We start from the raw sequence: 110043 nt of genomic DNA, 5'->3' as shown, positions 1-110043 counted from the left end.
GATCCGGACGACCAACCCGATCGAATCGACGTTCGCCACCGTGCGCCTGCGCACTGCCAAGACCCGCGGTTGCGTGACCCGCAACACCATCCTGAGCCTGACGTTCAAGCTCGGCCAGAGCGCCCAGAAGCGCTGGCGCCGACTCCGGGGTTACGAGTGGCTCGACAAGCTCGAGCGCGGGGTTCAGTTCATCGATGGCGTCGAGCAAACCGAGCCATCCAACACCGACCGGAGCGCCGCCTGACTCTCAGTGCTCATACACCAGAATTGACAATAACTCCTTGCCGGGTCGGCTCATCCCCCTCCAGCAGGTAGATGACGGCGCTGGCATCTAGAAAAACCAGCATCAATCGGACCAGGCTTCGCGTTCCGAGTGCAGTTCCTGATCGAGTTCGCCACGACTCCGGGGCGCGACGACCGGGAGATCCTCTTCCATCAATCGGCTCCACAAGTGGGCCTGGGCCCCCGCTCCCGCGGACAGACGCTGGTAGGACTCCTCGCTCAAGATGACGTACCGGGGACGATTGCGCTGGATGACGTGCACCGGCCCCTTCTCCAATGCCCGATCGACCGCGCTTATACCGCGACGCTTGATCTCCTGTGCCGAAATTACGTTGTGCATGGGCGCTCCCAGTACTGATTTCGGTACTTATTATAGCACCCGGTCAACCCGATCTCGTGGTGGCGACGCAACTCAAGGCATGCAGCGTGGCTGCCTTTGGACAGCCTGGCGAACGATCCGCTCGGGGACAGGATAGGCGCTTGGGCTGGGGCACTTTGGCGGGGGCTTCGCGAGCAAGCTCGCTCCCACAGGGTGTTCCGGGTTGCGCTTGCGCGCTGTCCCTGGTCGACCCCGCAACCGTGCCCGGCCTCGTCACTCCGAGCTCCGCACTTCCCCGAGTTCCGTCATCCCGCAAAACTGTCCCAACCACCGCCACCCCGGAAACCGCCCCAACCACCGCCACCCCGGAAACCGCCCCAACCACCGCCACCCCGGAAACCGCACCATCCCACCGTCATCCCGGAAACCGCGCAGCGATTATCCGGGATCTCGCACGTTCGGGCGCCCCCGCCGCTGGAGATCCCGGCTCTACGCTTCGCTGCGGCCGGGATGACGGGGGTGGTGGGTGAGCTACGGTCGGGATGACGGGCCGGGGTAGCGTACGGCCGGGACGATGTTTAGCGCAGGAGGAACTCCTGTGGCGTGAGAGCAGGCACGGGCGAGGCTGCGAAACCTTTGACGTTGCGCGTGACGATGCAGGAGCAGGCGGCACGTTCAGCGGCAGCTGCCACCACCGCGTCTTCGGAATCCGACCAACCGAGAGAACGCGCCCGTTCGAGTTCGTCGCGCCCCACCGAACACACGTGAAGATTCTTGAGAAGCCACCCTAGTGCCTGTTCGGCGGCGGCGCGGCCGACATACCTCCCCACTAGGTAATAGATGGTGCTGGCCGCATGAGCACTCAGGGCTCCTGGCCCTTCACCGTGAATCACCTGCTCCAGTACCGCTGCCGATACTCGGTAGTGCGGCTCCCGCTTTTGCAGCACGTCCAGCAGGACATTGAGGTCGAGCATGATCACGAGCGGTGCTTTTCCAGCAGATGGTCGCGGTACGCCTGTTCCGCGTCCAGGTCAGGAGGGAGAAGCCCGGTAATCGCGTCCAACTCTGCACTGGGTGCATGGCGCTCGAGCGCCCGAAGACGGCGCAGGTGACGGTCGATCACTTCGGTCATGGTGATCCCATGCGCTTTGGCATAGGCCTTCGCGAACTCGACGTCCTGCTTAGGCAAGCGGACGGTGACCTTGGTCGTTTCGTGTTCCATGCGACCTGCCTCCCAGGACTGTATGGCAGAGATCGAAGCATTGTACGGCACGATCACCTCCGGACCAAAAACACACGGCGGCACGCGCGATCATGCGCCCCCTCGTCATCCCGGAAACCGCACCACCCCACCGTCATGCTGGAAGGCGCCCCACCCCACCGTCATCCCGGAAACCGCGCAGCGGTTATCCGGGATCTCGCACGTTCGGGCGACCCCACCGTGGGAGATCCCGGCTCTACGCTTCGCTTCGGCCGGGATGACGGGCATGGTGGGTGCACTTCGACCGGAAGGCCGTATCGAAGGGTCGGCGCAGCTAGCCTTTAACTGTAGGAGCCGAGCCCTCTCGGCGATTGGGGCGTCGGTTAGGCCCCATCGGCCAGAGGCTGTCCTCCTACATCCGAGATGGTTCCGGGAACCGTGGAGCCGAGCCCCTCGGCGACGGGGGCATTGGATAGGCCCTATCGCCCAGGGGGCTGGGCTCCTACATCCGCTATGGCCCCGGGACTCGTAGGAGCCGAGCCCCTCGGCGATTGGGGCATTGGATAGGCCCATCGCCCAGGGGGCCGGGCTCCTACATCCGCTATGGCCCCGGGACTCGTAGGAGCCGAGCCCCTTGGCGATTGGGGCGTTGGATAGGCCCTATCGCCCAGGGGGCTGGGCTCCTACATACGCTATGGCCCCGGGACCTGTAGGAGCCGAGCCTCTCGGCGATTGGGGCGTTGGATAGGCCCATCGCCCAGGGGGCTGGGCTCCTACAGGGACGGGGTGGTTTTGGTCAGTCGTTGTTGAAGAGGTCGCGGGTGTAGATCTTGTCGGACTGGTCGCGGATGTCTTCGTGGATGCGGTTGGCGACGATCACGTCGCTGATCCGCTTGAACTCGTCCAGGTCGCGGATGACGCGGGAGCGGTAGAACTCGTCCTCCGGGAGTTCCGGCTCGTAGACGACGACTTCGATGCCCTTGGCCTTGATGCGTTTCATCACGCCCTGGATGGCGGAGGCTCGGAAGTTGTCGGAGCCGCTTTTCATGACCAGGCGATAGATGCCGACCACCTTGGGGTTGCGCCGGATGATGGCGTCGGCCACGAACTCCTTGCGGGTGCGGTTGGCATCCACGATGGCGTTGATCAGGTTGTTGGGCACTTCGTGGTAGTTGGCCAGCAGCTGCTTGGTGTCTTTCGGCAGGCAGTAGCCGCCGTAGCCGAAGGACGGGTTGTTGTAGTGGCTGCCAATGCGCGGGTCCAGGCAGACGCCGTCGATGATCTGCCGGGTATCCAGGCCGTGGGTCTCGGAGTAGGTGTCCAGCTCGTTGAAGTACGCCACGCGCATGGCCAGGTAGGTGTTGGCGAACAGCTTGATCGCCTCGGCCTCGGTGGGGCTGGTGAACAGGATCGGGACGTCCTCGGCGGCCGCGCCTTCGGCCAGCAGGCCGGCGAAGGTCTCCGCGCGTTCGGACTGCTCGCCCACGATAATGCGCGACGGGTACAGGTTGTCGTGCAGCGCCCGGCCCTCGCGCAGGAACTCCGGCGAGAACAGGATGTTGTCGGTCTCCAGCTGCGCCTTGATCTCGCGCGTGTAGCCGACCGGCACGGTGGACTTGATAACCATCACCGCGTGCGGGTTGATCGCCAGCACGTCGCGGATGACCGACTCCACCGTGGAGGTGTTGAAGTAGTTGGTCTGCGGGTCGTAGTCCGTGGGCGTGGCGATGATCACGAAGTCCGCGTCCGCGTAGGCCTCCTGCTTGTCCAGCGTGGCCTTGAGGTTCAGCGCGCGGTTCTCCAGGAAGTCCTGGATCTCGACATCGATGATCGGGGAGTGCTTGCGGTTGATCTGGTCGACCTTCTCCGGCAACACGTCGAGCGCGACGACCTCGTGGTTCTGCGCAAGCAGGACGGCGTTGGAGAGCCCGACGTAGCCGGTTCCGGCGACTGCAATTTTCATCCCTGGGTCCTTCGTGTTTTCTGCGTTGTCGATCGCCGGCCCGAGTGACGGTCATGGCCGGCCTTTGAAAGCGGCTGTGGTGCCATCGGGCCCACTCTTACAAGACCGAAGGATACCCAACCATCAGCCTTTCAGTGAGGGCCGCGAGCACGGCGAGCTAACGGCCTCGCTACACAGCTGCGCGCGTCTGAGGCGGATGGTCAACCGGGGCGTATTCGGGCACCACCTCGCGGATGGTGTGGCAGGCACTTTCGGCATCCATCTCGCGGTCGGCCCGGTCCAGTTGCTGCAGGGCGGTGTGCAGGTCCTGCGCCGATACGCAGTCCTCGCGTGCGCGCATGATCCGGGCATGCCCCGTGGTCTGGACGTTATCGCCGATCAGCAGCTCCTCGTAGAGCTTCTCGCCCGGACGCAGGCCGGTGAACACGATCTCCACGCCGTCGTCGGGCACGCCGTCTTCCTTCACCTGGCGCCCGTGCAGGTGGATCATGCGCCGCGCCAGATCCACGATGCGTACTGGCTCGCCCATGTCGAGGACGTAGACCTCGCCTCCCTCGGCCATGGCGCCGGCCTGGATCACCAGTTCGGCCGCCTCGGGGATGGACATGAAGTAACGCGTAATCTCCGGGTGGGTCACCGTCACCGGGCCTCCATCGCGGATCTGCTGGTGGAACAGCGGCACCACGGAGCCGGACGATCCCAGCACGTTGCCAAAGCGCACCATGCTGAAGATCGTACCGCGCTGCTCGCGGGCGCGGTCCTGCAGGACCATCTCGGCCAGGCGCTTGGTGGCGCCCATCACGTTGGTGGGGCGCACCGCCTTGTCGGTGGAGATCAGGATAAAGCGGTCCACGCCCGCGTTCAGCGCCGCCTCCGCCAGGACGGCGGTCCCAAAGACGTTGTTGCGCACGCCCTCGATCAGGTTGGCCTCGACGATCGGCACATGCTTGTAGGCCGCTGCGTGGTAGAGCGTCTGCACGCCATGCGCCCCCAGCACAGAGGCCACACGGCGGGCGTTGGCCACCGAGCCCAGCACGGCGTGGATGGCCGGGCATTGCTCCAGTTGCGCCGAGTACTCCTGCAGCTCGCGCTCGATGCTGTAGAGCGCGAACTCGTTGCGCTCGAACAGGATCAGCGCGGCCGGCTCCAGGCGGATGATGCGCCGGCACAGCTCGGAGCCAATGGAGCCGCCCGCGCCGGTCACCATCACCACCCGCCCACGCACGCTGCAGGTCAGCAGCTCGGGGTCCGGGGGCACCGGGTCGCGCCCGAGCAGATCGGCGATGTCCACATCTTCCAACTGTTCGAGGCTCGCATGCCCGGAGACCACCGCCTCCATCGACGGGACCGTCTGCACGTACACCGGGAGCGGTTCCAGCTGTTCCAGGATGCGTCGGCGTTCCTGGCGCGTCGCGGACGGAATGGCCAGCAGCATCCGTCTGACCCGGAAACGCGACACAAGGCGCTCCAGGCGCTCCGGTCTGTGGACGGGGATCCCGTCGATCGAACTACCCTGCAGACTGCGGTCCTCGTCCACGAACGCGACCACCCGAAAGCGGCCCCCGGCCTTGAGCCCCGACAGGAGCTGCACGCCGGCCTCGCCCGCCCCGAACACCACCACCGGCTCCGCACCCGCCGCCGCCTCGATGATGGAGCGATACCACGTGCGCACCAGGAACCGGCTGCCGCCAACATAGATAAAGGCAACGATCGCGAAATTGATCGGCACCGAACGCGGGAAGCCTTCGACCTGCGCCAGGTTTGCCGCAGCCCACAGCGCTAGTGCCAGAATCACCACTCCGGAACCCACGGCCCAGATGGTGCGCGCCCCCATGAACCGCACCACGGCCCGATAAAGCCCCAGCCTCACGAACAGCGGGATACCAATCAGCACCACCAGCGGGAACAGCCACCAGGTCTCGAACATGATCGGCGGGAACGGCTCGGCCAGACGGATCGCAAAGCCGGACCACAACGCCAACGGCAGCATGACGATATCCGCCAGCACCATCAGCCAGCGCTTCTTCGAGCGCGGCAGCTTGAACAGGCTTTCCAGGCCCCTTCTCAGCATGATCTGCAACACCGTTCCGGCATGTCTCGCCCAACTCTCCCGTCCACAAAAACCGCCTGAATTACACTACAGCAAGTGTATGTGCCGGACGCTGCCGCTCTCCATCGCGGCGAGCGGAGCATAAGCAAACCGTCATAAAAATGCACTCATCGCCGAAGGGGTTGTCATCATTCCATGCTGGCAAGGGCGTTCGCCTGCGAGCAGGCTCCTACAGGGGCGGTGTTCGTGCACAGGGGTGGCCCGTAGGAGCCGCCTTGGCGGCGAAGCCCCTGCCAGGGCTGATTCAACCACTCATTCCAGCCAGATGGCATCCCACAGCGGATAATCACCCAGGTTGTGAACCAGTCCCGCTCTTAGCGGGTTGGCGACCACATAGAGGGCGACTGCCGGGAGATCCTCTTCCCGGCGCAATGCGCGATCGTGGAAGCCCTTCTGCCAGATGTGGCATCGCGTGCCCTCGAGGCGTCCAATGCGGCGGGTGGTGTTTGCCTTGACCTTTTGTACCGCCACCGGGAGTTCGCCGTGGTCCAGTTGCAACAGCCAGTGCAGGTGGTCCGGCATGACCACGAAGCATAAAGTCGTGACGAGATCTTCAACCTCTCGCAAAGACTGTACACAGCAACGGGCCCGGGCAAAATCTGCGAACCATCGCCGCCGGCGCGCACACACCGTTGTGACGAGGTAGATGCGCCCCGGCTCGCTGAACCGGCCGCTTCGCAGGCGATGCCCTTGTGCCTTCCGTGGCATGGGACCTCCTTCGCTATTCCGTTTCGTGTTCGAGGATATCAGGCGCTGGTGGCAACGTTGAGGCTGGCAGGGGCTTCGCCGCCAAGGCGGCTCCTACAGGGGCAGCCCCGTGCACGAACACCCCCGGTAGGAGCCTGCTTGCAGGCGAACGCCCCTGCCCGGGGCCGGCTCTGGCGGGGGCTTCGCCGCCGAGGCGGCTCCTACCGGGGCGCCGTTCATCAGGTTAGGAGCTGGGCGAGGTCGTCGGGGCCGAGGATGGGGATGTCGAGGGATTCGGCCTTGGTGACCTTGGAGCCGGGATCGGCGCCGGCGATGACGGCGGTGGTCTTTTTGGACACGGAGCCGGTGATCTTGGCGCCGCGGGCCTCGAGGGCGGCCTTGGCCTCGTCGCGGGTCATGGTGTCGAAGCTGCCGGTGAGGACGTAGGTGCAGCCACTGAGCGGGGGCGCGTCGCCGGTCTCCGGCGCCGGGCGCCGGGGCGGATCCGGCCAGTGCACGCCGGCCTCGCGCAGGGCGCGGATGACCTGGAGGTTATGCGGCTCGGCAAAGAAGTTGGCGATGTGCTCGGCGACGATAGGCCCGACGTCGGGGATTTCCTGCAGGGCCTCGGCGTCGGCCTGCATCAGCGCGTCGAGGTCGCCGTAGTATTCGGCCAGGTTGCGGGCGGTGACCTCCCCCACCTCGCGGATGCCCAGGGCGAAGATGAAGCGCGCCAGTGTGGTCTCGCGCGCCTGCTCCAGGGCGTTGACCAGGTTCTCGGCAAGCTTGGGCCCGACCCGTTCCAGCGCCTCCAGGCGCTCGGCATCCAGGGCGAACAGATCCGCCGGGCTTTGCACGACGCCGCCGTCGGCCAGCTGCTCGATGATCTTCTCGCCGAAGCCCTCGATGTCCATCGCGCGGCGCGAGACGAAGTGCTTGAGGGCCTCGCGCCGCTGCGCCGGGCACACCAGCCCGCCAGTGCAGCGGGCCACGACCTCGCCTTCGGTGCGCTCGATGTGCGAGTCGCACTCCGGGCAGGCCGCGGGCATCTCGATGGCGCGGGTATCGGTGGGACGCTCGCCGCCGACGCGGCCGACCACCTCGGGGATCACATCGCCCGCGCGGCGCACGATCACGCGGTCGCCGATGCGTACGTCCTTGCGCGCAATCTCGTCCATGTTGTGCAGCGTGGCGTTGCTGACCATCACCCCGCCGACCAGCACCGGCTCCAGGCGCGCCACCGGGGTGAGCGCGCCGGTGCGGCCGACGCGAAACTCGACATTGCGCAGGGTGGTGGTGCGCTCCTCCGCCGGGAACTTGTGGGCGATGGCCCAGCGCGGCGCGCGCGAGATGAAGCCCAGCTGCTGCTGATCCGCCAGGGCATCCACCTTGTAGACAATGCCGTCGATCTCGTAGTCCAGCCCCGAACGGCGGGCGGCCAGGCGCTCGTAGTAGTCGAGGCAGGCCTCGACCCCCTCCAACACCTCGCGCTCCGGGCAGGCCGGGAAGCCCAGGCCCTGCAGCCAGTCCAGCGTGCCGGACTGGGTATCCGGCAGGGTCCCGCCCTCGACGAAGCCCACCGAGTAGGCGAAGAAGCTGAGCGGGCGGCGCGCGGTCACCTTCGAGTCCAGCTGGCGCAGGCTGCCGGCGGCGGCATTGCGCGGGTTCATGAAACCGCGCAGGCCTTCAGCCTCCAGCCCGGCGTTCAGGCGCTCGAAATCGGCGCGGCGCATGAAGACCTCGCCGCGCACCTCCAGCACCCGCGGGGCGTCGTCGGTGAAGCGGTCGCCCAGGTGCAGCGGGATCGGGCGCACGGTGCGCACGTTCGCGGTCACGTCCTCGCCGGTCTCGCCGTCCCCGCGGGTGGCGGCCTGCACCAGGCGCCCGTCCTCGTAGATCAGGCTGATGGCCAGGCCGTCCAGCTTGGGCTCGGCCATGTAGCCGACGGCCGCCTCGACGCGCGTCGCGTCGCCGCTCTGCTTGGCCAGGCGCTCGCGCACGCGGCGGTCGAAGTCGCGGATCGCGTCCGCCTCGAAGCCGTTGGCCAGCGACAGCATCGGCAGGCGATGCCGAACCGTGGCAAAGCCCTCGGCAGGGGTGGCACCCACGCGCTGGGTCGGCGAATCCGGGGTCACGAACTCCGGATGGTCCGCTTCCAGTTGCTCCAGCTCGCGCATCAGGGCGTCGAACTCGGCGTCCGATACCTCGGGGTCGTCGAGCACGTAGTAGCGATAGTTGTGATGCTCGACCTGGCGACGCAGCGCGTCGATGCGCGCCTTCGGAGAATCCGTCGAGCCAGCCTGCGAGGCAGGCGACCCCGAACGGCTCACCGCCTACTCTGCCGGCGCAGCACGTCGGGGCGGTGACGGCGCAGCCAGTCGCTCAGGTCCTCGCGCATGTAGGCGAGCGTCTGGTTGGTCGCGGTGGACTGCTGGGCATCCAGGATGCTGCCACCGAGATCGCGTGCCAGTACGTGGGCATGCTCCAGCAGCGCCTCGAAGGCGCGTTGCGGCTCGGCGCTGCGATGCACCTGGGTAAACAGCGTAACCCCGGGCGTCATCATGTCCGCCAGGTCTTCCTCGCGCAGGGTGCCGGGCGGGACCATGTTGGCGGCGGAGAACAGCGGTACGCGCGCATCCGTCTGCGGCTCGTGGAAATGGTAGATGTCCATCTCGCCCGGCGTCATGCCGGCGCGCTGCATCGCCGCACCCAGGGCGACGCCGGTGAACGGCTTGTTGCGCGGCGCGACCACATGCAGCACCAGGATCTTCTCCTCCGCCGGGTGGCGGTCGGCCCTCGGATTACGCCCCACCACGCGCGGCTCGGACACGTATTCGCCCAGCGTCTCCATGTCCGGCGCCGGTTGCTCGATCAGATCCGGGTTCATCTCGTGGTCCGGATCCAGATGCTCGCCCAGGGTGTCGTCGGCGCGCGACGGCTTGAGCTTGCCCGGACGCAGGCGATCCATGCCGAAGCGCAGGCGTGCACCCAGCCCCCCGAGTGCCTCGCGCGCCCGCTCGACCGGGGCGGTGGGCGAGGCCTTGCGCCGGGCACGGGCCGGGCGGTCCTCGGGCGCCGGCTCGAACGCCCCATGCGGCGGGGGCGGTGTGGGCTCGTCGTCGCTGTCGAGGACGCCGTAGATATCCTGGGCGCGCTCGCCTCGCCGCCCGTAGTCGGATTCCAGATCCGGCTCGTCGTCGTTGGCAGTCACACCGAGGTGCGGCTCGTGGCGCTCCTCGCGCGCCGCGCCGGGGATGCGCGGCTCGTCGAACGCGGGTTCGCGCGCGCCGCCGGTGCGGACGCTGCGGCCGGTGTCCAGCGGATCGCCCCAGCCGGCCTCCGGTTCAGCAGAGTCACCGGGCTCGGCCGACTCGTACCAACGCTTGTGGCCCGGCTCGTCACTGGCGCGAATATGCACGGCCTCGTCGCCCCAGTCCGCGGCATCGTCGTCCATATCGCGCTGCTGCGCCCGCGCGCGCAGACGATGGGCGGCCCAGATCCCCGCGATCAGGACAATCCCCAAAATGACCAGGCTGATACGCATCCAATCCACAAAAAAACCTCGTTGATTCCGGTACCGACGGTCAGGCCTCGGCGAGTTCCACAGCCGCGTCGATATCCACGCTAACCAGGCGCGACACGCCCGGCTCGTGCATGGTAACGCCGATCAGCTGTTCCGCCATGGCCATCGTTGCCTTGTTGTGAGTAATGAAGATGAACTGGATCTGCTCCGACATCTCGCGCAGCAGGTCACAGAAGCGGCCGACGTTGGCCTCGTCCAGCGGTGCGTCCACCTCGTCCAGCATGCAGAACGGCGCCGGATTCAGCTCGAAGATCGCGAACACCAGGGCCGAGGCTGTGAGCGCCTTCTCGCCGCCGGACATCAGGTGGATGGTCGACAGGCGCTTGCCTGGCGGGCGCGCCATGATGGTGACGCCGGTATCCAGAAGGTCGTCGCCGGTCATCTCCAGGCGCGCCTCGCCGCCGCCGAACAGGCGCTGGAACTTGTGCCCGAGCCCGGCATTCACCTGGTCGAAGGTCTGCTTGAACAGCGCGCGGGTCTCGCGATCGATGCGGTGCATCGCCTGCTCCAGGGTCTCCAGCGCCTCGATCAGGTCGGCGTGCTGCTCCTCCAGATAGCGCGAGCGCTCCTCCAGACTGCGCGCCTCGTCAATTGCCGCCAGGTTGATCGGTCCGAGCTTCTCGATCTTGCGATCCAGCTCGCCGATCGCCTGTTCCCAGGCCGGGACGCTCGCATCCTCCGGTAATTCGGGCGCCAGTGCCTCGACGGCGAAGCCGGCTTCCTGGAACTGGGTCTTGAGCTGTTCGATCTGCACCGAGCGTTCGCGCAGGTCCAGGCGCAGTTCCTCGCAGGTGGAACGCTGCGCCTCCACGCGGTTGCCCAATTCGGTGCTGGTGCTCGCCAGCTCGCGCAGCCGGGCGTCGCAGGCCTCCAGGTCCGCCCGCGCCTGGGTCAGGCGTGCCTCGGCCGCCTGGCGCTGCTCCGCCGCGGTCTGCAGGTCCGCGCGCCATTGCTCCAGCGGGCCCTGGCGGTCGCTGAGCCCCTGCGCCAGACGCTCGCGGCGCTGCGCGTCGTCCTCGCGCTGACGCTCCAGGCGCCCACGTTCGTTCTGTTCGCGCTCCAGGCGGTGGCGCGCCTCCTGCTCGGCCATGCGCGCCTGGTTGGCCGCGTCGCGCGCCGCGCGCACCGCGTCGCGGGCGCCCGTCTGGGCCGTGCGCGCGGCCTCGACCCGCGCCTCCAGATCGGCGCGGTCGGCCTCCAGGGTCTCGATGCGGGTCAGGGCCTCGTTGCGCTCGGCCTCCGCGGCAACAAACTGCTCGCGGGCACGGGCGGCCTCCTCGTCCAGCTCGCCCGCCTCGCGGTCGATGCGTTCCTGCTGCTGTTCCAGCTGGCGCGCCTGGTCGCGCAGACGCTGCACGCGGCGCTCGCGGTCGTCGATCTGCGCCTTTTGTTCGCGGATCTGTCCATCCAGTGCCTCGCGCCGGGCGCGAGTGGCCGCGATGGTCTCGTTGCGTTCTTCCAGCGCGGCCTGCAGGCGATTCACCTTGGTGTTCAGTTCTTCCTGGCGTTCCTGCAGCTCGCGCGCCAGGCGTACCCGGGCCACCGCGCCGCTGGCGCCACCCTCCAGCGTGCGATGGGCGACCCAGCCCGAACCCAGCCAGGTGCCATCCGGGGTGATCACGCTCTCGCCCGGCCCCAGCGTAGCCAAGCCCGCCCGCGCCGCGTCGGCGTCCTCCGCGCAATGCACCGAGGCGAGCCAGGCGGTGACGACCGGGGAGCCCTGCACGTGCCCGGCCAGGCTCCCCGCCGGCACCTCCGACGTGTGCGACAGGCCCATGCCGACCAGGCGCAGCATCGCGTCGGGGAGATCCTGCGCCGTCTCCGGCTGATCGGTGACGGCGGCCTCCAGCCAGGTGCCCAGCACCATCTCCACCGCGGTATCCCAGCCCTCGGCCACCTCCAACTGCTGCACCAGCGGGCGCGACAGGTCCAGCCCGTGCTCGCGTGCCCAGGCCTCGCGGCGGGCGCGGGTCTCCTGCGGGTCGTCCTCGCCGGCGAAGTGCTCCAGCCCGGCCAGGCGCCCGGCGACCTCGCGCGCCTCGCGTTCGGTGGCGTGCAGGGTGTCCTGCTCCTCGCGCTGAGCCTGTTCCCATTCCGCGAGCGCGGCCTGCTGCTGGTCGCGTTCGCCCTGCAGGCTCTGCAGCCGCTCGCGCAGGCTGGTCAGTTCCGCGTCCAGGCGATCCGCCTCGGTGCCCGGGTGGGTCTGCGGCAGCGCCGCGCGTTCGGCCTCCACGCGTTCCTGGCGCTGGGCGACGCGCTTCAGGAGGTGCTCGGCGTTGTCCATGCGCGAGCGCGCGAGCTGGGCGTTCTGGCGCGGCTCGGAGAGCGAGCGCTCCCACTCGGTCAGCGCCTCGCGTGCGCTCTGGTATTCGGTTTCGGCGCCTTCGGCGGCGGCCTCCAGGCGTTCGCGCTCGGCCTCGGCGGTCGCGGCGGCCGCGCGGCGTTGTTCGCTCTCCTGCTCGGCCTGGGCGATGCGCGCCTCCACCGCCTGGTGCTCGCTGCCGGCCGCCTCGATGCGTTGTTCCAGCTGACGCAGTTCGGCCTGTTCGCGCGCCAGTTCTTCCTCCGCGTGGCGGATGGACTGCTCCAGACGCGAGACCTCGGCGGCGCGGTCGTAGTAGGTGCTTTGCGCCTGGGTGGTGGCGGCCTCCAGTTCGACGCGCTCCTGGCGCGCCTGCTCGGTGCCGGTCTGCGCCTTCTGTGCCTCGGCCTGGCTCGCAGCCAGCGCGGTCTCGGCGTCGTTCAGGCGGGCGCGGCTGGCGTCTGTCTCCTGCTCCTGGGCCTGCAGCCGCAGCAGGATGGCCTCGGCGCGCTTGCGCCGGCGCTCGGCGGCCAGCGCCTGGTAGCGCTCGGCAGTGGCCGCCTGGCGGTTCAGGCGCTCGGCCTGCTTGGACACCTCGTCGCGGACGTCGTCCAGGCGTTCCAGATTCTCGCGGGTATGACGCACGCGGTTCTCGGTCTCGCGGCGGCGCTCCTTGTACTTGGAGATGCCGGCCGCCTCCTCCAGGTAGACGCGCAGCTCTTCGGGGCGCGCCTCGATCAGACGCGCAATCATGCCCTGCTCGATGATGGCGTAGCTGCGCGGACCCAAACCGGTGCCGAGGAACAGGTCGACCACGTCGCGCTTGCGTGCGCGCTGACCGTTGAGGAAGTACTTGGACTGCCCGTCACGGGTCAGGGCGCGCTTGACGGCGATCTCGCCGTAGCCGCTGTACTCGCCGCCCAGGCGGCCGTCGGAGTTGTCGAACACCAGCTCGATGGAGGCCTGCCCCACCGGCTTGCGGCTGGAGGAGCCGTTGAAGATGACGTCCTCGCTGGAGTCCCCGCGCAGGTGCTTGGCCGAGGACTCGCCCATGACCCAGCGCACGGCATCAATGGTATTGGACTTGCCACAGCCGTTCGGCCCGACCACGCCCACCCGGTTGCCGGGGAGGACGAGTGTGGTCGGGTCCACGAACGACTTGAAGCCGGCCAGCTTGATTCGGGCGAGTCGCACGTTCGGCGCTATCCGCGGTCAGGAAACTCGGGGTTAGAATGGTACACGCTTAACCCTTTACCGTGACCCACTGCCAGTTCGACAAACGAACCGCTTCACGAAACCATACAAAACCCTGCGGCGCGCCTGCACGCCAAGCCTTCCTTGCCTCCCGCTTTGGCGGGGGCTTCGCGGGCAGGCCCGCTCCCACAGGAACGACCAAGGACGCGACAAACCCATGCCCAGCCAGCCGAGCAAGACCCTGGAAACCTTCGACAACCCGGCGCCGGAGAACGATTTCGCGATCTATATCCGCATCCCGGAATTCACCTGCCTGTGCCCCGCCACCGGGCAACCGGACTTCGCCGAGATTCATATCCAGTATGTGGCCGACGGCAAGTGCGTGGAGCTCAAGTCGCTGAAGAACTACATGTGGTCCTACCGCGATGAGGGCGCATTCCATGAGGCGGTCACCAACCGCATCCTGGCGGATCTGGTGGCGGCGACCGACCCGCGTTACATGCGCCTGACCTCGTACTTCAACGTACGCGGCGGCGTCTACACCACCGTGGTTGCCGAGCATCGCAAGCCCGGCTGGACGCCGCCGGAGCCGGTGCAACTGCCGGCGCCGACCCGCAGCCCGCTGGACATGAACGGCTGACCGAGCCCGCAATGCACGCCATCGGGATTGACCTGGGCACCTCCGGGATCCGGCTCGCATTGCTGGCCCCGGACGGTGCACGCATTCACACCGCACACCGGGCGCTGCCAGCGTCGGTGGGGGGTGATGAGCAGCGGGCGGAACAGAACCCGGCGCTATGGTGGGCCATCGTGCGCGAGCTGCTGCGCGAGGCGGCCACGCATCTGAACGGCGAGCCCGCCGCCATCGCGGTGGACGGCACTTCCGCCACCCTGCTGCGGCTGGATGCCGACGGCCGCCCGACCCATCCGGCCCTGATGTACAACGATGCCCGGGCCACCGACATGCTGCCGGTGCTGGCCGGCGTCGCGCCGGCGGACTCCGCCGTGCACAGCCCCAGCTCGTCGGCAGCCAAGCTGTTGTGGCTGCGTCGCCACGAGGGGCTCTCCGGCGTGCGTCGCGTCCTGCACCAGGCCGACTGGATTGCCGGGCGCCTGCGCGGGCGCTTCGACCGCATGGACGAGAACAACGCCCTCAAGCTCGGCTACGACGCGCTGTGGGGCGGCTGGCCAAACTGGCTTCAGGAGACGCTGGGCGCCGACGCCGAGCTGCTGCCGGAGGTGGTCCCGGCCGGGACCGTGCTAGGCCCGCTGGACCCGGAAATGGCGGCATCGCTGCATCTGAACCCGGCCTGCCGGGTGGTCGCCGGCACCACCGACAGCATCGCCGGGTTCCTCGCCTCCGGTGTGGACGACGACACCACCGGCGTGACCAGCCTGGGCTCGACCCTGGTGATCAAGCAGCTGGCGCCGGAACCGATCTACGCCCCGGAGCTCGGTATCTACAGCCACCGGCTGCTGGGGCGCTGGCTGGTGGGCGGGGCCTCCAACAGCGGTGGCGCGGTGCTGCGCCAGCACTTCGACGATGCGGCACTGGAGCGGCTAAGCGCCACGATCGACCCCGAGACCGACAGCGGGCTCGACTATCTCCCCCTGCCCCGCCCCGGCGAACGCTTCCCGGTCAACGACCCCGAACTGAAGCCCCGTCTCACGCCCCGGCCCGAGGACGATGCGTGTTTCCTCCAGGGGCTGTTCGAGGGGGTTGCGCGGGTGGAACGCGACGGCTACCAACGCCTGACCGAGCTGGGCGCCCCGCACGTCGAACGCGTGGCGTCCCTGGGTGGCGGCGCCCGGAACCCCGTCTGGACACGCATCCGCAGCCGGATCCTGGGACTGCCCGTGACCGCAGCCGACGACGACGATGCCGCCAGTGGCGCCGCCCGACTGGCGCGCATCGGCCTGGGGCTGGAGCCCGGCCCGACAGGCTGAGCGGCACGACCGAACGGCCCCCGCCATCTCCGCCATAGACTGGGATCTCGCGGGCAGGTCCGCTCCCACCAAAGACACAAAAAAGGCCCGCCGGCCCGGTGGATGACCGGGTACGGCGGGCCTGCAAGGCCGAATGACGGCCGGGACTACACCTTGAACTGACCCACGCGCTCTTGCTGCTGGGAGGCGAGCTTGGACAGCTCCTCCGAGGCATTGCGGATCTGCTCCGAGCCCGCCGCGGTCTGGTCCAGCACCTCGGTGATGTTGGCCACGTTGCGGTTGATCTCCTCGGCCACGGTGGACTGTTCCTCGGCGGCGCTGGCGATCTGCGTGTTCATGTCGCTGATGCGGGTGACCGACTGGGTGATCGCGTTCAGCGATTCGCCGGCCAGGTTCACCTGCTCGACACTCTCGTGGGCCTTGGAACGCCCATCTTCCATCGCCTGCACCGCCTCGCGTGTGCCGCTCTGGACTCGCTCGATCATCTGCTGAATCTCGTGGGTCGAGTCCTGGGTCCGGCTGGCCAGGGTGCGCACCTCGTCGGCCACCACGGCAAAGCCGCGGCCCTGTTCGCCGGCGCGGGCCGCCTCGATCGCGGCGTTCAGCGCCAGCAGGTTGGTCTGGTCGGCAATGTCGCCGATCACCTCGAGGACCTTGTTGATCTGCTCGGCATCCTGCGACAGGCGGGTGACCACGTCGGCCGCATTGTCCACCTGCTTGGACAGGCCGTTGATCGCGGCGACCGTCTTCTGCACCACCTGCTGACCGGCCACGGCGTCCTGGTCCGTCGTCTGCGCGGCCGCCGCCGCATCCGCCGCATTGCGGGCGACTTCCTGCACGGTGGCGGTCATCTCGTTCATCGCAGTGGCGACCTGGTCGGTCTCGGCCTTCTGACGGCGCACCTGCTCGTTGGTCTCCTCGCTGGTCGCGGACAGCTCGGTGGACGCGGCGGCGACCTGATCGGACCCGGCCGCAACCTGCTGGATCAATACGCGAATCTTCTCGACAAAGCGGTTGAACACCACCGCCAGATCGCCCAGCTCGTTCCGGCCGGACACCTCCAGCTGGCGCGTCAGGTCGCCCTCGCCGCTGGCGATGTCGTCCAGGCGCGCAACGGTCTGGCGCAGCGGGCGCACGATGCTGCGGGTCAGGAACCAGGCCAGCAGCGCGCCCAGGCCCACGGCAATCACGCCGACCATGACCACGGTGCCGGTAGCATTACGGGTCATCGTCACGTAGGCGCTGCGGTCCACCATCAGCTCCAGCACGCCCACCGCATCACCGGAGAAGTCCAGCACCGGCCGTGCGATCACCGCCATCGGTTCGCCCTGGTAGGTCACGTTGCGCACCAGGCGCTCGCCCTGAAGCACCTCGCGCATCTCGGCCGCGCTGAAGGTCGCGTCCCCTGCGATGGTCCCACCGAAGCGGCTGAACCGGCCATCATCGCGCAGGTACAGTGCAACCGGCGCACCCAGCTCTTCCGTGAACTGCTCGAAAAAGGGATCGCCGAAGGACAGCCCGAACTCCACCGAACCCACGTGCGCTCCGTTGTGAGCGATCGGGACTACCCCGCGGATACCGAGACCGGCGACGCCCTCTTCCAGGCCCGAGATCGGCGCCCGACGGTCGTTGGTGTCGACCACGGTCTGGCGGAAGCCGGACAAGTCATCGCCGTAACGGTCCGGGCGATGCACACGCAGGAAGGAGGTCGCCGGCGGCGTATGGAACTGATACTGGCGCACGCCGTAATCCGCGTTCAGCGATTCGAAGCTTGGGACGGTGAGGTCGGCAAGGCGATCTCGATCACCGTTCGCCATCGCCTCCTGCACGTCCGGGATGCGCGCCACGGCCTCGGCCATCGAGGTGGCCCGTGCGGCCTCCTGATCCAGCCGATCGACCAGCTGCCCGGCGAGATCGTTCAGCTCACGCTGCTCCGCCCGGTCTGCCATCGTGCCCAGGGCATTCATCACCACGACCAGGGTCAGCACCACGGCGAGGACCACCACGCCGATGATGCCGACCATAAGTCGTACGCCAATTCGAATGTTGTTGAACATGTCTACGCGTCCTTCCATGTGCTGGTCATCGCCAGCTCTAGAACAAGAAAAATGGGCCGTACGCCCCCCCTAGCGGCGGCGAAGCCTAGAACTTGAGCATGGGGGGCCTTTCATCCCCACAAGAATGCCGGGGACACGGCGACCACAGAACGAGTCCGCGCGGCGGCTACAACAGCAAAGCCTCGGCGAAGACGTAGACCACCAGGCTGATCAGTACCAGCGCGACCACGGAGAGCAACGCCCCGCCCCGCACCATATCCAGCACCTGCAGTCGATTGCTGGCGAACACGATGGCGTTCGGCGGGGTCGCCACTGGCAGCATGAAGGCCACGGAAGCGGCAAAGGCGACGGGTAGCGCCAGCATCAGCACCGGCACATCCATACGCAGCGCAAACGCGGTGACCAGTGGTAGCAGCGTCGCGGCCGTGGCCGTATTGCTGGTTACGTGGCTCAGCGTCATGGTCAGCAGGGCCACCCCGGCCATGATGAGGATCAGCGGCCAGGTCTGCGCGATCACCAGGGCGTCGGCCGCCAGCTCCGCCAGGCCACTGGACTCGATGGCCGCCCCCAGGCTCAGGCCGCCCCCGACCAGCAGCAGCACGCCCCACGGCAGCTCGCGGGTGTTGTCCCAGGCCAGCAGACGGCGCTGCTCCCCGGAACCCGAGGGGATCAGGAACAACAAACCGGCCCCCAGGATCGCAATGCCGGCATCGGTCAGCGAGATGGGCAACCAGCCCTCCAGCAGCGGCCTTGTCAGCCAGGCCAGCGCGACCAGCACGAACACCGCCGCCACGCGCTTCTCTGCGGACGACCAGCGCCCGACCGTGGCGCGCTGCTCGTCCAGCAGGGCGCGCAAGCCGTTCAGTTCGACCCGGTGCACCGGGAACACCCAGCGCGTCAGCAGCCACCACGCCAGGGCCAGGAGGATCGCCGCCAGCGGAAGCCCCAGAGTCATCCACTCCAGAAAGCCGATCTCCATCCCGTGGCGATCCCCGAGATAGGCGGCGGTCAGCGCGTTCGGCGGCGAGCCGATGATGGTCGCCATGCCCCCGATGTTCGCGGCGAAGGCGATCCCCAGCAGCAGCGCGAGCGCCGGGCGCCGCGACTCCGCATTCATCCCCTGGCCCTGTGGCGGCGCGCCCCGTTCGATCAGGCCCAGCACCGACAACGCAATCGGCAGCATCAGGGCCGCGGTCGCCGTATTACTAACCCACATGGACAGCCCGGCCGTGGCCAGCATGAAGGCCCCCACCAGGATGTGCAGGCGATTCCCGGCGCGGGCCACGATCGCCAGTGCCATGCGCCGGTGCAGATCCCAGCGCTGCACGGCCAACGCGATCGCAAAGCCGCCCATGAACAGGAAGATGATCGGGTTCGCGTAGGGCGCGGTCGCGTCCTCCATCGAGGTAATGTCGAGGACCGGGAGGATCGCGATCGGCAGCAGCGCCGTGACCGGCAGCGGCAACGCCTCGCTGATCCACCAGGTCGCCATGAACAGCGTCAGCCCCAGCACCCACCACGCCGCCGGATCGAACCCTATCGGCGCCGGCACCAGCAGGAACAGCACGAAGATCGCCGGGCCCAGCATCAGGCCGATCCGGGCGCGCCAGTTCACCGTCGAGCCCTTCGCCGACGCCGCTTCGCCTTCCTGCCCCGTCTCGTCGGTATCCGCCATGCGCCTCGTCTTGTGGGAAATCCGCCCGGGTGAAAACCAACCGGCATCATCGGGAATTGCATCGCCCGGGCAACGTGACTATCGTTGTCCTGTTAAGCAGCGCTCCCGCTTCGGCGCGCTGCCGTCTCAGTTTCTCACGACACCGTACAAGGAGTCTTTCATGGCCTACGAACTGCCCGATCTGCCCTACGCCAAGAACGCGCTGGAGCCGCACATCTCCGCCGAGACGCTGGAATACCATCACGACAAGCACCACGCGACCTACGTGACCAAGCTGAACGGCCTGCTGCCGGGTTCCGAATTCGAAAACGCCTCGCTGGAAGACATCATCAAGAAGGCCCCGGCCGGCGGCATCTTCAACAACGGCGCCCAGGTCTGGAACCACACCTTCTACTTCAACTGCATGGCCCCGAACGCCGGCGGCGAACCGTCCGGCAAGCTCGCGGATGCGATCAACAGTGCCTTCGGTTCGTTCGATGCCTTCAAGGAGAAATTCAACGAATCCGCAGTCGGCAACTTCGGTTCCGGCTGGACCTGGCTGGTGCAGAACAGTGATGGCTCGGTGGAGATCGTCAACACCTCCAACGCCGCCAACCCACTGCGCGATGGCAAGACCCCGCTGCTGACCTGCGATGTCTGGGAACACGCCTACTACATCGACTATCGCAACGCGCGTCCGAAGTACCTCGAGAACTTCTGGGCCGTGGTCAACTGGGACTTCGCTGCCCAGCAGATGAAGTAAACCCCAAAGGGTTTATATACTAGGCGCCTTTGGCCGCATGATGCGGCTGCGCCTTTCATCGAGCCGGCGGTCCTCCGCCGGCTCTTTGGTTTCGGAGAACCCAATGAACGACGCCCTGCAGAACACCTACAAGCGCCTCCCCGTCGCCTTCGAACGCGGTGAAGGCGCCTGGCTGTGGGATACCGACGGAAAACGCTATCTGGACGCGCTCTCCGGGATTGCCGTGTGCGGCCTCGGGCATGCCCACCCCAAGGTGGCACAGGCTATCTGCGACCAGGCCAGCACCCTGGTGCATACCTCCAACCTGTACCGCATCCCGCTGCAGGAACAGCTGGCCCGGCGTCTGTGCAAGCTGGCCGGCATGGACCGCGCGTTCTTCTGCAACTCCGGAGCCGAGGCCAACGAGGCGGCGATCAAGCTCGCCCGCCTGCACGGCCGTGCCCGGGGCATCGCCGAGCCGAAGATCGTGGTGATGGAGGGCAGCTTCCACGGCCGCACCCTGGCCACGCTATCCGCCACCGGCAACGCCAAGGTGCGCGCCGGCTTTGAGCCGCTGGTATCGGGTTTCGTGCATGTCCCGCATGGCGATTTCGACGCGGTCGAGGCCCTGGCCGAGGACCCCGACGTGGTCGCCATCCTGGTCGAACCGGTCACCGGCGAAGGCGGCATCCATGTCCCGCCGCCCGGCTACCTGCGGCGCCTGCGCGAGCTGGCCGACCGCAAGGGCTGGCTGCTGATGCTGGACGAGATCCAGGCGGGCATCGGGCGCACCGGATACTGGTTCGCCTTCCAGCACGAGGGCATCACGCCGGACGTGGTCAGCCTGGCCAAGGGTCTCGGCAATGGCATCCCCATCGGCGCCAATCTGGTCGCCGGTGCGGCGCGCGAGCTGTTCAGCCCGGGCATGCACGGCACCACCTTTGGCGGCAACCCGCTGGTGTGCCGGGCGGCACTGGCCGTGCTCGACGTGATGCAGGACGAGGCCCTGTGCGAACAGGCCGCCCGCCAGGGCGAGTTCCTGCGGGGTCGCTTGCGCGACCGCCTGAACGATCACCCGGGCGTGGTGGCCGTGCGCGGCCGCGGCCTGATGATTGGCGTCGAGCTGGACCGCCCGGCGGGCGAGCTGGTGATGGCCGCCCTGGAACGCGGCCTGATCCTGAACGTGACGGCGGACCGCGTGATCCGCCTGCTGCCCCCACTGATCATCGACGATGCCCAGGTGGAACAGATCGCCGCCACCGTAGCCGACCTGGTGGATGCCTTCCTGTCATCCTCTGTACCCAAGGAGGTCTCTGCATGAACCCACGCCACTACCTCTCGTTCCTCGATCTCTCCGGGGATGAAACCCGTGCCCTGCTGCAACGGGCCATCGAGCTCAAGCAGCAGCTGAAGTCAGGCGAGCACAATGACGACCTGCTGCGTGGCAAGACGCTCGGCATGATCTTCGAGAAGTCCTCCACCCGCACCCGGGTATCGTTCGAGGTGGGCATGCAGCAGCTGGGCGGCAACGCCCTGTTCCTGTCCCCGCGCGACACCCAGCTGGGCCGCGGCGAACCGATCGAGGACACCGCCCGCGTCCTCTCGCGCATGGTCGACTGCGTGATGATCCGCACCTACGAGCACGAGAAGATCGAGCTGTTCGCCAAGCACTCCTCGGTGCCGGTGATCAACGGCCTGACCGATCTGGAGCACCCGGCGCAGTTGCTGGCCGACCTGCAGACCTACGTCGAGCACCGCGGCGACATCCGCGGCAAGCGCGTGGCCTGGATCGGCGATGGCAACAACATGTGCCACAGCTACATGTACGCTGCCCGCCAGCTGGACTTCCAGCTGGTCGCCGCCTGTCCGGATGGCTACGACCCGGAGCCCAGCGTGGTCGAAACCACTCAGGAACACTTCGAGCTGACGCGCGACGCCCGCGCCGCGGCCGAGGGCGCGGATCTGGTCGTCACCGACGTCTGGGCGAGCATGGGTCAGGAGCAGGAAAAGAGCGCACGGCGCCGCGCCTTCTCCGGCTTCTTCGTGGATGCCGACCTGATGCAGCTCGCCAATGACGACGCCCTGTTCATGCACTGCCTCCCGGCGCACCGCGAGGAAGAGGTCTCCACGGACGTCCTGGAAGGCCCGCAAAGCGTCGTCTGGGACGAGGCCGAAAACCGCCTGCACGCCCAGAAGGCCCTGCTCGAATTCCTGATCACCCTTAACGCCAACTAGCGTTCTTCGCGCACCCCTTTTAGCCGCCACGAAGCACACGAAGCACACGAAGAAGGGCAAGGGCGGTTTACCACGGAGGGCACAGCGGACACGGAGAAGGTCCAGGGATGAAAGACAAACCATCTCGGGATATCGCTTCAGGTCGTTTGTCGTGTCCTCACACCGGTTAGCCCGTCAGCGGTCTTGCCGTTCCCTGTGTCCTCTGTGAACTCTGTGGTCACAGGGGTTTGCCCTTCGTGTCTTCGTGCGCTTCGTGGTTGGCTTTACATCGGCGTGATCAGGCAGTGGCGCGGCGGGCATGGATGCGGCGGCGGGTTTGCCAGCGATAGAACACGCGCCAGCCGAGCAGGAAGGCGAGGATCGCCGCGTACAGCGCGACCTCGGCGTAGTCGGCGCGGGCCAGCCACAGGAAGTGCAGCACCGCCAGCACCCCGGCCAGATACACCCCGCGGTGCAGCCAGACCCATTTCTTCTTGAGCCAGCGCTGGGCGCCGTCGGTGGAGGTCACCGTCAGCGCCAGCAGGATCACCCAGGCGGCGAAGCCGACCATCACGAACGGGCGTTCCGTCAGGTCGTAGAGCACCAGTTCCCAGTCAAAGAACAGGTCCACCCCCAGCCAGATCAGGGCGTGGGCAGTCACGTAAGCGAACGCCACCAGCCCCAGCATTCGCCGCAGCCGCACAATCCACGCGAGCCCCGTCATCTGCCGCAGCGGTGTTACCGCCAGCGCGATCAGCAGCGCGATCATCGCGTGCGTGCCGGAAAGTTCCAGCAGCTTCTCGATCGGGTTCACGCCCAGCCCGTCGAAGCAGCCCAACGTACGCAGGCCGATCCAGGCCGCCGGGACCAGCGAGGCCAGCAGCACCGCCCACCAGACGCCACGCGGTGGCCGGGCGCGCGCCCGGCGCGTTGAGGCCGTCATGCCGTCACCGCGTCAGATGTACCGCGTCAGGTCCATCCCCTCGTACAGCGAGGCGACTTCATCGGCGTAGCCGTTGAACATCTCCGTGCGCCGGCGGCGGAACTCGCCGATCCGACGCTCGGTGCGCTGCGACCAGCGCGGATGGTCCACGTCCGGGTTCACGTTGCTGTAGAAGCCGTACTCGTCGGGCTGTGACTGATTCCACAGCGTCGGCGGCTGGTCCTCGACGAAGCGGATGTGCTGGATCGACTTGATGCTCTTGAAACCGTACTTCCACGGCACCACCAGACGGATGGGCGCGCCGTTCTGGTTCGGCAATACCTCGTCGTACAACCCCACGGCCAGAATCGTCAGCGGATGCATCGCCTCGTCCATGCGCAGCCCCTCGGTATAGGGCCACTCGAGCCCGCCACTACTGCCTCGTCGGCGGCGCTGGCCGCGCAGGTTGTCCGGATCGTAGATGCTCTCGAAGGCGACATAGCGAGCGCCCCCGCGTGGCGCGGCCTTCTCGATGATGCGGTTCAGCTCGAAGCCGATCCACGGGATCACCATGGACCAGCCTTCGACACAGCGCATGCGATAAATCCGCTCCTCCAGTGACCAGGGGCTGATGAAGTCCTCGACCGCGTACTCGCCGGGGTTGTCGCACAGCCCGCCCACCGTGATCGTCCAGGGGTCGGTCTTGAGCTGGTCGGCATAGGTCTTGGGGTCACTCTTGCCCGGACCCATCTCGAAGAAATTGTTGTAGCTGGTGATCTCGTCATACGAGGTCTTCGACTCGTCCGTAGAAAAGTCGCTGCCCTCGAACTCGAGCGGGTAGCCGCGCAACGCGGCCGAGGCCGGCAACGCCATCCCCAGCCCCCCGAGGGCAAGACCGGCGCCCAACCCGACCCCGGCGCGCAGGAACTCGCGCCGCCGCGCATAGACCTCCGGCGGGGTGATCTCGCTACGGGAACACTCGGAACGACGTCGGGTGCGGATCAGCATGGCCTGCCCTCGCGACTGGTTGGGATGACAGTGAGAAGCGCTGCCACTCGTGCACGATGGACCAGAAGCAGCGTCCCGAGTTCGACGCGCCATGCCCATAAGACAATCCGCCGGACAATAAGAATTTTCTGCTTGCGCAGCGCCGGGAACGATATATAAGGCTTTTCTGATACCGCAGTCCGGGGTGGCCCGGCCGGCTTGTCAGGAGACCCGACAATGGATCCGACGATCGACGACGTGGCCGATGGTGCCGACGAAATCGCCAGCCTGTTCGATAACCAGCTCATCAACGACCGCGGCCCGGCCCGCCACGCCGCTCGCCGCACCCTGGAACGCCTGATGGAAGAACGCGCCCTGCGCGCCCACCTCGAGGACGACTTCGACCTCGCCCCCACCCACGAAGCCCTGGAGTGGTAATCCCCGGGGTAGCCCACACGGCCACTCCGATTCCGAACCGCCCCCCATCATCGATGCGATTCGCTTCGCTCATCACATCCTACGAACCCATTTCTCTCCTCGTAGGATGCGATGAGCCCCGCGAATCGCATCACTCGGACACATCAATTGTCCCCGGCCTCCCCCACAACCAAGCCATCCGATTCCGGCACTTCGACCTCGACCCCACCCACAACGCCCTGGAGTGGTAGTCCCCGGGGTAGCGTGCACCACCACCCCATTTCCGAGGCGCGCCGCACCATCGATGCGATTCGCTCCGCTCATCACATCCTACGAACCCATTTCTCCCCTCGTAGGATGCGATGAGCCCCGCGAATCGCATCACTCGGACACATCAATTGTCTCCGGCCTCCCCCACAACCAAACCATCCGATTCCGGCACTTCGACCTCGACCCCACCCACAACGCTCTGGAGTGGTAGTCCCCGGGTTGGTGCGTACCACCACCCCACTTCCGAAACGCCCCGCACCATCGATGCGATTCGCTTCGCTCATCACATCCTACGAACCCATTTCTCCCCTCGTAGGATGCGATGAGCCCCGCGAATCGCATCACCCAAACGTATCAATTGTCCCCGGCCTCCCCCACAACCAAGCCGTCCGATTCCGGCACTCCACCCCAATCCACCGGATACACACCCGCCCGAACAAACCGGTGAAAACTGGAATACGGCCACTCGGCCACACAACGTGCCCAACCATGCTTCACCGGGTTGTAATGGATGTAATCGACATGGCGGAGCCAATCATCCTCGTCGCGGATGCAATGCTCCCAGAACCGGCGTTGCCAAAGCCCGCGTTCACCGCGTCTTGCCCGGCTACGCGTGCGCGCTTCGTCAGCACACACCGAGCGCGAGAACCGCGCCTTGATCAACCGCCATCGGCGGCTGAAGTCCGCATCATCGTCCGGCAGGCGCCAGATACAATGGAGATGCTCGGGCAACACCACCATTGCGTCGATCACGAACGGATGGCGATGGCGCACCTGGCGAAACGCGTCTCTCAACGCATCAACGTGATCCGTAAGCAGGGTGTTTCCTTCCCGAACGGCCGCGTTCACGGTAAAAAAATACGTCCCGCCCGGCACGCGCACACGGCGATAATCCGTCATCCGTAGCCTCCCTTCCCTGGGATTGGTTCGAACCCATGTTGTGTCTTCCGGCGAGCGATGCGATTCGCTCCGCTCATCACATCCTACGAGAGTTCTACCCGCCCTTGTAGGATGCGATGAGCGAAGCGAATCGCATCACCCCAACCCGGACGCCACCACAATCGTTGGTCTTTTCACCCGGCCATACCCCCTCACCCTCGTAGGATGTGATGAGCGAAGCGAATCGCATCAACCCCGCCGGCAGAGGCCCCCAAACCAAGGCCTTCACCCGTCCTCATACCCCGTCAACTCCACGAAGCCCCGGCCGATCGCATCGCCACCCGCGTCGAGAATGTCCACGGCCCCTTCCCAATAGCGGACCACCGTGTCCATCTCCTGCTCGTCGCGCACCGCGACCACGGTCCACTCGCGCACAGACCCGCCATCCGGAGGCTCGATGCGCATGGACCATTCCACCGGATAGCGATTGCCGGACGGCTGGGTGGCGAACCGGGTCGGTTCCAGACGCACATGCTCCGGCTGCAACAGGGCATCCCCGGCAGCCGCCGGCATCCAGCGGCCTTTGGACTGCTCATGCGGCGCGCCATCCGGGCGCCGCAGCTGGTAATACATCACGTCCAGCCCGTCATCCAGCTGCAGCGCAAACCAGTCCCAGCCCGCCTGGTCCTCCGCCAGCGCACTGGTGCTCCATTCGCGATCCATCCACGCCTGCCCAGTCACGTCCAGCTCCGCCCCCGAGGCACGGCGCACCCCGCCGGCCACCGCGATACGCGGCATCGAGTAGTAATAGGACGCATCGCCCCGCTCCGGCCCCTTCTGGCTCAGGCCGGCCTCGCCCTGCAGGACCGGCTCGCGCGCCGGCTCCAGTTCCAGGGACAGCGCGTAGTCCTCCACGGTAAAGCGCAGCGTCCAGCGATCCGCGTCCAGCCCCGACAGCTCCCAATCCTCGGCCCAGACACGCCCCACTGGCTCGGTCGCCCCGGTCAGCCCGCCGCCATCGCGCACGAAGCGCTCTTCCGAGCCGTGAAACCCCGCGTCGCGATCCAGCACCGCCGTATGCACCATCCACAGATCGGGGCTGGCCCAGGCGGACTCGTGCCAGACCGGATCCCCAGCGAGCCCCGGCGCCAGCCCCACGCGGAAGAATGTCACGTGAAACCCGAAACGCTCGCCTTCCGGGCCGTCCAGATTCCCGGTCAGGTACCACCACTCGTTGCGAAACCCCGGATGCGGCCCATGATCGCGCGGAAACTCGAACGCCCGTGGCGCATCGGCGCGGCGGAAGCCCGTGGTGTCCTCGCCCCCGAGGGCCTCACTCACCCGCAGGCCAGTCACCTCCGCATCCGCCCGCTCCGGCGGCTCCGCACCCCCGCACGCGGCCAGCAACCCCACCAACAGAACCACCAGGAGCCCCTGTAGGAGCTGCTGTTGGAGCGGGCCGGGCCGCGAAGCCCCTGCCCGCGCTGGATTCTGGCGGGACCCATTCGCGGGCAAGCCCGCTCCCACAGCGCCTCCCACAAGGGCTCCTAAAGCTCTGCCCACGAATCTGAATCCAAACATCACGGCACCTCCCGTAGCGCCGGTACCAGGCGCATGCGCGCCATGCGCCAGGCGGGGATCACCGACGCCAGCAGCGCGGCCCCCACCCCCAGCAGCACGGTCTCCCCGACCTCGACCCAGGGCAGACGCAGGTCCATGCCCCAGCCAAAGGCCTCGCGATTGATCACCTCGATCAGCAGCCAGCCCATCCCCAACCCGAGCGGGATCGCCGCCAGCGCGGCGAACACCCCGAGCACACCGCCCTGCAGGACCACCAGCCCGCGCACGCCGCCGGGCAACAGCCCGAGACTGCGCAGCGTGGCGAACTCGCGCGCCCGTTCCATCTGCAACGCAATCAATGCCCCCAGGATCGCGATAAACGCGACCACCAGCGTGATCACCCGCAGCAGATGCGTGATGGCGAAGGTCCGGTCGAAGATCGCCATCGACTCCTGCTCGATATCACCCGGCCGGGTTACCAATGCCGCGCGCTGCTGCTCCGCCAGCCACGCCTCCAGGCGCTCCACCGCCTGCTCGGCGTCGGCACCCTCCGGCAGGCGCAGCCCGAACGAGCCCACCCCGTCCGGGGGCGCTCCCCCACGCGCGAACGCCGCCTGCGTCATCAGCACCGTACCCTGCGGGTTCCCGTAGTCGCGGTAGATCCCGAGGATCTCGAACGCCCGCCGCCCCCCGGCCGCGGCCAGCGAGAGCCGATCCCCCAACCCCACGTCGTGATGGGCGGCAAACGGCTCGGTCACCAGCACGGCATCGTCCGCGGCCAGGCGCGCCCCCAGCGCCTCGCGCGGCACAGCGGTCTCCAGCAGCGGCAGGTATTGCAGCCAGTCGCCATGCGGGCGAACCACGTACAGATCCACCAGCCCCCGGTCACTCACGACCTCCTGGGTGGTGCCGGAACTGACAGACACAGCCCCCGACTGCGCCACCAGGCCGGCAGTCCAGCCCTCCGGCAGACGCGCGCCACCGCGCGCCGAGGCGGGTGCCGCCGGCACCACGTAGAGGTCCGAGGTCAGCGCCTGCCCCAGCCACTGCTCCACGCTCCCGCGAAAGCTCCCCACCATTACCGCCACGCCAATGGCCGCCGCCAGCGCCAGGGTCAGCGCCGAGGTAGCGGGCGCGCTGCGCGACAGGCTGCGCTCCAGGCTGCGCACCGCGATGCGCGGCAGGGTCACCCCGCGAACCAGCGCAGCCAGGCCGCGCAGCGTCCACGCCAACACCCAGGGCAGCAGCAACACGAACCCCGCAATCAGCAGGAACAACGCGACAAACCCGCCCACCAGCGCCCCGGCACCGGTCACGATCATCCCGACGCCCGCCAGCAACAGAATGATCGCCGCCAGTGCCAGCCAGGCGGCCCAGCCACGGGCGCGGCGCTCCAGCCCCCCGCGCCCCGTACCGGCCGGGCTGGCCGCCCGCGCCGCCTCCCAGGCCGGCGCCAGCGCCGCCGCCAGCGACAGCCCCACGCCCAGCAGGAACACCGCAGCCAGCGCCAGCGGGCGCGGCGTGACCCCGGTCACCGCCACCGCGAAGAAGTGATCGGTCACCGTCTGCGCGACCTGCGCGACCAGTACCTGCGCCAGGGCAACCCCCAGCAGCGCGCCCAGCACGGTGCCAATCACGCCCACCAGCAAGGCCTCCAGCAGCACCACGCCGAAGATCGCCCGGCGGCCGACACCCACCAGGCGCAGACTGGCAATCACCTCGCGCCGGCGCAGCACTGCAAAGGTCTGCGTGTTGTAGATCAGAAACGCCGCGATCAGCAGCGCCAGCAGGCTCATTGCAGTGAGGTTGATGCGGAAGGCCTGCGCCAGCTGGCGCGCGGCCTGCCCCCGGCTCTCGACCGCCACAAGCTCCAGCTCGGCGGGCAATGCCGCGGCCAGGGCCTCGACCTCGTTATCCGCCAGCCGCAGGTCGATCCGGTCCAGCCGCCCCAGCCGGTCGAGCAATACCTGCGCCGTCGCGATGTCCGTCACCCAGAGCGAGGCACCCATATCATCAGCCGCGCCATCACCCGCCTCCTCACCAGGGCCCTCGTCCCGTTCGGCGGCACGATCGATTAGCGTGACCTCGTGCTCGCCACCGGCCGCCTCCAGGACCCGGCGCGCCTCATGCGCCTCCCCACTCGCCCGGAACCAGCCGGCGGGCGGCAGGATCGTCCCTGGCTCGGTCACCAGGCGCTGCACCGGGGCATCGCCAATATCCGAGGCCGCCCCACGGAACGGCCCCTCGGCCAGCGGATCGACGCCCAGCACGTAGATGGTCGCCCCATCCGGCAGCCGCGCGGGCCCCTCCACGATGGGGGCCGCATCCCGCCAGCCGGCCATGCGCAGGTCGCGGTAGAAGGCCTCGTCGAAGCCGCTCGCCGGCCCCAGAACCTGATGCGTGGCGGCCCCGGCCACCTCGTCCATCGAGCGGTCGAAGGCCCGCTGGGCGGACTGGTTCGCCAGATCCACCGCCAGCACCACCGCCACCCCGATGATCACGCCGATCAGCGTCAGCACCCGCTGCAGGGGGCGCCGACGCCAGTCGCGCAGCCAGGCGCGCAGAACGAGACCGCTCACGCCGGCACACCCTCCGTTGCTTCAGAGAGCTGCAACACGCCGTCGCGCATCGTCAGCACCCGATCCAGCCGGCCGGCCAGCTCGTGACTGTGGGTCACCAGCAACAACGAACACCCGGTCGCCCGCACCTGCTCCAGCAGCAGCCCGAATATCGTCTCGCCGGTGCGCGAGTCGAGATTGCCGGTCGGTTCGTCGGCGAGGATCAGTGCCGGCTGGTGCACCAGCGCCCGCGCGATGGCAACGCGCTGCTGCTCGCCCCCCGACAGCGCCTCCGGATAGCGGTCGCCCTTGTCCCCCAGTCCCACCGCCGTCAGCTGCCGTCCGGCGCGCTCGCGTCGTTCGGCAGCATTGGCATCCGTCGCCAGTTCCAGCGGCAGCATCACGTTCTCCAGCACCGTCAGCGTCGGGATCAGATGGAACGACTGGAACACGATCCCCACCTTGGCCCGCCGCAGCCGCGTGCGCGCCGCCTCATCCAGCCCCGCGAGCGCCTCGCCCGCCAGATGCACCTCGCCGCGATCCGCCGCCTCCAGCCCGGCCGCCAGGTGCAGAAGGGTGGATTTGCCACTCCCGCTCTCGCCCACGATCGCCACCCGCTCACCAGGGGCCAGCTCGAAGTCCACGCCGTGCAGCACCTCTCCCTCGCCGGGGTAGGCAAACGCCGCGCCGATCAGCCGCAGGACCGGCCCCGAAAACGATGATGACTCAGACATACGATCCGCCTTTTGTTGCCCGTTCAAGCCGGGGTGTTGGGTCGTCCCGGTAGACACCCGGCCCCGACTCCACATGACCATGAAGAGTAGATGAATGTTTCAAAAAGCCACACAAGCGGTTGATTGAGGCCCGGCATCCGTTAGAATAAGCGGCATCTCCACACATGGGAACGCGCCTTGACACGCCGATCACGCAGCCGATCTATCTGCGCCTAGCGGCAAGCGTCCGTTCCCTAACCGGTCGCTTCCCGTCAGGCCTCTTTGATCAAAGAGCCGGGAACGGCCGGGCCCCGCCCGACCCGAACCTGCACCATTCACCGCATTCGTGCGGCGCCGTGATGGCCTGTGCCCGTGCACAGTCCGCGCGCAGCGCCCCGATGCCGCCGGGAGAAGGGCATGGAGCTTCACCTCGAACAGTCCATCATCGAGCTGAAGGAGCTGTTGCGTCTGGACGACCGCGACGGGCTCCACGAACTGCTCGACTACATGCGCGTGCAGGATATCGCCCACGCGCTGATGGAGCTGGGCGAGGAAGACCTCATCGCCGTCTTCAACCTGCTGCCCCCCGGGCGCAAGGCGGACGTCTTTGCCTACCTCGACACCGGGCACCAGATCCGCCTGCTGGAGGCCTCGCCGCGCGAGGACGCCCGCTTCATCCTCTCCGAGATGGAGGCGGACGACCTCACCGCCCTGTTGCAGACCCTGGACCCGGACACCCTGCGCGGCTACCTGCGCCTGCTGCCGTTTCGTGCGATCCGCCGCGCGCTCAAGCAGCTCAACTACCCGGAGGACTCGGTCGGACGCGTGATGTCGCCGGATGTCGTCGCGGTCGACCCCGACTGGACGCTCAAACGCGCCCTGGCCTTCATCCGCCGCAACGCGGACGAACACTCCAATAACGTGATCTTCGTGGTCGACCAGGACCGCGTGCTGCTGGCCGCCGTGCCCATCCGCCACTTCCTGCGCGCCAGCGCCGACAGCCCGGTACGGGAACTGCTGAGCGGAAACGATCCGATCACCATCTCGGTTTCGGAAGACGCGGTGGTGGCCGCCCGCCGCATCCAGCACTACGACCTGGAGAGCCTGCCGGTGGTCGGCGAGATCGGCGAACTGCTGGGCGTGGTCACGGTCGACGACGTGATGGACCTGATCGAGGCGGAATCCACCGAGGACTTCCACAAGATGGGCTCGGTGGGCACCCTGCCCCTGTCGCCGCAGGAGGCCAGCCCGTTCCTGCTCTATCGCAAGCGCATCGGCTGGCTGCTGGGCCTGGTCGCCTTCAACACCATCGGCGCGCTGATGATCTCCCAGTACGAGGACATCATCGAGGCGGTGGTGGTGCTGGTGTTCTTCCTGCCGCTGCTGATTGCCTCCGGCGGTAATGCGGGCGCGCAGAGCTCCACGCTAATGGTTCGCGCCATGGCCACCGGCGAGGTCACCGCCAGCGACTGGCTCCGGCTTTGGGCCAAGGAGATGGGCGTGTCCCTGACCCTCGGGCTCAGCATGGGCGTTGCGGTCTCGCTGGTCGGGCTGTGGCGCGGCGGGCCGGAGATCGCGCTGCTGGTCGCGCTGTCGATGACCATCATCGTCACCGTGGCCAGCATCCTCGGCATGCTGCTGCCGGTGCTCCTGAACAAGTTCCGCCTCGATCCGGCGACCGCCAGCGTGCCGCTGGTCACCTCGCTCGCCGACATCGGCGGTATCCTGATCTACTTCACGCTGGCCACGGCCCTGCTCGGCCTGGCAATCCCATAGGACCTCCCGGATGAGCCCGACCGAACCGGATCTCGACACCCTGCCGCAGGCCCTGCAGACCGCGCTGACCGCGCCCACCGCGGAGGCCCTGCAGAGCCTGTGCGCCGAGCACGCGGCGCCGGATCTCTCCGACGCCCTGGAGGCCCTGCCGGCCCAGCAGATGGAGGCCTTCTTCCAGCGCCTGGATGTCGAGTGCACGGCGGATATCTACGCCCACCTGGAATCGGATCATCAGTCCCGCGTGTTTCAGGCGCTGGAAGACGAGCACGCCAGCCGCCTGGTCGCGGCGCTGTCCTACGATGACGCGGTCTCGGTGATCGACGGGCTGGAGGACGAGCAGGCCGAATCCCTGCTGGAGACCCTCCCGGACGAAGACCAGGAGGCCCTGGAGACCCTGCTCGGCTACCCGGAGGAGAGTGCCGGGCGCCTGATGACGCCCGAGTTCGCCACGGTCCAGCCCGACTGGTCGGTGGCCGAGGCCATGGACCACCTGCGCGAACAGAGCGACCTGGCCGAGACCATCAACACCATCTTTGTGGTCACGCCCACCGGCGAGCTGCTCGGCTGGGTGCGCCTGAAGGGGCTGCTGCTGTCGCGCCCCACCACCAGCGTGCGCGAGCGCATGAACACCGATGTCGTCAGCATCGCCGCGGAGGAAGACCGCGAAGAGGCCGCCCACCGCATCAGCCATTACGACCTGGACGTCCTCCCGGTGGTCGACGACAACGGCCACCTGCTCGGCATCATCACCGTCGACGACGTGATGGACGTGCTGCGCGCCGAGACCACCGAGGACTTCCACCGCATGGCCGCGGTGGGCGACGTCGTGCTCTCCCTGCGCGACGCGAGCATGCAGCTGCTCTACCGCAAGCGCATCGGCTGGCTGGTCATCCTGGTCGCCGTGAACATCCTCTCCGGCCTGGCCATCGCCCACTTCGAGGCCGCCATCGAGACCGTGGTCGCGCTGATCTTCTTCCTGCCCATGGTCATCGCCTCCGGCGGCAACGCCGGCGCCCAGGCCTCCACCCTGATCGTGCGCTCGCTCGCCACCAACGACATCAAGCCAGAGGACTGGTGGCGCCTGGGCGGCAAGGAGATCCTCGTCGCCTCCGCCCTGGGCGCCACCCTGGCCGGTGCCATCTGGCTCTCCGGCAACTGGCTGGGCAGCCTCGAGGTCGCCAACGCCATCGCACTGGGCATGTTCCTGGTCGTCCTGTTCGGCTCCCTGTTCGGCCTGCTGCTACCGTTCACCCTCACCCGCCTGGGCGTCGACCCCGCCGTCGCCAGCGCCCCGCTAATCACCTCCGTGGTCGACGTCGTCGGCATCACCATCTACTTCGCCACCGCCGTCGCCATCCTCGGCCTCTAGCTCCCCAGCCCCCGAAGGATGCGATGAGCGCAGCGAATCGCATCAACCCCGCCCCACCCCCAACGCCCGGTGCGTTTCGCCAAGCTCAACGCACCCTACGAACTGCCCCGAACGCGTAGGAGCCGAGCCTCTGGGCGATCACGACCTCACCAACACCCCTCCACGTCATCCCGGCCGCAGCGCCACTCTCCCCCCATCATCCCGGCGGCAGCAGCCCTCCCGTCATCCCGGCCGTAGCGCAGCGCAGAGCCGGGATCTCCACCGTTCGAACACCCCCAGATCAAGAACCCCGGCCATGACAACCAGAGGCACCCCAGCCCCCAAGGTGACAACGTGCGTCACCTCACATGACCATTTTTGTCACGTGACACACCCAGGAAGCGCGCGTGCGTGAGCCATGCCACAGACCACACCGCGCCCGGGCGCCGTTTTCACGCATTCCCGCACTCTTGGCACGCCCAATGCATCCCTCCAGACAGCTGCCCACGGGGTGGCCGGGCCTCCGGCCCAGCTTTTATGACATCAAGGGAGAACCACCATGCAAAAGAAAACCGTCCAGCAGGGCTTTACGCTGATCGAACTGATGATCGTTGTCGCGATTATCGGGATTCTGGCGGCGATTGCGCTGCCGGCCTATCAGGACTACACCGCACGCGCCCAGGCCTCGGAAGGTCTCAGCGCCACCGCTGGCGCTCGCGCCGACTTCGGTGTTGCCTCTTCCGAAGGTGAAGACTACGATTCCACGGTCAGCGGCCTCGGCAATCTTGATGGTCGCTATATTAGCGGGGTGACCTTCGCCGCCAGTGTGTTCACCGTGAGCTTTGGCGACGGCGTGTTGGATACCGGCTCCTTCGACCTCTCCCCGCGCATCAGCGCCACCGACGGCCAAATCCAGGGCTGGACCTGCAAGAACCCGGCGGCGCCGGTGGAAACCAAGTACCTGCCCGCGGCTTGCCGCCCGTAAGCTGACCACGTAGTCACGCTCACCAGAGGGCCACTGCGGACAACGCAGTGGCCCTTTTTTATGCAGATAAAACGCATTTGACTTGAGGCAGTGCATTCGTCCCGACTGGTTACGGCTTTTTTCAACAACCTGAAGGTGCGTTACCCGCGCGCCCAGGATCTTTTCCACGCACCCACGCTGCGCAAACAGAACGGCATTCAGATGCAGACCCCAACAAACTTTTCTCGGACGGATCTACTCGGTCCATTGGTTCTGGTGGGCGCCGCGATGGGCACGGTCGCAGCACTCTACGCCCTCGCCCTCCCCGGTTACTGGCTTTTCGACGACTGGCCAAACCTCGTGGCGCTCAATCAGGTTAACGATGTGCAGTCGGCCCTCCGGTTCATCCTGTCCGGCGAAGCTGGGCCGCTCGGACGCCCAGTATCACTGGCGACTTTCGCCCTACAGGCGGACGCCTGGGATAACCACCCCGAGGCAATGCTGAAGGTCAATTTTGGCATTCACCTCCTTGCGATGACAGCGGTCTTCTTCCTCGCTTCGGGGCTCTCGCGGGCGCGGCTCGCCGACGCCCCCGCCAAAACTTGGTGGATCGGGGCACTGGTCGCCACCATATGGGGCCTCGCACCCTTTCTGGCCACGACCCATCTGATGGCCATTCAGCGGATGACCAGCCTTTCCGGCCTTTTCCTGTTTGCCGGCCTCGCCCTTTTCGTGTGGGCACACTTCATGGAGCAACAACGTTGGCGCCAACTCGCTCTGGCCACCGGCCTTGGCCTTGCGACGTTGCTAGCCACTCTGTCGAAGGAGAACGGGGCGCTTCTGCCGCTCCTCGCCCTCGTCATGCTGCTGGCATGGATCCCGCGAGAACTCTGGCTCAGAGATACCGTCGACCGCTGGTTGCTCGGCCTGCTTATGGTTCTTCCGAGCGCATTCATCATCTTCTACCTCGGTAGCGGCTTCATAGAGACACTGCAACGGGGAGACTACGGTTCCGGACGGGAATTCTCCCCTTGGGAGCGGATAGTTACACAACCGGTGATCGTGCTCGACTATCTGCACCAGCTCCTGTTGCCACGCCCAATCGCAGCGACGCCCTTCATGGATCACACCCCCCATTCGAGCGGCTGGCTGGAACCCCCCATCACCTTAATCGCCTGGATTTTCTGGTTCGCTCTCGCCGGATTGGCCCTGTTGCTCCGCAACCGGGCTCCTTGGCTAGCTTTCGGCTTGGCCTTCTTTCTCATAGGCCACGTTGTAGAGTCGACCTACATCAACCTAGAGCTCTACTTTGCGCACCGCAACTATGTGCCCGCGTTCGGGGTGTTCTTTGCGTTGGTCTATTTCGCGCTGACGATTTCCGCCGCTCACTTCCGTCTGGCGACTTCGGTAGTGGGCGCGTATGCCTTGATCATGGCGGTCAACCTCTTTCAGGTTACGGCCAGCTGGAATGACCGGGCGGTCACCGCACAACTGTGGGTCAACCACAACCCGCATTCGATCCGCGCTGCTCAGTACCTAGCCTCTCATTATCTATCGGAAGGCGAATATCGCGCCGCCGGGCGCACCCTTGAGCAAGCAGCGCAACAGTACCCGCACAACGCGCTCCTGCAGATTCAGCGTACCAACAACTGCGTTAACGACGTCGAAGGCTTTCCTGACTTGCTGGAACAGGTCAAAGCCGCTCTAGAGGCCACGCCCCGATATCGACCAATAGGCCCTATCGAGCTGAACCAGTTGGCCCGATCCGAGTCACCGTCCGTGCTATGCCCACCACGAGACCATAACGCCATCATTGAAATGGCCGACGCACTGCTCGCGAACCCGAAATACGCACGGCGCGACTTTGCCGCGTCCCAGCTTCAGCTGGCCAAGGGCTTTGCCTTGGCGCAACTTGGCGAATACAAGCGTGCCGTGGAGCATTTTCATGAAGGGATCCGCCTACAACCGGACCTGGAAGTCGCGTTCCGTGCGCTGTCCCTTCAAGCCAACCTGGGCGATTATGACAGCGCCTTTTCGTTTTTGAATGAACTGGAAACGTACATCCCAAATGACCCACTTCGACGCGGCCTTTGGCGGGTACGGCTAGATGAGTTCCGAGAAATCCTGCAGGATTCTCAGAAAATCGACGAGGGAAAGGCGATCAACGATGCGCGTGCGAACAATCGCTTTTAATCCCGACACGCCTTCTACTCAAGGACATTGCCAATGCAACCCCAGCTTAGCGTCGTTATACCGGCGAAGAACGAGGCTCAGGCGATCGGCCCAGTCGTTAAACAGATCCTCGAGTTGTATCCGAAGATCGAAATCCTCGTCGTCAACGATGGATCTACGGACAACACAGCCGAAATCGCGGAGAAGGCAGGAGCCCGAGTGATCTCACACCCCTACAGCATGGGCAACGGTGCCGCTATCAAACATGGCGCCCGAGTGGCCGAAGGGCGCAGGATCGTATTCATGGACGCCGACGGCCAACACGACCCGTCCGATATCCCACGACTGCTCGAACAGATCGACAACGGTTTCGACATGGCCGTAGGCGCCCGCCAGAGTAGTTCGCAGGCCAGCATCCTCCGGGGCGTCGCCAACCGGTTCTACAATCGGCTCGCGAGCTACATGACCGGCCACCGTATCGACGACCTCACATCGGGCTTCCGCGCAGCGCGTAGCGAGAAGTTCCGCGAATTCCTCTCGCTGCTGCCGAACGGGTTCTCCTATCCGACCACCAGCACCATGGCGTTCTTCCGGGCCGGCTATCCCGTCGCCTATGTCCCGATCACCGCATCGCCGCGGATCGGCACGAGCCATATCCGACTTGTGAAGGATGGCACCCGCTTCCTGCTGATCATCTTCCGGATCGGCACCCTGTATTCGCCCCTGAAACTATTTGTTCCCGTCAGTCTGAGTTTCTTTTTGGTGGGGCTGGGTTATTACCTGTTCACCCTCATCACGGCCGGGCGATTCACCAACATGAGCGCCCTGCTGCTGACCACCTCGGTCATCATTTTCCTGATTGGTCTTGTCTCCGAGCAGATCACCCAGCTGATGTACAAAGGCACCGGCACTGAAGAGGCTCGACCCCACACCATTGCACCCGGCTCCACCACCCATGAACGATAGCTGCCCTACGAACCGACGGCCCAGTGCGGTAATGGTCAGCCGAAACCTGCCGCCACTCACTGGTGGCATGGAGCGCCTGAACCATCACGCCTACCAGGCCCTGGGCAGCCGCTTCACGGTCGCCTTGTGCGGTCCCGCAGGGGCCAATTCGATTGCGCGTGAGGAAGATACGTGTAGGGAAGTTGGCCTGTCGTCGTTATCGCGATTCCTTGTCACCTGCCAATGGAAGACGTTTCGCCTGGCTCGCCGCTTCCGTCCTGCAATCGTGTATTCCGGCAGTGGGCTGACGGCTCCCGCCGCCCTTTTGGCCGGGCGCTCGACGAGAGCTCCCGTCGCATGCTTCCTTCACGGCTTGGACATCGTCGCCGACCATCCGGCCTACCGCTTGGTCTTCCTCCCGGCCATCCGCAGATGCGACCGCCTGATTGTCAACAGTCGCCATACCGCAGGGCTGGCAATCGCAGCCGGGGTGCCCGAGGAACGGATCGTGGTCGTCCATCCTGGTGTGGATCTTCCGAATTTCTCCTTACGCGAAGGAGCTCGCGCCAGATTCCGCGACCAATTCGGGTTTGGCAGCCGACCCTTCCTTCTCGCCGCGGGCAGACTTACCGAACGAAAGGGGCTCGCGCCGTTCATCAGGCACGCATTGCCAGAAGTCGTCCGCCACCTTCCCGAGACGCTTCTAGTGATCATCGGTGAGGAACCCTCTCACGGCCTTAAGCACCGACAAGGGATCATCACCGAAATCCAAACCGCCATTCGGGAGGCGAAGATGCAATCCCACGTTGTACTGCTCGGCGCCGTCGACGATGAGCAGTTATCAGACGCCTATTTCTCAGCCGACGTTCACGTATTCCCGGTGCTCGAGCGCCCCGGTGACGTTGAAGGATTCGGGATGGTTGCAATCGAGGCCGCCGCCCATGGACTCCCCACGGTCGCGTTCAAAGCCGGCGGCGTGGGCGACGCGGTCGCGCATGGACAATCTGGCTGGCTCGTGGAGCCCGGCCAATATGACGAATTGACACACAACATCCTCAACGCGCTCGACCGTGCGAATAGTCACACTGAGCAGAGCCATGTACGTGATGCCCGCGCCCACGCCGAACGTTTCTGCTGGAACACCTTCGATTCACGTTTTCTCGATGCTATTGAGCCGCTGCTTCAACGCTCCGCTTGCCCCAGCTGAACTTGCTTTTAAGACTGGCCCTCAACCGACCGGCTTTCACATTAATCTACGCAAACATGAACACACCTGAACACCAAAAGATCGCCGATTTCTATGACCACATCTACTATCGAGATGTGTCGTCCGATCTTCGGCCCTCCGCGCATCTAACGCGCCTCGCAGACCACATCCACATTTCGCCCGGACAACACGTCCTTGATGTCGCCTGCGGCACCGGCGCATGGTTGGCGACCGCCGCTCGGCGAGGCGCTATTATCAGCGGCATCGACCTCTCCAAGACCGCTATCGACGTCTGCCAGCAACGGCTCCCCGAGAGCGATCTACACGTAGGCCCCGCGGAAACTCTGCCCTTTCCCGACAACACATTTGATGTCGTCAGCTGTCTCGGGTCCCTGGAGCACTTCCTCGACCAGCCATTGGCCGTGCGCGAGATGGCCAGGGTTGCCAAACCCGACGCCCAAATCCTTATCCTCGTTCCCAACGCCGGATTCCTGCCTTATCGGATGAAGCTCTACACCGGAACGCATCAGCAGGCCGCTCAGGAAACCATCCGCTCCCTCGACGAGTGGAAAGAACTGTTTCAGAACGCAGGTCTTCAGGTGGAGGATCGATGGAAAGACTTGCACATACTCAGCCGTGCCTGGATCTTCCGTCGCCCTTGGTTGGTTATGCCATTCAGGCTCCTGCAGGCTCTGGCATTACCCGCATGGCCGCTCTCATGGCAGTACCAGGTTTACCATCTCTGCCGAAACCGAGCGTGAGCCTCGCACTCCCAGATCCTATTCGCCGCGCCGCTCTGGTATCTCCCGTTGTTGCACGCCCCAGCGCCCTAAGGGCGACGGGTACCCGATACACACCTGACCAGTCCCTTTTAGGCAACCTTGCGCCCCGGCGCACCAACGGACGACATTCCGCGTGAAGATCCTGGTCCTGACAAAACGTTTCAACATGGGTCGCGACTCGCAGAAAGACCGTCATGGCCGCATGTTCGCCCTCCCCATGGCGTTGCGTTCACTAGGACACGACGTCCGGGTCCTCGCCTCTGACTACCGACCGGCCAACGCCAACTCCACTGCCGCTCCGCCAGGCCCTCTTCCCTGGCATATCGCGTATATGTTCAGGGGGCGCCGACCCGCCCCACTGCATTACCTCTCCACCATCCACACATACATGGACTCCTGGCATCCCGACCTCATTTGGGCCGGTTCTGATGCTCTCCAGGTCATTCTGGGACAGCGTCTCGCAGTGAAACATGGTTTACCTTGTGTGGCCGACCTGAAGGATAACTACGAGTACTTTGGCCTCACACGCGTACCGTTCGTAAAAGCGTTGTTTCGCAGGGCTCTCAAGAAGGTTGCCGGAGTGACCTGCGTCTCCTCCTCACTCAAGGCTTCCACCGCTCGCTACATCAACTCCAGGAGCGTTGCCGTCGTTGAGAACGGCGTTAACCGCGACACATTCAGACGCACCGATCCGACAATCGAGCGCCAACGCCTCGGCCTCCCTGGCGACACATTTCTCTTGGGAACCGCCGGCGCGCTGACCAGCAGTCGTGGAATCGCGGCTCTTTACCAGGCATTCGAACAAGTGGCGCCCGACTTCCCGAATACAGCCCTTGTGGTGGCAGGAGTGAGGGACCAAGACTGGAGACCACCGAAACACGGGACGTATGCGGACCTTGGCATAATTGACCCTGGCCTAGTGCCATCGCTCTACAATGCGCTCGACCTGGGAGTCATATGCAATTTAGACAACGCCTTCGGCCGCTATTGTTATCCTCAGAAATACAACGAAATGATCGCCTGCGGTCTTCCCATAGTCGCCGCTCGTGTCGGCTTATTCGACTCAGAAAACCACCTTCCCGGGCTGGTTGGATCATTCCATCCAGGCGATGCGGATGACTTGGCGAAAGTATTGCGGTCCGTGCTGGCGAATTACCCCGGTCGACTCGCTAAAACCGTTGCAGCCGACTGGAATGAACGCGCTCGGGTCCTCGACCAGTTTCTCACGTCGATCATGATGAAGCATACGTCAAAAAACAATTGACGGACACCCCAAGAAAGACATTTTAGTCCGTTCTCGCGGAGGCCGCGAAGCTGTACTGCTTTTACATTTCCTTCCAACGACGCCCTCTTTTTTTAATGATCGTTATTTTTTACCTAAAGTTTTTGCGCTATCAATCACCCTTAACACTTCGTTCCACATGGACTCCGATGATGCCTTCAGACGCTCGGAGTTCTCAAGAAGACGGTCACTAATCGCGCGGCTCATGTCCTCGTCGATCAACCAGTCAATCTTCTCCTCTACCTTCTCCTTTTGATCTTCAACCGACATCAAGCCTTCGGCGAAGTCGTAATCCCTAAACAACTCGACGTACTTGTGACTCCAACCTGTCGCGAGCGACGGGACCCCTTGGCTGAGCGCGCTCACCAGCCCGTGGAACCGACTTCCAATGGTCGCTTGGCTTGCGCCTAGGATGCCCTTGATCTTGAGGGGGTCGTTTTCCTTGATTATGGGGATACCTCCACTAGCTTCAGAAATCCTCTCCGCCAGCCACATGTCGTTCCGGCCTTCGTGCACTAAGACAAACGGCTGCGCGCCCCGTACCACCAACCGCCTGGCACAGCGCGCCATGAACGGAAGATACGCTGCACGCTGGGATATCTCGGTCTTGTCGACCATCCGATAGTTCGGGATGAGGCACACACGGTGCTGGTTTCGGTCAAAATAGTCGGGTACAACCCCATCGATTAGGTTAGTGAAGTCCGGATACTGCCGGATATTTTCTCGCTCCCCAGTGATGTTCGTAAGGTGTTTGTACGAAGTCTCTTCACGGGGCATCACCAAATCAATGTTATCTACCGCTTGCCGAATAGCGCTCCGCCCCACCCTGCTTGCATACGGACCAAACGCTTGGGGCATAAGGATGACTTTGGTACCTTGCTTCCTCCAGCGCTTAGCAGAGTGCGCTAACTCCTTAGTTCTAACGTCACCCCACTGATCACTATAGGAGAAACCCGCTGCGTCGATGACCACATCTACATCTCTGTCAAGAACGAAACCGTACCTCTCACGAATTTTGTTCGGTGCCAGAAGCGCAAGCCGACCCCATTGGACTCCCATGTAATAAAGCGACGCTTTGGGGTTCATTCCAGCGTCCACCACCTTTCGGAACGGTTGTGACGGCCCTGGAGACAGAGCCATGGTAAAAACTGATCCGGGATATTCCGCACGAAGCCTCTCCAAGACTGCGCGCTGCATCAGCTCCGCTCCCTTGTTCACGAATCCCGCTTTCCTTACCTCGATAATCATTTCTTCGGAAACCCCTGCATGATCAGTGAATCCTTCTTCTTTTGCGAATACGCAACACTACTGTCCGGATCCCCGTAACCGATCGAAATGAGCATCACCACGCGTTCATGGCCTGGGAGCTTCAGAATACGCTGAAGATTCTCTTCCGCCAGATCGACGTCCGGCCAGTTGATGGGGCACGTTGAAAGCCCCAACGTTTCGGCAGCAAGCATCAGTTGCATGGATGCCAATGAGGCGTCGATATAGATCAGGTGGCGATCGCGGTCCTTCGGGTAGGCGGAGAGGTCGCCGACCACCACGATAACCGCCGGTAGTTGATGGGCAAAGCCCGTCGTACCCCCTGCGCATTCGGCAATCTTGATGGCCATGGCCGGTTCGTTCGCGACGACAAACCGGAACGGCTGCCGGTTACACGCCGAGGGCGCCAGAGAGGCCGCGTTTACGGCCTTTTGAATTAGGTCATCGGGTACCGGCCGCTTCCGGTACCAGCGAACGGATCTCCGCCGAACAAAGAGTGTGGCAAGCTGATCGAAGGATACGGGACTCGCCGGGCACTCCGACATTGGGTAAGGCTTGAACGTCCGGACTTCGTTACCGTCGCTTTGTTCGGCCCCTGGGCCCTCACTGTATTCCTTCCGGGCCTTGCTGATCGCGGGCGTGTCTTCGACAACGCTGAAATATTCGTCCAGTACATCCCTGGCCCACCGGAGCTCGTCCGGCGAGTAACCCGGCCGATTCTTAGCCCTGTTGTAGCAACGGACGGTCTCAAGGACGAACACCTCAGCAAAGACATTTCGGCGGGGACGCATGATCAGCCCTTTTTCGAGGCGGTGCACATTGCGGCGCAGGAGCGGCGACGTACGCTCCATTGCGCGGAGCGCACGATAGTAGGCAGCCCGCCCTTTGAGCACGGCGAGATGTTCGCGATCGAACCGCCGACTGAAGACACAGTAGTACAGGGTGGCCAGCCACCGGTGGGCCGAAAAGACTTGAACACTTCGGCTTCCGAGCCAGTCGAGTGTTCGATGGATGGTACGTTTGGCCGGCGCCGGGAGTGCTTTGCGAAGGACGGGGATCATGGTTTTGTTCTTTTATCGTGTGCGCGCAAGTAGAAAGGGATACCTGATGGGGGCGAGGGTCGCCCACGCCATCTGCCAGAAGACAGCGCGCGTCCGCTCGTAGAAGAAAAGTGAGAAAAAGGACGCGGCCGCATAGGAGACAAGTGTTGCGTAGGCAGCGCCGATGCCCCCATGCATGGGAATCATGAGGTAGTTCAGAAGCACGTTGGCTAGGGCACCCATGCCCTGCGTAAACATCGAAAAATAAAGAGCGTTCTCAATGAGAATCCATTTCGAGAATGCTGCACGCATGAAGATGAAGATGGCAGCCCAGATGTGAATCACCAAAATCGAGGCGCTCGCTCCGTACTCCGACCCGAAGAACAACGCGATGATCCAGGGCGCGGCCAACGTCATAACGACTGCCACGACCAGTCCAATCATGAACAGCGCGTCAAACAATTGCTGGAGCCGGTGGTAGAACAACGCCTCGCCCTGCTCGCGCAGCTTGATCAGCTTGGGGAAGAACGACGCAACAATCGCCGCAGGAACAAAGTACCAGGCCTCGGAAAGCTGAGCCGCCACTGCGTACTGCCCCACTTCCTGAGTATCCGCCAGCCACCGGAGCATCACCTGATCGACCTTCAGGTAGATAACCGCGAAGACCGATCCCAAGTAGATGAGCCAGCCCTGACTCAGTAGCTCCTTCGCACGAGACCAACTGAAGCGCCAATGGGTAACACGGAGTTCGGCCTTGAGTCGGAAGAAGAGAAGCAGCAACAAGGCTGCTACTACGGCTTGAAGCACTTGTGCCGTCGCGAAATACTCCAGTCTCGCACCGGCGACCACCAACCCCAGCAACAATGCGGTGGCCGCGACGTGCGAGGACACTCGGGCGAAGGCGACATACCGTGCCTGCACAAACGCCTGAAACCAGAAATCAACCACGTCTAGCGGCCGAAACAACAAGGCAGCCCCTGCAATGGCGATCAAGTAAAACTCAGTGCTGCCGAGGCCCTCATATGCAACAGCGTAGGTCAGTAGCACGACGTACCCCGTCCCCATCCCCAGCAACTTGAGCACAGCCGAGGTACCAAGGGTCTCCGCACGCCCCGATTCATCCTTGACGATCTCGCGGACAATTAGCCCATGAAGCCCCATATGCCCCGCAGCCGCAAACAAGGCGGCAAGGGACAACGCGTACGCCAGCGAACCGAAATTCTCCGGGCCCAGATACCGGGCGACAAACACTGTCGCCACGAAAGCCATGCCCAGCCCCACCACCTTCTCCCCCATGATCCAGAAGGAGTTGTTGAGGTATTTTCGGAGCGGGCGATAGGTATCCTGGATGAGACTGATCATCATGGAGAAGGGAAAACCTTGTGAGGTTTGGGTGTCAACTTAGAACTGAACGGTCCGGCACCCAGTACATCCGGTACATCCGGTCGACACACAGTGGGAGACGATGCGAAAGGCGACGGAGGGTTCTACCCCGCTTCAGCGTTCGACAACCGGAGAAGCTCATTGGCCTCACACTCGCCTGCAGATTCAGAAATTTCGTACCCGATAGGGAACCACGCGTGGACCCTTCAGCACGCGGCTTTACGCTTATCGAACTCATGATCCCGGTGGCCATCATCGGCATTCTGGAGTCAATTTCTCTTCCTGCATATCAGAGCCACACCCAGGCCACCGAAGCCTTTACCATAACTAGCGGCCTTCGGACGGCAGTCGCAGACATCCACGCCAGCACGGTCCGACCCAAGGAAACCGATGGATTTCTAGACCTTTACAACGGAATCTTGAGCGGATGCTACGTGTCTTCGGGCGTGCTGGACGTACAGCAATTTCCGGAACGGGCTTCTCGACGGCGAGACGATGGTCAAGGAACGCCAGAACGGTTCCGCTCAGATCGGCGGATGGCACTGCAATGTCGGCAGTATAAACCAAAGCTATGTGCCGCAGATCTGTCGTTAAACCAAGGGCCTGTAATCATCTTTCGTGGCCGTTCTAACTGACCAATCAGGTCACCATCGTGACAACGCTGGTCAGGCTCGTGAGCGAAATTCTTCCGGAACGCAGCTCGATCACGCCCCGCCCCCTACTGGGGCGCCTGGACATCGATCCCGATCCGTTCATGAGTGCGGCCAGTCACCTGTTGCGGCAATTCGGCAGCACCTTCGGGACACCGGCCCATCTCACGGCGCGGTGCGATGCTCGCCAGACGCGCTACCTGAGGGGAATCGCGGCTGCGCGGAAGCTTTACCCGGGATTAGCAGCCTAAGCCCATTTAAGACGCCAGCCATCCTCCAGCAGGCCGCTTCCACGCCACGGACAAGTGACTTCTGCGGAGAATCGAATCTCGGCGCTACACACTGAGACCTCCGATCTCAGGGGAACAGATCAGCGGCGGCGGCCGGGCGGTGGAGCAGGAAGCCCTGGCCGATGGCGCAGCCTTCGCGCAGGAGGAAGGCGCGCTGGGGTTCTTCCTCCACGCCCTCGGCGATGAGGTCCAGTTCCAGGGCGGCGGCCAGCGCGATGATGGCGCGGATGATGGATTCGTTGTGGCGGGAGTGGCCGATGTCGCGCACCAGCGACTGGTCGACCTTGAGGCGGTGCAGCGGCAGCCGGCGCAGGTGCGCGAGATTCGAGTAGCCGGAGCCGAAGTCATCCATGGCCAGGCGCACGCCGAGGCCGTCCAGCCGGCGCAGGACCGCCAGGGCACGCTCCGGATACTCCATGATCATGGTTTCGGTCAGCTCGACCTCCAGGCGTTCGGGCGCGATGGCGAAGCGCTCCAGGGTCTCGCGTACGGTGGTGACGAGTTGCTCGTCGTGCAGCTCGCGCGCCGACAGGTTTACGGCGATCAACGGGATGTCCCGGCCGGCCTCGTCCCAGATCGCGAGCTGGCGGCAGGCGGCCTCCAGAACCCAGCGATCGATCGCCTGGATCAGGCCGGTCTCCTCGGCCAACGGGATGAACTCCGCGGGGGATACCATGCCCCGGTGCGGATGGTTCCAGCGCACCAGGCTCTCGACTCCCACGCACTCGCCACTGGCCAGGTTGAACTGCTGCTGGAAGTGGAGCACGAACTCGTGGTTGACGATGGCCTGCCGCAAGTCGTTTTCCAGGAACAGCCGATGCTCGGTCAGGGTGCCCATCTCGGCGTCGTAGGCGCACCAGCTGTCCCCTCCCCGGCGCCGCGCCTCCTGCATCGCCAGCTCGGCGGCGGTGAGGAGCTCTTCGCGGGTCTGGCCGTCGCCCGGGAAGCGCGCCAAACCGACACTCGCCGTGAGTACCAACGAGCGCCCTGCGATCTCGAAGGGGGCTCGCAACGTATCGATCAGCGACTGCACGAAGGTGCCGAGGGCTTCCTCGGGCGGGCGCTCGATGATCAGGCAGAACTCGTCGGCACCGATGCGGGCTACCGTGTCCTCGGGCGACAGGGCCTGGCTCAGGCGCTGCGCAATGCCCTGCAGCACGGTATCCCCCGCCGCGGTCCCCAGGGTCTCGTTCACGTTGCGGAAGCGGTCCAGGTCCATCAGCACGATCCAGCGCGCCTCGCCGTCCGCCATGGCGCGCTCCACCGTGTGCCCCAGACGGTCCTGCAACAGGGCGCGGTTGGGCAGGCCGGTGCGCGCGTCGTAGTGCGTCATCTGCCGCAGCTGTTCCTTCTGCTCCATGCTGGCGGTCAGATCGGTCCAGCTGCCGACGATCTCCTGCCCGCCGCTGCCCGACACCACACTCATCTCGTCGCGCACGTGGCGCAGCTTGCCCCAGCCGTCAAACAGGCGAAATTCGCGAACGAGCTCGCCCTCCTCCAGCAGCTGCTCGTTCTCGCGCAGGGCGTTTGCCCGGTCTTCGGGGTGCAACTGGTTTTCCCACCAGTCGGGGCGCATCGCACTCGCCGGGTCAATCCCGTACAGGCGTTGCAGATTGGGACTCACCCACAAGGGCCGGAAGCTACGGGCGTCAAGCTGATAGATCACCGCAGGGCCACTGCCCAGCACATGCTCCAGGCGCTGGTTGACCGCGCGCAGCTCATGGGTACGCCGGCGCACCTGCCAGCGCAGCAATACGCCCGTGACCGCAAGCAGCACAACGAGCACCAGCGCGACGAGCAGTATCCACAGCACCCAGTCGGGCAGCCCCGGTTCGTCTTCCGCGAGCAACGTGGCCCCGAGAGCCTCCTGGTACGGCGAACCCGCCAGCGGCTTCCAGCGCTCCAGGTAGGCGTCGATCAGTGCCAGCCGGTCCGCCTGGGTCCCCGGCCTGGCCGCATAGTGCAGGCCCGCCTGGCCGAAGGTAATGGGTGTCTCCGCCAGCCCGTGGGCGCGGGCGTGCTGGCGTCCGTAGAAGTTGTTGCTGACGGCGGCCGAGGCCTCGCCTTCCTGCACCGAGGACAGTACCGCTGGCAGATTGCTGTAGGGAACCAGTTGGTACTCGAGATCCGGGTTGTGGATCTGTTGCCGGCGCAGGTGGCTTTCCTGCACCGATCCCTCCAGCACGGCAATGCGCCGGGATCCGAGGGATTCGAGGCTGCTGAACCCGGACTGCGGGAACGCGTACACCTGGCTCCAGCCCTGGACCACCGGAATCTGGTGAAAGTCGAAGAATGCCTCGCGCGTGTCGGTCCGGGCCACATCGGGCATCAGATCCAGCCGGCCCTCGCGCAGATCGGCGAGGCATTGCGCCCATTCGCAGGGGACGTACTCGATCTGCCAATGCTCGCGGCTGGCGATCGAGTCCAGCAGGCGGACGAACAGGCCGTCGGCCTCCCCGTGCTCGTCCACGCTGACTTTGGGTGCGTTGTCGTACACGCCCACGCGCAGATCCGGCTCGGAGGCCACGGAGGACGGCGTCCAGAACGTAAACAGCAGGCAAAGAAACGAGAGGCCGAGGCCCCGGCGCGTGTCTCTCCCCCGCAGGGGCCACCAGATTCGGGTCGATTGGGGACAATCCGTTGCGCGCACCACACTTTCTCGACTAGACCGACGCTCGCATAGTGCCATGGCATGCCATGCCCGCCAATGCGCGCTGGAGGCGCAACTTGAGTCCCGGCATCAACTGCAACACGAGGCCGCCGCGGGCGGGACCGCCTCGACTGAGCCTGGTGCAGGGTCACAGCCCGCCGTCAGGCGCAAACACGGCGTGACCCTCGCCCCTGCGGGCACCGGCACCAAGAACGCGAAAGGCCGCCCTTCGGGGCGGCCTTTCGCAGGTACTGCAATGATGGAGGCTGGGGTCGGAATCGAACCGGCGTACACGGATTTGCAATCCGCTGCATAACCACTCTGCCACCCAGCCTGTATCGGGTGGTTTCAGGCCCGGGAGACACCGTTGCATCTCCGGAGGCTAAAACAGAAAACCCCGGCGAACCGGGGTTTCAGGAATCTGTTGGAGCGGGAAACGAGATTCGAACTCGCGACCCCAACCTTGGCAAGGTTGTGCTCTACCAGCTGAGCTATTCCCGCTCTTCGTCAACGGCGCGTATTCTACCGCAGATTGCCGGCAGGTCAATACCCGCGGTAGCCAAGCGCCTCCGCGCCGTGCACCGCCCGGTCGTATACCACCATCTGGTTCCGCCCGGCATTCTTGGCCACGTACATCGCCGCATCCGCCGCCCGCGACAGGGCGGGCCCGTCCGTTGCATCCAGCGGGAACAGGGCGATCCCGATACTGCAGGAGATCTGCACCTCGGGTCCGGCGCAATCGAACGGCTTGGCCAGCGCGGCCCGGATCTTCTCGCCGATTGCCGCGGCCTGCGCCCGGCTCTCCTCCACCGAGTGGAAGCGCGGCAGCATCACCACAAACTCGTCACCCGCAATGCGCGCCGCCACATCGCTCTCCCTTATGGAACCCAACAGCCGGCCGGCCACCAGACGCAGGAGCAGATCCCCCGCTGCGTGACCATGCTGGTCATTGACCGGCTTGAACTCGTCCAGATCCACGAACATCAATGCGACCTGCTGGCCCTCGCGGCGCGCGCCGGTCAGCTCGTGGTCGAGCATCTGGTAAAACAGGGTCCGATTGGGCAACTGGGTCAACGGATCGTAATGGGCCAGGCGCTGCATCTGGGCATCGGTCGCCTTGCGCTCGGTGATATCCCGCGCAATGCCGAGAAACGCCGTCACCTGACCCTCCTCGTCCAGCATCGGCGAGACACTACTGGTGTGCCAGCGGTAATACCCGTCCTGATGGCGGATGCGGTATTCGATGCCGCTATCCTTCTGACCGGTCTCCGCGATTCGCTGCAGGAAGGCATCGCATGCGGGGACATCCTCAGGGGCCACATACTCGTCGATGGAGTGGCCGATGGCGGCACTGATCGGATAACCGAGATTTTCAGTCCAATTGGGCGAGACGTAGGTGAACACCCTGTCCGGGCGCAGCGAGTAGATCACGTCGCTGGCCGTCTCCACCAAGGCGCGGAACTGTGCCTCGCTCTGGCGCAGGGACGCCTCGAGCTCCTTGCTCGCGGAGATATCCGTCGCAAAGCCGGTCCAGACGCGGGTGCCATCCGCCAGCCGGCGCGTCGTGTCATAGGCGGAAAGCCAGATCACGGCGTTGCCGCGGCACTGCATGCGGAACTCGCGGTTCCTTGGTTGCGAATGCTCGACCGACTCCATCGTGCTCCGCATCACCGCTTCGCGGTCCTCGGGATGGATACAGTCCAGCAACGGCCCTGCATCCTTCTTGAGGGCCTCCCGATCTACGCCGAACCAGCGCTCCGCGACTTCGCCCACGTAGGGGTAGTCGAAATGCCCGTCGGGTGTCATGCGCAGCTGATAGACGAATCCCGGCAACAGATCCTGGAGCGCCTCCAGGGTCTGGCTGTTGTCGAGATCGAGATCGGAAACGGGCATGGGCGGTCCGCGCGCAGCACCGGGGAGGTGGCTGCAGTGTACCTCCAAGAGGTGGCTGCAGTGCACCTCCAAAATGCCGACTGGCACACGCGCCGGCTACTGCGAGCGCGCGGCCGCCAGCATGTACTGGATCATGGAGACCAGCGTCAGGGCGGCGGCCAGGTACAGCAGCCACTCGCCGATCACGAAGGTGGGCAGGCCGACAATGGGCTCGGCCCACAGCAGCAGGAAGATCGCCACCATCTGCGCGGTGGTCTTCACCTTGCCCACCCACGACACCGCGACCTTGGCGCTGCCACCGACCTCGGCCATCCACTCGCGCAGCGCGGAGATCGCGATCTCGCGCCCGATGATGACGATCGCGGCCAGCGCAATGCCGAGCTCGGGGTTGTGGTCCACCACCAGCACCAGGGCCGCGGCGACGATCAGCTTGTCCGCCACCGGATCGAGGAACGCCCCGAAGCGACTCGTCGCCTCCCAGCGCCGTGCCAGATAGCCGTCCAGCCAGTCGGTCACACCAGCCAGGGCGAAGATGATGGCCGCCACGATCCCGCCCTGCGGCATGGACAGGCTGTAGAACGCGAGCACCAGCAGCGGGATCATCACGATCCGCGACCAGGTCAGCCAGGTGGGCAATTGGGGAAACATGGCAGTGGCTCAACTCTCGTGAAACTGGTCGTAGATCGCCTGCGCGAGCCGGCGGTGAATCCCCGGCACCTTGGTCAGCTCCTCGACCCCGGCCCGGCTGACCCCGCGCAGGCCGCCAAAGTGCTTCAGCAGCGCGCTGCGCCGCTTCGGCCCCAGCCCCGGGATGGCCTCCAGGGTGGACTCCTTGCGCGCCTTCGCGCGGCGGGCGCGGTGCCCGGTAATCGCAAAGCGGTGCGCCTCGTCGCGGATCTGCTGGATCCAATGCAGCGCACCAGAATGCGTGGGGAGTATAGAGGGCGCCTCTACCCCGCTCAATATCAGGGTTTCCATGCCCGGCTTGCGCCCCTCGCCCTTGGCCACCCCCACCACCTTGATGTGGTCCAGCCCCAGATCCGCGAGCACGTTCAGTGCCTGGGTCACCTGGCCCTTGCCGCCATCGATGAACAGGATATCCGGTTCCTGGCCCTCGCCCTTCTTCAGCCGCGCAAACCGCCGGCTGAGCGCCTGATGCATCGCCGCGTAGTCATCGCCCGGCTCGATGCCCTCGATATTGAAGCGCCGATAGTCCGACTTGATCGGCCCGTCCGGCCCGAACACCACGCAGGAGGCCACCGTGCCCTCGCCGCTGGTGTGCGAGATGTCGAAGCACTCCATGCGCTTGGGCGTCTCCTCCAGACCCAGCTCGGTGGTCAGCGCATCCAGGCGCGCCGTCTGTCCGGCCTGGCTGGCAATCCGGGTCTTCAGGGCCAGTTCGGCATTGCGGCGCGCCATGTCCAGCCAGCGTGCGCGGTCGCCGCGCAACGACCAGGCCAGGGCAACCTTCCCGCCCCGCCGTTCGGCCAGGTAAGCCTCCAGGGTCTCGGCGCCCTGCGGCTCGTGCGACAGCAGGATGCGCGCCGGCGGCTCGCGTTCTGCGTAGTACTGCGCCAGCACCGCGGCCATAATCTCGTCGGTCTCGGTCGCCTCCGGCACGTTCGGGAACAGCTCGCTGTTGCCCAGGTTCTGCCCATTGCGCACGAAGAAAATCTCCACCGCGCAGGTCCCCGCCTCCTGCGCGAGGGCAAACACGTCGGCGTCTCCCTCGCCGCCGGAGACGAACTGCTGTTCTGAGATCTGGCGCAGCCGCGCGATCTGGTCGCGCAGGCGAGCGGCATGCTCGAAGTCCAGGCGCGTCGAGGCCGCCTCCATACGTTCCATCAGCTCCTCGATCACGGCCTCGCTCTTCCCTTCCAGAAACTTGACCGACGCCTCGACGTCGCGCGCGTAGTCCTCCGGAGAGATATAGCCGACACAGGGCGCGGTGCAACGCCCAATCTGGTACTGCAGGCAGGGCCGAGAGCGGTGTGCGAACACGCTGTCCTCGCATTGGCGCACCTGGAAGAGCTTTTGCAGCAGTGCCAGGCTCTCGCGCACCGCACCGGCCGAGGGGTACGGCCCGAAGTAGCGCATGCCTTTCTTGCGCGCGCCGCGATGAAACCCAAGGCGCGGGTATTCCTGGTTCGAGACGTAGATGTAGGGGTAGCTCTTGTCGTCGCGCAGCAGCACGTTGTAGCGCGGCCGGTGACGCTTGATGAGATTGGCCTCCAGCAGCAGCGCCTCGGCCTCGGTATGCGTAACCGCGACACGGATATCCGCGATCTGCCGCACCATCGAGCGGATCCGCGGCCCGCGGTCGTCGCTCCCACGGAAGTAGCTCGGCACCCGGCTCTTCAGGTTGCGCGCCTTGCCGACGTACAACACGTTCCCCGACGCATCCAGCATCTGGTACACGCCGGGCGACTGCGTCAGCGTCTGCACAAAGCGCTTGTGATCGAATCCGGTCTCGGAGGTACTCATGATCCCTTCAGGATACCGGAACTCCCCCGCCGCCCGGCATAGCCCGCGCCCGCCCAACGCCATCCCGCCCCGCGGCGGTCATCCTCTGTCCATCATTGCGAGGCGCCAAAGGCGCCGCGGCAATCCGCTGGATCGGCGGGGCCTATACGGGGGCAACCTTCGGAGATGACTCGCTTCGCGCTTTTGTACCGCGGCGCCTTTGGCGCCTCGCAATGATGGACAGACTGGAATCCCTGACCGGGATGACTATCCGAGCTGAGTCCGAATGCGGGCGAAGAGTTCGTCGAACATGGCGGGGGTCAGGCGGCGGGTCTGGGTGTTGTAGCGCGAGCAGTGGTACGAGTCGATCAGGCGGGTGTGTGCATCCAGCTCGTGTTCGGCGCTGTGGGCGAAGCGCAGACTGGACAGCGGCAGGCCCTTGGCGCGCAGGATGGCATCGTGGGCGATCTTGCCCAGCGCCAGGATCACGCGCGGCTGCATGGCCGCCATCTCGGCGGCGAGGAAACCGTTGCAGGTGCGGATCTCTTCGGTGGTCGGCTTGTTCTGTGGCGGGAGGCACTTGACCGCGTTGGTGATGCGGCAGTCGATCAGCTCCAGCTCGTCGTCCGCGCGCACGCTCTCCGGCGCGCTGGCAAAGCCGTGTTCGTGCAGGGTCTGGTACAGCAGCACGCCGGCGTAGTCGCCGGTGAACGGGCGCCCGGTGGCATTGGCCCCGTGCATGCCGGGCGCCAGGCCAACGATCAGCAGCCGCGAGTCCAGTGCGCCGAAGGACGCCACCGGGGCGGCGTGATAATCCGGGTGTTTCGCCCGTACATCCTCCAGAAAGCCCGCCAGCCGCGGACAGGCGCGGCAGTCCGCGGCGAAAATCTCGCGCGGACTACTCAACGTGTCCCTAGGAGGCATCCGGCCACTCGCGGTAGGGGTTCCGTGCCAGCTCGGTGTTGTAGTAGCGCGGGTCGTGCGAGACCTCCTCGCCCAGCCAGTCGGGGCGCGGGAACTCGGCATCGCTGCTCGGGAGTTCCAGTTCGGCCACGATCAGGCCCGCATTGGCGCCCTCGAACACGTCGATCTCGTATTCCCAGCCTTCGACATCCACCCAGTGGCGGGTCTTTTCGACCTGGGGGCCGGCCAGCGTGTCCAGCAGGCGATGGGCCTCGTCGACGGGGATGTCGTACTGGTACTCGTCGCGTTCCACGCCGAGGGTCGCGCTCTTGATGTTGAGGTTGGCACCGCCCTCGTCCACTCGCACGCGGATGGACGCGCGGTCGTTGCCGCACAGGTAGCCCTGGCGCATACGCTGCGCACGCACGACGCGGTCACGCCAGGCATCACTGGCCAGCAGGAATTTGCGTTCGATCTCGCGGCCCATGCCGAATGCTCCTTAGTGTTTCCCTAGGACGCCGGGGAGCCCCCCGGGAGATCGCCACGGCACTGCGCGCCTCGCGATGACGCATCCGGGTTATCCGTGACGAACCCCGGTTACATCCGGATGAGCGCGGAACCCCAGGTGAAGCCGCCGCCAAAGGCCTCGGTCAGGATCAGGTCGCCCTTCTTGATGCGACCGTCGCGCACGGCGGTATCCAATGCCAGCGGGATCGACGCGGCGGAGGTGTTGCCGTGGCGATCCACCGTGACCACGACGTTGTCCATGGACATGTTCAGCTTCTTCGCGGTCGCCTGGATGATGCGGATGTTCGCCTGGTGCGGCACCAGCCAGTCCAGCTCGGATTTGTCGATCCCGTTGTACTCCAGGGTCTCGTCGACGATCTGGTCCAGGGTATTCACGGCCACGCGGAAGACCGCCCGGCCCTCCATGCGAATGAAGTCGAGATCCGGGTTGTCGCTTGGCTGCGACACACCACCGGGAACCTCCAGCAGGCCCTTGTGGTGGCCGTCCGCATGCAGGTGCGTGGAGATGATGCCCGGGTCCGGCGAACGCGACAGGACCACGGCACCCGCACCGTCGCCCCACAGGATGCAGTTCCCGCGGTCGGTGTAATCGGTAATGCGCGAGAGCGTCTCCGCCCCCACGACCAGCACGTGGCGGATCTCGTCGCTCTGCATAAAACGATCGGCGGTGGCCAGGGCGTACACGAACCCGCTGCAGACCGCCTGGATATCGAAGGCCGGGCAGCCCCCCACGCCCAGCTTGGCCTGCAGGATGCACGCGGTGCTGGGGAAGATCTGGTCGGGGGTGGTGGTCGCCACCAGGATCAGGTCGAGATCGGCGGCGCGGATGCCGGCGGCGTCCATTGCGCGTTCGGCGGCCTTCAGCGCGAGATCCGAGGTGACCTCGTTCTCGGCGACGATGTGCCGCTCGCGGATTCCGGTGCGGTCGCGAATCCAGGCATCCGAGGTATCGACCATCGCCTCCAGCTCGGCATTGGTCAGGATGCGCTCGGGCAGATAGCTCCCGGTACCGCTGATGCGTGCATGCTTCACTCGCTTGTCTCCTGGCCCAGGAGCTGGCCAAGCTGCTTGTCGATGCGATTGGAGATGTTCGCCTCGGCCTCGATGCGGGCAATGCGGATCGCGTGCTCGAAGGCCAGTTCATCGGCGCTGCCGTGGCTCTTGATCACCACGCCCTGCAGGCCCAGGAGAGAGGCCCCGTTGTAGCGGCGGTGGTCGAAGCGATGGCGGATCCGGCGCAGGACCGGCAGTGCGAACAGGCCGGACAGTCGAGAAAATACCGATGCACCGAACTCCGCCTTCATGTTGGAGGAGATCATCTTGGCCACGCCTTCGCTAATCTTCAGCGCGACGTTGCCGACAAAGCCGTCACAGACCACCACGTCCACATCACCACAGTAGACGTCGTTGCCCTCGACAAAGCCGATGTAGTTGAGGCTGGACGCCTCCAGCATACGGCCGGCCTCGCGCACGCGGTCATTGCCCTTGATCGCCTCGGAGCCGATGTTCAGCAGACCGACCCGCGGGGCCTCCAGGCCGTCCACGGCATTCGCCAGAACCGATCCCATCACCGCGAACTGATACAGATGCGCGGCCTCGACATCCACATTGGCGCCCAGGTCGAGCATGTGGGTATGCCCCTTCATCGACGGCAGGGCCGTCGCGATGGCCGGGCGGTCGATGCCGGGAAGGGTCTTCAGGACGTAACGTGCGGTGGCCATCAGCCCACCGGTGTTGCCGGCGGAGACGCAGGCCTGGGCGACTCCGTTCTTCACCTGGTCGATGGCTACCCGCATGGAGGAGTCGCGCTTGGTCCGCAGGGCCACGGCCGGCAGCTCGTCCATGCCGACCACCTGGCTGGCATGCACGATCTCGACCCGCTCGCGTTCGCTCGCGGACCAGCCGGATATCCCGGACTCGACGGTCTCCTGGTCACCGACCAGCAGCAGGCGGAAATCGTCTGCGACCTTCAGTGAACGGCGCGCAGCCGGAAGGATGACGGACGCACCGTAGTCGCCGCCCATCACGTCCAGTGCGATGGTAAAACTGGCAGTCATGCTCGGGCCCGACGGACGACCGCAATGCGGCCGTATTCAAACGCGGAAAGGCCACGGCGCAAACGCAGCCGTGGCCCCGGGACAGTCATTCCCTGGACCTTAATCTTCGTCTTCGTCGACTTCGACGGCCTGCTGGATCACCTGACGACCGCGATAGAAGCCATCCGGGGTCATGTGGTGACGACGATGGATCTCGCCGGTGGTCGAGTCGGTGGACAGGGTGGCGCCCGTCAGACTGTCGTGGGAGCGGCGCATGTCGCGCTTGGAACGAGTCTTGCGGCGTTGCTGAACAGCCATGATGCATCTCCAGATTGATCAAAATCCCGTGACGACGGGAGTGAGCCCGGTGTCAAAGCGGGCGCAAGTATAACGGTTCGGCCCGGACAATGCCCCGGCCGGCGCTCACGTCATGAGCCGCCCCGGTCCGGGCCGCCCTTCTTGAGTTGTTCGAGCACCGCGAACGGATTTTCGGCGCCCTCGCCTTCCTCGAATTCGGCCCCGGCGGCGGGCTCGCAGTCCGCATGGCGCGGCACCAGCGGCCACGCCAGCAGGACCTCTTCCTCGACCCATGCCGCGGGGCGCAGCAGGCCGTCCGCCTCGAGAGCGACAAAGTCATCGCCCTCGCTCATGCCGGCCGGAGTGCCTTCCGGCGGCAGCAGCACGGCATCCGGTTCGAGGCAGAACTCCCATGCCATCGGCTGCAGGCAGCGCTGGCAGGTCTGCCACAGCTCGCCGGTAATCGTCCCGCTCAGCCGTATCTCGTCCAGCGCCCCGCGTTCCAGCAGGAATCGCGCGTGCACCCGCAGCGGGTGCCCCGGCAGGGCATCGGCACGTAACCGCGGCAGCTCTTCTGCACGCAGGTCACCCTCGAATTCCAGGTGCCGCGCACGCGGTTGCCACGGGTCAAGAGAAACGGGGATGCGACTCATAAACGGCTCGGTTGCAAGGGCGCGGAATATACGCGCGCGAGCGCGATCTGTCAAAGCGAAACAGAAACTTGCAGCCGCCCCAAACGACGTCGATACTCGGGTTGTCATCGACCTGCCCGGGGCCTTCCGTTTGATTCGCAAGCTGCTCATTGCCAACCGGGGCGAAATCGCCGTGCGCCTGATCCGGGCATGCAGCGAAATGGGGATCATCTCGGTCGCGGTTTACACCGACGCCGACCGCCACGCCCTGCACGTGAAGAAGGCCGACGAGGCCTATGCCATCGGCCCGGACTCCATGGGCGGCTATCTCAGCATCCATCGCCTGATCAGCGTCGCGCGCGCCGCCGGATGCGACGCGGTGCACCCGGGCTACGGATTCCTCTCCGAAAATCCCGACTTTGCCGCGGCCTGCGCGGCACGCAACCTGACGTGGGTGGGGCCCGACGCTTCGGTGATCCGCCGCATGGGCGACAAGGTCGCCGCGCGCCAAGCGATGATCGAGGCCGGCGTACCGGTCACACCCGGCTCCGAGGGCAACCTCGCCGACGTCTCGGCCGCGCTCGAGGTCGCCGAACGCGTCGGCTACCCAGTGATGCTGAAGGCCACCAATGGCGGCGGCGGGCGCGGGATCCGACTGTGCGAGGATGCCGCCGCCCTGGAGCACAATTTCGAGCGCGTGCGCTCCGAGGCCACCCGCGCCTTCGGCAGTACCGAGATCTTCCTGGAGAAAGCCGTGGTCAATCCGCGGCACATCGAGGTGCAGATACTCGGCGATGCCCACGGCCATGCAATCCACCTGTTCGAGCGCGACTGCTCGGTGCAGCGCCGCCACCAGAAGCTGGTGGAAATCGCCCCGTCGCCGCAGCTGGATGAGACGCAACGGCAGTATCTGGGCGAACTGGCCGTGCGGGCGGCGCTCGCGGTCGGGTACCAGAACGCGGGCACCGTCGAGTTCCTCATGGACTCGGACGATTCCTTTTATTTCATGGAGATGAACACGAGGCTTCAGGTAGAACATCCGGTTACGGAGATGATCACCGGGGTCGACATCGTGCAGGAACAACTGCGCATCGCCGCCGGCGAGCCGCTGCGTTACGAGCAGTCCCAGATCACCCGCCGCGGCTATGCCATGGAATTCCGCATCAACGCGGAAGACCCGAAGAACGACTTCCTGCCGAGCTTCGGTCGCATCACCCGCTACTTCGCCCCGGGCGGCCCGGGCGTGCGCACCGACGGCGCGATCTACACCGGCTACACCATCCCGCCGCATTACGACTCGATGTGCGCCAAGTTGATCTGCTGGGCCCTTGAATGGGACGACCTGCTGGCCCGCGCCAATCGTGCCCTGCGGGATATGGGCGTGTTCGGGGTCAAGACGACGATCCCGTTCCACCTCGCGATCGTCGCCCACCCGATCTTCCGCAGCGGGCACTTCGATACCGGGTTTGTCGCGGCCCACCCGGAACTGACGCAGTCCCCCAGCAAGCGCTCGGACCGCCAGCTGGCCGTGGCGGTCGCCGCCGCCCTCGCCGCCCACCACGGGTTATAACCCCCGACACCGGATTGACCATGGATCGAGTTCACATCACCGATGTCACCCTGCGCGACGGCCACCAGAGCCTGATCGCCACGCGCATGCGCACCGAGGACATGCTGCCGATCTGCGAGCAGATGGATGCCATCGGCTTCCACTCGCTGGAGGCCTGGGGCGGCGCAACCTTCGACGCCTGCGTGCGGTTTCTCAAGGAGGATCCCTGGGAGCGCCTGCATCAGTTGAAGGCCGCGCTGCCGAACACCCCGCTGCAGATGCTGCTGCGCGGGCAGAACCTGCTCGGCTATCGCCACTACGGAGACGACGTGGTGCGCGCCTTTGTCGAGCGCTCGGTCGCGGGCGGGATCGACATCATCCGTATCTTCGACGCGATGAACGACGCGCGAAACCTGCGCACCGCAATCGAGGCAACGCGCGAGGCCGACGGCCATGCCCAGGGCACGCTGTGCTACACCACCGGGCCGGTGCACTCGGCCGCCGAATTCGTTGCTCTTGGCCGCGAGCTGGTCGCCATGGGCGCGCAGAGCATCGCGATCAAGGACATGGCCGGGCTGCTCACCCCCAGCGCCACCCATGAATTGGTGACCGAGCTGGTCGACGCCCTGGACGTGCCGATCCACCTGCACGCGCACGCCACATCGGGGTTGTCCGAGCTGTGCCACTGGCAAGCCATAGAGGCCGGCTGCCGGCATATCGAGACCGCGATCTCGGCCTTCGCCGGGGGCACCAGCCACCCGCCGACGGAGAGCATGGTCGCCGCCCTGGCCGGTACCGAGCACGACACCGGCCTGGACCTGGTCGCGCTGCAGAAGATCGGGCTGTACTTCCACGAGGTGCGCAAGAAGTACCAGCGCTTCGAGAGCGAATACACCGGCGTCGACACGCGCGTGCAGATCAACCAGGTGCCCGGCGGGATGATCTCCAACCTGGCCAATCAGCTGCGCGACCAGAACGCGCTGGATCGCTTCGACGCGGTGCTGGAAGAGATCCCGCGGGTACGCGAGGACCTCGGCTACCCACCGCTGGTAACCCCCACCTCGCAGATCGTCGGCACCCAGGCGGTGATGAACGTGCTCGCCGGGGAGCGCTACAAGACCATCACCAACGAGGTGAAGCAGTACCTGACCGGGCACTACGGCCGCGCGCCCGGCCCGATCAACAGCGTCGTGCGGCAACAGGCCATCGGCAATGCCGACGTCATCGACTGCCGCCCGGCCGACCTGCTGCAGCCGGAGATGGGCGCCCTGACCCGCGAGATCGGGGATCTCGCCCGGGGACCGGAGGATGTCCTGACCTTCGCCCTGTTCCCCGAAGTAGGACGGCAATTTCTGGAGCAGCGCCGCGACGGCACGCTCAACCCGGAACCGCTCAACCTGCCGGAGAACACCCAGGCCGGCTGCCCGGCCCCGGTGGAGTTCAACGTCACCTTCCACGGCGAGACCTATCACATCCAGGTGAACGGGTCCGGCCACCACCGGGAGGACACGCGCCCGATGTACGTGACGGTCGACGGGATGCCGGAAGAGGTCCAGATCGAGACCCTGGACAGCATCGAGACCGCCAGCAACGGCGGCGTCGAACGCAGCCGCGGGGGCAGCGGAGGCAAGAAGTCGCGCCGCGCGACCCGGCCGGGCGACGTCACCACCTCCATGCCCGGCACCATCATCGACGTGCTGGTGGCCGAGGGCGACAACGTGGAAGCCGGGCAGCCGGTGCTGGTGCTAGAGGCGATGAAGATGGAATCCGAGATCGCCGCACCCGTATCCGGCTCGGTCACCGCGGTGAACGTTACCAAGGGGGCCGCCGCCAACCCGGACGATGCCCTGATCGAGATCGACGGCGACGATGGCTGATACAACACGCAAACTGGTGCTCGCCTCCACCTCGCGCTATCGCGCCGAACTGCTGGAGCGGCTGCATCTGCCATTCGAGACCGCGCGCCCGGCGGTGGACGAGACCCCTCTGGCGCATGAATTGCCCGAGGCGATGGTGGCGCGCCTGGCCGAGGCCAAGGCCCGGGCGGTCGCCGATGTATATCCCGACCATCTCGTCATCGGCTCCGACCAGAACGCCAGCCACGCCGGGCATGTCCTCGGCAAGCCCGGCGACAGCGTCCACGCCGAGGTGCAACTCGCGGCACTGTCCGGGGAAACGGTGACCTTCCACACCGGCCTGTGCCTGCTGGACACTGCCACCGGGAAGGTGCGGACGGGCCAGGTTCCGTTCACCGTGACCTTCCGCGAGCTGAGCCCCGAGGAGATCCGGCGCTACGTTGCCCTGGACCAGCCGCTGGACTGTGCCGGCAGCTTCAAGTCCGAGGGGCTGGGCATCAGCCTGTTCGCGCGCATGAGCGGCGACGACCCGACGGCGCTGGTGGGTCTACCGCTGATCACCCTGGGAAACTGGCTGCGCGAGGCCGGTGTCGCCGTCCCGCCCGCACCGCTCTGAACCGGGTGCGGCAACCCAGGAACACGCGCCCCTAGCCCCAGTCCTGCGGCGGCTTGTTCGCCAGAACCTGCACCACCGCTCCGCGCCCGGTGTGGAGACGCCCCTCGATCACGTCGCGTTCGCGCTCCACTGCTTCTTCGAATTCCAGCCCGTCCAGCTCTTCGATCAGCGCGTCCCGCGTCATCATCAACTCCGCGGCGGGCGGCCCTCCCGTGCCCCATTCCAGTTGCTTCGGGGTGTAGGCCTCGAGGATGAACATCCCACCCGGGCGCAGGCCCGCGACCACCCCGGCATGCAGACGGCGCCGAATCCCGGGCGGCAAATGGCAGAAGATCGACACGATCAGGTCCCAGGAGTCCGGCTCGATCGCGTAGTCGGCGAGATCCACCACCAGGGTCTCGATCTGCACACCTCGGTCCCCGGCCAGGCGCTGGGCCTTCTGCAGCCCGACCGCGGAGCTGTCCACCGCCAGCACGTCGAACCCCTGCTGCGCCAGGAACACCGCGTTGCGGCCCTCCCCCTCGGCCAGGCACAGGGCCCGGCCGCGCGGCACGTTGGCCACCGCCGCACGCAGAAAATCATTCGGTTCGGTGCCGTAGACGTAGTCGTCCTCGGCGTAACGTTCATCCCACATCCGCACTCTCCTTCCGTTCCCCGGGGGCTGTCCATTCGTGCCTTCTACCCGGCACTCCGAAGTGGCGCGTGCTTGTGCACCCGCGATTGCCGGAATCCATGCTTTACCCTACTCTTGCGCGTCCCCAAGCACTGCGACGACCTTCGACACCATGAGCGAAACCCCCACGCTGCGCGCGCGCCTGGAACACTTTATCGAGGCCCGGCTGACCCAGCGCTTCATCATTGGCCTGATCCTGCTGAATGCCCTGACGCTGGGGCTCGAGACCTCGGACACCGTAATGGGCTGGATGGGTCCGGTGATCCTGAGCGCGGACGCCATCATCCTGTCGATCTTCACCGCCGAGGTGCTGGCCAAGCTGTTCGTCTATCGCCTGCGTTTCTGGCGCAACCCGTGGCATGTGTTCGACTTCTTCGTGGTGGGGATCGCGCTGATCCCGGCCGCCGGGCCGTTCTCGGTGCTGCGTGTGCTGCGTCTGCTGCGCCTGGTCTCCATGGTGCCGAAGCTGCGATTCATCGTGGAGGCGCTGCTGCGGGCGATCCCCGGCATCATCTCCATCATGGGATTGCTGGTGCTGATCTTCTACGTGTTCGCGATCATCGCTACCGGCCTGTTCGGCGAGTCCTTCCCGCAGAAGTTCGGCACCCTCGGCTCCACCATGTACAGCCTGTTCCAGGTGATGACGCTAGAGGGCTGGTCCGAGGACATCGCGCGCCCGGTGATGGAGGTATACCCCTGGGCCTGGATGTTCTTCGTACCCTTCATCCTGATCGCCACGTTCACCGTACTGAACCTGTTCATCGCGATCATCGTGGATGCCATGCAGCGCATGCATGACCGCGCCATCGAGATCGAGCAGCAGATGATCCACGACAGCGTGCACGAGGAGAACCAGGCCCTGCATGCGGAGATCCACGGAATACAGCAGGAAACGCTCAAGCTCCAGGAACGCCTGACCCGCATGCAGACGATGCTGGAGAAACGCGTCCGGTAGACGCCTTTGCGCCCAACTCGGCCTTGTCATTGCCGAACACACGGCGGCGTGCTTCAATATCGATATGTGAAGCACATTTGAGGGTGACACCATGAAAGAGCTTAACGTCCGCGAGATGCGAGCCTCCATTGGGCATCTGGACGAAATCGTCCAGGCGTCCGGGGAAATCACCATCACCCGTCACGGAAAGCCCATTGCACGGGTCCTGCCCGTTCGTCGCGGGCGCCAGCGCCCCGACCACCACGAACTTCGCCAGCGAACCGGACCACTGGTTCCTTCGGAAACCCTCCTGAGGGAAGAGCGTGACGAGCGCGGATGAACGGAGCTACCTCGACACCAGTGCCCTGGCCAAGTGGTACTTGAACGAACCGGGATCCGAGGCCTTCGTCGACTATCTGCAGGGCGTCGACGTCGCGATCATCAGCCGCCTGGTAGCGACCGAACTGCGGTCCCTGCTCGCACGACGCCGACGCATGGGGGAGCTATCGCAGGAGCTGGAAACGATTATCTTCGCCACCTTCCAGGACGACATTTCCAGCACCTCGTTACAACTCTATCCCTTCGACGACTCACTGTTCGACGAAGCGACCAACCTGATCACCCGCTATCCCGAACACCCATTGCGGACGCTGGACGCACTGCACATCGCCACCGCGCGTCACCATGAGATTCCAGTAATCGCCACCGCAAACAACGTCCTCGCGGACGCGGCTTCATCGATGGGGCTGTCCGTTCGTCGATTCTGACGCCTCCGGCATCAAACCCCGCCGTAGGATGCCGATGAGCGAAGCGAATCGCATCACGCGCACACGCGCCCCGATACAACGGTGCGTTTCGCTTTGCTCAACGCACCCTACGAGACCCCGGGCCCAACATGGGTTCGGGGACTTGGCTGGGCTCAGGCGTTGACGGCGGCTGGCTCCACGGCGCGCTCGCCCAGGCGACGGCCGGTGGCGTTCAGCACAGCCTGCAGCGTGGCGGCCGTGGTGTCCTCGCCCAGGGCGACACCCACGGAGCGTTCGCCATCAACCTGCACATCCACGGCGGCCATGGCGCGGGCCTCGGTGCCGGACTCCATCGCGTGCTCGTCGAAGTGGGTGACCTTCACCTGTACGCCGCGCTCGGCCTGCATGGCGGAGGTCAGCGCCGCGACCGCGCCGTGGCCCTCGCCCCGCAGGCGGGATTCACGCCCGGGCGGGCCCATGGTCGCATCCAGCCGCACCACCGGGCCGTCCTTCTCGATCTCGTAGCGCACCAGATCCCAGCCGGTAACCGGCGTCAGGTAGTGCTGCTCGAACAGCTCGTGGATGCGCTTCGAGGAGACCTCGATCTGCGAGGTCTCGGCATCCTTCTGCACGATGCGGGCGAACTCGATCGCCAGCCAGCGCGGCAACTCCATGCCGTAGTCGCGCTCCAGCACGTGCGACACGCCGCCCTTGCCGGACTGGCTGTTGATGCGCACAACCTCCTCGTAACGCCGGCCCAGATCGCTCGGATCGATCGGCAGGTACGGCACGTTCCAGTGGTCTCCCTTCTCCTTGTAATGCGCCAGGCCCTTGCGGATCGCGTCCTGGTGGCTGCCGGAGAAGGCGGTGTAGACCAACTCGCCCGCCCACGGGTGGCGCGGGTTGATGGGCATGTCGGTGCACTCCTTGTACACGTCCATCAGCCGCTCCATATCGGACAGATCGATGGTCGGGTCAATGCCCTGCGAGTACAGGTTCATGCCGACGGTGACCAGATCCATGTTGCCGGTGCGTTCGCCATTGCCGAACAGCGTGCCCTCCAGACGGTCGGCCCCGGCCAGCAGGCCCAGTTCGGCCGCGGCCACGCCGGTGCCCCGGTCGTTGTGCGTATGCAGCGAGATGCAGAAGTGCTCGCGGTACTGCACCTGATCGCAGAACCATTCGACCTGGTCGGCGAAGACGTTCGGCGTGGCGGACTCGACCGTGGCCGGCAGGTTGATCACCACCTTCTGGCCCTGATCCGGGCGCCAGATGGCGTTCACCGCATCGACCACCTCGACCGCGAAATCCAGCTCGGTGGTAGAGAAGCTCTCCGGCGAGTACTGGAAGATCCAGTCGGTCTGCGGGTACTTCGCCGCATGATCGCGCACCCAGCGTGCGCCGTTTTCGGCGATGCCGCGCACGCCGTCGCGGTCCATGCGGAAAACCTGCTCGCGCTGCGCCGGATTGGTGGAGTTGTACACGTGCACCACCGCGCGCGGGGCCCCTTTCAGCGCCTCGAAGGTCTTGGCGATCAGGTCCTCGCGCGCCTGCGTCAGCACCTGGATGTACACGCCCTCGGGGATACGGTCCTCCTCGATCAGGCGGCGGGTAAAGTCGTAGTCGATCTGCGAGGCGGCCGGGAAGCCGATCTCGATCTCGGTCAGACCGATCCCCACCAGCACATCGAAGAAGCGCATCTTCTGTTCCACGCTCATCGGGTGCACCAGCGCCTGGTTGCCATCACGCAGATCCACCGCGCAGAAACGCGGGGCGACAGTGGTCTGCTGCGCCGGCCAGCGGCGATCGGACTTGTCGATCGGCGGGAACGGGGCGTACTTGGTGTGATCGAAGGCCATCGTGTTCGTCTCCTGTTCGGGTGCGGCGCGGCCTGTTGGCCGTGTGCGGCATACCGGATTTCTCTCTGTGCATTATCCTAACGCATTGCACCCGGCATAACCTTGCGTTTTTCCCTACGAACGCAATAGTTGCGCACTATCCTTGCGCAACAAAGCCGTTATCGCGCAATATTTACCCCATGAAACCCGAACCGCACCGACTCGACCGCTACGACCGCCGCATCCTCGAGATCCTCCAGGAGGATGCGAGCCTGTCCAATCAGGCCCTGGCGGATCGCGTGGGGCTCAGCCCCTCCCCCTGCCTGCGGCGGGTGCGCGCGCTGGAGCAGGCGGGCGTCCTGCTGAGCCGTGTAGCCCTGCTGGACCGGCGCAGCCTGGGCCTGGAACTGACCGCCCTGATCCATATCGGCATGGACCGCCACACCCCGGAACGTTTCGCCCATTTCGAGGAGACCGTGGCGAGCTACCCCGAGGTCCAGCACTGCTACCTGATCACCGGCCAGTCCGCCGACTACATGCTGCAGGTGGTCGTCCCCGACATGGATGCCTACCAGGAATTCCTGCTGCGGCGGATCACCCGGCTGGAGGGCGTGGACAGCGTGCACTCCAGCTTCGTGCTCCGCCGTGTGGTCGACCGCACCGCCCTGCCATTGGACTACACCCCCACCTGAGCACCACCTCAAGAGGCAGGACGGATGGACCACGAAGGCACGAAGAAGGTCGAGGGCCGGTAGGATGTGATGAGCGAAGCGAATCGCATCGTGTAGCCATCCCAGGGTGGCCAGGTTCCCGGATTGATGCGTTTCGCTTCGCTCAACAGCATCCTACGACGGGATCGAAACGCGGGAATCCAGCCATGCAGGGGCGGCCAGCCAAGGAGTCGTTCCAACCAAGAATCACCTTCCCTCTCCGTGATCTCCGTGTCCTCTGTGGTGCAATCGCCCTTGCCCTCCGGCGAGCCACCCCTATACTGTATATATAAACAGTTATCGGAGGGCACCCCGTGTCGCTCACTGCACGCCAGCAAGCCATCTTCGACTACATCGCCGAGACCATCGCCACGCAGGGCACGGCACCGACCCGCAGCGAGATCGCACGGGCCTTCGGCTTCCGCTCGCCCTACGCGGCCGAGTGCCACCTGAAGGCCCTGGAGAAGAAAGGCGCGATCGAGCTGCTGGGCGGTACCTCCCGCGGCATCCGCCTGCCCGGTGCCGCCCGTGGCGCACCGGCTGAACTCCCCCTGATCGGACGCGTCGCCGCCGGCTCGCCGATCCTCGCCACCGCGCATATCGAGCGCCACTACCGGGTCGACGACGCCCTGTTCCGCGCCCGCCCGGACTATCTCCTGCGCGTGCACGGCGAGAGCATGCGCGACGCCGGCATCCTCGACGGCGACCTGCTGGCCGTGCGCCAGACCCCCGAGGCCCGGGCCGGCCAGATCGTGGTCGCCCGCATCGAGGACGAGGTCACCGTGAAGCGCTTCGCCCAGGACGGCCCGAAGGTGCGCCTGCTCCCGGAGAACCCCGACTTCGCCCCCATCGAGATCGACCTCGAGCGCCAGGAACTGGCCATCGAGGGGATCGGCGTGGGCGTGCTGCGCGATCTCGACCCACAGGCCTAGGGAAACACTGACTCATGTACACACTCGCGTTGGCACCCCAGGTTTTCCGAGACAAGGCGCGGTGCGCAGCGGGTAGTGGTTCTACCCGCCCGTTTTTGATGGATTCGGGGCGCAACGCAGGATCGGGGAACCTGGGGCGCCAACCCCACAAGCCATTGAATGCAGGGGCTCGGCCGCCCATTGTTGATGAAAACGGGCGTGGGAACGGCGTTGCGGTTCCCTTGTGCAGAATGACTGCACGGCAGTCACCGCGCCTTGTTCGCACGCAAAAGCGACTCGAGCGCGAGCGTGTACATGAATCAGTGTTTCCCTAAGCCATGAGCGCGCTGGATACCCTGCTCGACCACCCGGCGCTTTGGCGCGGCCGCAGTGCGGCTCCGGCCCCGAATGCCCCGGTCTGGCCCAGCGGCCATGCCGAGCTGGACCGGGCCCTGGGCGGCGGCTGGCCCCGCGGCCAGTTGATCGAACTGCTGGGCGCCCCGTTCGGCTGCGGCGAGACCCGGCTGCTGGTCCCCATGCTCGCCGCCTGCGGCCGCGACGGCTACTGGATCGCGCTGATCGCACCGCCGGCCACGCCCTGGCTGCCCGGCTGGCAGACACTCGGCATCCCGCCGGAGCGGGTCCTGCTGATCCATACCGAGCACGATCGCGACACCCTGTGGGCCGGCGAGCAGTGCCTGCGTGACCCCGCCTTTGGCGTCCTGCTCGCCTGGCTGAGCGGCCCCGTGGAGACGGCTCTGCTGCGCCGGCTGCGTCTGGCCGCCAGCGAGAGCCGGGCCTGCGCGATCCTGTACCGGCCACCAAACGCCGCGGCACAGCCCTCGCCGGCCCACCAGCGCCTGCGCTGGCAGCCCGCAGACTCCGGCCTGGAACTGCACTGCCTGAAGGGGGCGGGCCACTGGGCCCGCTCCGGCCACCCCCTGCAGGTTCCCGAACCGCCGGAGGCCTGAGATGGGCCAGCCTGCCCGTCCCTCGCGTGCGGCCATACCCCCGGAACCGGCCCGACAGCAACTGAGCCTGCTTCCGGCCGCAGCCACGCCCGCGACCGCACCCCGGCCACCGGAGACGCACACCGCCACCCGCGACGCCCGGCCGCGGCAGGAACACTGGATGGCGATCGACCTGCCACACCTCGCGCTGGAGGCCCTGGCCCGGGCGGAGCCGGATCCCGCGCGGCTGCAGCGCCCCCTGCTGGTGGTAGAGTCCAGTCCCGCCCCCCGGGTGCACGCCGCCAACCGCGCCGCGCGTCAGGCGGGTGCCCGCCCCGGCATGGCGCTGGGGGATGCGCTGGCGGTGCTGGATACCCCGGAACTGGTCGAGCATGACCCGGACGCCCTGCGGGCCCAGCTGAAGATGCTGGCCGGCGTACTGCTACAGTTTTCCGACCACGTACACCCGGAGCCGGAGGCACAACGCATCCTGGTCGAGGTCGGGCGCAGCCGCCGCCTGTTCGGCGGCCTCGAGACCCTGCGCGACCAGGCGCGGGACACCCTGACCGAACTGGGCTTCCATCCCCGTATCGGACTGGCCCGCAGCCCCGCCGCCGCCCGCCTTCTGGCCCGCCTGCGCAACCCCGCGATCGCGGAAGACCCCGAGGCCCTGCGCCGCATCCTGTCTCCGGTGCCGCTGGAGGCCCTGCCGCTGGCCGCCGCGACCCGCGAGGGTCTGCGCGCCGTGGGCCTGCGCCAGCTGGGCGATCTTCTGCGCCTGTCGCGCCCCGAGCTGGCCCGACGCCACGGACCGGAGTTGCTGGACCTGCTGGACCGACTGCTGGCGCGGCGCGCGGAGACCCTGCCCCGCTTTGCGCCACCCCCGGTGCTGGACCTGTCCCTGCGACTGGAGCACGAGATCCACGCCACGGCGGCCCTGGCCTTCCCGCTAAAACGCCTGCTGCGCCAGGCCGAGGCGCAGCTGCGCGGCCTGAACCGCAGCCTGCAGGGGATGACACTGGAACTGGCCCACCGCGAGGGGCGCACCCGCCTCTCGCTGGAACGCGGACAGCCGGGCATCCGCGCCGGCGAGTGGCTGCCCCTGTGGCAGACCCGTCTGGATCGCGAGACCCTGCCGGCCGCGGTCATCGGCCTGCGCCTGCAGGCACCCCGCCTGCTGGACCCGCCGGCCCGGGGCAACAGCCTGCTCGCCGAGGATCCGGCGAGTACACCACCGGCGGATCAGCTACCCGCGGTGCTGGCCCGCCTGCGCGCCCGGCTGGGCGAGCAGGCCGTCGCCCGTCTGGTCAATCACCGCACACCGAGGCCGGAGGATGCCCAGAGGCCGCGGCACGATCTCGCCGCCACCCCGGACCCTGCCGCTCCAACCCCGGGTCAGCGGGCCTGCGGAACCGCCCTCTGGCTACAGGGCCCCGAACCCGCCGCGCCCCCCGACCAGCCCCAATGGCTGGGGCGGCTGGAAGACGGCTGGTGGGACCAAGGCCAGGATGCGCGCCGCGACTACGCCCGGACCCGCGACCGGCAGGGCCGCCGACTCTGGCTGTACCGCTGCCTGCGCAGCGGCCAGTGGTATCGCCAGGGCTACTGGGGCTGAGGGGGGGCCGCCGTGTCAGCGGTGGTACTCGCCCGCACGCTCCGGCTGGTACTCGACCTCCACGATCCGCACGTGCATCTGCCCCCCGCCCGGGCGCGGCCATTCAATCTCCTCGCCCTCGGACAGGCCCAGCAACGCACTGCCCACCGGCGCCAGGATCGACAGCGTGCCACCACTCTCGTCCACATCACGCGGGTACACCAGTGTCATCGAGAACTCGTCGCCGGACTCGATCACCCGGAACCGGACCTTCGAGTTCATCGTCACCACCGAACCCGGGACATCGTGCGAATTCACGACATCCGCGCGATCCAGTTCGGACTCGAGATCGGCCTTGCCGGGAAAACTGCCATCCGGAAGCGATTCCAGCAGCTTGTCCAGGCGCTCCATGTCCGTGGCGGAGACGATGATCTTCGGCTTGTTCACTTTCTTACTCCAGAATGCAGAACGCGCCTCCGGGGAGACGCGCCAGGCAAGAATATTCAGGGATTTTCCGGAAACCGGGAAACGAATCTCGAGACTAGCCAAGCACCGACCAAAAAGCTATAGGGATTGGTCACGGCAATCGAATCGTCTGCCGGGCTCCGATCAGGATCTTACCGGGATTCGGCCTCCCGCCACGCCGCGTAGCCCCCACGCAGCACATACGCATTGATACCCATCGTGCGCAAGCTGTCGGCCACGAGCTGGGACCGGCCACGCCCGCCACAGAACACCACGACGGGCTGGTCCGCATCCGCCATATGAGACTCGATACCGGCCTCCAGCTTGGGCCGCGGGATGTTGATCGCACCCTCGATAGTCCCCGCGGCCGCCTCCTCGGGCTGACGCACATCCACCAGCAGAAACGGTTCCCCTTCCTCGAGCCAGCGCGTCACTGCCCCTGGTTCCAGATGCGGCAGGCTTTGTTCCAGCTCGCTAATACGCTTCTCGAAAAGACTCACAGGAGGACTCCGTTGGCTGCGCGAGACGCAATTCTATCGTGCCTGCAGCTCACACCGACGGCCGTACCAGCAGCGGGACGACCCGAAGGGTGAACAGGGCCAGCCCGGCCAGCGCCGCCACCGCGCCCACCGCCGTCAACATCGCAACGCCCAGGATCCAGCCAAGCCCCATGCCCAGCACGGCCAGATGCACGAGGCCCTGCGGAGTCCAGGCCCACAGCCAGCCACCAGCGATCGGGTGTCCGGTAAAGCGCGGCAGCATATGCTCGCCAAGCCCCATGATCAGCAACAGAAGAAAACCCAGGGTAAAGCCATGCAGCGCGGCCGGACGCGCCGCACCCTCGAGGAAGAACCCGCCCAGTGGCAACGCGGCACCCGCAATCAGCAGCCAGATCATCGCGCCCAGCACCGAGGCCCGGCTGGAGGCCGACAGCCCCAGCCCGACGTGCCGAGCAGCCTTCTGTGTGCGCTCCGGGGCCGCCCCCACCAACTCGGTCGCGGCCGTCCGATCCAGCAGCCCGATGTGCTTGAGCTCGCCATCGACCACCACGGCGGGGATCGACCGGATGCGCAGCCGGGTCGCCAGTTCGCGCCCCTCCGGCTGGCCCATGTCCACCACCGCGAAGTCGATCTGTTTATTCTCCGACACCTCGCGCCAGATGCGCTCGGCATCGTGGCAGGAGGCGCACCACTCGGATACCAGCAGTTCTACCTTCATGATCCCGCCCTCAGTCCGCGCAGCGCATGCAGTGGATCTCGTAGCGATCGACCCATTGCTTCAGACCCGCAATCGCCTCGGCCCCGGTATGTAGCCGCTCGAGCGCCTTTTCCGGATCGTCCGGGCGCATGACCACGACCCAGGCATCGGTATAGGGGGCCACGTTCACCAGCCCCGGATCGGCCTCCACGGCCGGATTGATGCGCTCGATGGTGCCGTCGAATGGCGTAGGGATGCCCCCCGCCCACTTGCCGGACTCCAGCCGCGCCACCGGCTTGCCCGCGGCGCGGTGCGAACCCGGCTTGCGAAAGCGGAAGTACTGCACCCGGCCCGCCATGGTCTGGGCGGGATCGGTAATCCCAAGGGTAAAGGTGCCGTCGTCCTCCGGACGGACCCAGACATAATCCAGGTCGTAGAACAGGTCGTCCGGCAGCTCGCAGCCGTTGTATTCCGTATGACTCATTACGCCCCCTTCGGACCGTAGTGACGCACGGTGAGTGCGATATTCAGCGCGAACAGGATCATCGCCCCCCAGGCCATCGCCCCGCCGACCGCGACGGTCGGGTTATGAAAGACCAGCCAGCCCGCGATCATCACCAGTAGCCCGAGATTGGCCAGCAGGAACTGCACATGCCCCAGGCGCTCGGAGAACAGCGAACGGCCGGAAAAGCGCGGCAGAACATGCAGGCCCACGCCATAGATCATCATGGTCACGAACCCCAGCAGCATCAGGTGGCCGTGGATGCGCGGCACATTGCCGGGGATCAGGCCGGGTTGGGCCAGCCAGAGGATGCCGAGCAGCCCGCCCAGCAGGGCATAGGCGAGGGCCGCGAGGATGAACATCCGGTTCCGAGGGTGCATCAAACGCTCCAGGGCAGGTTTCGCACAGCATACTTTAAGCTATATTCGATTTACATTGATCGAGATCAAGACGAGGCGCGAGCGCTTCGGCGAAAGTCGCCTGCTTCTTGACCACCATGCGAAGGTCCGATATCCGATGCACGCGCAACTCCACGAAAGTGTTCCCGGATTCCAGCAGCCCATCGAGTTGCTGCGGGCCTGCCATCGCCGAATCCTCAACTCCCTGGACATCCTCGAGCGCCTGCCCGCCCATTTGGCCGCCAAAGGCGCTGACGAGGAGGCCCGAGGCGCCGCGCAACGGGTCCTGAACTACTTTCACGAGGCAGCGCCCAACCACCACGCGGACGAGGACCAGGACCTGTTCCCCGTGCTGCGCCAGCACTGCGGCCACCCCGAGAGTCACCCGCAACTGTGCGAATGGCTGGACCGCCTGACCGCCGAGCATGACGAGATCGAGGCCGGCTGGGATCGCCTGGAGCCGGCCCTGCAACGCATCGCCGCGGGCGAGCCGGCGGACCTCGACGGTGCCGACGCGTGGATAAACCAATACCGCATCCACCTCGATCTGGAAGAGCGCGCCGTACTCCCCTTTGCCGAGCACCTGCTAAGCCCGGAAGACCGCCGCGCCATCGGTGCCGCCATGGCCGCACGCCGGGGCATCACGGGCGCAGACCGTGGCTGATTTCGTACTCGACCTCCGCGGCCTGGCCGAGCATGCCCACACCCGCGCGTACTACACCCTGCGCGAACTGCGCAGCGGTCAGGTCTTCGAGGTCTGGCTGGATCAGGAACCGAAGATGCTGATGGACGCGGTCAGCCTGCAGCTGCGTCACGCCATCCACTGGCAGGTGCTCGAAGACGGCCCGCCCTTGTGGAAGCTCTCGGTACAACGCCGCGAGGACGTCGCCCCCGTGGACCTCGTCGACCTGCTGGAACGCGATCACCTGCGCATCGACCGGCTGTTCGCCAGTGCCCTGCACAAGGTCAACGCCGGCGATCTCGAAGGCGCGGCGCCGGACTTCCACGCCTATGTCGACGGCCTGCGCCGCCACGTGGAGGTGGAAAACGAGCTGATCGTTCCCTTGCTGGACCTGCCGCGCAGCCCGAACGGTCAGGACCCGACCTCGATCATGCTGCGCGAACACGACGAAATCCTGGAACAGACCGCGATGCTGGAACACGAATTCAGCGAAGGCGTGGACGAGGCCTGGGCCGTGGCCCCGTTCTTCGCGCTGATCTCCGGCGCCCTGGCCAAACACGAGGGCCGCGAGGAACAAAACCTGTTCCCCCACTGGAGCCGCGCGCTGCGCGAACAGCCCGATGCCGCCGCCGAGCTGCTCCAGCGCGCACAGACCCTGCTGACGACACCCCCGGACGCCTGAGCGTCCCGCACTACCGCGCCAACGCGGAGGTGCGAATCAATCAGCGGCTCCCTTGAAGCGGCGCGGCGCCGACAGGCGCGCCAGCGCCCAGAGCCCCAGCAACGGGCCGGGCAGCAGCAGCCACAGGACCCATACCCCGCCATCCGCCCACAACCAGCCGGTCAGCCAGATACCCGGCAGGGTCAGCGCAAAGCCGATCGCATTCATCACACTCAGCGCGGAACCCACCGCATCCTCCGGCGCACTGTCCGCGGCCAGCGCGGAGAACTGTGGCGAGTCCGCGATCACCGTGAGCCCCCACAGCGTCAGGAGGCCGAACAGCAACCAGGGCGACTGCCCTGCGAGCAGCGGGTACAGCAGGCAGGCCAGGCCCGAGGTTGCCAGTGCCACGCGTGCCACACGCAGGCTGCCCAGGCCCCGACTCAGGCGACCGCCCCAGACACAGCCCGCCAGTCCCAGCGCGATCACGCCGAAGGCCAGCCAGGGGATCAGGGCCGCATCCGCTTCCATCCGCGACAGCTCGCGCGCCACCAGCAAGGGCACCAGCGTCCAGAAGGCGTACAGCTCCCAGCAGTGGCCGAAATAGCCCCCGGCCACGGCCCGGAAGTCCCGCCGACCCAGGGCGCGAAAACCCTTCCCCAGTCCCGGTGTCCGTCCGGGTGGCGGCAGGTGGGGACCGTCGCCCAGACGCAGGATCATCAGCGCGGCCAGCAACGCCAGGCCCGACGCCAGCACCACCGGAACGGCCCATGGGAAATCCAGCGTGGCGCCGCGCAGCAGATGCGGGAGCGCGGTCCCCAGGGTCAGCATGCCGAGCAGCCACGACAGCGCCCAGCCCTTGTATTGCGGGGTCCAGCCGATCACCAGTTTCATGCCCAGCGGATAAACTCCGGCCAGCGCCAGCCCGACCAGAAAGCGCGCCAGCAGGGCCAACTCCCAGACGCCGGCGAGCAGTATGAAGGCGGCGTTGAGCCCGGCCCCGAACAGGGCGGAAATGGCGAATACCCGACTGGCGCGAAAATGGTCGGCCAGCCCAGTGGCGGCCACCACCAGGGTCCCGGTGATAAAGCCAAGCTGGGTGGCCATCGTCAGCCAGCCGATCTCCACAGGCGACCAGCCCAACGCCTGCTGCAGCGACAGCCCGACCCCGTTGACCGAAAACCACAGCGACGTGCCGAACAGCTGGGCCACCACGATCACCGCCAGCGGATGGCGGTGCATCATGTCCGCCATCAAGGGAGGCCTTCCCGCCCTACACACCCCGGCTCAACGACTGGCGCCGCGTATCCAGCGCTTCAGCAGCGCGACCAGGGCGCCCCCGGAGATCAAGCCCAGCAGGTAGATCCCGACGATCAGCAGCGCCAGCGGCAGCGTCACGTACAGGGTCAGGAAGTTGAGTGTCACTAGACGCAGGTTCTGGATCGCAAAGATCGCAACCACCGCGACGAACACGATAATCAGCAGGGTGTAGAGGTAACGCATGGGGCCCTCCCTGGTCAGTCGTACGTGTCTTTCAGGTTCCGGCGCACCGCCGCGGGGGCAACCGACAACTCCCCGATGATTCATGCTGAAGGATAGGTACAGCGCTCCCTCAATGGACAGGCATCACAGCGCGGACGCGGACGGCAACGCTCCTTGCCGTGTTCCACGATCAGCGCGTGCAGGTCGTTCAGCGCCGCCACATCCGGCCCCAGCGCGACCTCGACGTGCTCGCGCAGCGCATCGTACGGAGCCCGAGCCTGCGGCAGGTCCAGACGCTCGAACAGCCGGCGGGTATAGGCATCCACCACGAACACCGGGCGCTCGAAGGCGTACAGCACGATATCGTCCGCCGTCTCCGGCCCGACACCCTTGACCCCCAGCAGCGCCGCGCGCAGCGCGTCGGTGTCCAGCGCGGCCAGCCCCTCGACCCCTCCGGATACCTCCAGGAAGGCCAGCAGATGGCGCAGGCGATCCGCCTTCACGTTGAAATAGCCACTGGGGCGGATGCGTTCGGCCAGCTCCTCACGGCTCAGGGCCATCAGCCCATCCGACGAGAGCGCATCAATGGCACGCAGGTTAGCCAACGCCTTCTCGACGTTGGTCCAGCTGGTATTCTGCGTCAACACGGCGCCGACCATCACCTCGAACGCGGTCTCCGCCGGCCACCACTGCAGGTCACCGTACTCCGCGCGCAGGACACCCAGAAGCTCGGGAATCCGCACGGGGGCTACCGCTGACGGCCACCGCCCGGTTTGCCACCGCCGCCCGACCGGCCGCCGGGACGGCCACCCGCAGGCTTCGCGCCCCGGGGCCCACCGCGACCCGCGGGGGATGAAGACTTGCCCGGCTTCTTCGGCGGCGACGAACTCCAGCCGTCCTCGCGCGCCGCCCGGCTGTTGCGGGCCTTGCCCGCCGGCTCCGTCTTACCGGGGCGTTTGTCCCGCGGCTTGCCGCGCGGATCGCGCCGCGGACCGCCGCGCCCACGCGTGGGTACGGAGTCCGGCACGGGCAGGTCCGCCGCCTCGTACAGCCCGGCCACCTCGCGGGTCTCCAGATCGCGCACCGCGCCCGTCTTCAGGCCGTGCCCGAGGACCACCGGCCCATAGCGCACCCGGATCAGGCGGCTGACCGTAACCCCGACCGCATCCCACAGCCGGCGCACCAGACGATTTCGCCCCTCGCTGACGACCACATGAAACCAGTGATTGGCGCCCTCCCCGCCCTGCTCCTCCAGACTGTCGAAGCGGGCCGCACCATCCTCCAGTTCCACGCCTTCGCGCAGCATGTCCTGGGTCGCCGGCGGCACCTCGCCCAGCACGCGCACCGCGTACTCGCGTTCCAGGGCCATGCTCGGGTGCATCAGGCGGTTGGCCAGTTCACCATCGGTGGTGAACAGCAGCAGGCCCGAGGTATTCAGGTCCAGCCGTCCCACGGCCACCCAGCGCTGCCCCTTCAACCGCGGCAGGCTGGCAAACACCGGCCGCCGCCCCTCGGGGTCCGAGCGGCTGCAGATCTCGCCCACCGGCTTGTGATACACGATCCACCGATGCGGATGCTCCGGGCGCCGCACGATGCGCCCGCGCACGCGGATCACGTCGTGCTCGTCGACCTGGTCGCCCAGCTTTACGGTGCGGTTGTTCACCTGCACCTCGCCGCGCTCGATCCAGCCCTCGATCTCGCGCCGCGAACCCAGCCCGCGCGCCGCCAGGACCTTCTGTACCCGCTCCGACATTCCCGGAACTCCAGCAACTCATTAAGATGGGCGTCACGATACACCAACAGGACGTTGCCATGACCGATTCGACAGCGGAACCCTCCCCGGTCCGCACCCCGCTGAACATCGCCGTACTGACCGTCTCCGACAGCCGGGAGCTTGCGGAGGACCGTTCCGGCGATGCCCTGGTGGAAGGTCTCGAAGGCGCCGGCCACCGGCTGGCCGACCGGAATCTCGTAAAGGACGACATCTACGCCATCCGCGCCGAGCTCTCGCGCTGGATCGCCGATCCCGACATCGACGCCGTCCTGACCACCGGCGGCACCGGCATCACCGGCCGCGATGGCACCCCCGAGGCCGCCTCGGTCCTGCTGGACAAGACCATCGAGGGCTTCGGCGAGCTGTTCCGGGCGCTGTCCTTTGATGAGATCGGCACCTCCAGCCTGCAGTCGCGCGCCCTGTCCGGCGTCGCCAACGGCACCTACCTGTTCGTGCTGCCCGGCTCCACCGGCGCCTGCCGCACCGCCTGGGACCGCATCATCCAGGCCCAGCTGGACGACCGCACCATGCCCTGCAACCTCACGATGCTGATGCCGCGCCTGAAGGAGGTCTGAGTCCCTGGACCCTGATTGGATGCACGACCACCGGGATGGTCAAGGGAGCGTCTACCACAGAGGACACGGAGATCACGGAGGGGATCAAAGAAGGCTTCGCAGCGGGCCCCGCCCCTCGGGTGCGCGGTGCCTGGCCCAAGGGGCTGGCACGCGCGAGCCGATGTCCCCGGCCAAAGGGGTCTAGCTGACGCCCCATCGCTCAGGGGGCTGAGCTCCTACACGGCCGGGCTGGCCCCCTGTAGGAGGCCAGCCCTCTGGCCGATGGGGTGCTGGCCACTGCCCCGACACAGGTGCGAACCAACCTCGACGGTCGCGCCCTGTCCCTTTTCAGCCTTTGTTTTCGCGTCCTTCCTGTGAACCGTCATTGAATCCCTTCGTGCCCTCCGTGTGCTCTGTGGTCAAGAATCCACGTGGGTTTGCAGCCAGTATTCGAGCAGGGCGGCGTGCCAGAGCTTGGAGCCCTGGATGCGGGTGAAGTACTCATCCGGGGCGTCCAGCAGCTTGTCGATGTAGGCCGGCTGGTAGAGGCCGCGCTCGCGGGCGGCGCGCGAGGTGAGGATGTCACGCATGAATTCGAGGAAGTCGCCGCGAACGTACTTCAGCGCCGGCACCGGGAAGTAGCCCTTGGGCCGGTCCAGCACCGCGTCCGGCAGCCGGCCGCGGGCGATGCGGCGCAGGACGTCCTTGCCGCCATCGCCCAGCTTCAGGTGCGGCGGCATCGCGGCGGCGGTCTCGACCAGTTCGTGGTCCAGGAACGGTACCCGCGCCTCCAGGCCGAAGGCCATGGTCATGTTGTCCACGCGCTTGACCGGGTCGTCCACGATCAGCGTGGTCGCATCCAGCGCCAGCACCGCGTCGATGAAGGAATCCGCGCGGTCGGTCTCCAGCTCGGAGAACTGTTCACGCAGCCAGTCGCCGGTCACGTCGTTCGCCGGCGGGTGGCGCAGCATCTCGGCCATCTCCGGGTGGTCGCGGTCGAAGTAGTGGCGACGGAAGCGCTCCACCCAGTCGCCGTGGCGATCCTCGGCCATTTGCGGATACCAGAAGTAGCCGCCGAAGACCTCATCGGCGCCCTGCCCGGACTGCACGACCTTCACATGCTGCGAGACCTGCTCGGACAGCAGGTAGAACGCGACCGCGTCCTGGCCAAACATCGGCTCGGCCATCGCGCCGACCGCCTCCGGCAGCCGGGCCAGCACCTGGTCGTTGGGAATCAGCGTCGCCTGGTGGTCGGTGGCGTAGCGTTCAGCGACCGGATCGGAGTATTCGAACTCGGAGCCCTTCTCCTCCGGCTGGTCCTCAAAGCCGACCGTAAAGGTGCGCAGGTCCTGCGCACCCTCCTCCATCGCCAGCGCGACCAGCAGCGAGGAGTCCAGCCCGCCGGAGAGCAGCACGCCCACCGGGACGTCGGCCACCTCCAGCCGCTTGCGCACGGCCTGGCGCAGGGAATGCTCGATGCGTTCCTGCCACTCCGCGTCCGACACCGGCTCGGCCGGGCGGTGCGCATGCAGCGTCCAGTAGCGCTGCAACCGCTCCTGGCCACGCGAGTCGATGCTCAGGTAGTGCCCCGGCTCCAGCTTGCGGATGCCGCGCAGCACGGTGCGCGGCGCGGGTACCACCGCGTGCAGCGAGAACAGCATGTGCAGGGCCTCTGCATCCAGCTCGGTGTCCACGTCGCCGGCCGCCAGCAGCGCCTGGGTGTTCGAGGCAAAGCGGATGCCGTCACCGACGCGGGCCAGGTACAGCGGCTTGATGCCCATGCGGTCGCGTGCCAGCAACAGCCGCTGGGCGTTGCCGTCAAACAGCGCGAACGCGAACATCCCGTGCAGCCGGGCCACGATGCCCTCGCCCCATTCGGCGTAGCCGCGCAGGATGACCTCGGTGTCGCCGGTGGAGAAGAAGCGGTGGCCGCGTCCTTCCAGCTCCGTGCGCAGCGCACGGAAGTTGTAGATCGCGCCGTTGAACACCAGCGCAAGCCCGGTCTCCGGGTCGAACATGGGCTGGTGCGCGCGCTGCGACAGGTCCAGGATCGACAGCCGCCGGTGGCCCAGGGCCACTCGACCGGAGGCCCACAGGCCATCGGCATCCGGCCCGCGCCGCTCCAGGCAGGGCAGCATGCGCGCGACGGCCTCGCTGCTCGCGCGCCGGTCCCCCCAGACGAATTCTCCTGCGATCCCGCACATGGTTGGTTCCTTGTTGTGGTTTCGTGTTGGGTTCTGCTTTGTGGCCATTGTCCGGCGCGGGCGGGGGCTTCGCGGGCAAGCCCGCTCCCACAAGCGATGGTTGGCTACTTAGGCTCGCCTCGGAAGGCCTGTTCCAGTGCGTCCATCAGGGACTGGCTGGCCGCGCCGGCGCGGTCGCGATCGGCATGCGTGATGTAGAACGGCACCGCGTGACGCGCCCCGGCCTCCAGGTTCAGTTCGACCAGGCCCCCGGCGGCAAGATCCTTGGCGATCCGGTCCTCCGGCATCCAGGCGAAGCCGATACCGGAGCGCAGGATCTCGCAGGCCGTCCCCATGTGCGAGACCGTCCAGCGCTGGTCGGCCTCCACCCAGCCGCCCTCGCCGGAGGCCTGAGCGCCCGAGTCCCGCACCACCACCTGACGGTGTGCCTGCAGGTCGCGCCGTCTCAGCGCCGCCCCGGCCTGCGCCAGGGGATGCGAGGGGTGCGCCACGCAGACCATCGACAGCTCGCCCAGGCAGCTCCCGAGATAGCCGGATGGCAGTTCCGGGCCCAGCAGGATATCCACCGCCGCGTCGCACAGCATGTCCGGTCCGCCGTTCAGCACCACCTCGTGCAGCTGGACACGGGTGGCCGGGTAGGCCCGCGAGAACGCCTCCAGGGCCCCGATCACCGGCGCGCGCGGGAGGAGCTGGTCCACCGCCAGCCGGATTTCGGATTCCACCCCCGCGGCCAGTGCCCCGGCCAGGGTCTCGATCTCCGCCGCCTCTTCCAGCAGGTGGCCGGCCCGGCGCAGCAGCGCCTCGCCGGCCGCAGTGAGCACCGCCTTGCGGCCCTTTACCTCGAAGACGTCGACGCCCAGCTGTTCTTCCAGCTTCTGCACCGCGTGGTTGATGCTCGACGGACTCTTGTGCACCCGTTCCGCAGCACGCGCGAAGCCGCCGGCTTCCACCACCGCCTGCAGCATGCGCCACTGCTCGAGGGTGACGCGGATCAATCTACCCGCTCGCGTTGGTGCCCCAGGTTTCCCGAGACCAAGCGCGGCGCGCAGCCGGTAGTGATGGTACCGGCCGGTTTTTGCCTGTCTCGGGTCGCAACGCAGGGTCGGGAAACCTGGGGCGCCAACCCCACAAACCATTGAATGACGCGGCTCGGGCGCGTTTGCCTTCTAAAGTCGGGCCCGCTGACGGCGTTGCGGCTCCCTTGTGCAGAGCGACTGCACGGCAGTCGCCGCGCCTTGTCAGCGAGCAAAATCGACTCGAGCGCGAACGGGACCATTAATCCGCGTCCCCCTGGGATTACTCGGGGCATCCGCAGCCCGGGTTGTGGGTCCGCGCATGCCATTCCTCGCGGAGGTGGGCGTAGGCGGCGCCCGTCAGCAGGACCAGGTGTACGGTGGAGGGGTAAATCCGACCGTCCAGGCGCAGGGTCTCGGTGAGTTCGGGGTCGCGGCCTTCCGGGATGTAGAAGAAGTCCACGCCCTCGCGCAGCTGATCCTTGCGTGCCTTGAACAGGCGAAAGGCCGTGCCCTTGGGCACCCCGTTCCATGCGTCGACCTGGCGCAGGCTCAGGGTCGCATATCCGGCATGAATGATCGGTTCCGGCACCGGACCAGCTGCGGAACCTTCCTGGCCGTGAAACCGTCCCGCGCTACGGGGGTCTTCAACTGTATCGGTATTCATGCTGGCATTATGCATGGGCGGACAACCCGGCTCATCACGCAAGGACATTGAATGGAATTTCTTCAGGAATACGGACTCTTCCTCGCCAAGGCCGTCACCGCCGTCATTGCCGCGCTCATTGTGTTGAGTGCGGTCACCGGCCTGGTCGCCCGGTCGCGGGAAGGCAGGCCGGACCGCTTGAACGTCAAACGCCTGAACGATCGCTTCGAGCGGATGGAGAAGACCGTGCGCCGGGCGGTGGAACGCCGCCGCGGCCGGGTGGAACGCCTGCGCAACTGGGCCACGCGCAAGCTGGCGCGCAAGGGCACCGGGGACTCGACCACCGAGGCCTCCTCCGGAACCGCAGAGACCGACCACCCGAGCGACGCACAATCCGACGGCGCGGCCGCCGAACGCCCGCGCGTGTACGTCCTGCGCTTCGACGGCGATATCCGCGCCTCCAGCGTGGAGAGCCTGCGCGAGGAAGTCACCGCCATCCTCACCATGGCGCGTCCGGAGCAGGACCGCGCCATCGTCTGCCTGGAGAGCCCGGGCGGGCTGGTGCCCTCCTACGGGCTCGCGGCCGCCCAGCTGGCGCGCCTGCGCGAGGGTGGGCTGGACCTGACCGTGGCGGTGGATCGCGTCGCCGCGAGCGGCGGCTACATGATGGCGGCGGTCGGTCACCGCATCGTCGCCGCCCCGTTCGCGGTTCTCGGCTCCATCGGCGTAGTGGCGCAGATCCCCAACTTTCACCGCTGGCTGTCGCGCAACGATATCGACGTCGAGCTGCTCACCGCCGGCGAGTACAAGCGCACCCTGACCATGCTGGGCGAGAACACCGATGAGGGCCGCAAGAAATTCCGCGAACAGCTGGAAGAGGCCCACGAGCTGTTCAAGACCTTCCTTCTCCGCTACCGGCCGCAACTGGACCTGGAGCAGGTCGCCACCGGCGAGCACTGGTACGGCGAACAGGCGCGCGAGATGGGGCTGGCCGACGAACTGCGCACCAGCGACGACCTGCTGCTGGAACTGACCCGCGAGGCGGATGTCTTTGAGCTGACCTACCACCGTCCCCAGACCCTGGGCCGGCGGATCACCTTTGCGATGGAATCGATCCTCGAGCGCGTACTGCGCAGCCAGGGGCCGGAAACCCGGATGTGAGGCGCAGCCGTCATGGAAGGCTCTGCAGCGCCCAAACGTCCATCCCATACGAGCACGAGCCACTGCCACAAGGAGTCCCCGATGAAACGAAACAACCGCCCGCTGACCCGCCTCTTGCTGATCCTGCTGGCCGCCGCCAGCCTCCTGGCCACGCCGCTGGCGGCCAGTGCGGACGACAATCTGCCGTGGGGCTCGGCCGAAAAGATGGACCGGCAGTACGAACCCCGCAAGGTGGTCTATGACGTGTACACCAGCAGCCCCCGCGAGCTGGAGGGAGTACTGGACCGCGTGAGCATGCTGAACAACATCTACGAGGCCGACCCGTTCGAATCGCACATCGTGATGGTCCTGCACGGTGCCGAGGTCCCGTATTTCACTCGCGACGAGTTCGGCGAGCATGAAGAGTTGATGCGCCGTGCGCGCTCGCTCACCCAGGCCGGCAACATCGAGTTCCGCATGTGCGAGGCCTCGGCCCGCCTGCGCGGTATCGAGCTGGAGGACATCCACGGTTTCGTGAACGTGGTGCCCATGGCCGATGCCGAGATCATCGAGCTGCAGCACGAAGGCTACTTGCTGATGCAGTAGCGGTCTGCGCAGGCCACCTCCCGGCCCCCGCAGCCGGGCGGCACCTCACGTGCCGCAATGGGCACGTACAGGCATCGTCCCACGGCCGAATCATGGTTCTGCGAACCAGTCACTGAAAAAGTTTGCAGGGGTCGTCTAGCTTCAACAGGCGTGATGACGCAGCCGCTTGGCTGATTGTCGCCACGCACTCAACGAACCCATCACTGGACAAGGACTTTGTCATGAAGAAGACGCTACTGACCGTCCTGCTGCCCCTGGCCCTGACCGCGACCCCGGTGCTGGCCGCCGACGTACCCGGGATGATCGCCAAGGCCAGCCCGCATTCGGCCTCCGAAACCCTGGACCGGCTGGAGAACGCCCTGGCGGCCAACGATATCGGCGTCGCCCTGCGCTGGGATCACGCCGCCAAGGCGGACGGCGTGGATATCGAACTCGGCCCGACCGAACTCCTGATGTTTGGCAACCCGGCGCTGGGCAGCCAAATGTTCACCAGCCAGCAGACGGCCGGCATCGACCTGCCGATGAAGGCCCTGGCGTGGACCGACGCGGACGGCCAGACCTGGCTGGCCTACAACGATCCGGAATGGATAGCCGAGCGCCACGGGATCGAGGACCGCGACGACATCCTCGATACCATGAGCAATGCGCTGAACAACCTGACCAACGCGGCAATCGCCGAGGACTAAGCACTTCCTCGTCCCCCGTACAGGGAGCAGGTGACCCGCCGCAGGTCACTCGCGCCGGGCCGGCGATTCGTTATAGTGAGGCTTCCATCCTTTACTTTCCGGGAGCCGACGTGGATCGCCCGTCCCCTTCCAGCCAGACCCCACCCGATATCCGCGACCGGCCCATCCTCGGCTGGCGCGAATGGGTCGGCCTGCCCGATCTCGGCATCCCCGCGATCAAGTGCAAGGTCGATACCGGCGCACGCAGTTCCGCGCTGCATACCTTCCGGATCGAACCCTTCACTCGCGATGGCCACGAGTGGGTGCGCTTCGGCATTCACCCCCACCAGCACGATTCCGAGACCGAAATCTGGTGTGAGGCACCGGTGCTGGATGTCCGCAAGGTGACTGATTCCGGTGGCCACACCGGGGAGCGCTACTTCATCATCACCCACGTACAACTTGGTGCCCTGGTTTTGCCGGTTGAACTTTCCCTGACCAGCCGCGATACCATGCTTTTTCGCATGCTGCTCGGCCGCGAGGCCATGCGCGGTCGCTTCCTTGTCGACCCCCAGACCTCGTTTGTCGCCAGCCATCGACCTTCACTCTCAACAGCCCAGCAGGCGCCTGAATGAAACTCGGCATCCTTTCGCGCAACAGCAAACTCTATTCCACCCGACGCCTGGTTGAGGCCGCGGACCAGCGGGGCCACGAGGTCCGCGTGGTGGATCCATTGCGCTGCTACATGAACATCACCGCGCACAGCCCGCAGATCCACTACAAGGGCGACATCCTCGACCAGTTCAACGCGGTCATCCCGCGGATCGGGGCCTCGATCACCTTCTACGGGACCGCCATCCTGCGGCAGTTCGAGATGATGAACGTCTATCCGCTGAACGAGTCGGTGGCAATCTCGCGTTCGCGCGACAAACTGCGCAGCCTGCAATTGCTCTCGCGCCGCGGCATCGGCCTGCCGGTAACCGGGTTTGCCCACTCGCCGGACGACATCGATGACCTGCTGGCGACCGTGGGCGGCGCGCCCTGCGTGATCAAGCTGCTGGAAGGCACGCAGGGGCTGGGCGTGGTGCTCGCCGAGACCAAGCAGGCCGCCGAAAGCGTGATCCAGGCCTTCATGGGCCTGAAACAGCACATCCTGGTGCAGGAGTACATCAAGGAGGCCAAGGGCTCGGACATCCGCTGCTTCGTCATCGGGGACAAGGTCGTCGCCGCGATGAAGCGCCAGGCCAAGGAAGGCGAGTTCCGCTCCAACCTGCACCGCGGCGGGAGCGCCTCCCTGTGCCGGATTACCCCGGAAGAACGTGCCACGGCCGTACGCGCGGCCAAGGTCATGGGCCTGAACGTCTGTGGCGTGGATCTGCTGCGCTCCAACCATGGCGCGGTGGTGATGGAGGTGAACTCCTCGCCCGGCCTGGAGGGCATCGAGAATGCCTCGGGCAAGGACGTGGCGGGCATGATCATCGAGTTCATCGAGAAGAACGCCAAGCCCAACCGGACGAAGACCAAAGGGAGCGGCTAGTGTCCTCGAGTCGCAGGGCTACACTTCACTCGCAGCGGCTGATGAGCACGCAAAAGCGACGCGCGCGTGAATATGCACGTTATTCGGTGGCTCCCTGATGCCCGGCATACCCCGGTCGCTGCGCAACCAGCCGATCACGATTGGCGGCACCACCACCCGACCCGGCGAGCGGCGCACAGTGGAGCTGGAACTGGGGGCGCTGTACACCCACACGCCGACCAACATGCCGGTACAGGTGCTGTGCGGTCGCCGCAAGGGGCCTGTGCTGTTCGTCAGCGCCGCCATCCACGGCGACGAGATCAACGGCGTCGAGATCATCCGCCGCCTGCTGAAGGTGCCGGCCCTGCGGCGCATGAAGGGCACACTGATTGCCATCCCTGTGGTCAACATGCACGGCTTCATCAACCAGAGCCGCTACCTGCCGGACCGGCGTGACCTGAACCGCTGCTTCCCCGGCTCGCCGAAGGGCTCACTGGGGGCTCGCGTCGCGCGCCTGTTCATGCGCGAGATCGTGCAGCACTGCACCCACGGCATCGACCTGCACACCGGCGCCATCCACCGCTCCAACCTGCCGCAGATCCGCGCCAACCTCGATCACGCCGAGACCCTGGATCTGGCGCGCGCCTTCGGGGCCCCGGTGATCCTCAACTCGGCCCTGCGCGACGGCTCCCTGCGCGAAGCCGCCGCGGAACGGGACGTCCCCATCCTGCTGTACGAGGCCGGCGAGGCCCTGCGCTTCGACGAGCTCTCCATACGCGGCGGGGTGCACGGCATCATCGAGGTCATGCGTCACCTGGGGATGCTGCCGGCCGTACGCCGGCGCCCGCCCAAGGAACCCATCATGGCGCGCACCAGCGGCTGGGTCCGCGCGCCGCAAAGCGGCATCCTGCGCACCTTCGTGCGCCACGGGGACCGCGTGGTCCGCGACCAGACCCGCCTGGCGATCGTCTCCGACCCCTTTGGCGAGACCGAGGCCGAGATCCTCGCCCCGGCCTCCGGCATCATCATCGGTCAGCTCAACCTGCCGCTGATCAACGAGGGGGATGCCCTGTTCCACATTGCCCAGTTCAACCGCACGGACCTCGCCGTGGAACGCCTGGAGACCTTTCAGGAAAACCTGGAGGCCAGCGACTACCCCTACGCCGATCAGCAGCGGCTCGAGACACCCTGAGGGAGATGCTGATCCATTCGCGCCTCCGCGCTCGAACTGATTTTGCTCGCTGACAAGGCTCGGTGAGTGACGCATAGCCGAGCTTTATTCGCGAGCCGCAACACGGTCAGCGGGCCCGAATTTAGAAGGCAAAGGCGGCCGAGCCCTCAAGGGGTTGGTGCCCCATTTTCCCCGATACTGCGTTGCGCCGCTTGACCGTAGAATGACTACGGCGCTGCGCACCGCGCCTTGTCTCGGAAAAAATGGGGCGCCAACGCGGAGGCGCGAATGGATCAGCATCTCCCTGAGGGAAACGCCGGGCCCGGCTCTCACGCCGGCTAACCGGCTCAGTGGCCGATATCCTCGTGCCACAGCTCGGGGTGCGTCTCGATAAACGAACGCATCAGCTCGCGGCAGCCCGGGTCCTGGACCACGTCCACCTGGATGCCGTGACCGCGCAGCCACGCCTCCTCCCCCAGGAACGACTCGTTCTCCCCGATCACCACTCGCGGGATGCCGTACAGCACGATGGCCCCGCTGCACATCGCACAGGGTGAAAGCGTGGTGTAGAGCGTGCATTCGCGATACACCTGCACCGGCTGGCGGCCGGCGTTCTCCAACGCATCCATCTCCGCATGCAGGATCGCGCTGCCCTGCTGCACCCGCCGGTTGTGCCCACGCCCGATCACCTCGCCCCGGTGCACCAGCACCGAACCGATCGGGATCCCCGCCTCGCCCAGGCCCTCGCGCGCCTCGTCCAGCGCCATCTCCAGAAACGGATCCATCGTCGTCATTCAGTCGCCTCAACTCGCAGCATTCGGCCCGACCATAGACGAACGGGTGGCGCAAAATCGACTCCACAACCTCGAGTCGCTGATGGATTTAATGTCACACATGCGCACTGAACTGGCCGTGCCTCGCCTCGCCCAGCAGGTACACGAAGTCCGCTTCGCGCAGCTGGACGAGCGACTCGTGATCGCCGGCCTCGAAGTACACGTGCGGCTGCTCCAGCAGGCTTTCATCCACCAGGGTCGCCAGCCCGTAGGCGGGCCCAAGGGCGGGGATCGCACCACGCTCGCAGTCGGCGAAGACGCTGGCAACCTCACCGCCGGTGGCCAGGCCCACGTGTTCGCCCAGCAACCGGTGCAACTGCCCCAGTTTCACGCGGCGGGTGGCGGGAACAACGGCCAGCAGATACTGCCCGTCCTCCACCAGCAGTACCGCCTTGGCCACGGCGTCGCCCGGCACATGGGCCGCCTCGGCGGTGCGGCTGGCCGACTCGGAATGCGGATGGTGCACCAGCTGGTAAGTCACCGCATGCTCGTCCATAAAGTTGTTCAGGGTCCTGGCAATACTCATGGCGCGCCCTCCGCAATGCCTCCCTTCGACTATAGACCCCGCCGTGATTGCCGACGCCTGCAGCGGGCAGGCGCCGGCGTACAATCAGGCACATGACTGCCTTTTCCGTACTCGACCTCGCCCCGATCACCGCCGACGGGGACGCCACCCATGCGTTGCACAACACCCTCGATCTTGCGCAACACGCCGAGGCCCTCGGCTTCCAGCGCTACTGGCTGGCGGAGCACCACAACATGCCCGGCATCGCCAGCGCAGCCACGGCGGTGGTGATCGGCCAGGTGGCCGCAGCCACACAGCGCATTCGGGTGGGGGCCGGCGGGATCATGCTGCCGAACCATGCCCCGCTGGTGATCGCCGAGCAGTTCGGCACCCTGAACGCGCTGTATCCGGGCCGCATTGACCTCGGGGTGGGGCGCGCCCCCGGCACCGACCCGACCACCGCGCGCGCCCTGCGCCGGGCCCCGGATATCGACCCGGACCAGTTCCCGCGCGATGTCGCCGAGCTGCTGGGCTATTTCGACGCCCCCCAGCCGGATCAAGTGATCCGCGCCATCCCCGGCGCCGGCCAGCATGTGCCGGTGTGGATCCTGGGTTCCAGCCTGTTCGGCGCCCAGCTGGCCGCGCAGATGGGCCTGCCGTATGCGTTTGCCTCGCACTTCGCCCCCGGACATTTGATGAATGCGCTGGAGCTGTACCGCAGCCAGTTCCGGCCGTCCGCATGGCTCGACCGCCCCTACGCGATGCTCGGCTACAACGTGTATGCCGCCGACTCCGACGCCGAGGCCCGGACCCTGGCCAGCTCCATGGAACAGGCCTTCGTCAGTCTGCGCCGGGGTCGCCCCGAACCGATCCAGCCGCCGGTCGAGGGCTACCGCGAGCGCCTCGACCGCGCCGAACGTGCGATCGTCGAACAGACCATGGCCTGTTCCGCGATTGGCGCGCCGGATACGGTGGAAACCGAGATCCGCCAGTTTCTCGACCAGACCGGCGCCGACGAGCTGATCATTACCACTTCCACCTACGACCATACGGCGCGACGCCGCTCGCTGGAACTGTCCGCGGAGGTCCGCGACCGCATCGCCAGGTAAGTAGGGATCGACTGTTCACCCGACCGAAATGGGTGCCCTATGCTTGAGGCAGGGGCCGAAGTGGCCGAGACCATTCAGAGACCGGGGGAGAACACATGCGCGTCAAGGTCCACGGCGTCACCATCGAATGCACCACGGGCGATATCACCCTCCAGCGCGACATGGATGCGGTCGTCAATGCCGCCAACGCCTGGCTGCGGCCCGGGGGCGGCGTGGCCGGGGCCATCCACCGCGCCGCGGGGCCCGGGCTGGAGCGCGAGTGCCAGCCCCTGGCCCCGATCGAGCCGGGACAGGCCGTACTGACCGGCGCCCACAACCTGCCCAATCGCTTCGTGATCCACTGCCTGGGGCCGGTCTACGGGCACGACGAACCGGCCAGCCGCCTTCTGGCGGCCTGCTATCGCAACGCCCTCACCCGCGCCGAGGAGGCCGGAGCCGCCAGTATCGCGTTTCCCGCGCTGTCCACCGGGGCCTTCGGCTACCCAGTCGAGGAAGCCGCCCGCATCGCCCTGGAGACCGTGATCGCCGCTACGCCTCGACTGGATGCCGTCAGCCATATCCGCTTCGTGCTGCACAGCAAGGATGATCACGACATCCACGTCCGGATCCTGGAGGAGCTGAGCGCATGACCGGGGCCGGGCGCACAATGACCGCGAATGGCGACGGCCTGGCGCTCTTCACCGACCTCTACGAGCTCTCCATGCTCCAGGCCTATTTCGAAGAGGACCTGCACGAGTCGGCGGTCTTCAGTCTGTTCGTGCGCCGCCTGCCGCACCGACGCAACTACCTCCTGGCCTGCGGACTGGATACGGTCCTGGAACAACTCGAAGGCCTGCGTTTCGAGCCGTCGGATCTCGACTACCTGGGCGGCCTCGACCGCTTCTCCGACCGGTTCCTGCGCTGGCTGGAGACCTTCCGCTTCTCCGGCACGGTCCGCGCCGTGCCCGAGGGCACCCCGGTCTTCGCCAACGAGCCCATCCTCGAGGTCACCGCGCCGCTCCCCGAGGCCCAGCTGATCGAGACCCTGGTGATGAACCAGATTCATCTGCAAACGGTGCAGGCCAGCAAGGCCGCCCGCCTGGTGACCGCGGCCGGCAGCCGGCCGGTGGTCGATTTCGGGGCTCGCCGCATGCACGGGCTGGATGCCGCACTGAAGGGCGCGCGCGCCTTCCATATCGCGGGCGTCGCCAGCACTTCCAATGTACTGGCAGGCAAGCAGTACGGCGTACCGGTGAGCGGAACCATGGCCCACAGCTACATCCAGGCGCACCATGACGAATCCGAGGCCTTCGCCGCGTTTGCCCGTCTCTATCCGGAAACGGTCCTGCTGGTGGATACCTACGACACCCTCGAAGGGGTGCGCCGGGTCATCGAGCTGAACCGTGAGCTGGGCGATGACTTCCGCGTACGCGCCGTTCGCCTCGACTCCGGTGACCTGGGAGCGCTGGCGCGGCAGGCACGACGAATGCTGGATGATGCGGGCCTGCAACGGGTCGGGATCTTCGCCAGCGGCGGGCTCGACGAAGACGTGATTGCCGAGCTGCTGGCACACGCTGCACCGATCGATGCCTTCGGGGTCGGCACCAGCATGGGCATTGCCACCGATGCCCCCGACCTGGACATTGCCTACAAGCTGGCCGAATACGCCGGCGAGGGGCGTCTCAAGCTCTCCAGCGGCAAGCCCATTCTGCCGGGCGCCAAGCAGATCTATCGGCGTCGGGAAGGCAACCGGTTCGCGGGCGACACCATCGGGCGCGAGGATGAGACCCAGCCCGGGGAGCCGCTGCTGCAGCCCGTGATGCGTGACGGCCAGCGCCTGCCGGGACATGCTCGCGACCTGGATACGCTGCGCGAATATGCCCGCGGGCAACTGGAACAACTGCCGCCCGGGATCCGCGCCATCGAGCCCGCCGAAACGCCGTACCCTGTGGCCATCAGTCCGGCGCTGCAGGCCCATCAGGATGCAGTGACCCGCACCATTCAGGCCCGCTACGCCGCATCGGGTCGAACGTCCGAAACTGGAGACGGAGACCACTCAAATGACTAACGATCCGCACAATCACCTGCAAGCCGGCGACGCCCTGCTGGTGATCGACGTACAGAACGATTTCTGCCCCGGCGGCGCGCTGGCCATCGAGGACGGGGATACCGTGATCCCGGAACTTAACCGCTGGCTGGAGGCGGCCGCCGCGCTGGATATTCCGGTCTATGCCTCGCGCGACTGGCACCCGGCCGGACATGCGAGCTTCGCGGAACGAGGTGGGCCCTGGCCCCCGCACTGCCTGCAGGATTCGCCCGGGGCACGCTTCCACGCGGACCTGGCCCTGCCCACCGGCACCATCAAGGTCACCAAGGGGGTACGCTTCGATCAGGACCAGTACTCCGCCTTCGACCAGACCGGGCTGGCGGACGAACTGCGCCACCGAGGTGTGACGCGCATCTGGCTGGGCGGACTGGCCCTGGACGTATGCGTGGCGGCAACCGCCCTGGACGGGCGCAAGGAAGGGTTTGACGTTCACCTGATCCCTTATGCCTCGCTGCCGATTTCGCCGCAGGGCGGCACGGAGGCGCGCGCGAAGATGAAGGAAGCGGGCGTGGAGATCGCCGAGCATGGCTGAACCCGGCAAGATGCCCGTGCAGTTGATCTCGGTCGAGGAGGTGGTCGGCGCCGCCGACGACCTGGCACGCCAGATACGGGCCAGCGACTTTCGGCCGGACAGCATCGTCGCCATCGCCCGCGGCGGATTCATGCCGGCGCGCTTTTTGTGCGACTTCCTCCACGTGCACAAGCTGCTCAGCCTGAAGGTCGAGCACTACACCTCGGGTGCCCGTGAAAAACAGCGAGCGGCGGTAACCGTCCCGCTGGCCGGGGATGTGCGCGGTGAACGGGTCCTGCTGGTGGACGACGTCAACGACTCCGGCGACACCCTGGTGGCCGCCCGCCCCCACCTGGAGGGCTTCGAGCCGGCCACCGTGCGCACCGCCGTGCTGCATGAAAAGACCAGCACCCACTGCCGCGCCGATTTCCACAGTCAGGCCGTGCAGGAGTGGCGCTGGATCCTCTACCCCTGGGCCATCATCGAGGATGTCGGCCAGTTCGCCCGCGAGATGGACCCGGCCCCGACCACCGCCGCCGAACTGAACACCCGTCTGCAGCAGGACTACGGCCTCGAGCTCGACCCGGCCCAGATGGACCGCGTAATCCGCTATAACGACCTGCCTTTTTCCGCTTAGAGACCGCTGCTCGGGACCCACACGGGTTGGCAATCGGGTTCCGGGAACGGATGATATGGACCCGGCCCACCAACCTGGCACCGAGACCGCCCATGTCGTATCTCAAGGACTACCCCAACCCGGAAGGCTACTTTGGCGAATTCGGCGGCGCCTTCCTGCCACCGGAGCTGGAGCCGCATTTCGCCGAGATCAACCACGCCTATCGGACCCTGGCGCGCTCCGGGGACTTCCTGAACGAGCTGCGCTACATCCGCAAGCACTACCAGGGGCGCCCGACGCCGGTGTACTACGCCCATAACCTGAGCCGCTCGGTGGGCGCGCAGATTTACCTCAAGCGCGAAGACCTGAACCACTCCGGCGCACACAAGCTGAACCACTGCATGGGCGAGGCGTTGCTGGCCAAGCACATGGGCAAGCGCAAGCTGATCGCCGAGACCGGGGCCGGCCAGCACGGCGTCGCGCTGGCCACCGCGGCCGCCTACTTCGGCATGGAGTGCGAGATCCACATGGGCGAGATCGACATCGCCAAGGAATCACCCAACGTGACCCGCATGAAGCTGATGGGGGCCCAGGTGGTGCCCGTGTCCTTCGGCGGACGTTCGCTGAAGGAGGCCGTGGATTCCGCCTTCCAGTCCTACCTGTCGCAGGCAGACGAGGCCCTGTTCGCGATCGGGTCCGTGGTCGGGCCGCACCCGTTCCCGCTGATGGTGCGCAACTTCCAGGCGGTGGTCGGCATCGAGGCACGCGAGCAGTACCTGGAGATGAGTGGCGGCGAACTCCCTGATCACGTGGTGGCCTGCGTCGGCGGTGGGTCCAACGCCATGGGCATGTTCGCCGGCTTCATCGAGGACGACCAGGTGCAGCTGAACGGCGTGGAGCCGCTGGGGCGCGGCACCAAGCTCGGCGAGCACTCGGCCACCATGACCTACGGCAAGCCCGGCATGATCCACGGCTTCAAGTGCATGCTGCTGGCCGACGAGGACGGCAACCCGGCCCCGGTCCACTCCATCGCCTCCGGGCTGGACTACCCCGGCGTCGGCCCCGAGCACTCCTACCTCAAGACCACCGAGCGCGTCGCCTACCACGCGATCAACGACGACGCGGCCCTGGATGCCTTCTACCAGCTCTCGCGCACCGAAGGCATCATCCCGGCGCTGGAAAGCGCCCATGCGGTGGCCTGGGCCATGAAGCACGGCCGCGAGAACCCGGGCACGACGATCCTCGCCAATCTCTCCGGACGGGGTGACAAGGACATCGACTACGTCGCCCGCGAGTTCGGCCACGGATAGCCCGCCTCGCCAACGGTGGCTCGAAACCTGCGCTACGGGAACTTCCGGCCAGGGTGCGCCGGTCTCAGACTTATTGACCACGGTCGGAGGACGAGCGATGGCAGGCGGATGGGCAAAAGACGGCGCGGAGCAGGAGCAGATCGACAACACGGTCGAGGATGCCCTGCAGCGGGTGCGCAGCCAGATACCCGCCGGCGACAGCCTGACCGAGTGCGAGGAATGCGGGGCGCCGATTCCCGAGGGCCGGCGCCAGGCCCTGCCGGGCGTGCGCCTGTGCGTGGCCTGCCAGGAAGCAGAGGACGCCGAACAGCAGACCACCAGCCCCTACAATCGGCGGGCCTCCAAGGACAGTCAGCTGCGTTGAGCTTGCTCTACAGGTACTTCATCCGGCCCCGGATGGACTCCAGATCGGATGCGACGTCCTTAAGCGTCGCGCCATCGTCGTCACTGCCAACCACGAGCCCCTTGCCGGAAACCGGGATCACGCTGTCGATCTGAAAGCGCCCGGTGGTCCCGCGCAGGAAGCACTCTTCGTCGAAGAACAGGCGATCGCCATCCGGCCCGATTTCGTCGGACTCGAGCGTGTCGTACCCGATCAGCCGGGCGATGTCGTCACGCCCTTCGACGTCTACCCCTTCGATCGTCTGCTGCTCCGGATCAATCAACAAGGCCTTCATTCGTTTCCCCTCTGCACGGGTGGTTCATCGTCGCTACTAAGGTAACGGTGCAGGGACCGCGGGGCCACTGCGAGCATGTCCGCGTGCATCTGCCACTTCCGGGAGACGCTGATCCGAATCTACGTAACGCCCGTACAACAAATCCGCGCACGGGCTTTGCAAATTCCCCATTACCCATCTTTACTCAACGAGGCCGCTGCGCGCCGGGGTTGACGCAGGCACCCGATAAAAACAAGAAGCGAGGAGGAGACGGTGAGCGAGAATCCGCACGATCTCGAAGACGAGAAAAAAGAACTGGAAGCCGAGTACGAGACCGAGCACGAGATCGGTGATCAGAACGTCAACCCGCTTGGGCTGGACCTGCACAATCCGGTCTTCGTCACCAGCGCCCTGCTGATTGTCGTATTCGTCATCCTGTCCCTGGTCTTTCCGGAACAGGCCAACGAGCACCTCGACAACACGCGTCAGTGGATCGGGCGCACCTTCGACTGGCTGTTCCTGTCGGCCGGCAGCATCTTCGTCCTGTTCTGCCTCGCCCTAGTCGTCTTGCCCATCGGGCGCATCCGCATCGGCGGCCAGGACGCCAAGCCGGAATTCTCCGTCATGTCCTGGTTCTCCATGCTGTTCGCCGCCGGCATGGGTATCGGCCTGATGTTCTGGAGCGTAGCCGAGCCGGTGGGCTACTTCACCGAGTGGTTCGGCACCCCACTGGGGATCGAAGGCGGGACCGAAGAATCCCGGCAGGCTGCGCTCGGGGCGACCATGTACCACTGGGGCCTGCACCCCTGGGCGATCTACGCGATCGTCGGCCTGGCGCTTGCGTTCTTCGCCTACAACAAGGGCTTTCCACTCACCATTCGCTCGGCCTTCTATCCCATCCTCGGAGAGCGCGTGTGGGGCCCGATCGGCCACGTGATCGACATCCTGGCCGTGCTGGCGACCATGTTCGGCCTCGCCACTTCCCTCGGCCTGGGTGCGCAGCAGGCCGCTTCGGGCATCGGATTCCTGTTCGACATCGATACCGGCCTGAACACCCAGATCGCCATCATCATCGGCGTGACCATCATTGCCCTGCTGTCGGTCATGCGCGGCATCCATGGCGGGGTGAAGCTCCTCAGCAACATCAACCTGGTGTTCGCCGCAGTGTTGTTGCTGTTCGTGATGGTCGCCGGGGGCGTCCTCGCATTCCTCTCCAGCATCGGCACCACAGTCACCGGGTACGTGCAGTACATCATCCCGCTCAGCAACCCGGTCGGACGCGACGACGAGACCTTCTACCACGCCTGGACCATCTTCTTCTGGGCCTGGTGGATCTCCTGGTCGCCGTTCGTCGGCATGTTCATCGCCCGCGTCTCGCGCGGGCGCACGGTGCGCCAGTTCGTCACCGCGGTGCTGCTGGTGCCGACCCTGGTCACCGTGGTCTGGATGAGTGCCTTCGGCGGTTCCGGGCTGACCCAGTCCCGCGATGGCGTTGGCGCCCTGGCAGAGGGCATCTCCGATTCCTCCCTGGCCCTGTTCCAGATGCTCGAACATCTGCCCTTCACCGCCATCACGTCGTTCCTGGCGATTGCCCTGGTGCTGGTGTTCTTCATCACCTCGTCGGACTCCGGCTCGCTGGTGATCGACGCCATCACCTCCGGCGGCAAGACCGACGCCCCGCAGTCCCAGCGCCTGTTCTGGGCCACAACCGAAGGCGTGGTCGCCGGTGTCTTGCTGGCGGTTGGCGGGGCCGCGGCCCTCAATGCCCTGCAGGCCGGGGCGGTGAGCACCGGACTGCCGTTCGTCATCGTGCTGCTGGTAATGTGTGTCAGCCTGATGAAGGGGCTGTTCCACGAGCTGGCCCTGATCCGCATCGAGGAAGCCAAGGCCTGACGCAGTGCGCCCCTCGATGGCCCGGCAAGGGCCGTCCGGATTTGCATCCCAAGCATCCCCGCGGCCGCTCCAGCGGCGCGGGGATTTTCTTGTCCGGGACAGCAGGCCCCGGAATCGGGCATCCTCGCGCGTGATGAATATCCGTTTTCCATTGATGCGACCGTGAGCCTGCGCCACAGCGTCGCCCGACACCCGCTGCTGGCCGGCATCGCCTTCCAGGCGGCGCTGATCCCGCTGGCCCTGATCCTGGCCCGAGTTGCGGATATCTCGCTGGGCGAGCAGATCGACTGGAATCTCGACGCCGTCGCCCTCGGTGCACTGGCGGTGCTGCCCATGCTGGTGCTCCTGGGGGCGCTCGCGTCCAGCGGCTGGGGACCCTACCGTGCACTGGCCGATCAGGTGCGGGATTTCGTGCGGCAACTCTTTCGTCACGCGTTCCCCGGCGCGGTGTTGCTGATCTCGCTCCTCGCCGGCATCGGCGAGGAGCTCCTGGTGCGAGGGGTGCTGCAGGGCTGGCTGACCGAACGCTGGTCACCGGAGTCGGCCATCCTCGTCGCGGCCTTGATATTCGGGCTGGCCCATTCGATCAGCCGACTGTATTTCGTCTTCGCCACCGTGATCGGACTCTACCTCGGCGTCCTCTACTACCTGACCGGCAACCTGCTGGTGGTCATCGTCACCCATGCCCTGTACGACTGGATCGTCATCCACCTGTACCTGCGTTCGCGCGATGCCGGAAGGCGCGGCGCATGATCATCCAGGAATCACCCATGAGGACCTCGCCCGCCAAGCCTCGCCTTGCCACCGCTGGATGACCATCCACGGGCGAGTGGACGACCTCACCGACTACCTGCCCCGCGACGGACTACGGGGTCGGTGCGCTGGCGAGCGGTAACGAGGACTGAGTGGGCGCGTTCAGCACGTGCCCGGGCCATGGCCCGACCGCGTCTGTTCCATGAATTGTGCCAGGCGCGCGGGCCGGCCGAGATAAAAACCCTGCACCAGATCACAGCCCAGCGCGCGCAGGCGCTCGAGGGTTTCCTGATCTTCCACTCCCTCGGCCACCACGCTCAAGCCCATTTTCTGGCCCAGCCCGATCATCGATTCCACGATGCGCTGGTGCGGCCGGCTGGACACCAGTTCGTGGACAAAGGTCATGTCGATCTTGAGCTCGTCGAGCGGCATGCACAGGAGCCGCTCCATCGACGAATAGCCAATACCGAAGTCATCCATGGACACCCGCAAGCCCAGGTCCTTCATGCCGTGCAGGGCCGCACGCGCCTCGGCATCGTGGCTCTCCATCACCGCCGTTTCGGTCAGCTCCACCGTGACGCTCTCCGCCGGCACCCGCCAGACCTCCAGCGACTGGGCCACCAGATCCACCACCTCCCGTTCCTGCAGGTCATCGGCAGAAAAGTTCACCGAGATCCCCGCGTCCAGTCCGGCCTGGCGGTACTCGGCACACTGGCGCAGGGCCGTGTTGAAGACCCAGTGGGTTAGCCGGGGCATCAGGTCCGTTCCTTCCGCCGCGCGCACCATGGTGTCCGGACGGATCGAGCCGTACTGCGGGTGATCCCAGCGCAGCAGGGCCTCGACCGACTGCACGCAGCCCGATGCCAGCGCGACCTGTGGCTGATACTCGAGGTGCAGGCTTCCCTCCTCGATGGCCTGCCCCAGCTGGGACCACAGATCCACGCCCTCCAGCATGGTCGCGGCCGCCTCCGGGGCGTACTGGCGCAGGCGCGCCCGGGCCCGCCGCGCCTGCCGAACTGCGGCATAGGCGTGAGCCAGCAAATCCTGCGGGCCTGCCCCCCGGGGGCCCGCCAGCGCCAGCCCGGCGCGCGGCCAAAGCAGCACCTGCCGTTCACCACAGGCAAACGGTTCGCTCAACACCCGCAGCATCTTGTGGGCCGCCAGCTCGGCGAACCCACTCCCGGCCACGGCCGGCTGCGCACAGGTGATCTGATGGCGTCCGGTGATACCGACCAGGCCGTCCGGCAAGGCGCTGGCCAGCGCGTGCCCCGCGTCCCGAATCAACTCATCCCCCGCGGCGTACCCCAGGGCCGCGTCCACGTCCCTTAGTCCTTCCAGTTGGATGACGGTCACGGCTGCTTGCGCCCCGGCGTCCTGCGGGCACGGGGAAATCCCGTCCAGCGCACGGAGAAAATCGGGGTATTCAAACAGCTTCGACATCGGGAGAGTTCCTGCTGCTACGCCCATGCGGCGAAATCAGTCGACGCGGATCCAATGAACGGGATCAGCGCTACTCAAAGATAATAGCGCGCCGGGTCGATCCCGTAGGCGCCCGCCGGAAGATCGCGCAGGATTTGGCGCCGCGCCCCCTCGGACTCCGGGGCGCGCGACCCCAGATCCAGCTCCCACGGGTCGGGATACGGCATATGTGACGGATCGAGGATGCGCATCACCCGGGGCATGAAGCGCTGGGTGTGGCGGTGGCTCAGCACAATCGCCACCTCACCGTTGTCCAGCTCCACCAGGCTGCCCACGGGAAATAGCCCCACGCAGTGCGTGAACTGGTCCACCAGCGCCGAATTCAGCCCCCAGCGCGCGTTCTCCCGCAATTCCTTCAGGGCCTCGAAGGGGGTCCCGGCCAGGCCGCCCTCCGTCAGCATCTCCTCGTAGGAATCCACGATAGCCGCCATGCGCGCATAGGCACTGATCTGGTTCGCCACCAGCCCCCGTGGGTAGCCACGCCCGTCCTCGCGTTCGTGGTGCTGGGCGACAATATCGCGCACGCCCTCCGGGATCCCATGGGAGTGCTGCAGAATGGTCTCGCCATATTCAACGTGCCGCTGAATCTCGCGCCGCTGATCCGGAGACAGCCGCGTGCTGCTCCCCAGGAGCGCCCGCGACATTTGCATCTTGCCGATATCCATCAGCAGGCCACCCAGCCCGAGGATCGACAATTCGGCTCGATCCAGCCCCATGTGCCGGCCCAGTGCCAGAAGGTGGATCGCGACATTGAGCGAGTGGCCGTACAGCACATCGTCCGAGTGGCTCAGCCTGGCCAGCAGCAGCAGGGCGTCGGGGTTGCGCTCCACACTCTCGCGCAACGCCTCGGAAGCCTCGCGGGCCGCCGCCAGACGTATCCCGGGATTGCGCTCCATGCCGGCACGGATCTGCTCCAGCACACGCCCGGCAATCGCCTGAGCCTCCTTTGCCGCCGGGAGCTCCTGCTCCACCGAGCAGTGATCGCGATACACCGTCATGCCGCGGAACTGGGCGGCCTCGGCCCGGCTCGAAGCCGTCGCCGCATCCCGCGCGGACGCAGTGGCCCGTGGCAACCGGCTCAGCGACTCCGGCGCGCTCTTCTCCAGATCAACGAATACGTGCACACAATGCCGGGCGAGCTCGTCGATATCGTCCTGCGAGCGAATCCGCACCCCCTCGACCAGATAGGGCGTCTCCAGCCACGGGCGATCGAGCTGGCTGACATACATGCCAACCTGCAGATCGGAGGCCGGAATCTCCTGCTGTAACAGTCCCCAGGTCATACAACTGTTGTCCAACTGTCGCATCTGGCCGCCACAATATCCGACCAGCTTTGCATCCCCTCTACCCTAGCGCCGCCCCCCGAGGCGGAACAGCGCTTTAGTGCGGAACCCGCTAGGCGTTCGCAAATACCGGAACCCGCCGGCCAAATCCGACGTACCGAGGGACGCGATCGACACTGCGTCGGCCGCCCCCACCCGCGGACGCGCGCGGGGGGCGGCCGACGTCAGTCGCGCGCCTGCCGAATGGCCAGGGCCATCTGATTGCGCACCGCCTTCAGGGCCCGCAGGACCGTCGGGTCCACGGCCGCGCCTTCCGGCAATTCCAGGTACAGCAGCCCGACGCAGCGATCACGCACCGCCAGCGGCAGCAGCAGGAAGCTGCGCGCATCCAGAGCCTGACGGAACTCGTCGGGGATATACCGGCTGATCGAGGCCTCGTGGCTGTCGGTGATGACCAGGTCCTTCTTCTGTTCCAGGGCCAGCGACAGGATGTCGCCCTTGCCCGCGAGCGTCAGCCGCAGGCGCCCGGACAGCGTCTCGGCATCCTTCCCGAAGGCGGTATGGGCCACCAGCATCCGATGCTCGCGATCGGCGAGCATCAGTATCACCCGGCGCAGGCCAAGTGTCTGGTACAGGGTCTCGAGCGTTGTCTGCATCAGCGAGTTCAGATCGAACTCGCCCACCATGCTGTCCAGCATGTCGGTCAGGGTCTCCATCAGTACCGCGGCCTGTGCGGCGGGATCGGCCGTTGCGGCCGCCGCCGCTTCGCCGTTCCCCTCCACGGATTCGATATCCACCGCGTCGCTGTCATCGATCCGCACACCCAGATTCGCCTTCAGCCGGTTCAGCGGCTCGCGGCCTTCCGGCGGCAGCTTGACCACCATCAGGAAGTGATCCATGTGCTCGCGACCGGACTTGATGGCCCGCTGCATGCCGCGGGCATCCACGCCCAGGGCACGTTCATAGCGCTTGCGCAGATCGGTGAGCAAGGCGCTCTGCTGGTCGCGATCTGCCTGGGTAATGCATTGCCCCATCTCCGAGGCCAGGGTGACGATGCGGTGCAGGCGCTGGTCGGCATCCCGCGCTGCCGGCAGCGTGCCCGAGGGAGCCCGTTCCACCGATGTAACGATCTCGCGCGGGAAGTTCCAGTCCTCCAGCACGCTGCGCGCCAGGGCCTCGTAGGAGATACCCAGGACCTGGCGTGCGGCACTGCCCTCGCCCGTACCCTGACCCACACGAATGCGGATTTCGTCAGCCTCCTCCGGTAGGTAGTACAGCACCAGCATGCGGCCGATATCGTGGAACAGCGCGCAGACGAATGCCCGCTCGCTCTCCACCCCGCCGACCTGCTCCGCCAGATCACGCGCCAGCATGGCGCTGAACAGCGTGCCGACCAGGGCCTCCATCAGGCGTCCGGAATGACGCCCGCCCTTGAGGTTCTCGAACAGCACCAGCCCGAGCGCCGCCGTGCGCACCTGCTCGAATCCCAGCAGCACGATCGCGCGCGAAACGGTGCGGATATTGCCGCCAAAGTTGCTGTAAAAGGGTGAATTGGCCAGCCGGAGCAGCTTCTGCGTGGTGGCGTAGTCCTTCAGCACGGCGTTCGACAGCTCGGCCACCGAGCGCTTCATCGTGTCGTCGGAACACTGGGTAATCTCGCGGATGTGGCTGGAGATGCCCGGGAAGTCCGGCTTGCGCCGGATCCGCCGCAGGATGAAGTCCTGCGATCCATCGCCCGTCTGGCCTTCGCCCTCGACGGCCGCCACCAGCGCCTCGCGAAACTCGCGGGCCGATGCGAAACGTTCGGCAGGATCCGGGCGGATGGCCCGGAGCACCAGGGCGTCGAAGCGTTCGTCACCATTGCCGGTGCGGCGGGAGGGCGGCTCAAGCGCCCCCGCCTGCATCGCCTGCCGGATCGCCGCGGGGGTATCGCCGGCAAACGCGCGCTCGCCCGTGAGCATCTCGAAGAACAAGGCCCCGAGGGAGAACACGTCGGACCCTTCGGTCGCGGCCTCGCTCGCCAGCCGTTCCGGCGCCAGATAATAGGGCGTATCCGGCAGGTGGCTCTCGCCGCGCGCGGTCGGGTCGGGCAGCGCCATGCCCAGCCCGGTGATACGCGCATGCCCCTCGGGGTTCACGGTCACGTTCGCCGGCTGCAGGGCCCCGTGCAGGATGCCCTGCTCGTGCGCCGCCGCCGTGGCCTCCAGCAGCTCGCGCATCAGGGCCAGGGCGCGATCGATCGGCAAGGGCCCGCGCGCCAGGATTTGGTCCAGGGTCTCGCCCTCGACGTACTCGAACACCAGGTAGACGCCCTCGGCGTAGTCCCCCGCCTCGAAGATTGGAGCGATGTTCGGGTGCCGAAAGCGGCTTAACCGGCGGGCGTCCTCGAGCAACGCCTGGCGGGTCGGAGCGTCCGCCGCGGCGTTGGTCAGCGTTCGAATCGCGACCTGCCGGTCCAGCACCGGGTCGTGCGCGACATAGAGCCCGTCGCGGGCACTGGTGCCCAGCGTCCGCGTGATCCGGAAGCGTTCGATCTCGGGCACGGCCATGCGCTCAGCCATCGGCCACCCCCCGATTCCACGTGCCCCCGCTATCGATCCGACCGATTGTCAGCCCCGCCATGTACGGATCCATCCGTCTTCTCCCTGTATTCCAGTTGGGCCCACCCCGCCCCCGACTGACCCTCCGAGGAGGGCTCCCGATCTCAATCCGCTGGGTCGCGCGCGTGTTCCTTGAGGATGTCTAGCGGGATCACCGCAAGGGTCTCCTCATGGGTCGCGCGCAAAAAGACCCCGGGCGCCGCCCCCGCCCGGTACGCCTCCAGCCAGCGCGCCGCACACAGGCACCAGCGATCCCCGGCCTCCAGGCCGGGGAAGCCGAATTCCGGAACCGGCGTGATCAGATCATTCCCCCGCGCCAGGGAGAAGTCGAGAAACTCGCGGGTGAGTTCGGCGCACACGGTATGCATGCCCTGGTCGTCGTAGCCGGTGGCGCAACGGCCGTCGCGATAAAACCCGGTGGCCGGCTCGCGACTGCAGGGCTCCAGGGCCCCGCCAAACACGTTCTTCGAGGGAAATGGCTGCATTGAGGGAGTCTCCGTCTGCTATCCCTACAGGATAACGGAGACCCGGCCTCCCAACGCGAGCGTTTACTCCATCCGGGGGAATTCAGTCGGCATCCGGCCAGCCCCATTCCTCGAGGTGGGCGTGCAGATTGCGAGGCCGGTAGGCGCCATCCCGCTGGTAGCGCTCCAGGGCACGGGGATGCAGCTCGGTCGGGTGACCCGGCTGGTACAGCGGACGCCGATAGCGCCGTCGCAGGCGATAGATGTGCCGCCGCGAGCGGTGCAGCGACGCCAGGGGGTCGGGCTGCAATCCATCCGGAAGATGCCCTTCCATTTGCAGTCCGGCCGCCCGGGCCTGCTCGATCATCCAGGCCAGCGGTACCTCCGATGCGAGACGCCCTTCGGCATCCGGGGCGTAGCCGCCGCCCACATCGGCATGCACACCGCTGAACCAGACCTGTTGCAGATCCAGCCCCGGACGCGGATCCCACAGGGTCGGCTCGAAGTCGGCCCGAGTCTCGTCGATCGCCAGCGCATGGCGGTCGATGCGCACATTGGGCCCCAGCTTGGTGTCATAGAACTCGTCGGTACGATCGAACATCCCCAGCAGGGAGAACGGGATGCCCAGGGCGCCGACCGTATCCCAGACACCGACGAAGCGGATCTCCCGCGAGGGATGCGCATGTCTCGCACGAAAAGTACGCGAGGCTGCCCCCTCGGGCGCATGGCTAACGCCGGTGTTCTTGTAGTGCCGAAAGGCCTGCTCGATCAGCCGCGCATCCGGTCGCTTCAGGATCCCGCAGTTGTTGATCAAGCCGCACAGGCTGCGGACGGTGTACGCCCCGCGGCTAAAGCCGAACAGGTAGATCTCGCTGCCGGGGGCATAGTTCTGCACGATGTAGCGATAGGCGTCCTGGATGTTCTTGTGGATGCCCCGCCCGGTCACGCCACCCGAGATCTTCGCGTAGTACGCCCCCACGCCCCAGTCGTAGTAGACCTGCTGCGGGGCGCCCTCGGCATCGGCGGGCGCAATGGCCCGCGCCAGGCGCAGGACATTGGTCGGCACATCCGACTCGACATCCTCCTCCGGGCGATTCCAGGTTCCATCCGCACAGATCACGATCCGTCGTGTCATTCGCTGGTCTCACATCCCTGTCGTCGGACAACCGGCGATACGGCAAAATTTCCCGTAGGCCCGCTCCACCCGATAGTAGCCCGCAGCGTTATCCTCGGTCTCCCCACACTTAAACCGGTTCACGACTTGAGCTTTTGCCGCTCCACGTTATCACCTCCACATCCGCCCCTGTCACTGGAATGACGCGGTCGCCGGGAGGCGAGCTTTCATGCCCTCCGAATCAAGCCTTCCTGAAATCGGCCAGCCGCACCGGCTGACGCCGGGCACCCCAGTCGCCGGGGCGTGCCTCGAAGACCCCGGGCACCGACGCCCCGCAGGCGTTGCAGCAGCCATCGGCGGTCAGGTTCCAGTCCGACAGTTCGTACCAGTCACGGCCGATCAGGCGTTGTCCACAACCCGCACACCAGGTGCTCTGGCCCTCCGCGTCGTGCACGTTGCCGGTGTACACATGATGCAGGCCCTGCTCGCGCGCGATGCGACGCGCCCGCTGCAGCGTCTCGATCGGCGTGCGCGGGTGTTCGGTCATCTTGAAATCCGGGTGAAAGGCGGTGAAATGCAGGGGCACATCCGGCCCCAGATGCTCCCGGACCCACTGCGCCATGGAGGTGATCTCCGCATCGCTGTCGTTCTCCCCGGGAATCAGCAGCGTGGTGATCTCGACCCAGGTATCGGTCTCGTGCACCAGCCACTCGAGGGTGTCGAGCACCGGCTGCAGATGGGCCCCGGTCAGCTTGTGATAGAAGCGCTCGGTAAACGCCTTCAGGTCCACGTTCGCCGCATCCATTGCGGCAAAAAACTCGCCGCGAGCCTGCTCGGTGATGTAACCGGCTGTCACGGCCACCGTGCGAATGTCCCGCGCGCGGCAGGCCGCCGCCACGTCGATGGCGTACTCGTGAAAGATCACCGGGTCGTTGTAGGTAAAGGCCACCGCGCGACAACCCAGCGCCTCGGCGGCACGTGCGATGGTCTCGGGATCGGCGCGATCCGCCAGCGTGTGGATCTCACGCGACTTGCTGATGTCCCAGTTCTGGCAGAACTTGCAGGCCAGGTTGCAGCCGGCCGTGCCGAATGACAGTACCGGACTACCCGGGAGGAAGTGATTGAGCGGCTTCTTCTCGATCGGATCCACGCAGTACCCGGAGGAACGCCCATAGCTGGTCAGCACCACCGCATCGTCGAGATTGGCGCGCACGAAGCAGGCCCCACGCTGGCCGGGCTTCAGCTTGCAATAGCGCGGGCACAGATCGCACTGCACGCGGCCGTCCTCCAGGGCATGCCAGTAGCGCGTGGCGACGGTGAATGCATCATGTTCGGGGATGTCGTTCATATCCGGTCCAGCCAGTGATTCATGGTCTTGAATATGAGGACGCAATCCCAATATTCAACAACATAATGTTCGATGGAGAACCTCGATGACGGCACAGCCCCGCATCCGCGAGCCCGCCATCGCGGGCCAGTTCTACCCGGCCGACCCCACGGATCTGCGCGCCATGGTCACCGGCTTGCTTGATGCCGTCTCGCCCGCAACCAACGCGGCACCACCCAAGGCCCTGGTCGCACCGCACGCCGGCTACCCGTACTCCGGCCCGGTGGCGGCCTCTGCCTATGCGCGCATCCGTCCCCTGGCGGGTCAGGTCCGGCGCGTCGTGCTCCTGGGCCCGTCGCATCGCGTGCCCTTCCGCGGGATCGCGACCACTACGGCAACGGCCTACCGCAGCCCGCTGGGAGACATCCCCGTGGACCGCAAAGCCCTGGAAGCCATCGCGCACCTGCCCGGCGTCCAGGCCCTGGACATCGCCCACGGACCGGAACACAGCCTGGAGGCCCACCTGCCGTTCCTGCAGGTGGCACTGGGGACATTCGAGCTCGTCCCGCTGGTGGTCGGGGATGCCTCGTCCGAGCAGGTCGCGACGGTTCTGGACCGACTGTGGGGCGGCCCCGAAACCCTGATCATCGTCAGTTCGGATCTCTCCCACTTCCACGACTACGCCACCGCGTGCCGCCTGGATACGGCCAGCACTCGGGCCATCGAACGACTGGACGAACACGCCCTGGGCCCGGAACAGGCCTGCGGCTGCCGGCCGCTTGCGGGCTTGTTGCGGCTGGCGCGACAGCGCGGTCTCGCCATCACCACGCTGGACCAGCGCAACTCCGGCGACACCCCCGGCCCGCGCGACCAGGTGGTCGGCTACGGCGCCTGGATGCTGCAATGACGCCCACGATCGAACTGCCCACACAGGCGCGTGACCGCCTGCTGGAACTGGCTGCAGATGCCATCCGGCGGGCCGCGCACGAAACCCCCGCCAGCACCATTGCCCTGGAACAGGAGCCCGCCCCGCTGCCCGCGCCCGGCGCCAGCTTCGTCACCCTGAAGCGAGGGGACGCCCTGCGCGGCTGCATCGGCACGCTGGAGGCCCACCGCCCCCTGGCCACGGACGTCCTGCACAACGCCCGGGCAGCGGCGCTCAATGATCCGCGCTTTCCGCCGCTGCGTGCGACGGAACTGGCCGGTCTCGCCTATTCGGTCACGCTGCTGACCGCGTCGCGGCCGATGGAGGCCGCGCATCGCGAGGGCCTGCTAGATCAGCTACAGCCGGGCCGGGACGGTCTGGTCATCCAGGCCGGAGCGCGCCGCGCCACCTTCCTCCCGGCGGTCTGGGACCAGCTACCCGACCCCGAGGCGTTCCTCGATGCCCTGCTGCACAAGGCCGGGCTGGCGCCGGGTCGCTGGCCCGACGGCCTGCAGGCCTGGCGCTACGGATCACGGGAGTTCGCTGGTGAACTTTGAACCGAGTGTGACGCTGTACCTGATCGTCGCCACGGTCGTGGTCTCCCTGCTCGCGTGGCAGAACCCGCGCTGGCTGCAGGCGATGATCCATCACCCGCCGTCGGTGCAGCGCGGCGAATACTGGCGCCTGGTGACCCACGGCTTTATCCATGCCGATGGCACCCACCTCGCGTTCAACATGATCACGCTGTTCTTCTTCGGCATGGCCATGGAACGCGTACTGGTACCGGAGATCGGCATGGGCGGGTTCGTCCTGTTCTATCTGGCCGCCATCCTCCTCGCCAGCCTGCCAAGCCACCTGCGCCATCTGCGCGACCCGGGCTACCGCTCGCTGGGCGCCTCCGGCGCGGTCTCCGCGGTGCTGTTCGCCTACATCCTGCTGCAGCCGTGGTCCCTGTTGTTCGTGTTCTTCATCCCGGTACCGGCCATCGTGTTCGCGGCCGTCTATGTCGGCTATTCGCTCTATGCCCAGCGGCAGAATCGCGACAACATCAACCACAGCGCCCACCTGTGGGGCGGCGCCTGGGGCATTGCCTTCATGCTGTGGCTGGAGCCCGCCCTGCTAGCGCGGTTCTTCCGCGAGCTGCTCTCGCCCCTCGGCTAACCGCAGTACTTGTCCGCAGCCCCGCGCCAGCCTAGCCTGCGTGCCTTCTGTTACCGACGCCACGGGATCCCACCATGCAAGACGCCATCGCCACACTCCCCAAGGTCGAACTGCACCTGCACATCGAGGGCTCCCTGGAGCCCGAGCTGATGTTCGCCCTGGCCGAGCGCAACGGCGTCGATCTCCCGTATGCCTCGGTCGAGGAGGTACGCGCGGCCTACCAGTTTCACGACCTGCAGTCCTTCCTGGACATCTACTACGCCGGCGCCTGCGTCCTGCTGACCGAGCAGGACTTCTACGACCTGACCTGGGCATACCTCGAACGCTGCCGCGACGACCACGTCCGCCACACCGAGATCTTCTTCGACCCGCAGACCCACACCGAACGCCGCGTGCCCTTCGCGACGGTCATCGACGGCATCCGCCGCGCGCTGGCCGACGGCGAGCGGGAACTCGGCATCACCAGCCGCTTGATCCTCTGCTTCCTGCGCCACCTGAGCGCCGAGGCCGCGATGGAGACCCTCGAAACCGCCCTGCCCTGGCGCGAGCACATCCACGCGGTCGGGCTGGACTCAGCGGAGCTGGGCAACCCGCCGGAGAAATTCCAGGCCGTATTCGATCGCGCGCGGGCCGAGGGTTTCCCCACCGTGGCGCATGCCGGCGAGGAGGGACCACCGGAATACATCTGGCAGGCCCTGGACCTGCTAAAGGTCACGCGCATCGACCACGGCGTCCAGGCCGAAAAGGACCCCGACCTGATGCAGCGCCTGGCTCGCGAGCAGATCCCGCTGACGGTCTGCCCGCTGTCCAACATCAAGCTGTGCGTGTTCGAGGGCCTGGAACAACACAACCTGAAGCGCCTGATGGACGCGGGGCTGTGCGTCACCATCAGCTCGGATGACCCGGCCTATTTCGGCGGCTACGTGGGCGAGAATTTCCGCGCAACGGCCGCGGCCCTGCAGCTGGGCCTGGACGACCTGGAAAACCTGGCGCGCAACGCCGTCGACGCCGCGCTCCTGGAGACCGACGCGAAACAGCGCCTGCACGACGAGATCGGCGACTGGCGGGCCCGGCACGCCGCCTGAGCGCCGAGGGAGACGCCCGCCAAACTGCGAATGTTACCCGGAGAAGCGCGTCGGGCGTGCCGGCAGACGCCCCTTCGCCACCAGGCGCTCGATGCGGGTGAACACCTCACCGCGGCCGAAGGGCTTCTTCATGAAGTCGTCGGAGCCGATGCGATCGAGGAAGAACTGCTCCACCGCATCCTCGTTGCCGCTGATCATGATCACCGGCACCTTCGCAGTGGCGGGGTCCCGGCGCAATTGGCGCAGCATGGCAAACCCGGTCATCCCGGGCAGGAGGATATCCAGGAAGATCAGGTCCGGTGGATTCTCGCGCGCCAAAGCCAGCGCCTCCTCGGCATCGCCGACGCCAATCGGCTCCAGCTCGTTCTGCTTGAGCATGCTGGAGAGCAGCGCGACCACCGTGCGCGAATCATCCACCACCAGCACCCGCAGCCCGCGCGCAACCTCCTGGCGTGCCGTCGTGCGCCGTTCGCCGGCCTTGCCGAACCGCAGCAGACTCCCTATTCGCTGCATATACCTCATGCCCGACTCCTTTCCCTGGCTGTAGTGTTCGTGGCACGCCAGACGACCGCATTGTTCCCGTGCCCGCACGCGCTGTCCAGCGCGCCTTGGCAGCCCGTTTGAAGCCCGACGCGAAGACGCGCATCATCCGGGTTTGCCTGCGGATCACTGAATGGAGTCAGGGCCCAGCATGACGACAGACATGCTCCGACAGACTGGCACGGCAGCGCCCCGGCGAGACCGCCCAATGGACGGCCCGCCATGAAGATCCTGGTCGTCGACCACTCCCGCGTATTCCGGGCGCTGTGGAGCCGGATGGTCCTGGCCGCCGGCCACAAGCCGATCATGGCTGCAAGTGGTGCGGAGGGCCTCGCCCGCATCGAGGAAGACGACCTCGAGCTGGTCTGCGCCTCCATTACCCTGCCCGACATGAGCGGGATCGAGTTCTGCCGCCAGGCGCGCGCCAAGCCTGCCGGCCACGATCTGCCGCTGATCCTGCTGACCACCAAGCAGGACCACGACATTCGCCGCACGGCCTTCGAGGCCGGAGCCACCGATCTCCACGACAAGACCAATATCCGCGACCTGTTCCACCAGGCCGCACGCTACGGCCGGCCGGTGGAAAACGCCCACGAGGGGCACGTACTGTATGTCGAGGACAGCCCGACCGTCGCCCGCGTGATGACTCGCATCCTCGAGGGCATAGGTCTGGAAGTGGCACACTTTAGCAGCGCCTCCGCCGCCCTGGACGCCTTCGACGAGGGGGCCTGGGATCTGGTCCTGAGCGATATCCTGGTCGAGGGCGAGATCAGCGGCATGGGGCTGGTCAGCCGCCTGCGCCACCGGTTCCCCGACAAGACCAGCCTGCCGATCGTCGCGATGTCCGGCCTGGACGACCCGAACCGGCGCGCCGAGCTCTTCCGCCTGGGGGTCAACGACTTCGTGACCAAGCCGGTGCTGGAAGACGAGGTCCGCGCCCGCATCGGCAACCTCCTGGCGAACAAGCGCCTGTTCGAGGAAGTCCAGAGCCAGCGCCAGACACTTTACGACATGGCGATGATCGATCCCCTCACCGGCCTGCGCAATCGCAACGTCCTGGCCGAATGCGCCGCACGCTTCTTCGCCGAAGCCAACCAGAAGGACATGGCCCTTAGCCTGATCCTGCTGGATATCGACCATTTCAAGCAGATCAACGACAGTCACGGCCACCTGGTGGGGGACGAGGTCCTGGTTGGCGTGGGCGAGTTGCTGCGTACCACCGGGCGCGACACAGATGTCGCCCTGCGCTTCGGCGGCGAAGAATTCCTGCTGTTGCTACCCGAGCGCGACCTGTTCGATGCCCATACCCGCGCCGAGGAGCTGCGCCAGCAACTGCGCGAGCTCAAGCCCGCCGGACTGACCATTACCGCCAGCTTCGGCGTGACCAGTCGTCCCTGCGGGCGCGAGGTCGGCATGAACGACCTCTTCCGGGTCGCCGACCAGGCCGTCTACCAGGCGAAGAGCGAGGGCCGTGACTGTGTCGTCTCGCGCACCCTGGATGCCGGCGCCGAACCCAACGAGCAAAGCCCCCCCGACGACGACGCGCCCGGGCCGGGACAACCGACCGCGCAACCAGTCAGCTAGGGAAACACTGATTAATGTACACGTTCGCGTTGGTGCCCCAGGTTTTCCGAGACAAGGCGCGGTCCGCAGCCGGTAGTGGTTCTACCGG

102 protein-coding genes, 2 tRNA genes and 2 pseudogenes are annotated in these 110043 nt (G+C 66.2%); 50 read left to right on the top strand and 56 right to left on the bottom strand.

Annotated features, from left to right (window positions below; translation table 11 throughout):
• Positions 1–244: pseudogene (locus D578_RS0113420) on the top strand (IS256 family transposase); the annotation flags it as partial.
• 102 nt (positions 245–346) lie between these two features.
• On the opposite strand, the gene D578_RS0113410 reads toward D578_RS0113420, so the two are convergent.
• The 9 genes from D578_RS0113410 to smc all read right to left on the bottom strand — a co-directional run bounded on the left by D578_RS0113410 (position 347) and on the right by smc (position 13641).
• Complete coding sequence (locus D578_RS0113410) at positions 347–622, bottom strand: type II toxin-antitoxin system Phd/YefM family antitoxin (protein ID WP_018950450.1); 276 nt, start codon at positions 620–622, stop codon at positions 347–349.
• A 557-nt stretch (positions 623–1179) separates the two neighbouring features.
• Complete coding sequence (locus tag D578_RS0113405; protein WP_018950449.1) at positions 1180–1581, bottom strand: PIN domain-containing protein; 402 nt, start codon at positions 1579–1581, stop codon at positions 1180–1182.
• Positions 1578–1823 carry a DUF6364 family protein gene (locus D578_RS0113400; RefSeq protein WP_018950448.1) on the bottom strand — a complete coding sequence of 82 codons (246 nt, stop codon included), beginning with the start codon at positions 1821–1823 and terminating at the stop codon, positions 1578–1580. The genes D578_RS0113405 and D578_RS0113400 overlap by 4 nt, the downstream gene beginning before the upstream one ends.
• Positions 1824–2598: 775 nt before the next feature.
• Positions 2599–3765, bottom strand: coding sequence for a nucleotide sugar dehydrogenase (locus tag D578_RS0113395; protein ID WP_018950447.1), 1167 nt, complete (start codon positions 3763–3765; stop codon positions 2599–2601).
• Between the two features lie 169 nt (positions 3766–3934).
• Positions 3935–5836, bottom strand: coding sequence for a nucleoside-diphosphate sugar epimerase/dehydratase (locus tag D578_RS0113390; protein WP_026289356.1), 1902 nt, complete (start codon positions 5834–5836; stop codon positions 3935–3937).
• A gap of 291 nt (positions 5837–6127) precedes the next feature.
• The gene (locus D578_RS0113385; protein WP_026289355.1) at positions 6128–6583 is read right to left on the bottom strand and encodes a transposase; all 456 of its coding nucleotides are present in this window, start codon (positions 6581–6583) and stop codon (positions 6128–6130) included.
• Between the two features lie 218 nt (positions 6584–6801).
• Entirely contained in the window at positions 6802–8892 is a 2091-nt protein-coding gene (ligA, locus tag D578_RS0113380; protein ID WP_018950444.1) for an NAD-dependent DNA ligase LigA, read from the bottom strand.
• Positions 8889–10106: a cell division protein ZipA gene (gene zipA / locus D578_RS0113375; protein WP_026289354.1), complete on the bottom strand. Its 1218-nt coding sequence runs from the start codon at positions 10104–10106 to the stop codon at positions 8889–8891. Before zipA ends, ligA begins: the two co-directional genes overlap by 4 nt.
• A 40-nt stretch (positions 10107–10146) precedes the next feature.
• Complete coding sequence (gene smc, locus D578_RS0113370; protein WP_018950442.1) at positions 10147–13641, bottom strand: chromosome segregation protein SMC; 3495 nt, start codon at positions 13639–13641, stop codon at positions 10147–10149.
• Between the two features lie 217 nt (positions 13642–13858).
• On the opposite strand from smc, the gene queF reads away from it, so the two are divergent.
• Positions 13859–14281: a preQ(1) synthase gene (queF, locus tag D578_RS0113365; protein ID WP_018650310.1), complete on the top strand. Its 423-nt coding sequence runs from the start codon at positions 13859–13861 to the stop codon at positions 14279–14281.
• An 11-nt stretch (positions 14282–14292) separates the two neighbouring features.
• Complete coding sequence (locus tag D578_RS0113360) at positions 14293–15588, top strand: FGGY-family carbohydrate kinase (RefSeq protein ID WP_018950441.1); 1296 nt, start codon at positions 14293–14295, stop codon at positions 15586–15588.
• Positions 15589–15734: 146 nt separating this feature from the next.
• Here the strand turns inward: D578_RS0113360 and D578_RS0113355 are convergent, their stop codons facing one another.
• Together D578_RS0113355 and D578_RS0113350 are read right to left on the bottom strand one after the other, a co-directional pair.
• Positions 15735–17645 carry a methyl-accepting chemotaxis protein gene (locus D578_RS0113355; RefSeq protein ID WP_018950440.1) on the bottom strand — a complete coding sequence of 637 codons (1911 nt, stop codon included), beginning with the start codon at positions 17643–17645 and terminating at the stop codon, positions 15735–15737.
• 166 nt (positions 17646–17811) lie between these two features.
• Positions 17812–19320 (bottom strand): DASS family sodium-coupled anion symporter, encoded by a 1509-nt coding sequence (locus tag D578_RS0113350; RefSeq protein ID WP_018950439.1) that lies wholly within the window; start codon positions 19318–19320, stop codon positions 17812–17814.
• A 160-nt stretch (positions 19321–19480) separates the two neighbouring features.
• Between D578_RS0113350 and D578_RS0113345 the strand changes: the two genes are divergently transcribed.
• From D578_RS0113345 to argF, 3 genes are all read left to right on the top strand, one after another.
• A complete protein-coding gene (locus D578_RS0113345; protein WP_018145408.1) occupies positions 19481–20062 on the top strand; it encodes a superoxide dismutase in 582 nt (193 codons plus the stop codon).
• Positions 20063–20165: 103 nt separating this feature from the next.
• Complete coding sequence (locus D578_RS0113340; protein ID WP_018950438.1) at positions 20166–21362, top strand: acetylornithine transaminase; 1197 nt, start codon at positions 20166–20168, stop codon at positions 21360–21362.
• Positions 21359–22276, top strand: coding sequence for an ornithine carbamoyltransferase (gene argF / locus D578_RS0113335; protein ID WP_018950437.1), 918 nt, complete (start codon positions 21359–21361; stop codon positions 22274–22276). Before D578_RS0113340 ends, argF begins: the two co-directional genes overlap by 4 nt.
• 277 nt (positions 22277–22553) lie before the next feature.
• Here the strand turns inward: argF and D578_RS0113330 are convergent, their stop codons facing one another.
• Both D578_RS0113330 and msrP read right to left on the bottom strand, forming a co-directional pair.
• Positions 22554–23198: a sulfite oxidase heme-binding subunit YedZ gene (locus D578_RS0113330; protein ID WP_018950436.1), complete on the bottom strand. Its 645-nt coding sequence runs from the start codon at positions 23196–23198 to the stop codon at positions 22554–22556.
• Positions 23199–23210: 12 nt separating this feature from the next.
• On the bottom strand, positions 23211–24185 hold the full coding sequence (gene msrP, locus D578_RS0113325; RefSeq protein WP_018950435.1) for a protein-methionine-sulfoxide reductase catalytic subunit MsrP: 975 nt from the start codon (positions 24183–24185) through the stop codon (positions 23211–23213).
• Between the two features lie 216 nt (positions 24186–24401).
• On the opposite strand from msrP, the gene D578_RS0113320 reads away from it, so the two are divergent.
• The gene (locus D578_RS0113320) at positions 24402–24602 is read left to right on the top strand and encodes a PA3496 family putative envelope integrity protein (RefSeq protein WP_018950434.1); all 201 of its coding nucleotides are present in this window, start codon (positions 24402–24404) and stop codon (positions 24600–24602) included.
• Between the two features lie 603 nt (positions 24603–25205).
• Here D578_RS0113320 and D578_RS0113315 read toward each other — a convergent pair.
• From D578_RS0113315 to D578_RS0113300, 4 genes are all read right to left on the bottom strand, one after another.
• Positions 25206–25751, bottom strand: a complete 546-nt coding sequence (locus tag D578_RS0113315) for a transposase (protein WP_018950433.1) — start codon at positions 25749–25751, stop codon at positions 25206–25208.
• A 264-nt stretch (positions 25752–26015) separates the two neighbouring features.
• Entirely contained in the window at positions 26016–27158 is a 1143-nt protein-coding gene (locus tag D578_RS0113310) for a lipocalin-like domain-containing protein (protein ID WP_042798469.1), read from the bottom strand.
• A 152-nt stretch (positions 27159–27310) separates the two neighbouring features.
• On the bottom strand, positions 27311–29869 hold the full coding sequence (locus D578_RS0113305; RefSeq protein ID WP_018950431.1) for an ABC transporter permease: 2559 nt from the start codon (positions 29867–29869) through the stop codon (positions 27311–27313).
• A complete protein-coding gene (locus D578_RS0113300; protein ID WP_018950430.1) occupies positions 29866–30582 on the bottom strand; it encodes an ABC transporter ATP-binding protein in 717 nt (238 codons plus the stop codon). Before D578_RS0113300 ends, D578_RS0113305 begins: the two co-directional genes overlap by 4 nt.
• 396 nt (positions 30583–30978) lie before the next feature.
• On the opposite strand from D578_RS0113300, the gene mgtE (D578_RS0113295) reads away from it, so the two are divergent.
• The 8 genes from mgtE (D578_RS0113295) (at position 30979) to D578_RS0113260 (ending at position 41019) form a co-directional block, all read left to right on the top strand.
• Positions 30979–32337 (top strand): magnesium transporter, encoded by a 1359-nt coding sequence (gene mgtE, locus D578_RS0113295; protein WP_018950429.1) that lies wholly within the window; start codon positions 30979–30981, stop codon positions 32335–32337.
• 10 nt (positions 32338–32347) lie between these two features.
• Positions 32348–33706 carry a magnesium transporter gene (mgtE, locus tag D578_RS0113290; RefSeq protein WP_018950428.1) on the top strand — a complete coding sequence of 453 codons (1359 nt, stop codon included), beginning with the start codon at positions 32348–32350 and terminating at the stop codon, positions 33704–33706.
• A gap of 538 nt (positions 33707–34244) precedes the next feature.
• Positions 34245–34670 carry a pilin gene (locus tag D578_RS0113285; RefSeq protein WP_018950427.1) on the top strand — a complete coding sequence of 142 codons (426 nt, stop codon included), beginning with the start codon at positions 34245–34247 and terminating at the stop codon, positions 34668–34670.
• Positions 34671–34760: 90 nt separating this feature from the next.
• Positions 34761–36842 carry a lipopolysaccharide assembly protein LapB gene (locus tag D578_RS0113280; protein WP_231364124.1) on the top strand — a complete coding sequence of 694 codons (2082 nt, stop codon included), beginning with the start codon at positions 34761–34763 and terminating at the stop codon, positions 36840–36842.
• A gap of 33 nt (positions 36843–36875) precedes the next feature.
• Positions 36876–37787, top strand: coding sequence for a glycosyltransferase family 2 protein (locus D578_RS15000; RefSeq protein ID WP_051076343.1), 912 nt, complete (start codon positions 36876–36878; stop codon positions 37785–37787).
• A gap of 31 nt (positions 37788–37818) precedes the next feature.
• A complete protein-coding gene (locus D578_RS0113270; protein WP_018950424.1) occupies positions 37819–38973 on the top strand; it encodes a glycosyltransferase family 4 protein in 1155 nt (384 codons plus the stop codon).
• 56 nt (positions 38974–39029) lie between these two features.
• Positions 39030–39734 (top strand): class I SAM-dependent methyltransferase, encoded by a 705-nt coding sequence (locus tag D578_RS0113265; protein ID WP_231364122.1) that lies wholly within the window; start codon positions 39030–39032, stop codon positions 39732–39734.
• A 154-nt stretch (positions 39735–39888) separates the two neighbouring features.
• Positions 39889–41019, top strand: coding sequence for a glycosyltransferase family 4 protein (locus D578_RS0113260; protein WP_018950422.1), 1131 nt, complete (start codon positions 39889–39891; stop codon positions 41017–41019).
• A 102-nt stretch (positions 41020–41121) separates the two neighbouring features.
• Here the strand turns inward: D578_RS0113260 and D578_RS0113255 are convergent, their stop codons facing one another.
• Genes D578_RS0113255 through D578_RS0113245 form a run of 3 tightly spaced genes read right to left on the bottom strand, consistent with a single transcriptional unit; the run spans position 41122 to position 44708 of the window.
• Positions 41122–42255 (bottom strand): polysaccharide pyruvyl transferase family protein, encoded by a 1134-nt coding sequence (locus D578_RS0113255; protein ID WP_231364121.1) that lies wholly within the window; start codon positions 42253–42255, stop codon positions 41122–41124.
• A 26-nt stretch (positions 42256–42281) separates the two neighbouring features.
• Entirely contained in the window at positions 42282–43364 is a 1083-nt protein-coding gene (locus D578_RS0113250) for a nitroreductase family protein (RefSeq protein ID WP_018950420.1), read from the bottom strand.
• 12 nt (positions 43365–43376) lie between these two features.
• Complete coding sequence (locus D578_RS0113245; RefSeq protein WP_018950419.1) at positions 43377–44708, bottom strand: flippase; 1332 nt, start codon at positions 44706–44708, stop codon at positions 43377–43379.
• A gap of 17 nt (positions 44709–44725) precedes the next feature.
• Here D578_RS0113245 and D578_RS16320 point away from each other — a divergent pair, with 17 nt between their 5' ends.
• A complete protein-coding gene (locus tag D578_RS16320; RefSeq protein WP_369772761.1) occupies positions 44726–45361 on the top strand; it encodes a prepilin-type N-terminal cleavage/methylation domain-containing protein in 636 nt (211 codons plus the stop codon).
• A gap of 80 nt (positions 45362–45441) precedes the next feature.
• Positions 45442–45627, top strand: a pseudogene (locus D578_RS16200) (transposase); the annotation flags it as partial.
• A gap of 106 nt (positions 45628–45733) precedes the next feature.
• Here D578_RS16200 and D578_RS0113240 read toward each other — a convergent pair.
• The 12 genes from D578_RS0113240 to D578_RS0113185 all read right to left on the bottom strand — a co-directional run bounded on the left by D578_RS0113240 (position 45734) and on the right by D578_RS0113185 (position 57089).
• A complete protein-coding gene (locus D578_RS0113240; RefSeq protein WP_026289352.1) occupies positions 45734–48169 on the bottom strand; it encodes an EAL domain-containing protein in 2436 nt (811 codons plus the stop codon).
• Between the two features lie 407 nt (positions 48170–48576).
• Positions 48577–48650, bottom strand: a tRNA-Cys gene (locus tag D578_RS0113235).
• Positions 48651–48741: 91 nt separating this feature from the next.
• Positions 48742–48817 (bottom strand) — tRNA-Gly (locus D578_RS0113230).
• A 42-nt stretch (positions 48818–48859) separates the two neighbouring features.
• Positions 48860–50209, bottom strand: coding sequence for a sensor domain-containing diguanylate cyclase (locus D578_RS0113225; protein ID WP_018950417.1), 1350 nt, complete (start codon positions 50207–50209; stop codon positions 48860–48862).
• A gap of 96 nt (positions 50210–50305) precedes the next feature.
• Complete coding sequence (pgsA, locus tag D578_RS0113220; protein ID WP_018950416.1) at positions 50306–50857, bottom strand: CDP-diacylglycerol--glycerol-3-phosphate 3-phosphatidyltransferase; 552 nt, start codon at positions 50855–50857, stop codon at positions 50306–50308.
• A gap of 9 nt (positions 50858–50866) precedes the next feature.
• Complete coding sequence (gene uvrC / locus D578_RS0113215) at positions 50867–52693, bottom strand: excinuclease ABC subunit UvrC (protein ID WP_018950415.1); 1827 nt, start codon at positions 52691–52693, stop codon at positions 50867–50869.
• Positions 52694–52939: 246 nt separating this feature from the next.
• Complete coding sequence (locus D578_RS0113210; RefSeq protein ID WP_026289351.1) at positions 52940–53596, bottom strand: uracil-DNA glycosylase; 657 nt, start codon at positions 53594–53596, stop codon at positions 52940–52942.
• Positions 53586–54062, bottom strand: a complete 477-nt coding sequence (locus D578_RS0113205) for a CYTH domain-containing protein (protein WP_018950413.1) — start codon at positions 54060–54062, stop codon at positions 53586–53588. Before D578_RS0113205 ends, D578_RS0113210 begins: the two co-directional genes overlap by 11 nt.
• A 110-nt stretch (positions 54063–54172) precedes the next feature.
• Positions 54173–55135 carry a beta-ketoacyl-ACP synthase III gene (locus D578_RS0113200; protein ID WP_018950412.1) on the bottom strand — a complete coding sequence of 321 codons (963 nt, stop codon included), beginning with the start codon at positions 55133–55135 and terminating at the stop codon, positions 54173–54175.
• Positions 55132–56160: a phosphate acyltransferase PlsX gene (plsX, locus tag D578_RS0113195; protein WP_018950411.1), complete on the bottom strand. Its 1029-nt coding sequence runs from the start codon at positions 56158–56160 to the stop codon at positions 55132–55134. Before plsX ends, D578_RS0113200 begins: the two co-directional genes overlap by 4 nt.
• A 99-nt stretch (positions 56161–56259) precedes the next feature.
• On the bottom strand, positions 56260–56457 hold the full coding sequence (rpmF, locus tag D578_RS0113190) for a 50S ribosomal protein L32 (RefSeq protein ID WP_018950410.1): 198 nt from the start codon (positions 56455–56457) through the stop codon (positions 56260–56262).
• A 110-nt stretch (positions 56458–56567) separates the two neighbouring features.
• Positions 56568–57089 (bottom strand): DUF177 domain-containing protein, encoded by a 522-nt coding sequence (locus tag D578_RS0113185; protein ID WP_018950409.1) that lies wholly within the window; start codon positions 57087–57089, stop codon positions 56568–56570.
• A gap of 130 nt (positions 57090–57219) precedes the next feature.
• On the opposite strand from D578_RS0113185, the gene D578_RS0113180 reads away from it, so the two are divergent.
• From D578_RS0113180 to D578_RS0113170, 3 genes are read left to right on the top strand one after another with little or no spacing between them, the layout of a single operon-like run.
• Positions 57220–58638 (top strand): acetyl-CoA carboxylase biotin carboxylase subunit, encoded by a 1419-nt coding sequence (locus D578_RS0113180; RefSeq protein WP_018950408.1) that lies wholly within the window; start codon positions 57220–57222, stop codon positions 58636–58638.
• Positions 58639–58658: 20 nt separating this feature from the next.
• Entirely contained in the window at positions 58659–60494 is a 1836-nt protein-coding gene (gene oadA / locus D578_RS0113175) for a sodium-extruding oxaloacetate decarboxylase subunit alpha (RefSeq protein ID WP_018950407.1), read from the top strand.
• Positions 60487–61089, top strand: coding sequence for a nucleoside triphosphate pyrophosphatase (locus tag D578_RS0113170; RefSeq protein ID WP_018950406.1), 603 nt, complete (start codon positions 60487–60489; stop codon positions 61087–61089). Before oadA ends, D578_RS0113170 begins: the two co-directional genes overlap by 8 nt.
• Before the next feature lie 31 nt (positions 61090–61120).
• Here D578_RS0113170 and D578_RS0113165 read toward each other — a convergent pair whose 3' ends face one another.
• Positions 61121–61723 (bottom strand): bifunctional 2-polyprenyl-6-hydroxyphenol methylase/3-demethylubiquinol 3-O-methyltransferase UbiG, encoded by a 603-nt coding sequence (locus D578_RS0113165; RefSeq protein ID WP_018950405.1) that lies wholly within the window; start codon positions 61721–61723, stop codon positions 61121–61123.
• A gap of 151 nt (positions 61724–61874) precedes the next feature.
• Between D578_RS0113165 and D578_RS0113160 the strand changes: the two genes are divergently transcribed.
• From D578_RS0113160 to D578_RS0113155, 3 genes are all read left to right on the top strand, one after another.
• Entirely contained in the window at positions 61875–62717 is an 843-nt protein-coding gene (locus D578_RS0113160) for an ion transporter (protein WP_018950404.1), read from the top strand.
• Between the two features lie 91 nt (positions 62718–62808).
• Positions 62809–63036 (top strand): type II toxin-antitoxin system Phd/YefM family antitoxin, encoded by a 228-nt coding sequence (locus D578_RS15685; RefSeq protein ID WP_018938068.1) that lies wholly within the window; start codon positions 62809–62811, stop codon positions 63034–63036.
• Positions 63020–63463, top strand: a complete 444-nt coding sequence (locus D578_RS0113155) for a type II toxin-antitoxin system VapC family toxin (protein WP_018950403.1) — start codon at positions 63020–63022, stop codon at positions 63461–63463. Before D578_RS15685 ends, D578_RS0113155 begins: the two co-directional genes overlap by 17 nt.
• Before the next feature lie 152 nt (positions 63464–63615).
• Here D578_RS0113155 and D578_RS0113150 read toward each other — a convergent pair whose 3' ends face one another.
• A complete protein-coding gene (locus tag D578_RS0113150; RefSeq protein ID WP_018950402.1) occupies positions 63616–65301 on the bottom strand; it encodes a 2-isopropylmalate synthase in 1686 nt (561 codons plus the stop codon).
• Positions 65302–65480: 179 nt separating this feature from the next.
• Between D578_RS0113150 and D578_RS0113145 the strand changes: the two genes are divergently transcribed.
• The 4 genes from D578_RS0113145 to D578_RS0113130 all read left to right on the top strand — a co-directional run bounded on the left by D578_RS0113145 (position 65481) and on the right by D578_RS0113130 (position 69466).
• A complete protein-coding gene (locus D578_RS0113145) occupies positions 65481–65972 on the top strand; it encodes an Lrp/AsnC family transcriptional regulator (RefSeq protein WP_018144171.1) in 492 nt (163 codons plus the stop codon).
• Positions 65973–66304: 332 nt separating this feature from the next.
• The gene (gene lexA / locus D578_RS0113140) at positions 66305–66922 is read left to right on the top strand and encodes a transcriptional repressor LexA (protein ID WP_018950401.1); all 618 of its coding nucleotides are present in this window, start codon (positions 66305–66307) and stop codon (positions 66920–66922) included.
• Positions 66923–67239: 317 nt separating this feature from the next.
• Positions 67240–67872 carry a translesion DNA synthesis-associated protein ImuA gene (gene imuA / locus D578_RS0113135; protein WP_018950400.1) on the top strand — a complete coding sequence of 211 codons (633 nt, stop codon included), beginning with the start codon at positions 67240–67242 and terminating at the stop codon, positions 67870–67872.
• 160 nt (positions 67873–68032) lie between these two features.
• Positions 68033–69466, top strand: coding sequence for a DNA polymerase Y family protein (locus D578_RS0113130; RefSeq protein WP_018950399.1), 1434 nt, complete (start codon positions 68033–68035; stop codon positions 69464–69466).
• A 15-nt stretch (positions 69467–69481) separates the two neighbouring features.
• On the opposite strand, the gene rnk is transcribed toward D578_RS0113130, so the two are convergent.
• The 5 genes from rnk to D578_RS0113105 form a co-directional block, all read right to left on the bottom strand.
• Positions 69482–69892: a nucleoside diphosphate kinase regulator gene (rnk, locus tag D578_RS0113125; protein ID WP_018950398.1), complete on the bottom strand. Its 411-nt coding sequence runs from the start codon at positions 69890–69892 to the stop codon at positions 69482–69484.
• Positions 69893–70062: 170 nt separating this feature from the next.
• On the bottom strand, positions 70063–70410 hold the full coding sequence (locus D578_RS0113120) for a rhodanese-like domain-containing protein (RefSeq protein WP_018950397.1): 348 nt from the start codon (positions 70408–70410) through the stop codon (positions 70063–70065).
• A gap of 49 nt (positions 70411–70459) precedes the next feature.
• The gene (locus D578_RS0113115; RefSeq protein WP_018950396.1) at positions 70460–71128 is read right to left on the bottom strand and encodes a thioredoxin family protein; all 669 of its coding nucleotides are present in this window, start codon (positions 71126–71128) and stop codon (positions 70460–70462) included.
• Between the two features lie 10 nt (positions 71129–71138).
• Positions 71139–71591: a glycine cleavage system protein H gene (locus D578_RS0113110; RefSeq protein ID WP_018950395.1), complete on the bottom strand. Its 453-nt coding sequence runs from the start codon at positions 71589–71591 to the stop codon at positions 71139–71141.
• A complete protein-coding gene (locus D578_RS0113105; protein ID WP_018950394.1) occupies positions 71591–71971 on the bottom strand; it encodes a hypothetical protein in 381 nt (126 codons plus the stop codon). Before D578_RS0113105 ends, D578_RS0113110 begins: the two co-directional genes overlap by 1 nt.
• Before the next feature lie 73 nt (positions 71972–72044).
• On the opposite strand from D578_RS0113105, the gene D578_RS0113100 reads away from it, so the two are divergent.
• The gene (locus D578_RS0113100; RefSeq protein ID WP_018950393.1) at positions 72045–72671 is read left to right on the top strand and encodes a hemerythrin domain-containing protein; all 627 of its coding nucleotides are present in this window, start codon (positions 72045–72047) and stop codon (positions 72669–72671) included.
• On the top strand, positions 72664–73371 hold the full coding sequence (locus D578_RS0113095) for a hemerythrin domain-containing protein (RefSeq protein WP_018950392.1): 708 nt from the start codon (positions 72664–72666) through the stop codon (positions 73369–73371). The genes D578_RS0113100 and D578_RS0113095 overlap by 8 nt, the downstream gene beginning before the upstream one ends.
• Positions 73372–73407: 36 nt before the next feature.
• On the opposite strand, the gene D578_RS0113090 is transcribed toward D578_RS0113095, so the two are convergent.
• The 4 genes from D578_RS0113090 to rluB form a co-directional block, all read right to left on the bottom strand.
• Positions 73408–74595, bottom strand: a complete 1188-nt coding sequence (locus tag D578_RS0113090; RefSeq protein WP_026289349.1) for a nitrate/nitrite transporter — start codon at positions 74593–74595, stop codon at positions 73408–73410.
• 42 nt (positions 74596–74637) lie between these two features.
• Complete coding sequence (locus D578_RS0113085; RefSeq protein WP_018950390.1) at positions 74638–74853, bottom strand: lipopolysaccharide assembly protein LapA domain-containing protein; 216 nt, start codon at positions 74851–74853, stop codon at positions 74638–74640.
• A gap of 80 nt (positions 74854–74933) precedes the next feature.
• Positions 74934–75575 (bottom strand): endonuclease III domain-containing protein, encoded by a 642-nt coding sequence (locus D578_RS0113080; RefSeq protein ID WP_018950389.1) that lies wholly within the window; start codon positions 75573–75575, stop codon positions 74934–74936.
• Between the two features lie 5 nt (positions 75576–75580).
• Positions 75581–76585 carry a 23S rRNA pseudouridine(2605) synthase RluB gene (rluB, locus tag D578_RS0113075; protein WP_018950388.1) on the bottom strand — a complete coding sequence of 335 codons (1005 nt, stop codon included), beginning with the start codon at positions 76583–76585 and terminating at the stop codon, positions 75581–75583.
• 59 nt (positions 76586–76644) lie between these two features.
• Between rluB and moaB the strand changes: the two genes are divergently transcribed.
• On the top strand, positions 76645–77181 hold the full coding sequence (gene moaB, locus D578_RS0113070; protein ID WP_018950387.1) for a molybdenum cofactor biosynthesis protein B: 537 nt from the start codon (positions 76645–76647) through the stop codon (positions 77179–77181).
• Between the two features lie 398 nt (positions 77182–77579).
• On the opposite strand, the gene D578_RS0113060 is transcribed toward moaB, so the two are convergent.
• The 3 genes from D578_RS0113060 to D578_RS0113050 form a co-directional block, all read right to left on the bottom strand.
• Positions 77580–79364 (bottom strand): N-acetylglutaminylglutamine amidotransferase, encoded by a 1785-nt coding sequence (locus D578_RS0113060; protein ID WP_018950385.1) that lies wholly within the window; start codon positions 79362–79364, stop codon positions 77580–77582.
• Positions 79365–79468: 104 nt separating this feature from the next.
• Positions 79469–80359 (bottom strand): LysR family transcriptional regulator, encoded by an 891-nt coding sequence (locus D578_RS0113055; protein ID WP_018950384.1) that lies wholly within the window; start codon positions 80357–80359, stop codon positions 79469–79471.
• Between the two features lie 301 nt (positions 80360–80660).
• Entirely contained in the window at positions 80661–81044 is a 384-nt protein-coding gene (locus D578_RS0113050) for a hypothetical protein (RefSeq protein WP_026287934.1), read from the bottom strand.
• 51 nt (positions 81045–81095) lie between these two features.
• Here D578_RS0113050 and sohB point away from each other — a divergent pair, with 51 nt between their 5' ends.
• The 6 genes from sohB (at position 81096) to D578_RS0113020 (ending at position 86142) form a co-directional block, all read left to right on the top strand.
• Positions 81096–82184 carry a protease SohB gene (gene sohB, locus D578_RS0113045; protein ID WP_018950383.1) on the top strand — a complete coding sequence of 363 codons (1089 nt, stop codon included), beginning with the start codon at positions 81096–81098 and terminating at the stop codon, positions 82182–82184.
• A gap of 81 nt (positions 82185–82265) precedes the next feature.
• Entirely contained in the window at positions 82266–82769 is a 504-nt protein-coding gene (locus D578_RS0113040; RefSeq protein ID WP_018950382.1) for a DsrE family protein, read from the top strand.
• Positions 82770–82990: 221 nt separating this feature from the next.
• Positions 82991–83455, top strand: coding sequence for a DUF302 domain-containing protein (locus tag D578_RS0113035; RefSeq protein ID WP_018938087.1), 465 nt, complete (start codon positions 82991–82993; stop codon positions 83453–83455).
• A gap of 110 nt (positions 83456–83565) precedes the next feature.
• Positions 83566–84069, top strand: coding sequence for an ATP-dependent zinc protease (locus D578_RS0113030; protein ID WP_018950381.1), 504 nt, complete (start codon positions 83566–83568; stop codon positions 84067–84069).
• A complete protein-coding gene (gene rimK, locus D578_RS0113025; protein ID WP_017941608.1) occupies positions 84066–84971 on the top strand; it encodes a 30S ribosomal protein S6--L-glutamate ligase in 906 nt (301 codons plus the stop codon). The genes D578_RS0113030 and rimK overlap by 4 nt, the downstream gene beginning before the upstream one ends.
• 97 nt (positions 84972–85068) lie before the next feature.
• Positions 85069–86142 carry a succinylglutamate desuccinylase/aspartoacylase family protein gene (locus D578_RS0113020; RefSeq protein ID WP_018938089.1) on the top strand — a complete coding sequence of 358 codons (1074 nt, stop codon included), beginning with the start codon at positions 85069–85071 and terminating at the stop codon, positions 86140–86142.
• Between the two features lie 326 nt (positions 86143–86468).
• On the opposite strand, the gene D578_RS0113015 is transcribed toward D578_RS0113020, so the two are convergent.
• Together D578_RS0113015 and D578_RS0113010 are read right to left on the bottom strand one after the other, a co-directional pair.
• On the bottom strand, positions 86469–86906 hold the full coding sequence (locus D578_RS0113015; RefSeq protein ID WP_018950380.1) for a nucleoside deaminase: 438 nt from the start codon (positions 86904–86906) through the stop codon (positions 86469–86471).
• A gap of 103 nt (positions 86907–87009) precedes the next feature.
• A complete protein-coding gene (locus D578_RS0113010; RefSeq protein ID WP_018939191.1) occupies positions 87010–87480 on the bottom strand; it encodes an aminoacyl-tRNA deacylase in 471 nt (156 codons plus the stop codon).
• Positions 87481–87572: 92 nt separating this feature from the next.
• On the opposite strand from D578_RS0113010, the gene D578_RS0113005 reads away from it, so the two are divergent.
• From D578_RS0113005 to D578_RS0112975, 7 genes are all read left to right on the top strand, one after another.
• Positions 87573–88568: an LLM class flavin-dependent oxidoreductase gene (locus D578_RS0113005; protein ID WP_018950379.1), complete on the top strand. Its 996-nt coding sequence runs from the start codon at positions 87573–87575 to the stop codon at positions 88566–88568.
• Positions 88569–88663: 95 nt separating this feature from the next.
• Entirely contained in the window at positions 88664–89197 is a 534-nt protein-coding gene (locus tag D578_RS0113000; protein WP_018950378.1) for a macro domain-containing protein, read from the top strand.
• Positions 89194–90615, top strand: coding sequence for a nicotinate phosphoribosyltransferase (locus tag D578_RS0112995; protein ID WP_018950377.1), 1422 nt, complete (start codon positions 89194–89196; stop codon positions 90613–90615). The genes D578_RS0113000 and D578_RS0112995 overlap by 4 nt, the downstream gene beginning before the upstream one ends.
• Entirely contained in the window at positions 90608–91186 is a 579-nt protein-coding gene (locus D578_RS0112990) for an isochorismatase family protein (protein WP_018950376.1), read from the top strand. Before D578_RS0112995 ends, D578_RS0112990 begins: the two co-directional genes overlap by 8 nt.
• The gene (locus D578_RS0112985; RefSeq protein WP_018950375.1) at positions 91179–91802 is read left to right on the top strand and encodes a phosphoribosyltransferase; all 624 of its coding nucleotides are present in this window, start codon (positions 91179–91181) and stop codon (positions 91800–91802) included. Before D578_RS0112990 ends, D578_RS0112985 begins: the two co-directional genes overlap by 8 nt.
• A gap of 92 nt (positions 91803–91894) precedes the next feature.
• Entirely contained in the window at positions 91895–93091 is a 1197-nt protein-coding gene (gene trpB / locus D578_RS0112980) for a tryptophan synthase subunit beta (protein ID WP_018950374.1), read from the top strand.
• Between the two features lie 97 nt (positions 93092–93188).
• Positions 93189–93455, top strand: a complete 267-nt coding sequence (locus tag D578_RS0112975) for a DksA/TraR family C4-type zinc finger protein (protein ID WP_018950373.1) — start codon at positions 93189–93191, stop codon at positions 93453–93455.
• 7 nt (positions 93456–93462) lie between these two features.
• Here D578_RS0112975 and D578_RS0112970 read toward each other — a convergent pair whose 3' ends face one another.
• Positions 93463–93768 (bottom strand): hypothetical protein, encoded by a 306-nt coding sequence (locus D578_RS0112970; RefSeq protein ID WP_018950372.1) that lies wholly within the window; start codon positions 93766–93768, stop codon positions 93463–93465.
• Positions 93769–94020: 252 nt separating this feature from the next.
• Here D578_RS0112970 and D578_RS0112965 point away from each other — a divergent pair, with 252 nt between their 5' ends.
• Together D578_RS0112965 and D578_RS0112960 are read left to right on the top strand one after the other, a co-directional pair.
• A complete protein-coding gene (locus D578_RS0112965) occupies positions 94021–95640 on the top strand; it encodes a BCCT family transporter (RefSeq protein ID WP_018950371.1) in 1620 nt (539 codons plus the stop codon).
• Positions 95641–95802: 162 nt separating this feature from the next.
• Positions 95803–96393 (top strand): CPBP family intramembrane glutamic endopeptidase, encoded by a 591-nt coding sequence (locus D578_RS0112960; protein WP_018950370.1) that lies wholly within the window; start codon positions 95803–95805, stop codon positions 96391–96393.
• Between the two features lie 162 nt (positions 96394–96555).
• On the opposite strand, the gene D578_RS0112955 is transcribed toward D578_RS0112960, so the two are convergent.
• From D578_RS0112955 to amrS, 6 genes are all read right to left on the bottom strand, one after another.
• Positions 96556–97833 carry an EAL domain-containing protein gene (locus D578_RS0112955; protein WP_018950369.1) on the bottom strand — a complete coding sequence of 426 codons (1278 nt, stop codon included), beginning with the start codon at positions 97831–97833 and terminating at the stop codon, positions 96556–96558.
• 74 nt (positions 97834–97907) lie between these two features.
• Positions 97908–99155 (bottom strand): HD-GYP domain-containing protein, encoded by a 1248-nt coding sequence (locus D578_RS0112950; RefSeq protein ID WP_018950368.1) that lies wholly within the window; start codon positions 99153–99155, stop codon positions 97908–97910.
• 224 nt (positions 99156–99379) lie between these two features.
• Entirely contained in the window at positions 99380–101704 is a 2325-nt protein-coding gene (locus tag D578_RS0112945; RefSeq protein WP_026289346.1) for an HDOD domain-containing protein, read from the bottom strand.
• A gap of 155 nt (positions 101705–101859) precedes the next feature.
• The gene (locus tag D578_RS0112940) at positions 101860–102240 is read right to left on the bottom strand and encodes a DUF2237 family protein (protein WP_018950366.1); all 381 of its coding nucleotides are present in this window, start codon (positions 102238–102240) and stop codon (positions 101860–101862) included.
• An 82-nt stretch (positions 102241–102322) separates the two neighbouring features.
• On the bottom strand, positions 102323–103354 hold the full coding sequence (locus tag D578_RS0112935; RefSeq protein ID WP_018950365.1) for a DUF2235 domain-containing protein: 1032 nt from the start codon (positions 103352–103354) through the stop codon (positions 102323–102325).
• Between the two features lie 220 nt (positions 103355–103574).
• Entirely contained in the window at positions 103575–104681 is a 1107-nt protein-coding gene (gene amrS / locus D578_RS0112930) for an AmmeMemoRadiSam system radical SAM enzyme (RefSeq protein ID WP_018950364.1), read from the bottom strand.
• A gap of 85 nt (positions 104682–104766) precedes the next feature.
• On the opposite strand from amrS, the gene amrB reads away from it, so the two are divergent.
• The 4 genes from amrB (at position 104767) to D578_RS0112910 (ending at position 107831) form a co-directional block, all read left to right on the top strand.
• Positions 104767–105567, top strand: a complete 801-nt coding sequence (gene amrB / locus D578_RS0112925; RefSeq protein ID WP_018950363.1) for an AmmeMemoRadiSam system protein B — start codon at positions 104767–104769, stop codon at positions 105565–105567.
• Complete coding sequence (amrA, locus tag D578_RS0112920; RefSeq protein WP_018950362.1) at positions 105564–106142, top strand: AmmeMemoRadiSam system protein A; 579 nt, start codon at positions 105564–105566, stop codon at positions 106140–106142. Before amrB ends, amrA begins: the two co-directional genes overlap by 4 nt.
• Positions 106132–106746: a rhomboid family intramembrane serine protease gene (locus D578_RS0112915; RefSeq protein ID WP_018950361.1), complete on the top strand. Its 615-nt coding sequence runs from the start codon at positions 106132–106134 to the stop codon at positions 106744–106746. The genes amrA and D578_RS0112915 overlap by 11 nt, the downstream gene beginning before the upstream one ends.
• Positions 106747–106820: 74 nt before the next feature.
• A complete protein-coding gene (locus D578_RS0112910; RefSeq protein WP_018950360.1) occupies positions 106821–107831 on the top strand; it encodes an adenosine deaminase in 1011 nt (336 codons plus the stop codon).
• 33 nt (positions 107832–107864) lie between these two features.
• Here D578_RS0112910 and D578_RS0112905 read toward each other — a convergent pair whose 3' ends face one another.
• Positions 107865–108353, bottom strand: coding sequence for a PleD family two-component system response regulator (locus D578_RS0112905; RefSeq protein WP_026289345.1), 489 nt, complete (start codon positions 108351–108353; stop codon positions 107865–107867).
• A 240-nt stretch (positions 108354–108593) separates the two neighbouring features.
• Between D578_RS0112905 and D578_RS0112900 the strand changes: the two genes are divergently transcribed.
• Positions 108594–109955 (top strand): diguanylate cyclase, encoded by a 1362-nt coding sequence (locus tag D578_RS0112900; RefSeq protein WP_018950358.1) that lies wholly within the window; start codon positions 108594–108596, stop codon positions 109953–109955.
• Positions 109956–110043 lie beyond the last annotated feature (88 nt).

This window comes from Thioalkalivibrio sp. ALMg11 (assembly GCF_000377905.1).
Lineage (GTDB): Bacteria > Pseudomonadota > Gammaproteobacteria > Ectothiorhodospirales > Ectothiorhodospiraceae > Thioalkalivibrio.
The sequence above is the reverse complement of the archived record's forward strand: the minus strand, read 5'-3'. Positions and strand labels throughout refer to the sequence as shown.

Coding starts and splice junctions, on each gene's coding strand:
- D578_RS0113410 (WP_018950450.1), bottom strand. CDS start 622: ATGCACAACGTAATTTCGGCACAGGAGATCAAGCGTCGCGGTATAAGC.
- D578_RS0113400 (WP_018950448.1), bottom strand. CDS start 1,823: ATGGAACACGAAACGACCAAGGTCACCGTCCGCTTGCCTAAGCAGGAC.
- D578_RS0113395 (WP_018950447.1), bottom strand. CDS start 3,765: ATGAAAATTGCAGTCGCCGGAACCGGCTACGTCGGGCTCTCCAACGCC.
- D578_RS0113390 (WP_026289356.1), bottom strand. CDS start 5,836: ATGCTGAGAAGGGGCCTGGAAAGCCTGTTCAAGCTGCCGCGCTCGAAG.
- D578_RS0113385 (WP_026289355.1), bottom strand. CDS start 6,583: ATGCCACGGAAGGCACAAGGGCATCGCCTGCGAAGCGGCCGGTTCAGC.
- zipA (WP_026289354.1), bottom strand. CDS start 10,106: ATGCGTATCAGCCTGGTCATTTTGGGGATTGTCCTGATCGCGGGGATC.
- queF (WP_018650310.1), top strand. CDS start 13,859: ATGCCCAGCCAGCCGAGCAAGACCCTGGAAACCTTCGACAACCCGGCG.
- D578_RS0113360 (WP_018950441.1), top strand. CDS start 14,293: ATGCACGCCATCGGGATTGACCTGGGCACCTCCGGGATCCGGCTCGCA.
- D578_RS0113355 (WP_018950440.1), bottom strand. CDS start 17,645: ATGTTCAACAACATTCGAATTGGCGTACGACTTATGGTCGGCATCATC.
- D578_RS0113350 (WP_018950439.1), bottom strand. CDS start 19,320: ATGGCGGATACCGACGAGACGGGGCAGGAAGGCGAAGCGGCGTCGGCG.
- D578_RS0113345 (WP_018145408.1), top strand. CDS start 19,481: ATGGCCTACGAACTGCCCGATCTGCCCTACGCCAAGAACGCGCTGGAG.
- D578_RS0113340 (WP_018950438.1), top strand. CDS start 20,166: ATGAACGACGCCCTGCAGAACACCTACAAGCGCCTCCCCGTCGCCTTC.
- argF (WP_018950437.1), top strand. CDS start 21,359: ATGAACCCACGCCACTACCTCTCGTTCCTCGATCTCTCCGGGGATGAA.
- D578_RS0113330 (WP_018950436.1), bottom strand. CDS start 23,198: ATGACGGCCTCAACGCGCCGGGCGCGCGCCCGGCCACCGCGTGGCGTC.
- msrP (WP_018950435.1), bottom strand. CDS start 24,185: ATGCTGATCCGCACCCGACGTCGTTCCGAGTGTTCCCGTAGCGAGATC.
- D578_RS0113320 (WP_018950434.1), top strand. CDS start 24,402: ATGGATCCGACGATCGACGACGTGGCCGATGGTGCCGACGAAATCGCC.
- D578_RS0113315 (WP_018950433.1), bottom strand. CDS start 25,751: ATGACGGATTATCGCCGTGTGCGCGTGCCGGGCGGGACGTATTTTTTT.
- D578_RS0113300 (WP_018950430.1), bottom strand. CDS start 30,582: ATGTCTGAGTCATCATCGTTTTCGGGGCCGGTCCTGCGGCTGATCGGC.
- mgtE (WP_018950429.1), top strand. CDS start 30,979: ATGGAGCTTCACCTCGAACAGTCCATCATCGAGCTGAAGGAGCTGTTG.
- mgtE (WP_018950428.1), top strand. CDS start 32,348: ATGAGCCCGACCGAACCGGATCTCGACACCCTGCCGCAGGCCCTGCAG.
- D578_RS0113285 (WP_018950427.1), top strand. CDS start 34,245: ATGCAAAAGAAAACCGTCCAGCAGGGCTTTACGCTGATCGAACTGATG.
- D578_RS15000 (WP_051076343.1), top strand. CDS start 36,876: ATGCAACCCCAGCTTAGCGTCGTTATACCGGCGAAGAACGAGGCTCAG.
- D578_RS0113270 (WP_018950424.1), top strand. CDS start 37,819: ATGGTCAGCCGAAACCTGCCGCCACTCACTGGTGGCATGGAGCGCCTG.
- D578_RS0113265 (WP_231364122.1), top strand. CDS start 39,030: ATGAACACACCTGAACACCAAAAGATCGCCGATTTCTATGACCACATC.
- D578_RS0113250 (WP_018950420.1), bottom strand. CDS start 43,364: ATGATCCCCGTCCTTCGCAAAGCACTCCCGGCGCCGGCCAAACGTACC.
- D578_RS0113245 (WP_018950419.1), bottom strand. CDS start 44,708: ATGATGATCAGTCTCATCCAGGATACCTATCGCCCGCTCCGAAAATAC.
- D578_RS0113225 (WP_018950417.1), bottom strand. CDS start 50,209: ATGCCCGTTTCCGATCTCGATCTCGACAACAGCCAGACCCTGGAGGCG.
- pgsA (WP_018950416.1), bottom strand. CDS start 50,857: ATGTTTCCCCAATTGCCCACCTGGCTGACCTGGTCGCGGATCGTGATG.
- uvrC (WP_018950415.1), bottom strand. CDS start 52,693: ATGAGTACCTCCGAGACCGGATTCGATCACAAGCGCTTTGTGCAGACG.
- D578_RS0113210 (WP_026289351.1), bottom strand. CDS start 53,596: ATGCCTCCTAGGGACACGTTGAGTAGTCCGCGCGAGATTTTCGCCGCG.
- D578_RS0113205 (WP_018950413.1), bottom strand. CDS start 54,062: ATGGGCCGCGAGATCGAACGCAAATTCCTGCTGGCCAGTGATGCCTGG.
- plsX (WP_018950411.1), bottom strand. CDS start 56,160: ATGACTGCCAGTTTTACCATCGCACTGGACGTGATGGGCGGCGACTAC.
- rpmF (WP_018950410.1), bottom strand. CDS start 56,457: ATGGCTGTTCAGCAACGCCGCAAGACTCGTTCCAAGCGCGACATGCGC.
- D578_RS0113185 (WP_018950409.1), bottom strand. CDS start 57,089: ATGAGTCGCATCCCCGTTTCTCTTGACCCGTGGCAACCGCGTGCGCGG.
- oadA (WP_018950407.1), top strand. CDS start 58,659: ATGGATCGAGTTCACATCACCGATGTCACCCTGCGCGACGGCCACCAG.
- D578_RS0113170 (WP_018950406.1), top strand. CDS start 60,487: ATGGCTGATACAACACGCAAACTGGTGCTCGCCTCCACCTCGCGCTAT.
- D578_RS0113165 (WP_018950405.1), bottom strand. CDS start 61,723: ATGTGGGATGAACGTTACGCCGAGGACGACTACGTCTACGGCACCGAA.
- D578_RS0113160 (WP_018950404.1), top strand. CDS start 61,875: ATGAGCGAAACCCCCACGCTGCGCGCGCGCCTGGAACACTTTATCGAG.
- D578_RS15685 (WP_018938068.1), top strand. CDS start 62,809: ATGAAAGAGCTTAACGTCCGCGAGATGCGAGCCTCCATTGGGCATCTG.
- D578_RS0113150 (WP_018950402.1), bottom strand. CDS start 65,301: ATGGCCTTCGATCACACCAAGTACGCCCCGTTCCCGCCGATCGACAAG.
- D578_RS0113145 (WP_018144171.1), top strand. CDS start 65,481: ATGAAACCCGAACCGCACCGACTCGACCGCTACGACCGCCGCATCCTC.
- imuA (WP_018950400.1), top strand. CDS start 67,240: ATGAGCGCGCTGGATACCCTGCTCGACCACCCGGCGCTTTGGCGCGGC.
- D578_RS0113130 (WP_018950399.1), top strand. CDS start 68,033: ATGGCGATCGACCTGCCACACCTCGCGCTGGAGGCCCTGGCCCGGGCG.
- D578_RS0113115 (WP_018950396.1), bottom strand. CDS start 71,128: ATGAAGGTAGAACTGCTGGTATCCGAGTGGTGCGCCTCCTGCCACGAT.
- D578_RS0113110 (WP_018950395.1), bottom strand. CDS start 71,591: ATGAGTCATACGGAATACAACGGCTGCGAGCTGCCGGACGACCTGTTC.
- D578_RS0113105 (WP_018950394.1), bottom strand. CDS start 71,971: ATGTTCATCCTCGCGGCCCTCGCCTATGCCCTGCTGGGCGGGCTGCTC.
- D578_RS0113090 (WP_026289349.1), bottom strand. CDS start 74,595: ATGATGCACCGCCATCCGCTGGCGGTGATCGTGGTGGCCCAGCTGTTC.
- D578_RS0113085 (WP_018950390.1), bottom strand. CDS start 74,853: ATGCGTTACCTCTACACCCTGCTGATTATCGTGTTCGTCGCGGTGGTT.
- rluB (WP_018950388.1), bottom strand. CDS start 76,585: ATGTCGGAGCGGGTACAGAAGGTCCTGGCGGCGCGCGGGCTGGGTTCG.
- moaB (WP_018950387.1), top strand. CDS start 76,645: ATGACCGATTCGACAGCGGAACCCTCCCCGGTCCGCACCCCGCTGAAC.
- D578_RS0113060 (WP_018950385.1), bottom strand. CDS start 79,364: ATGTGCGGGATCGCAGGAGAATTCGTCTGGGGGGACCGGCGCGCGAGC.
- D578_RS0113050 (WP_026287934.1), bottom strand. CDS start 81,044: ATGAATACCGATACAGTTGAAGACCCCCGTAGCGCGGGACGGTTTCAC.
- sohB (WP_018950383.1), top strand. CDS start 81,096: ATGGAATTTCTTCAGGAATACGGACTCTTCCTCGCCAAGGCCGTCACC.
- D578_RS0113040 (WP_018950382.1), top strand. CDS start 82,266: ATGAAACGAAACAACCGCCCGCTGACCCGCCTCTTGCTGATCCTGCTG.
- D578_RS0113035 (WP_018938087.1), top strand. CDS start 82,991: ATGAAGAAGACGCTACTGACCGTCCTGCTGCCCCTGGCCCTGACCGCG.
- rimK (WP_017941608.1), top strand. CDS start 84,066: ATGAAACTCGGCATCCTTTCGCGCAACAGCAAACTCTATTCCACCCGA.
- D578_RS0113020 (WP_018938089.1), top strand. CDS start 85,069: ATGCCCGGCATACCCCGGTCGCTGCGCAACCAGCCGATCACGATTGGC.
- D578_RS0113015 (WP_018950380.1), bottom strand. CDS start 86,906: ATGGATCCGTTTCTGGAGATGGCGCTGGACGAGGCGCGCGAGGGCCTG.
- D578_RS0113010 (WP_018939191.1), bottom strand. CDS start 87,480: ATGAGTATTGCCAGGACCCTGAACAACTTTATGGACGAGCATGCGGTG.
- D578_RS0113005 (WP_018950379.1), top strand. CDS start 87,573: ATGACTGCCTTTTCCGTACTCGACCTCGCCCCGATCACCGCCGACGGG.
- D578_RS0113000 (WP_018950378.1), top strand. CDS start 88,664: ATGCGCGTCAAGGTCCACGGCGTCACCATCGAATGCACCACGGGCGAT.
- D578_RS0112995 (WP_018950377.1), top strand. CDS start 89,194: ATGACCGGGGCCGGGCGCACAATGACCGCGAATGGCGACGGCCTGGCG.
- D578_RS0112990 (WP_018950376.1), top strand. CDS start 90,608: ATGACTAACGATCCGCACAATCACCTGCAAGCCGGCGACGCCCTGCTG.
- D578_RS0112985 (WP_018950375.1), top strand. CDS start 91,179: ATGGCTGAACCCGGCAAGATGCCCGTGCAGTTGATCTCGGTCGAGGAG.
- trpB (WP_018950374.1), top strand. CDS start 91,895: ATGTCGTATCTCAAGGACTACCCCAACCCGGAAGGCTACTTTGGCGAA.
- D578_RS0112975 (WP_018950373.1), top strand. CDS start 93,189: ATGGCAGGCGGATGGGCAAAAGACGGCGCGGAGCAGGAGCAGATCGAC.
- D578_RS0112970 (WP_018950372.1), bottom strand. CDS start 93,768: ATGAAGGCCTTGTTGATTGATCCGGAGCAGCAGACGATCGAAGGGGTA.
- D578_RS0112955 (WP_018950369.1), bottom strand. CDS start 97,833: ATGTCGAAGCTGTTTGAATACCCCGATTTTCTCCGTGCGCTGGACGGG.
- D578_RS0112950 (WP_018950368.1), bottom strand. CDS start 99,155: ATGACCTGGGGACTGTTACAGCAGGAGATTCCGGCCTCCGATCTGCAG.
- D578_RS0112945 (WP_026289346.1), bottom strand. CDS start 101,704: ATGGCCGTGCCCGAGATCGAACGCTTCCGGATCACGCGGACGCTGGGC.
- D578_RS0112940 (WP_018950366.1), bottom strand. CDS start 102,240: ATGCAGCCATTTCCCTCGAAGAACGTGTTTGGCGGGGCCCTGGAGCCC.
- D578_RS0112935 (WP_018950365.1), bottom strand. CDS start 103,354: ATGACACGACGGATCGTGATCTGTGCGGATGGAACCTGGAATCGCCCG.
- amrS (WP_018950364.1), bottom strand. CDS start 104,681: ATGAACGACATCCCCGAACATGATGCATTCACCGTCGCCACGCGCTAC.
- amrB (WP_018950363.1), top strand. CDS start 104,767: ATGACGGCACAGCCCCGCATCCGCGAGCCCGCCATCGCGGGCCAGTTC.
- amrA (WP_018950362.1), top strand. CDS start 105,564: ATGACGCCCACGATCGAACTGCCCACACAGGCGCGTGACCGCCTGCTG.
- D578_RS0112910 (WP_018950360.1), top strand. CDS start 106,821: ATGCAAGACGCCATCGCCACACTCCCCAAGGTCGAACTGCACCTGCAC.
- D578_RS0112905 (WP_026289345.1), bottom strand. CDS start 108,353: ATGAGGTATATGCAGCGAATAGGGAGTCTGCTGCGGTTCGGCAAGGCC.
- D578_RS0112900 (WP_018950358.1), top strand. CDS start 108,594: ATGAAGATCCTGGTCGTCGACCACTCCCGCGTATTCCGGGCGCTGTGG.